115 protein-coding genes and 3 pseudogenes (1 of these 118 cut by a window edge) are annotated in these 112,452 nt (G+C 53.6%); 67 read left to right on the top strand and 51 right to left on the bottom strand.

The window, feature by feature from the left end; genetic code table 11:
• Positions 1 to 116: 116 nt before the first annotated feature.
• Together sapB and sapA are read right to left on the bottom strand one after the other, a co-directional pair.
• Positions 117 to 1,082, bottom strand: coding sequence for a putrescine export ABC transporter permease SapB (gene sapB, locus AC2LB6_RS03635; RefSeq protein ID WP_490092492.1), 966 nt, complete (start codon positions 1,080 to 1,082; stop codon positions 117 to 119).
• Positions 1,083 to 2,705 carry an ABC transporter substrate-binding protein SapA gene (gene sapA, locus AC2LB6_RS03630; protein ID WP_490092491.1) on the bottom strand — a complete coding sequence of 541 codons (1,623 nt, stop codon included), beginning with the start codon at positions 2,703 to 2,705 and terminating at the stop codon, positions 1,083 to 1,085.
• Positions 2,706 to 2,876: 171 nt separating this feature from the next.
• Here sapA and AC2LB6_RS03625 point away from each other — a divergent pair, with 171 nt between their 5' ends.
• Positions 2,877 to 3,020 carry a hypothetical protein gene (locus AC2LB6_RS03625; protein WP_490092490.1) on the top strand — a complete coding sequence of 48 codons (144 nt, stop codon included), beginning with the start codon at positions 2,877 to 2,879 and terminating at the stop codon, positions 3,018 to 3,020.
• A 181-nt stretch (positions 3,021 to 3,201) separates the two neighbouring features.
• Positions 3,202 to 4,437, top strand: coding sequence for an MFS transporter (locus AC2LB6_RS03620; RefSeq protein ID WP_490092489.1), 1,236 nt, complete (start codon positions 3,202 to 3,204; stop codon positions 4,435 to 4,437).
• 105 nt (positions 4,438 to 4,542) lie between these two features.
• Here the strand turns inward: AC2LB6_RS03620 and pspF are convergent, their stop codons facing one another.
• Positions 4,543 to 5,544 (bottom strand): phage shock protein operon transcriptional activator, encoded by a 1,002-nt coding sequence (gene pspF / locus AC2LB6_RS03615; protein WP_490092488.1) that lies wholly within the window; start codon positions 5,542 to 5,544, stop codon positions 4,543 to 4,545.
• Positions 5,545 to 5,708: 164 nt separating this feature from the next.
• Here pspF and pspA point away from each other — a divergent pair, with 164 nt between their 5' ends.
• Genes pspA through AC2LB6_RS03585 form a run of 6 tightly spaced genes read left to right on the top strand, consistent with a single transcriptional unit; the run spans position 5,709 to position 9,724 of the window.
• Positions 5,709 to 6,374: a phage shock protein PspA gene (gene pspA / locus AC2LB6_RS03610; protein ID WP_419138277.1), complete on the top strand. Its 666-nt coding sequence runs from the start codon at positions 5,709 to 5,711 to the stop codon at positions 6,372 to 6,374.
• Between the two features lie 35 nt (positions 6,375 to 6,409).
• Positions 6,410 to 6,637, top strand: a complete 228-nt coding sequence (pspB, locus tag AC2LB6_RS03605) for an envelope stress response membrane protein PspB (protein ID WP_090960717.1) — start codon at positions 6,410 to 6,412, stop codon at positions 6,635 to 6,637.
• A complete protein-coding gene (pspC, locus tag AC2LB6_RS03600; protein WP_490092487.1) occupies positions 6,634 to 6,984 on the top strand; it encodes an envelope stress response membrane protein PspC in 351 nt (116 codons plus the stop codon). The genes pspB and pspC overlap by 4 nt, the downstream gene beginning before the upstream one ends.
• Before the next feature lie 55 nt (positions 6,985 to 7,039).
• Positions 7,040 to 7,288: a phage shock protein PspD gene (pspD, locus tag AC2LB6_RS03595; protein WP_003853796.1), complete on the top strand. Its 249-nt coding sequence runs from the start codon at positions 7,040 to 7,042 to the stop codon at positions 7,286 to 7,288.
• On the top strand, positions 7,269 to 8,666 hold the full coding sequence (locus AC2LB6_RS03590) for a YcjX family GTP-binding protein (protein ID WP_490092486.1): 1,398 nt from the start codon (positions 7,269 to 7,271) through the stop codon (positions 8,664 to 8,666). Before pspD ends, AC2LB6_RS03590 begins: the two co-directional genes overlap by 20 nt.
• Positions 8,663 to 9,724: a YcjF family protein gene (locus AC2LB6_RS03585; protein WP_490092485.1), complete on the top strand. Its 1,062-nt coding sequence runs from the start codon at positions 8,663 to 8,665 to the stop codon at positions 9,722 to 9,724. The genes AC2LB6_RS03590 and AC2LB6_RS03585 overlap by 4 nt, the downstream gene beginning before the upstream one ends.
• A gap of 43 nt (positions 9,725 to 9,767) precedes the next feature.
• Here the strand turns inward: AC2LB6_RS03585 and AC2LB6_RS03580 are convergent, their stop codons facing one another.
• The 3 genes from AC2LB6_RS03580 to AC2LB6_RS03570 are packed head-to-tail and all read right to left on the bottom strand — an operon-like array spanning position 9,768 to position 12,540.
• Complete coding sequence (locus AC2LB6_RS03580) at positions 9,768 to 11,186, bottom strand: hypothetical protein (RefSeq protein WP_490092484.1); 1,419 nt, start codon at positions 11,184 to 11,186, stop codon at positions 9,768 to 9,770.
• A gap of 47 nt (positions 11,187 to 11,233) precedes the next feature.
• The gene (locus tag AC2LB6_RS03575) at positions 11,234 to 12,184 is read right to left on the bottom strand and encodes a glycosyltransferase family 2 protein (RefSeq protein WP_490092483.1); all 951 of its coding nucleotides are present in this window, start codon (positions 12,182 to 12,184) and stop codon (positions 11,234 to 11,236) included.
• Positions 12,184 to 12,540 carry a GtrA family protein gene (locus tag AC2LB6_RS03570; RefSeq protein ID WP_490092482.1) on the bottom strand — a complete coding sequence of 119 codons (357 nt, stop codon included), beginning with the start codon at positions 12,538 to 12,540 and terminating at the stop codon, positions 12,184 to 12,186. The genes AC2LB6_RS03575 and AC2LB6_RS03570 overlap by 1 nt, the downstream gene beginning before the upstream one ends.
• A gap of 229 nt (positions 12,541 to 12,769) precedes the next feature.
• Between AC2LB6_RS03570 and tyrR the strand changes: the two genes are divergently transcribed.
• Positions 12,770 to 14,335 carry a transcriptional regulator TyrR gene (gene tyrR, locus AC2LB6_RS03565; RefSeq protein ID WP_490092481.1) on the top strand — a complete coding sequence of 522 codons (1,566 nt, stop codon included), beginning with the start codon at positions 12,770 to 12,772 and terminating at the stop codon, positions 14,333 to 14,335.
• A 50-nt stretch (positions 14,336 to 14,385) separates the two neighbouring features.
• Here tyrR and tpx read toward each other — a convergent pair whose 3' ends face one another.
• Positions 14,386 to 14,889: a thiol peroxidase gene (gene tpx / locus AC2LB6_RS03560; protein WP_090960733.1), complete on the bottom strand. Its 504-nt coding sequence runs from the start codon at positions 14,887 to 14,889 to the stop codon at positions 14,386 to 14,388.
• A 146-nt stretch (positions 14,890 to 15,035) separates the two neighbouring features.
• On the opposite strand from tpx, the gene ycjG reads away from it, so the two are divergent.
• Positions 15,036 to 16,019: an L-Ala-D/L-Glu epimerase gene (gene ycjG / locus AC2LB6_RS03555; RefSeq protein WP_490092480.1), complete on the top strand. Its 984-nt coding sequence runs from the start codon at positions 15,036 to 15,038 to the stop codon at positions 16,017 to 16,019.
• On the opposite strand, the gene mpaA is transcribed toward ycjG, so the two are convergent.
• Positions 15,994 to 16,701 (bottom strand): murein tripeptide amidase MpaA, encoded by a 708-nt coding sequence (gene mpaA / locus AC2LB6_RS03550; RefSeq protein ID WP_490092479.1) that lies wholly within the window; start codon positions 16,699 to 16,701, stop codon positions 15,994 to 15,996. The genes ycjG and mpaA overlap by 26 nt on opposite strands.
• 152 nt (positions 16,702 to 16,853) lie before the next feature.
• Here mpaA and AC2LB6_RS03545 point away from each other — a divergent pair, with 152 nt between their 5' ends.
• Both AC2LB6_RS03545 and AC2LB6_RS03540 read left to right on the top strand, forming a co-directional pair.
• Complete coding sequence (locus tag AC2LB6_RS03545; RefSeq protein WP_490092564.1) at positions 16,854 to 18,473, top strand: peptide ABC transporter substrate-binding protein; 1,620 nt, start codon at positions 16,854 to 16,856, stop codon at positions 18,471 to 18,473.
• 222 nt (positions 18,474 to 18,695) lie between these two features.
• Complete coding sequence (locus AC2LB6_RS03540; RefSeq protein ID WP_490092478.1) at positions 18,696 to 19,895, top strand: tyrosine-type recombinase/integrase; 1,200 nt, start codon at positions 18,696 to 18,698, stop codon at positions 19,893 to 19,895.
• 4 nt (positions 19,896 to 19,899) lie between these two features.
• Here AC2LB6_RS03540 and AC2LB6_RS03535 read toward each other — a convergent pair whose 3' ends face one another.
• From AC2LB6_RS03535 to AC2LB6_RS03485, 11 genes are all read right to left on the bottom strand, one after another.
• Positions 19,900 to 20,073 carry an MFS transporter permease gene (locus AC2LB6_RS03535; protein ID WP_419138868.1) on the bottom strand — a complete coding sequence of 58 codons (174 nt, stop codon included), beginning with the start codon at positions 20,071 to 20,073 and terminating at the stop codon, positions 19,900 to 19,902.
• Positions 20,070 to 20,390: a hypothetical protein gene (locus tag AC2LB6_RS03530; RefSeq protein ID WP_490092477.1), complete on the bottom strand. Its 321-nt coding sequence runs from the start codon at positions 20,388 to 20,390 to the stop codon at positions 20,070 to 20,072. Before AC2LB6_RS03530 ends, AC2LB6_RS03535 begins: the two co-directional genes overlap by 4 nt.
• A complete protein-coding gene (locus tag AC2LB6_RS03525) occupies positions 20,387 to 21,088 on the bottom strand; it encodes an MT-A70 family methyltransferase (RefSeq protein WP_490092476.1) in 702 nt (233 codons plus the stop codon). The genes AC2LB6_RS03530 and AC2LB6_RS03525 overlap by 4 nt, the downstream gene beginning before the upstream one ends.
• Positions 21,085 to 21,444, bottom strand: coding sequence for a hypothetical protein (locus AC2LB6_RS03520; RefSeq protein ID WP_490092475.1), 360 nt, complete (start codon positions 21,442 to 21,444; stop codon positions 21,085 to 21,087). Before AC2LB6_RS03520 ends, AC2LB6_RS03525 begins: the two co-directional genes overlap by 4 nt.
• A 2-nt stretch (positions 21,445 to 21,446) precedes the next feature.
• Entirely contained in the window at positions 21,447 to 21,722 is a 276-nt protein-coding gene (locus tag AC2LB6_RS03515) for a helix-turn-helix transcriptional regulator (RefSeq protein ID WP_419138862.1), read from the bottom strand.
• A 60-nt stretch (positions 21,723 to 21,782) separates the two neighbouring features.
• On the bottom strand, positions 21,783 to 22,796 hold the full coding sequence (locus tag AC2LB6_RS03510; RefSeq protein ID WP_490092474.1) for a RecT family recombinase: 1,014 nt from the start codon (positions 22,794 to 22,796) through the stop codon (positions 21,783 to 21,785).
• A complete protein-coding gene (locus AC2LB6_RS03505; protein WP_490092473.1) occupies positions 22,793 to 23,647 on the bottom strand; it encodes a PD-(D/E)XK nuclease-like domain-containing protein in 855 nt (284 codons plus the stop codon). Before AC2LB6_RS03505 ends, AC2LB6_RS03510 begins: the two co-directional genes overlap by 4 nt.
• Positions 23,644 to 23,931 carry a host nuclease inhibitor GamL gene (gene gamL, locus AC2LB6_RS03500; RefSeq protein WP_490092472.1) on the bottom strand — a complete coding sequence of 96 codons (288 nt, stop codon included), beginning with the start codon at positions 23,929 to 23,931 and terminating at the stop codon, positions 23,644 to 23,646. Before gamL ends, AC2LB6_RS03505 begins: the two co-directional genes overlap by 4 nt.
• Positions 23,932 to 23,938: 7 nt before the next feature.
• The gene (locus tag AC2LB6_RS03495; RefSeq protein WP_490092471.1) at positions 23,939 to 25,015 is read right to left on the bottom strand and encodes a hypothetical protein; all 1,077 of its coding nucleotides are present in this window, start codon (positions 25,013 to 25,015) and stop codon (positions 23,939 to 23,941) included.
• Between the two features lie 5 nt (positions 25,016 to 25,020).
• Positions 25,021 to 25,164 (bottom strand): hypothetical protein, encoded by a 144-nt coding sequence (locus AC2LB6_RS03490; protein ID WP_490092470.1) that lies wholly within the window; start codon positions 25,162 to 25,164, stop codon positions 25,021 to 25,023.
• 548 nt (positions 25,165 to 25,712) lie between these two features.
• On the bottom strand, positions 25,713 to 26,288 hold the full coding sequence (locus tag AC2LB6_RS03485; protein ID WP_490092469.1) for a helix-turn-helix domain-containing protein: 576 nt from the start codon (positions 26,286 to 26,288) through the stop codon (positions 25,713 to 25,715).
• 158 nt (positions 26,289 to 26,446) lie between these two features.
• On the opposite strand from AC2LB6_RS03485, the gene AC2LB6_RS03480 reads away from it, so the two are divergent.
• From AC2LB6_RS03480 to AC2LB6_RS03420, 13 genes are all read left to right on the top strand, one after another.
• Positions 26,447 to 26,674, top strand: a complete 228-nt coding sequence (locus AC2LB6_RS03480) for a hypothetical protein (RefSeq protein WP_490092468.1) — start codon at positions 26,447 to 26,449, stop codon at positions 26,672 to 26,674.
• Between the two features lie 172 nt (positions 26,675 to 26,846).
• On the top strand, positions 26,847 to 27,056 hold the full coding sequence (locus tag AC2LB6_RS03475) for a hypothetical protein (RefSeq protein ID WP_490092467.1): 210 nt from the start codon (positions 26,847 to 26,849) through the stop codon (positions 27,054 to 27,056).
• A complete protein-coding gene (locus AC2LB6_RS03470; protein WP_490092466.1) occupies positions 27,056 to 28,039 on the top strand; it encodes a DnaT-like ssDNA-binding domain-containing protein in 984 nt (327 codons plus the stop codon). The genes AC2LB6_RS03475 and AC2LB6_RS03470 overlap by 1 nt, the downstream gene beginning before the upstream one ends.
• Entirely contained in the window at positions 27,951 to 28,517 is a 567-nt protein-coding gene (locus tag AC2LB6_RS03465; RefSeq protein WP_490092465.1) for a replication protein P, read from the top strand. Before AC2LB6_RS03470 ends, AC2LB6_RS03465 begins: the two co-directional genes overlap by 89 nt.
• Positions 28,518 to 28,720: 203 nt before the next feature.
• Entirely contained in the window at positions 28,721 to 28,960 is a 240-nt protein-coding gene (locus tag AC2LB6_RS03460) for a hypothetical protein (protein ID WP_490092464.1), read from the top strand.
• Positions 28,957 to 29,304, top strand: a complete 348-nt coding sequence (locus AC2LB6_RS03455) for a DUF1064 domain-containing protein (RefSeq protein WP_490092463.1) — start codon at positions 28,957 to 28,959, stop codon at positions 29,302 to 29,304. Before AC2LB6_RS03460 ends, AC2LB6_RS03455 begins: the two co-directional genes overlap by 4 nt.
• An 80-nt stretch (positions 29,305 to 29,384) precedes the next feature.
• Positions 29,385 to 29,879 carry a hypothetical protein gene (locus AC2LB6_RS03450; protein WP_490092462.1) on the top strand — a complete coding sequence of 165 codons (495 nt, stop codon included), beginning with the start codon at positions 29,385 to 29,387 and terminating at the stop codon, positions 29,877 to 29,879.
• A complete protein-coding gene (locus tag AC2LB6_RS03445) occupies positions 29,876 to 30,349 on the top strand; it encodes a hypothetical protein (protein ID WP_490092461.1) in 474 nt (157 codons plus the stop codon). The genes AC2LB6_RS03450 and AC2LB6_RS03445 overlap by 4 nt, the downstream gene beginning before the upstream one ends.
• Complete coding sequence (locus AC2LB6_RS03440; RefSeq protein WP_490092460.1) at positions 30,349 to 30,687, top strand: hypothetical protein; 339 nt, start codon at positions 30,349 to 30,351, stop codon at positions 30,685 to 30,687. Before AC2LB6_RS03445 ends, AC2LB6_RS03440 begins: the two co-directional genes overlap by 1 nt.
• Positions 30,688 to 30,690: 3 nt before the next feature.
• Complete coding sequence (locus tag AC2LB6_RS03435) at positions 30,691 to 30,969, top strand: hypothetical protein (RefSeq protein ID WP_490092459.1); 279 nt, start codon at positions 30,691 to 30,693, stop codon at positions 30,967 to 30,969.
• A gap of 338 nt (positions 30,970 to 31,307) precedes the next feature.
• On the top strand, positions 31,308 to 31,547 hold the full coding sequence (locus AC2LB6_RS03430) for a hypothetical protein (protein WP_490092458.1): 240 nt from the start codon (positions 31,308 to 31,310) through the stop codon (positions 31,545 to 31,547).
• A gap of 69 nt (positions 31,548 to 31,616) precedes the next feature.
• Positions 31,617 to 32,210 carry a terminase small subunit gene (locus AC2LB6_RS03425; protein WP_490092457.1) on the top strand — a complete coding sequence of 198 codons (594 nt, stop codon included), beginning with the start codon at positions 31,617 to 31,619 and terminating at the stop codon, positions 32,208 to 32,210.
• Entirely contained in the window at positions 32,203 to 33,675 is a 1,473-nt protein-coding gene (locus AC2LB6_RS03420) for a terminase (protein ID WP_490092456.1), read from the top strand. The genes AC2LB6_RS03425 and AC2LB6_RS03420 overlap by 8 nt, the downstream gene beginning before the upstream one ends.
• Here AC2LB6_RS03420 and AC2LB6_RS03415 read toward each other — a convergent pair.
• Together AC2LB6_RS03415 and AC2LB6_RS03410 are read right to left on the bottom strand one after the other, a co-directional pair.
• Positions 33,650 to 34,585, bottom strand: coding sequence for a hypothetical protein (locus tag AC2LB6_RS03415; protein ID WP_490092455.1), 936 nt, complete (start codon positions 34,583 to 34,585; stop codon positions 33,650 to 33,652). The genes AC2LB6_RS03420 and AC2LB6_RS03415 overlap by 26 nt on opposite strands.
• Positions 34,586 to 34,642: 57 nt before the next feature.
• Positions 34,643 to 35,485 carry a hypothetical protein gene (locus tag AC2LB6_RS03410; RefSeq protein ID WP_490092454.1) on the bottom strand — a complete coding sequence of 281 codons (843 nt, stop codon included), beginning with the start codon at positions 35,483 to 35,485 and terminating at the stop codon, positions 34,643 to 34,645.
• 568 nt (positions 35,486 to 36,053) lie between these two features.
• Between AC2LB6_RS03410 and AC2LB6_RS03405 the strand changes: the two genes are divergently transcribed.
• The 15 genes from AC2LB6_RS03405 to AC2LB6_RS03335 are packed head-to-tail and all read left to right on the top strand — an operon-like array spanning position 36,054 to position 52,635.
• Positions 36,054 to 36,260, top strand: coding sequence for a hypothetical protein (locus AC2LB6_RS03405; protein WP_110411124.1), 207 nt, complete (start codon positions 36,054 to 36,056; stop codon positions 36,258 to 36,260).
• A 17-nt stretch (positions 36,261 to 36,277) separates the two neighbouring features.
• A complete protein-coding gene (locus AC2LB6_RS03400) occupies positions 36,278 to 37,939 on the top strand; it encodes a portal protein (RefSeq protein WP_490092453.1) in 1,662 nt (553 codons plus the stop codon).
• Positions 37,936 to 38,238, top strand: coding sequence for a Bbp19 family protein (locus AC2LB6_RS03395; protein WP_490092452.1), 303 nt, complete (start codon positions 37,936 to 37,938; stop codon positions 38,236 to 38,238). Before AC2LB6_RS03400 ends, AC2LB6_RS03395 begins: the two co-directional genes overlap by 4 nt.
• Entirely contained in the window at positions 38,235 to 38,948 is a 714-nt protein-coding gene (locus AC2LB6_RS03390) for a peptidase (RefSeq protein ID WP_490092451.1), read from the top strand. The genes AC2LB6_RS03395 and AC2LB6_RS03390 overlap by 4 nt, the downstream gene beginning before the upstream one ends.
• Positions 38,949 to 38,959: 11 nt before the next feature.
• Complete coding sequence (locus AC2LB6_RS03385) at positions 38,960 to 39,946, top strand: major capsid protein (protein ID WP_425042840.1); 987 nt, start codon at positions 38,960 to 38,962, stop codon at positions 39,944 to 39,946.
• Between the two features lie 53 nt (positions 39,947 to 39,999).
• Positions 40,000 to 40,437 (top strand): Bbp16 family capsid cement protein, encoded by a 438-nt coding sequence (locus tag AC2LB6_RS03380; protein WP_490092450.1) that lies wholly within the window; start codon positions 40,000 to 40,002, stop codon positions 40,435 to 40,437.
• A gap of 11 nt (positions 40,438 to 40,448) precedes the next feature.
• Complete coding sequence (locus tag AC2LB6_RS03375) at positions 40,449 to 40,847, top strand: hypothetical protein (RefSeq protein WP_490092449.1); 399 nt, start codon at positions 40,449 to 40,451, stop codon at positions 40,845 to 40,847.
• A 49-nt stretch (positions 40,848 to 40,896) separates the two neighbouring features.
• Positions 40,897 to 41,223, top strand: a complete 327-nt coding sequence (gp10, locus tag AC2LB6_RS03370; protein WP_490092448.1) for a capsid staple protein — start codon at positions 40,897 to 40,899, stop codon at positions 41,221 to 41,223.
• Positions 41,223 to 41,828: a phage connector family protein gene (locus tag AC2LB6_RS03365; RefSeq protein ID WP_419138838.1), complete on the top strand. Its 606-nt coding sequence runs from the start codon at positions 41,223 to 41,225 to the stop codon at positions 41,826 to 41,828. The genes gp10 and AC2LB6_RS03365 overlap by 1 nt, the downstream gene beginning before the upstream one ends.
• Positions 41,828 to 44,419: a phage tail protein gene (locus AC2LB6_RS03360; protein WP_490092447.1), complete on the top strand. Its 2,592-nt coding sequence runs from the start codon at positions 41,828 to 41,830 to the stop codon at positions 44,417 to 44,419. The genes AC2LB6_RS03365 and AC2LB6_RS03360 overlap by 1 nt, the downstream gene beginning before the upstream one ends.
• On the top strand, positions 44,419 to 44,898 hold the full coding sequence (locus tag AC2LB6_RS03355) for a hypothetical protein (RefSeq protein ID WP_490092563.1): 480 nt from the start codon (positions 44,419 to 44,421) through the stop codon (positions 44,896 to 44,898). The genes AC2LB6_RS03360 and AC2LB6_RS03355 overlap by 1 nt, the downstream gene beginning before the upstream one ends.
• Positions 44,883 to 45,461, top strand: coding sequence for a virion core protein, T7 gp14 family (locus tag AC2LB6_RS03350; RefSeq protein ID WP_490092446.1), 579 nt, complete (start codon positions 44,883 to 44,885; stop codon positions 45,459 to 45,461). Before AC2LB6_RS03355 ends, AC2LB6_RS03350 begins: the two co-directional genes overlap by 16 nt.
• 12 nt (positions 45,462 to 45,473) lie before the next feature.
• Entirely contained in the window at positions 45,474 to 47,984 is a 2,511-nt protein-coding gene (locus AC2LB6_RS03345; RefSeq protein WP_490092445.1) for a hypothetical protein, read from the top strand.
• Entirely contained in the window at positions 47,984 to 49,870 is a 1,887-nt protein-coding gene (locus tag AC2LB6_RS03340) for a hypothetical protein (RefSeq protein ID WP_490092444.1), read from the top strand. The genes AC2LB6_RS03345 and AC2LB6_RS03340 overlap by 1 nt, the downstream gene beginning before the upstream one ends.
• Entirely contained in the window at positions 49,870 to 52,635 is a 2,766-nt protein-coding gene (locus tag AC2LB6_RS03335; RefSeq protein ID WP_490092443.1) for a hypothetical protein, read from the top strand. The genes AC2LB6_RS03340 and AC2LB6_RS03335 overlap by 1 nt, the downstream gene beginning before the upstream one ends.
• A 256-nt stretch (positions 52,636 to 52,891) precedes the next feature.
• On the opposite strand, the gene AC2LB6_RS03330 is transcribed toward AC2LB6_RS03335, so the two are convergent.
• Positions 52,892 to 53,152 carry a hypothetical protein gene (locus AC2LB6_RS03330; RefSeq protein ID WP_490092442.1) on the bottom strand — a complete coding sequence of 87 codons (261 nt, stop codon included), beginning with the start codon at positions 53,150 to 53,152 and terminating at the stop codon, positions 52,892 to 52,894.
• A 174-nt stretch (positions 53,153 to 53,326) separates the two neighbouring features.
• On the opposite strand from AC2LB6_RS03330, the gene AC2LB6_RS03325 reads away from it, so the two are divergent.
• Positions 53,327 to 55,900: a tail fiber domain-containing protein gene (locus AC2LB6_RS03325; protein WP_490092441.1), complete on the top strand. Its 2,574-nt coding sequence runs from the start codon at positions 53,327 to 53,329 to the stop codon at positions 55,898 to 55,900.
• A 19-nt stretch (positions 55,901 to 55,919) separates the two neighbouring features.
• Here the strand turns inward: AC2LB6_RS03325 and AC2LB6_RS03320 are convergent, their stop codons facing one another.
• Positions 55,920 to 56,987, bottom strand: a complete 1,068-nt coding sequence (locus AC2LB6_RS03320; protein ID WP_490092440.1) for an acyltransferase family protein — start codon at positions 56,985 to 56,987, stop codon at positions 55,920 to 55,922.
• A 186-nt stretch (positions 56,988 to 57,173) separates the two neighbouring features.
• Between AC2LB6_RS03320 and AC2LB6_RS03315 the strand changes: the two genes are divergently transcribed.
• From AC2LB6_RS03315 to ynaL, 6 genes are all read left to right on the top strand, one after another.
• Positions 57,174 to 57,587, top strand: a complete 414-nt coding sequence (locus AC2LB6_RS03315; protein WP_490092439.1) for a putative holin — start codon at positions 57,174 to 57,176, stop codon at positions 57,585 to 57,587.
• Positions 57,571 to 57,879, top strand: coding sequence for a phage holin family protein (locus AC2LB6_RS03310; RefSeq protein WP_419138828.1), 309 nt, complete (start codon positions 57,571 to 57,573; stop codon positions 57,877 to 57,879). Before AC2LB6_RS03315 ends, AC2LB6_RS03310 begins: the two co-directional genes overlap by 17 nt.
• A complete protein-coding gene (locus tag AC2LB6_RS03305) occupies positions 57,863 to 58,378 on the top strand; it encodes a lysozyme (RefSeq protein WP_490092438.1) in 516 nt (171 codons plus the stop codon). The genes AC2LB6_RS03310 and AC2LB6_RS03305 overlap by 17 nt, the downstream gene beginning before the upstream one ends.
• The gene (locus tag AC2LB6_RS03300) at positions 58,375 to 58,914 is read left to right on the top strand and encodes a DUF2514 family protein (RefSeq protein ID WP_490092437.1); all 540 of its coding nucleotides are present in this window, start codon (positions 58,375 to 58,377) and stop codon (positions 58,912 to 58,914) included. Before AC2LB6_RS03305 ends, AC2LB6_RS03300 begins: the two co-directional genes overlap by 4 nt.
• A 248-nt stretch (positions 58,915 to 59,162) precedes the next feature.
• The gene (zntB, locus tag AC2LB6_RS03295) at positions 59,163 to 60,146 is read left to right on the top strand and encodes a zinc transporter ZntB (RefSeq protein WP_490092436.1); all 984 of its coding nucleotides are present in this window, start codon (positions 59,163 to 59,165) and stop codon (positions 60,144 to 60,146) included.
• A 324-nt stretch (positions 60,147 to 60,470) separates the two neighbouring features.
• Complete coding sequence (gene ynaL, locus AC2LB6_RS03290) at positions 60,471 to 60,617, top strand: proline-rich small protein YnaL (protein WP_165439234.1); 147 nt, start codon at positions 60,471 to 60,473, stop codon at positions 60,615 to 60,617.
• Between the two features lie 46 nt (positions 60,618 to 60,663).
• On the opposite strand, the gene ttcA is transcribed toward ynaL, so the two are convergent.
• The 3 genes from ttcA to AC2LB6_RS03275 form a co-directional block, all read right to left on the bottom strand.
• Positions 60,664 to 61,599, bottom strand: a complete 936-nt coding sequence (gene ttcA / locus AC2LB6_RS03285; RefSeq protein WP_490092435.1) for a tRNA 2-thiocytidine(32) synthetase TtcA — start codon at positions 61,597 to 61,599, stop codon at positions 60,664 to 60,666.
• 1,042 nt (positions 61,600 to 62,641) lie between these two features.
• Entirely contained in the window at positions 62,642 to 62,887 is a 246-nt protein-coding gene (locus AC2LB6_RS03280) for a hypothetical protein (protein WP_490092434.1), read from the bottom strand.
• A 215-nt stretch (positions 62,888 to 63,102) separates the two neighbouring features.
• A complete protein-coding gene (locus AC2LB6_RS03275) occupies positions 63,103 to 63,759 on the bottom strand; it encodes an MgtC/SapB family protein (protein ID WP_490092433.1) in 657 nt (218 codons plus the stop codon).
• 183 nt (positions 63,760 to 63,942) lie between these two features.
• On the opposite strand from AC2LB6_RS03275, the gene AC2LB6_RS03270 reads away from it, so the two are divergent.
• The gene (locus AC2LB6_RS03270) at positions 63,943 to 64,218 is read left to right on the top strand and encodes a putative hemolysin (RefSeq protein WP_003853763.1); all 276 of its coding nucleotides are present in this window, start codon (positions 63,943 to 63,945) and stop codon (positions 64,216 to 64,218) included.
• Positions 64,219 to 64,264: 46 nt separating this feature from the next.
• On the opposite strand, the gene AC2LB6_RS03265 is transcribed toward AC2LB6_RS03270, so the two are convergent.
• Positions 64,265 to 65,257, bottom strand: coding sequence for a 2-hydroxyacid dehydrogenase (locus tag AC2LB6_RS03265; protein ID WP_490092432.1), 993 nt, complete (start codon positions 65,255 to 65,257; stop codon positions 64,265 to 64,267).
• 145 nt (positions 65,258 to 65,402) lie between these two features.
• Here AC2LB6_RS03265 and AC2LB6_RS03260 point away from each other — a divergent pair, with 145 nt between their 5' ends.
• From AC2LB6_RS03260 to AC2LB6_RS03250, 3 genes are read left to right on the top strand one after another with little or no spacing between them, the layout of a single operon-like run.
• Positions 65,403 to 68,033 (top strand): YdbH family protein, encoded by a 2,631-nt coding sequence (locus AC2LB6_RS03260; protein WP_490092431.1) that lies wholly within the window; start codon positions 65,403 to 65,405, stop codon positions 68,031 to 68,033.
• Complete coding sequence (locus AC2LB6_RS03255) at positions 68,030 to 68,218, top strand: YnbE family lipoprotein (protein ID WP_003853757.1); 189 nt, start codon at positions 68,030 to 68,032, stop codon at positions 68,216 to 68,218. Before AC2LB6_RS03260 ends, AC2LB6_RS03255 begins: the two co-directional genes overlap by 4 nt.
• Before the next feature lie 11 nt (positions 68,219 to 68,229).
• Positions 68,230 to 68,568, top strand: coding sequence for a YdbL family probable chaperone protein (locus tag AC2LB6_RS03250; RefSeq protein WP_490092430.1), 339 nt, complete (start codon positions 68,230 to 68,232; stop codon positions 68,566 to 68,568).
• 64 nt (positions 68,569 to 68,632) lie between these two features.
• Here the strand turns inward: AC2LB6_RS03250 and AC2LB6_RS03245 are convergent, their stop codons facing one another.
• Entirely contained in the window at positions 68,633 to 69,232 is a 600-nt protein-coding gene (locus AC2LB6_RS03245; protein ID WP_490092429.1) for an FMN-dependent NADH-azoreductase, read from the bottom strand.
• A gap of 257 nt (positions 69,233 to 69,489) precedes the next feature.
• Between AC2LB6_RS03245 and hrpA the strand changes: the two genes are divergently transcribed.
• On the top strand, positions 69,490 to 73,392 hold the full coding sequence (hrpA, locus tag AC2LB6_RS03240) for an ATP-dependent RNA helicase HrpA (RefSeq protein ID WP_490092428.1): 3,903 nt from the start codon (positions 69,490 to 69,492) through the stop codon (positions 73,390 to 73,392).
• Positions 73,393 to 73,447: 55 nt separating this feature from the next.
• Here the strand turns inward: hrpA and AC2LB6_RS03235 are convergent, their stop codons facing one another.
• The 10 genes and pseudogenes from AC2LB6_RS03235 to AC2LB6_RS03190 all read right to left on the bottom strand — a co-directional run bounded on the left by AC2LB6_RS03235 (position 73,448) and on the right by AC2LB6_RS03190 (position 80,197).
• Complete coding sequence (locus AC2LB6_RS03235) at positions 73,448 to 74,257, bottom strand: trypsin-like serine peptidase (protein ID WP_008925243.1); 810 nt, start codon at positions 74,255 to 74,257, stop codon at positions 73,448 to 73,450.
• Between the two features lie 114 nt (positions 74,258 to 74,371).
• Positions 74,372 to 74,470 carry a small membrane protein YdgU gene (gene ydgU / locus AC2LB6_RS03230; RefSeq protein ID WP_008925242.1) on the bottom strand — a complete coding sequence of 33 codons (99 nt, stop codon included), beginning with the start codon at positions 74,468 to 74,470 and terminating at the stop codon, positions 74,372 to 74,374.
• A gap of 78 nt (positions 74,471 to 74,548) precedes the next feature.
• Complete coding sequence (asr, locus tag AC2LB6_RS03225; protein WP_490092427.1) at positions 74,549 to 75,073, bottom strand: acid resistance repetitive basic protein Asr; 525 nt, start codon at positions 75,071 to 75,073, stop codon at positions 74,549 to 74,551.
• A gap of 159 nt (positions 75,074 to 75,232) precedes the next feature.
• Positions 75,233 to 76,720, bottom strand: a complete 1,488-nt coding sequence (locus tag AC2LB6_RS03220) for a carboxypeptidase M32 (RefSeq protein WP_490092426.1) — start codon at positions 76,718 to 76,720, stop codon at positions 75,233 to 75,235.
• 19 nt (positions 76,721 to 76,739) lie between these two features.
• Positions 76,740 to 78,041: a two-component system sensor histidine kinase RstB gene (rstB, locus tag AC2LB6_RS03215; RefSeq protein ID WP_490092425.1), complete on the bottom strand. Its 1,302-nt coding sequence runs from the start codon at positions 78,039 to 78,041 to the stop codon at positions 76,740 to 76,742.
• Between the two features lie 24 nt (positions 78,042 to 78,065).
• On the bottom strand, positions 78,066 to 78,614 hold the full coding sequence (locus AC2LB6_RS03210; RefSeq protein ID WP_490092562.1) for a tyrosine-type recombinase/integrase: 549 nt from the start codon (positions 78,612 to 78,614) through the stop codon (positions 78,066 to 78,068).
• A 63-nt stretch (positions 78,615 to 78,677) separates the two neighbouring features.
• A complete protein-coding gene (locus tag AC2LB6_RS03205; protein WP_490092424.1) occupies positions 78,678 to 78,833 on the bottom strand; it encodes a hypothetical protein in 156 nt (51 codons plus the stop codon).
• Positions 78,834 to 78,931: 98 nt separating this feature from the next.
• Positions 78,932 to 79,335: pseudogene (locus tag AC2LB6_RS03200) on the bottom strand (Arm DNA-binding domain-containing protein).
• Positions 79,335 to 79,502 (bottom strand): excisionase family protein, encoded by a 168-nt coding sequence (gene xisR, locus AC2LB6_RS03195; protein ID WP_490092561.1) that lies wholly within the window; start codon positions 79,500 to 79,502, stop codon positions 79,335 to 79,337. The pseudogene AC2LB6_RS03200 and the gene xisR overlap by 1 nt, the downstream one beginning before the upstream one ends.
• A gap of 353 nt (positions 79,503 to 79,855) precedes the next feature.
• Positions 79,856 to 80,197 carry a hypothetical protein gene (locus tag AC2LB6_RS03190; protein WP_490092423.1) on the bottom strand — a complete coding sequence of 114 codons (342 nt, stop codon included), beginning with the start codon at positions 80,195 to 80,197 and terminating at the stop codon, positions 79,856 to 79,858.
• A 179-nt stretch (positions 80,198 to 80,376) separates the two neighbouring features.
• Here AC2LB6_RS03190 and AC2LB6_RS03185 point away from each other — a divergent pair, with 179 nt between their 5' ends.
• Positions 80,377 to 80,661 (top strand): antitermination protein Q, encoded by a 285-nt coding sequence (locus tag AC2LB6_RS03185; RefSeq protein ID WP_490092560.1) that lies wholly within the window; start codon positions 80,377 to 80,379, stop codon positions 80,659 to 80,661.
• Positions 80,662 to 81,109: 448 nt separating this feature from the next.
• On the opposite strand, the gene AC2LB6_RS03180 is transcribed toward AC2LB6_RS03185, so the two are convergent.
• The 3 genes and pseudogenes from AC2LB6_RS03180 to AC2LB6_RS03170 all read right to left on the bottom strand — a co-directional run.
• The gene (locus tag AC2LB6_RS03180; RefSeq protein WP_490092422.1) at positions 81,110 to 81,595 is read right to left on the bottom strand and encodes a DUF4225 domain-containing protein; all 486 of its coding nucleotides are present in this window, start codon (positions 81,593 to 81,595) and stop codon (positions 81,110 to 81,112) included.
• A gap of 14 nt (positions 81,596 to 81,609) precedes the next feature.
• Positions 81,610 to 81,903 carry a hypothetical protein gene (locus AC2LB6_RS03175; protein ID WP_490092421.1) on the bottom strand — a complete coding sequence of 98 codons (294 nt, stop codon included), beginning with the start codon at positions 81,901 to 81,903 and terminating at the stop codon, positions 81,610 to 81,612.
• Between the two features lie 856 nt (positions 81,904 to 82,759).
• Positions 82,760 to 83,035 (bottom strand): annotated as a pseudogene (locus AC2LB6_RS03170) (transposase); the annotation flags it as partial.
• Positions 83,036 to 83,115: 80 nt separating this feature from the next.
• Here AC2LB6_RS03170 and AC2LB6_RS03165 point away from each other — a divergent pair.
• Positions 83,116 to 83,930: pseudogene (locus tag AC2LB6_RS03165) on the top strand (IS3 family transposase).
• A gap of 492 nt (positions 83,931 to 84,422) precedes the next feature.
• On the opposite strand, the gene rstA reads toward AC2LB6_RS03165, so the two are convergent.
• Positions 84,423 to 85,148: a two-component system response regulator RstA gene (gene rstA, locus AC2LB6_RS03160; protein WP_490092420.1), complete on the bottom strand. Its 726-nt coding sequence runs from the start codon at positions 85,146 to 85,148 to the stop codon at positions 84,423 to 84,425.
• Positions 85,149 to 85,326: 178 nt separating this feature from the next.
• On the opposite strand from rstA, the gene AC2LB6_RS03155 reads away from it, so the two are divergent.
• On the top strand, positions 85,327 to 85,740 hold the full coding sequence (locus AC2LB6_RS03155; protein WP_490092419.1) for a hypothetical protein: 414 nt from the start codon (positions 85,327 to 85,329) through the stop codon (positions 85,738 to 85,740).
• An 18-nt stretch (positions 85,741 to 85,758) separates the two neighbouring features.
• Here AC2LB6_RS03155 and AC2LB6_RS03150 read toward each other — a convergent pair whose 3' ends face one another.
• Together AC2LB6_RS03150 and ydgH are read right to left on the bottom strand one after the other, a co-directional pair.
• Positions 85,759 to 87,150, bottom strand: a complete 1,392-nt coding sequence (locus AC2LB6_RS03150; protein WP_490092418.1) for a basic amino acid/polyamine antiporter — start codon at positions 87,148 to 87,150, stop codon at positions 85,759 to 85,761.
• A 206-nt stretch (positions 87,151 to 87,356) separates the two neighbouring features.
• Complete coding sequence (gene ydgH, locus AC2LB6_RS03145) at positions 87,357 to 88,310, bottom strand: DUF1471 family protein YdgH (RefSeq protein ID WP_490092417.1); 954 nt, start codon at positions 88,308 to 88,310, stop codon at positions 87,357 to 87,359.
• A gap of 539 nt (positions 88,311 to 88,849) precedes the next feature.
• Here ydgH and pntA point away from each other — a divergent pair.
• Positions 88,850 to 90,382: a Re/Si-specific NAD(P)(+) transhydrogenase subunit alpha gene (gene pntA, locus AC2LB6_RS03140; protein WP_490092416.1), complete on the top strand. Its 1,533-nt coding sequence runs from the start codon at positions 88,850 to 88,852 to the stop codon at positions 90,380 to 90,382.
• A 3-nt stretch (positions 90,383 to 90,385) separates the two neighbouring features.
• Positions 90,386 to 91,774, top strand: coding sequence for a Re/Si-specific NAD(P)(+) transhydrogenase subunit beta (gene pntB / locus AC2LB6_RS03135; RefSeq protein WP_490092415.1), 1,389 nt, complete (start codon positions 90,386 to 90,388; stop codon positions 91,772 to 91,774).
• Between the two features lie 46 nt (positions 91,775 to 91,820).
• Here the strand turns inward: pntB and uspE are convergent, their stop codons facing one another.
• Entirely contained in the window at positions 91,821 to 92,777 is a 957-nt protein-coding gene (gene uspE / locus AC2LB6_RS03130) for a universal stress protein UspE (protein WP_090960807.1), read from the bottom strand.
• Positions 92,778 to 92,894: 117 nt separating this feature from the next.
• Entirely contained in the window at positions 92,895 to 93,647 is a 753-nt protein-coding gene (fnr, locus tag AC2LB6_RS03125; protein WP_010244686.1) for a fumarate/nitrate reduction transcriptional regulator Fnr, read from the bottom strand.
• 315 nt (positions 93,648 to 93,962) lie between these two features.
• Between fnr and smrA the strand changes: the two genes are divergently transcribed.
• Positions 93,963 to 94,529, top strand: coding sequence for a DNA endonuclease SmrA (smrA, locus tag AC2LB6_RS03120; RefSeq protein WP_490092414.1), 567 nt, complete (start codon positions 93,963 to 93,965; stop codon positions 94,527 to 94,529).
• Here smrA and AC2LB6_RS03115 read toward each other — a convergent pair.
• A complete protein-coding gene (locus AC2LB6_RS03115) occupies positions 94,526 to 95,446 on the bottom strand; it encodes a LysR substrate-binding domain-containing protein (RefSeq protein ID WP_490092413.1) in 921 nt (306 codons plus the stop codon). The genes smrA and AC2LB6_RS03115 overlap by 4 nt on opposite strands.
• A 320-nt stretch (positions 95,447 to 95,766) precedes the next feature.
• On the opposite strand from AC2LB6_RS03115, the gene AC2LB6_RS03110 reads away from it, so the two are divergent.
• The 4 genes from AC2LB6_RS03110 to AC2LB6_RS03095 all read left to right on the top strand — a co-directional run bounded on the left by AC2LB6_RS03110 (position 95,767) and on the right by AC2LB6_RS03095 (position 102,343).
• Positions 95,767 to 97,101: an MFS transporter gene (locus AC2LB6_RS03110; protein ID WP_490092412.1), complete on the top strand. Its 1,335-nt coding sequence runs from the start codon at positions 95,767 to 95,769 to the stop codon at positions 97,099 to 97,101.
• A gap of 67 nt (positions 97,102 to 97,168) precedes the next feature.
• The gene (hglS, locus tag AC2LB6_RS03105) at positions 97,169 to 98,512 is read left to right on the top strand and encodes a 2-oxoadipate dioxygenase/decarboxylase HglS (protein ID WP_490092411.1); all 1,344 of its coding nucleotides are present in this window, start codon (positions 97,169 to 97,171) and stop codon (positions 98,510 to 98,512) included.
• Between the two features lie 428 nt (positions 98,513 to 98,940).
• Positions 98,941 to 100,461, top strand: coding sequence for a carboxylesterase/lipase family protein (locus AC2LB6_RS03100; protein ID WP_490092410.1), 1,521 nt, complete (start codon positions 98,941 to 98,943; stop codon positions 100,459 to 100,461).
• Positions 100,462 to 100,678: 217 nt separating this feature from the next.
• On the top strand, positions 100,679 to 102,343 hold the full coding sequence (locus AC2LB6_RS03095) for a methyl-accepting chemotaxis protein (RefSeq protein ID WP_490092409.1): 1,665 nt from the start codon (positions 100,679 to 100,681) through the stop codon (positions 102,341 to 102,343).
• Here AC2LB6_RS03095 and AC2LB6_RS03090 read toward each other — a convergent pair.
• Positions 102,301 to 103,182 (bottom strand): LysR substrate-binding domain-containing protein, encoded by an 882-nt coding sequence (locus AC2LB6_RS03090; RefSeq protein ID WP_490092408.1) that lies wholly within the window; start codon positions 103,180 to 103,182, stop codon positions 102,301 to 102,303. The genes AC2LB6_RS03095 and AC2LB6_RS03090 overlap by 43 nt on opposite strands.
• A gap of 125 nt (positions 103,183 to 103,307) precedes the next feature.
• Here AC2LB6_RS03090 and AC2LB6_RS03085 point away from each other — a divergent pair, with 125 nt between their 5' ends.
• The gene (locus AC2LB6_RS03085) at positions 103,308 to 104,474 is read left to right on the top strand and encodes a methionine aminotransferase (protein WP_490092407.1); all 1,167 of its coding nucleotides are present in this window, start codon (positions 103,308 to 103,310) and stop codon (positions 104,472 to 104,474) included.
• A 60-nt stretch (positions 104,475 to 104,534) separates the two neighbouring features.
• The gene (locus AC2LB6_RS03080; RefSeq protein ID WP_003853710.1) at positions 104,535 to 105,311 is read left to right on the top strand and encodes a transporter substrate-binding domain-containing protein; all 777 of its coding nucleotides are present in this window, start codon (positions 104,535 to 104,537) and stop codon (positions 105,309 to 105,311) included.
• Between the two features lie 36 nt (positions 105,312 to 105,347).
• Here AC2LB6_RS03080 and pepT read toward each other — a convergent pair whose 3' ends face one another.
• A complete protein-coding gene (pepT, locus tag AC2LB6_RS03075; RefSeq protein ID WP_490092406.1) occupies positions 105,348 to 106,574 on the bottom strand; it encodes a peptidase T in 1,227 nt (408 codons plus the stop codon).
• Positions 106,575 to 106,701: 127 nt separating this feature from the next.
• On the opposite strand from pepT, the gene AC2LB6_RS03070 reads away from it, so the two are divergent.
• Positions 106,702 to 108,297 (top strand): ABC transporter substrate-binding protein, encoded by a 1,596-nt coding sequence (locus AC2LB6_RS03070; protein WP_490092405.1) that lies wholly within the window; start codon positions 106,702 to 106,704, stop codon positions 108,295 to 108,297.
• Positions 108,298 to 108,340: 43 nt separating this feature from the next.
• Here AC2LB6_RS03070 and AC2LB6_RS03065 read toward each other — a convergent pair whose 3' ends face one another.
• Entirely contained in the window at positions 108,341 to 109,255 is a 915-nt protein-coding gene (locus AC2LB6_RS03065) for a LysR family transcriptional regulator (RefSeq protein WP_490092404.1), read from the bottom strand.
• 140 nt (positions 109,256 to 109,395) lie between these two features.
• Here AC2LB6_RS03065 and AC2LB6_RS03060 point away from each other — a divergent pair, with 140 nt between their 5' ends.
• Together AC2LB6_RS03060 and AC2LB6_RS03055 are read left to right on the top strand one after the other, a co-directional pair.
• On the top strand, positions 109,396 to 110,817 hold the full coding sequence (locus AC2LB6_RS03060) for a M20 family metallopeptidase (protein ID WP_490092403.1): 1,422 nt from the start codon (positions 109,396 to 109,398) through the stop codon (positions 110,815 to 110,817).
• The gene (locus AC2LB6_RS03055) at positions 110,814 to 112,082 is read left to right on the top strand and encodes an MFS transporter (RefSeq protein ID WP_490092402.1); all 1,269 of its coding nucleotides are present in this window, start codon (positions 110,814 to 110,816) and stop codon (positions 112,080 to 112,082) included. The genes AC2LB6_RS03060 and AC2LB6_RS03055 overlap by 4 nt, the downstream gene beginning before the upstream one ends.
• Positions 112,083 to 112,158: 76 nt before the next feature.
• Here the strand turns inward: AC2LB6_RS03055 and aldA are convergent, their stop codons facing one another.
• Positions 112,159 to 112,452 carry the 3' portion of an aldehyde dehydrogenase gene (aldA, locus tag AC2LB6_RS03050; RefSeq protein WP_490092401.1) on the bottom strand. The gene runs 1,143 nt beyond the window's last position, so the window shows 294 of its 1,437 coding nt (coding positions 1,144–1,437); its start codon lies off the right edge, out of view; its stop codon occupies positions 112,159 to 112,161.

Below are 112,452 nucleotides of genomic sequence, written 5' to 3'. Positions count from 1 at the left end.
ACCGTTCACGACAGAGAAAATTTTGTTTACATCAATGCGTGCTGTGAAAGCGAGTTAACACAGATATCGATTATATCTCTCTGTTTTTAAATCGCTTTCTATTGATATTAAACGCCCTATCGCAGGGCATACCATTCTTTATGTTTCAGCGGATTCATTGCTGCGCCAATTACGTCAGAAATCACGTTAACCAGAATCACCAACCCGCCAATGACCATGACGCCAGCGGAAATCGCCGCATAATCCTGCTGACGAATGGCGTTGATCAGCCAGCGTCCCAGACCCGGCCAGTTGAAGACCATCTCGGTGATCATCGCCAGCGTTATCATGGTAGAAAACTGCAGGCCCAGACGCGGGATTACCGGCGGCAGCGCGTTATGCAGCACGTGGCGACGGATCACCGTTAAGCGCGAAAGACCCCGCGTGGCAGCCGCTTTGACATAGTTTTTGTCCATCACGTCACTGGTGCTGTTGCGCAGCAGGCGGATGACTTCCGTTGTCGGTGCCATCGCCAGCACCAGCACCGGTAAAATCAGGTGGGTCAAGGCGCTGATAATCATCTCATGTCGCCAGGGCGAATGACTCAGCCAGGCGTCAATCAGCGCAAAACCAGTAATGTTCTGCACCGGATAGAGCAGGTCGTGACGACCCGACACCGGCAGCCAGCCCAGGGTGAGCGAGAAGAACAGCGTCAGAATCAGCGCCAGCCAGAAAATGGGCGCAGAGAAGCCAATCAACGCCAGCGCACTGATGGTTTTATCCTGCCATTTATTGCGCATCACCCCGGCACAGATCCCCAGCGGGATCCCCACCAGCAACGCGAACAGAAACGCCAGGATACACAGCTCCATCGTGGCGGGGAACACCTCGCGCAGCTGCAGGCCGATCTCCTGACCGTTGGTGCTGGAGACGCCGAAATCAAATTGCAGCATCCCTTTGAACCAGAACCACCAGGCGTCCGAGAGCGCCGCGCCTTCCAGCGGAGCGTTAGGGGTAAAGTAGCTCAGGCTGAAGCTGACCAGCGACAGCAGAAACAGGGTAATGAGCAACAGCAGCAGGCGCCGCAGAATATAGATAATCACTTACTTACCCTCATCAGCTTCACGATAAACCCCGGCAAACGAGGCATTACCAAACGGACTCAGCACCAGCCCCTTAATATCATGACGAAACGCCTGAAGTCGCAGAGAGGATGCCAGCGGCAGCACCGGCAACTCCTGCGCCAGTATCAGCTGCGCTTTGTCATAACTGTCGATGCGGCCAGCGAGTTGCTGTGATAACAGGGCATTCTGCAGCGTTTCGTCAAAGGCCGGAGAACACCAGTGCGCGTAATTGGTCTGCGAGCGAATCGCCGCACAGCTGAGCAGCGGCCGGAAGAAGCTGTCCGGATCGTTGCTGTCGGTCGCCCAGCCAGTCAGTGTCAGGTCATGATTCATCGCCATCAGCTGCGCCTCCTGAAAACGTCCCTCAACTGGCACAATCGTCAGCCGGACGCCAACCTGCGCCAGATCCGCCTGTAACAGTTCAGCGGTTTTCAGTGGGCTGGGATTCCAGGACTGCGACGCGGCAGGGACCACCAGCCGCAGATGCAGATCGGTAATACCCAGAGCCGCCAGTGCCGCGCGGGACTTCTCCGGATCGTAGCTGGTAATGCGCGCATCATTATCATAAGCCCAGGAGGCACGCGGTAAGATTGAGGCGGCGGTTTCGGCTGTGCCGTAGTAAATCGACTCCATCAACCGCTCATTGTTAATCGCCAGCGCCAGCGCGTGACGCACTTCAGGGCGGTCGAGCGGCGGTTTGCGGGTATTGAAGGCGAGATAGGCGATGTTCATACCGGGACGCAGCGTCATCCGCAGGCGCGGGTCATCACGCAGGATGCTGAGCTGGCTGGCCGCAGGATAGGCCAGCACGTCACATTCACCGGTTAACAGTTTAGATAACCGCCCGGTGCCACCAGAACCAAGATCGATCACCGCCTGTTGCAGACGCGGCACACCTTTCCAGTAGTGAGGATTGCGCGCCAGACGGATGTACTGGCCGGTGCGATATTCGCTGAGCTGATAAGGGCCGGTGCCAACCGGCTGTCGATCCATCTCTTCCTGGCGGCCCTGAGCGGTAAGCTGGTCGGCATATTCTTTCGATAGCACCGGCGCATAGTGGGTCGCCATATGCCACAGGAACGACGCATCCGGGCTGTTCAGCCTGAACTCAACCGTCCTGTTATCAATCTTTTTCACGCTCTGAACCGAATCGGCAAACTGCAGGCTATCAAAGTAGGGATAGTTACCGCCGTTGACGTTATGCCAGGGATGATTCCGGTCAAACATCCTTGCGAAGCTGAATACCACGTCGTCAGCGTTCAGCGCACGGGTAGGGCGGAACTGGTTAGTCTGCTGAAACTGCACGCCGCTGCGCAGATGAAAGCGATACGTCGCGCCGTTATCGCGCACTTCCCAGCTCGACGCAAGATCGGGCTTCAGACGATAGGTGTAGGGATCGACATCCAACAGGCGGTCATAAAGTTGCGCCGCCAGCGTATCGACAGTCAGCCCGCTGCTGGCCATCTGCGGATTAAAGGTGTTCAGCGTGCCGCTGACGCAATAGACAAAGCCGGTCTGTCGGATATCTCCAGCAGGCGCTGACCACGCAGGGACGCTCAACACGCTGAGGCTGAGCAACAGCGAACATAGTAGTTTTGACATAGAACTCAACGATTTTGAGGCATTAAACAGAGTGTATCGCAAAGCGGGCATTGTCCCAAAACCCGCAACCGCTGCCAGCCTGTTTTTCATCCTCGTGGCAGCAAAAAGAGCATACAGAAGGTGTGGTAATGAGAAAAATTCTCAATTAGTGGTTTACAGATGATAATAAGAATGATTATTATTCATCTGCACTTCAACGGCGGCTCTGCCGAAGAGGAGCACGACATTGCTCACATTGCTTCCAGTATTGTTGCCCGCCTCATGGCGGGCTTTTTTTGTCTGGTGCGTAGCTCTGAAGGGCAGGATCACCGTTGAAAGAACAGGCGCATTGATTGCGGTTTAGCGTGGAGAACACCGGGGTGGAAAAGTGAGTAAAACCGAATGCTATCTGTGATAGCCTGGCATTTACTTAAGCAGGATCTGCATAAAACCGGACTTAACTATTACAGAAACGCAGTTACTATAAGTACAACTTCTGCTCACCCAACGCCGGACAATGAATAAATTCCAGAAAAGCGCTCAGGCTTTCCATTATCCATCCTTTCGTTATCTCTTTTTCGGACGTCTGTTTACCGTACTGGGCAATGGGATCGCCCCCATTGCGCTGGCCTTTTCGGTTCTGGATATGGGTGGCTCTGCCTCTGATTTAGGGGTAGTGGTGGCGTCCCGCTCCCTGTTCAACGTGTTGTTTCTGCTGGTAGGCGGTGTGGTTGCCGACCGCTATTCACGTAGTCGGGTATTAGTTGTATCGGCGCTGATTGCGGCTGTTTCTCAGGCTTTCGTTGCGTGGTCTGTGCTCGATGGTTCAGCCACAGTAATAAGCCTCACCTTGTTGGGTGCGCTGAATGGCGCGGCAGCTGGCATCGCACTGCCTGCTTCGTCCGCGCTGGTTCCGCAGGTCGTGCCTGTAAAGCACCTGCGTCAGGCCAACGCTTTAATTCAGCTCGGTGTTTATGGCGGCACGGTGATGGGAGCGTCGCTGGGCGGCGTAATTACCAGCGCTGTCGGGCCGGGCTGGGGACTGGCGATAGATGCGTTGGGCTTTGCGGTTTCCGCGCCGCTTTATTTCCTGATGCGTGTGAGCCCGAATAATGCCGGGACGACGCAAGGCAACATCCTGCGCGATATCAAAGAAGGCTGGGCAGAATTTGCCGGGCGAAGCTGGATTTGGTCAATAGTCCTTCAGTTCGCCATTATCAACGTCGCTTTCAATGGCATTGTAGAGGTATATGGCCCGATGATTGCCGACGCCTCTTTCGGACGGGCGCGATGGGGGATTATTGTGGCCGCCCATAGCGCAGGTTTAATTGCTGGATCATTTCTGGCTATGAAATGGCATCCACGTCGTGATCTCCTGATTGGCGCGATGCTGGCAGGTTTATGCGCACTCCCGATATTTATGCTGAGCCAGAATGCGTCAGCAGCATGGCTGATTACGGGGTTCTTTATTGCTGGCGTTTCATTGGGTCTGTTTGGCGTAACCTGGGCGCATTCATTACAGACTCACATCCCAGCCGATAAACTGGCTCGCGTGTACGCGTATGATGCGATGGGTTCCTTTATCTCCATTCCCTTTGGTCAACTGGTTGCGGGGCCGCTGGCGGCACAATATGGCACAACCAATGTTTTGCTGATGTCAGCACTGGCTGTGGTCATGGTTACAGCGGCTGTCGGACGGGTTCCGGCCATCAGGCAACCTGAAAGAATGGGAACTAAGCCGCATAACACGTAATCCCTATTATTCTTAAAGCCAGACAGCCCGGAATATACCGGACTGTTTCAACATCGATTAACCAGAAATCATGACGCAAAGAAAATGATTTCATCATGGACGTGCTTAGTTTTCCGCTTTTATATCGTGTTTCTTCATCATCGCGCGCAGCTGATGATAGGTAACCCCTAACAACCCGGCGGCGCGGCGCTGGTTATAACGAGCCTGTTGCAGGCTGGCTTCCACCAGATCCCGCTCCTGTTGATTCTGCCATCGGCGCAGATCCAGCGGCAGTGCAGGCAGACCGCTACTATCCGTGTTCTGACTGGCACGGATGGCAGCAACCGGTTCAGGGCGTGAAGCAAACGGATTGATGATGACGTTATCCAGCTGCTGCTCGCTGCTGTTATGACGATAGACCGAGCGCTCTACCACGTTCTTCAGTTCACGAACGTTGCCGGGCCAGTGGTAATCGAGCAGAGCCTGCTGCGCCCGGGTGGTAAAGCCGGGAAACAGTAACAGGCCAAGTTCGCGGCACATCTGGATGGCAAAATGCTCGGCCATCACCAGAATATCGCTGCGGCGTTCGCGCAGGGGCGGTAACTGCACCACATCGAAGGCCAGACGATCCAGCAGGTCGGCGCGGAATTTCCCCTCGGCTGCCAGGGCAGGCAGATCCTCGTTAGTGGCGCAGACCAGTCGCACATTTACCTGCAGGGAGTGATTGCCGCCGACGCGCTCCAGCTGCCCATATTCGATCACCCTGAGCAGCTTTTCCTGAACCAGCATCGGCGCGGTTGCCAGCTCATCCAGAAACAGCGTACCGCCGTCAGCACGTTCGAACCGTCCGAGATGGCGCTTCTGCGCGCCGGTAAAGGCGCCCGCCTCATGACCGAACAGTTCAGAGTCGAGCAAATTCTCATTCAGCGCGGCGCAGTTCAGCGAGATAAACGGCCCCTGCCAGCGGTCAGAGAGATAATGCAGACGGCTGGCGATCAACTCTTTACCTGTCCCGCGCTCGCCAATCACCAGAACCGGTTTTTCCAGCGGAGCCAGTTTGGAAACCTGCTCCAGCACCTCAAGAAAATTGTTCGACTCGCCAAGAAGATTATCGTTAGTGCCTGTCATGATGAATTTCGCCACCCCTTAATCATTTTCACTATATTAAAAGATGCAGACAGGGCTGTAAAATATTAAATTCCTTTAAAATCAAATAAATGAAAAATTGGCACGCATCTTGTATTAGCTAAGCAGGACATCACGTTTTAAAACATTAAAAGAGGAACATCATTATGGGTATTTTTTCTCGTTTCGCTGACATCGTAAATGCCAACATTAATTCACTGCTGGAGCGTGCAGAAGATCCGCAGAAACTGGTCCGCCTGATGATTCAGGAAATGGAAGACACCTTAGTTGAAGTGCGTTCCACCTCTGCGCGGTCGCTGGCTGAAAAGAAACAGCTGTCACGCCGTATTGAGCAGGCGGAAATCCAGCAGGCCGAATGGCAGGAAAAAGCCGAGCTGGCGCTGCGCAAAGATAAAGATGATCTGGCGCGTTCAGCGCTGATCGAAAAGCAGAAACTCACTGATCTGATCGCCTCCCTGAAACAGGAAGTGGGCCAGGTTGAAGAGACGCTGGAACGCATGAAAGGCGAAATCAGCGAGCTGGAGAAAAAACTGACTGAAACACGTGCCCGTCAGCAGGCGTTAACGCTGCGCCATCAGGCGGCTTCTTCATCACGTGATGTTCGTCGTCAGCTGGACAGCGGTAAAATCGATGAAGCGATGGCACGGTTCGAATCTTTTGAACGTCGCATCGACCACATGGAAGCGGAAGCAGAAAGTCACGGTTTTGGTAAACCTAAAACGCTGGATCAGCAGTTTACTGACCTGAAAGCGGATGATGAAATCAGCCAGCAGCTCAACGCACTGAAGGCGAAAATGAACCGCAGTGAGTAATTATCGACGTTGCAATAAGTGATTAAGGAGAGTCAATGAGCGCACTTTTTCTCGCCATACCATTAACGATCTTCGTGCTGTTTGTCGCACCGATTTGGTTATGGCTGCATTACAACAACAAACGCAACGGCGGTTCGGAACTGTCGCAAAGCGAAATACAGCGCCTGCAGCGCGTCACGAAGGATGCGCAGCGGATGCGCGAACGTATCGACGCGCTGGAAGCGATTCTGGACGCCGAACATCCAAACTGGAGGCAGCCATGATGAAAGGCCGCAAGTTGTGGCGCAAGCCTGACGAAGGAAAGTTGATGGGCGTCTGCGCGGGCCTGGCAGAGTATCTCGATATTCCGGTCCGTCTGCTGCGGGTCATCGTGGTGTTATCGCTGTTCTTTGGTCTGTTTGTGTTTACGGTGATCGCCTACTTCGTGCTGGGTTTTGTGCTGGATGTGAAGCCCGCCAGCGCCTATGAAGGCGAACGCCAGCCCACCGCCAGCGAGCTGCTGGACCAGCTGGAGAGTGCGCTGCAGCAGGATGAGCGCAGCGTGCGCGACGTGGAGCGCTACGTGACGTCTGAAACCTTCAGCGTACGCAGCCGCTTCCGCCAGATTTGATTATTGTATTGCCGGGCCGTCTTCAGGCCCGTCCGCTCTCTCAATGGAGGTGTTGATGTCTTTTTCGCGATCCACAGCTTTTCGTCACCGGGCGGCACCTGCATTGAAGTCGGCGGCTAAATTCATCATTATCAATGCTGTTACCTACGGTCCCGCCGGTGTAACTGGCTGGGCGGTGAAATCGGTAGCGCGGCGCCCGTTACGTCTGCTGCTGGCTGTGGCCCTTGAGCCATTGCTGAAACGCGTGATGAACCGGGTGGCATCGCGCTTCATCAGGGAGAACGATGAAAAGACTGCGAACTGAATTAATGGCGTTGATGAACCGTGGCGTTGATCGCCACCTGCGGCTGGCGGTTACCGGATTAAGCCGCAGCGGTAAAACCGCCTTTATTACTTCACTGGTTAATCAGCTTTTAACGGTTCACAGCGGCGCTCGTTTGCCGCTGTTTTCCGTTGTACGGGATGAGCGGCTGTTAGGCGTAAAGCGGGTACCCCAGCGTGACATGGGCACCGCGCGTTTTACCTACGACGAAGGTCTGGCTCAGCTCTACAGCACGCCGCCCGCCTGGCCGACGCCAACTCGTGGTGTCAGCGAAATGCGTCTGGCGCTGCGTTACCGTCCCAATGATTCGCTGTTGCGCCACCTGAAAGAGACAGCGACGCTCTATCTGGAGATTGTCGACTATCCCGGGGAATGGCTGCTGGATCTGCCGATGCTGGCGCAGGATTACCTCGCCTGGTCACGGCAGATGAACGGACTGTTGCAGGGCGATCGTGCGGAGTGGGCAAAGCCCTGGCGCACGCTTTGCGAAAAACTCGATCCGCTTGCTCCCGCCGATGAAACCCAGCTGGCAGAGATTGCTGCTGCCTGGACCGACTACCTGCATCGCTGTAAATCTGAAGGCTTACACTTTATTCAGCCTGGTCGCTTCGTGCTGCCTGGCGATATGGCAGGTGCGCCCGCGCTGCAGTTTTTCCCCTGGCCGACGGCTGATGATGCACAACTCACTAAGCTGGGGCAGGCGGACAAGGGTAGTAACTTCACTATGCTGCAGCAGCGGTTTAATTATTATTGCCAGCATGTGGTGAAAGGCTTCTACAAGAATCACTTCCTGCGTTTTGATCGCCAGATTGTGCTGGTGGACTGCCTGCAACCGCTGAACAGCGGACCTCAGGCGTTTAATGATATGCGGCTGGCGCTGACTCAGCTGATGCAGAGCTTTCATTACGGTCAGCGCACCCTGTTTCGACGGTTGTTCTCACCCGTGATCGACAAATTACTGTTTGCCGCGACCAAAGCGGATCACATCACCAGCGATCAGCACGGCAACATGGTGTCACTGCTGCAGCAACTGGTGCAGGATGCCTGGCAGAATGCCGCGTTTGAGGGCATTAGCATGGACTGCATCGGGCTGGCATCGGTACAGGCGACGCAGAGCGGCCTGGTCGATCACCGTGGGGAGAAGATCCCGGCCCTGCGCGGCAACAGGCTGGATGATGGCGAGCCGCTTACCGTCTATCCGGGCGAAGTCCCGCCGCGACTGCCCGGCAATGCCTTCTGGCAGCAGCAGGGTTTTCAGTTTGAACAGTTCCGGCCGCAGCAGCTCGACGTCGACCGCCCGCTGCCGCATATCCGCATGGATGCCGCGCTGGAATTTTTATTGGGAGATAAATTGCGATGAGTGATCCGCTAAAGCCGCGTATTGATTTTGCCCGCCCGCTTGATGAGAGCACAAGCACGCCGCTGCGTCCTGCGCAGACCTTCGAAGCGGAAGCGCAGGCTGCGTTTCTGGCAGTGCAGGATGAAGATGTCGCTGTCGAGGAGGAGGGTGCCGGTGAACGGGCGGTGGAAGCCGCGCTGAAACCTAAGCGCAGTCTGTGGCGCAAAATGGTGACGGCTGGCGCGCTGCTGTTTGGCGTCAGCGTGATTGCTCAGGGTGTGCAGTGGACGCATGATGCCTGGCTGGCCCGCGACTGGTTTTCGCTGGGCAGCGGCGTGGCGGGCGGCCTGATCGTGCTGGCAGGTGTGGGCGCACTGACCACCGAGTGGCGTCGTATCTATCAGCTGCGTCAGCGCGCCGAAGAGCGGGATGTGGGCCGTGAGTTGCTGCACAGTCATGGCATCGGCAAAGGCCGGGCATTTTGCGAAAAACTGGCTCAGCAGGCAGAGCTGGATCAGGCGCATCCTGCTTTGCAGCGCTGGCATGCCTCGCTGCACGAAACCCACAATGACAGTGAAATCGTACAGTTATATGCGCAGCTGGTGCAGCCAGTTCTGGATAGGCAGGCGCGGCGTGAAATCAGTCGTCATGCTGCGGAAGCAACACTGATGATTGCGGTCAGTCCGCTGGCACTGGTGGATATGGCCTTTATCGCCTGGCGTAATCTGCGGCTGGTCAATCGCATCGCGGCGATATACGGCATCGAGTTGGGCTACTTCAGCCGCATCCGGCTGTTCCGCCTGGTTCTGCTCAACATGGCCTTTGCCGGGGCTTCCGAACTGGTGCGGGAAGTGGGTATGGACTGGATGTCACAGGATATCGCCGCCCGGCTTTCCACGCGCGCTGCGCAGGGCATTGGCGCGGGTTTGTTGACCGCAAGACTCGGCATCAAAGCGATGGAGCTTTGTCGTCCACTGCCGTGGCTGGAGAAGGATAAGCCACGACTCGGCGATTTCCGTCGTGAACTGCTGAGCCAGCTGAAAGAGGCGTTACAGAAGGGCGGCAATAAGTCAGCCTGACGCTCGCGTGACACAATAAAGGCGGCATAGCCGCCTTTATTAATTAGTGGGACTGGCGAAGCACCTGCCGCGAATCGATAGTCAGGCACTCACCCGGACAGGTAGATTCATCAGTGATGACCGGATCCGACGGCAGCGTAAAGGCCATCCCATTTTTCTCCCTGATAAAGTGCGCAATCCCGGCAAATGTCCATGACATGCTTAATCCCAGCCCGCCGAAATCATCATATTTCCGTAACGTCGCCACCTTGGGCAGATACTCGCCGGTCAGCCGATAATAGAGCGAACCCTGAAAATCTTTAGGTACCTGTTGAGTGATTGCCTGCTCAAGTAGGGCAAATTCTTTGCGGGCGGGTACCGAGTAGCCATTCATCAGGTGACTTATCGACAGCGAGGCGGCAGCTATTACCAGCAATGAATAAAAGGTATTTTTCCATTTTAACTTTTTGCTGATTTCAAACAGGCCCAGGATAAATGCGCTGGTGGTGATCAGCGCACCGGCAATCAGGGTCCGGTAGGCCGCCATACTTTCACTGACAATCAAATTAGGCAGCGCGGCAATCAGCAGTAAGATAAACATCAGATAAAATTTGTCGTTGCCCGCAGCTTTAATTTTCTTAAGCCCAAATCCAATAATGATCGATGAGATGATCACCGACACTGTTTTTGCGCCGAGGTCAAAGTTGCAGATAACGTTCTTAAGGTATTCGCTGAAAAACCATTTCACTTTAACCGGAACGTCGTAGCTGAATGCGGAACGCGGCAGGGAATGGCCATAAAGCTGGACGGGCAGTACCTTCGAGGCAATGAGCGCTGCGAACATTCCTGCGCCCAGCACCATCAGAGAGATTACCGCGCGCTTCTTATCGATTTTCCGCTCTGAAAGGCATAAATCCAGTGCGGCAAAGAAGGTGAAGCTCATCGCTGCGGGTTGATAAAGACAGAAGGCAATGGTCAGCAGGCAGACCGCTATAATGCGACCTGTGATGCCCGGTTTTATCGAGAAGCGGTAGCTGGCACCTGCCAGCAGAATTGCAGCGATATAGGGAAAGCAGGATGCCCATGCAATATAAACCTGGAATGAGGGCAGCAGACAAAGCAATAACACAAAGGTTATCCGCTGAACCTGATTCTCCAGCAGCGCATATTTCTGACACAGGATATAAATGTAGTATCCGGTAAAGATGAGCAGAACAATTGCGACAGAACGCAGCAGCGCCAGGCGTTCTACGCTCTCCACCAGGAAAGATGCGCTGTACTGAATTACGCCATATACTGGCCTGCCGGATAATGTGTCCCAGTTTAAAATACTCAGCTTGTCAAAATTAGCCCAGTAAAGGTTCGTCCAGTCATCGGTGTAGGCGTAATGGGTTAAATAAGCAGGACTGTAAGCAATCAGGAAAACTATCACAAAAAGCAAAAAGACCTGACGGCGGGTTATGCCGGTATCAGTGGCGATCATCTGTCATCCTTTTTAATCTGGCCATCTTCTCTGCTCCTGAGTGGGCATTAGTCGGTATTCTGAGGGGAGTTAATTTTTGTCGGCGCGGATTTTCGCAAAATATAGCGAGGCCGATTTTTGGTTTCCATGTAAATGCGGCCGATATATTCACCCAGCACGCCAATCCCAATAAGCTGAACGCCACCAAGAAACAACACGGAAACCAGGATAGAGGGATAGCCTGGCACTGGGTTACCAAACAGCAGCTTATCCAGGATCATCCAGAGTCCATATAGAAAAGCGAGCGAGGCCACAAGAAAACCCAGATATGACCAGATGCGAAGTGGAACGGTAGAGAATGAGGTCAGTCCTTCAAGCGCAAGATTCCACAGCTTCCAGCCGCCAAATTTACTGTGGCCCGCGATCCGCTCAATACGCACATATTCCACGATATCAGTCTTTCCGCCGACCCAGCTCAGAATCCCCTTCATAAAGAGATTCTTCTCGGGCAGCAGCTTAATATTTTCGACGACTTCACGCGACATCAGCCGGAAATCACCGACATTCTCTTCTATCTGCGGATGGCTGATACTGTTATGCAATTTGTAAAACCAGCGGGCGGTTTTACGTTTGATGTGGCCATCGGCACTTCTGTCAATCCGTTTGGCAAGAACAATATCAGCACCCGCCAGCCACTTGGTGATCATCTCTGGGATAATAGTAATGGGGTCCTGCAAATCCACATCTATCGGGATAACGGCATCGCCGGTTGCGGCTTCCAGGCCGGCAAACAGCGCGGGTTCTTTGCCGAAATTACGAATAAACGACAGGCTACGTACCAGCGGATCGCTCTCACTCAGTTGGGTAATCAGCGCATGCGTTGCATCTGTGCTGCCATCATCAACAAAAACAATCTCAACCTGCCAGGCTGCCAGCGCTTCATATTTTCTGACCGCGTCATAAAAAAGAGGTATCACCTCCTCTTCATTGAATACCGGTACCACCAAAGAGATTTTCATTATTCTCCTTTAAATACGATAAAGCGGGAAAAAAGAAAGCCACACGCCAGACTGATAGCCGATGAAGTGATCAGCGTAATAATCGGATAGAGGCCGAATCGATCAGCCAGATAACCGACGCTGAATGCCATCGCGCCCATAAAAACGACGTAAAGAATATATCGCCACGCTGTCGCCTGCTGTTTAAATGTCCAGCGCGCATTAACAAAGAAAGAGAAGGTAACAGCCAGGCAAAAAGCAATCAGGTTCGCGGTCGACTGGAACAGCCCCAGACTAAGGCAGATAAAAAAAGTCACCCAATGAATCAGGGTATTTACCAGACCCACAGACAGATATTTTGCGAAGAAAGTCAGCATTTTATAATCGTTTCTAACCAGTTGGGAAAAATATACAGCAATCCGTCAGCAATCAACAGTCTGATGCTGACAAAGGCTGACAATCAGTAACGACTCGTCTGATCCATCAGGGCAGTACAAAACTCCGCCATACGCGCCTGAGCTGTCAACTTTTCCTGACAGATCCCTTTCTACCGGCGCATGACTTAGCGTAATATTATTTAATCTGAACCTGATTAAGGCGAACGCAATGCGTCTGGAAGTGTTCTGTCAGGACCGCATCGGTCTGACGCGTGAACTGCTCGATCTGCTGGTGGCACGCAACATTGATTTACGCGGTATCGAAATCACGGCGCTGGGCCGCATCTACCTGAACTTTTCGGCACTGGAATTCGATGCCTTCAGTAACCTGATGGCCGAAATCCGCCGTACACCAGGCGTAACAGATGTGCGCACGGTTACGTACATGCCATCTGAACGGGAGCATCGCGCGCTGAGTGCACTGCTGGTGGCGATGCCGGATCCGGTTTTCTCCATCGATCTGAAAAGCAAGGTTGAACTGGCTAATCCGGCTGCTCAGAACCTGTTTAATCTCGATGAAGAGAAGATGCGCAACTTTAGTGCTGGCAACCTCATCAACGGCTTTAACTTTATGCGCTGGCTGGAGAGCGAGCGGGTTGAAGCGCAGGCGCAGCATGTGGTCATTGAGGGTCAGGATTTCCTGATGGAAGCGCGTCCTATCTACCTGCCGGGCGAGGAGGGCCAGAATGACAGGCCGGTGGGCGCGATGGTGATGCTGAAGTCAACCGCCCGCATGGGCCGACAGTTGCAGAATCTGGTGGTGACCGACGAATCGGAGTTCGACCATATCATTGCCGTCACGCCGAAGATGCGTCAGGTGGTCGATCAGGCGCGCAAACTGGCGATGCTTGATGCGCCATTGCTGTTTGTCGGCGATACCGGCACCGGGAAAGATATGCTGGCTCGTGCCTGCCATCTGCGCAGTGCTCGCGGGAAAAATCCTTTCCTGGCGCTGAACTGTGCTTCTCTGCCCGACGACGTCGCAGAAAGCGAATTGTTTGGCCATGCTGCCGGCGCCTATCCAAATGCGCTGGAAGGCAAGAAAGGCTTTTTCGAGCAGGCGAATGGCGGCTCTGTATTGCTTGATGAGATTGGCGAGATGTCGCCAAGAATGCAGACTAAGCTGCTGCGTTTTCTCAATGATGGCACTTTCCGTCGCGTCGGCGAAGAGCATGAAGTGCATGTCAATGTGCGGGTCATCTGTGCGACGCAAAAGAACCTGATTGAACTGGTGCAGCGCGGGGAGTTCCGCGAAGATCTTTTTTACCGACTCAATGTGCTGACGCTACAACTACCGCCTTTGCGCGATCGTCCGCAGGACATTCTGCCGCTGACCGAGATGTTTGTGGCCCGTTTTGCGGATGAGCAGGGTATGGCGCGTCCGCGACTCTCGCCACAGCTCAATGCGTTTATGACCCGCTATGCGTGGCCTGGCAACGTGCGTCAGCTAAAAAATTCCCTTTATCGCGCATTAACTCAGCTGGAAGGTTACGAACTGCGCCCGCAGGATATCGTGTTGCCTGAACAGGCGCTGGATGTGTCACTGGGGGATGAGGCGCTGGAAGGAACGCTGGATCAGATCACCAGTCGTTTCGAACGTTCAATTCTGACGCGGCTTTATCTCTCCTATCCCAGCACCCGAAAACTGGCAAAACGGCTGGGTGTGTCACACACCGCGATTGCCAATAAGCTGCGGGAATATGGTCTGGGGCAGAAACGCAACGAAAGCGAATAAAGGTCAGGCAGAAGATGAGAAGCGGATAACCGGGTTATCCGCTTTTTTTATTACTTCAGCGCGGCCAGCGCAGCGTCGTAATCAGGCTCTGTGGTGATTTCATCAACCAGCTGGCTGTAGATCACTTTATCGTTCTCATCCAGCACGATCACGGCACGTGCGGTCAGACCTTCCAGCGCACCATCGGCAATTTCCACGCCATAATCATACTTAAACTCTGAACCGCGCAGCGTCGACAGCGTCACCACGTTGTTCAGGTTTTCTGCGCCACAGAAGCGCGACTGGGCAAATGGCAGATCGGCAGAGATGCATAACACCACGGCGTTATTCAGCTCGCTTGCAGCCTGATTGAACTTGCGTACTGATGAAGCACAGACACCGGTATCAACGCTTGGGAAAATGTTCAGAATTTTGCGTTTTCCTGCATACTCAGAGAGCGCGACGTTAACCAGGTTTTTTGCTACCAGTGTGAAAGCTTTGGCTTTATCGCCAGCCTGAGGAAACTGACCTGCAACCGGTACGGCATTACCCTGAAAATGAACAGTCTGAGACATAGTGATTCCTTTTGATGATAAAAAAGATCTGACACAAAACGGCTAAAGATAGCCGTTGTTTATGACATAAATGTTAAGGGTTTACGAGTTCAATTGTGGAATTTAACGTGGCGGGCTGCCGCTGCGTCACACATTGTGGAGTGGAAATGAGAACGGTAAAAAGTTATCCCGAAGCCTGGCCGTTGCATACGCCGTTTGTCATTGCCCGAGGAACCCGGACCGAAGTTAAAGTGGTGGTGGTTGAAATTGAGGAAGATGGCGTAAAAGGCGTCGGTGAAGCAACGCCTTACCCGCGCTACGGTGAAAGTGAAGCCTCGGTGCTGGCGCAAATCGCTACGCTGCTGCCTGCGCTGCAACAGGGTATGACGCGTGAGGCGCTGCAACAGGCACTGCCCGCCGGAGCAGCGCGCAACGCCATCGACAGCGCACTGTGGGATCTTGCCGCACATCAGCAACAGAGTAACCTCTGGCAACTCAGCGGCGTCATCGCTCCGGAAGATGTCGTCACCGCGCAAACCGTCAGCATTGATACGCCTGAGGCGATGGCCAGCAGCGCACTCGCGCTGTGGCAGCATGGCGCAACGCTGCTGAAAGTTAAGCTGGATAATAATTTCATTACCGAACGGCTGATGGCGATCCGTGCCGCTGTGCCGGACGCGACGCTGATTGTGGATGCAAATGAGTCCTGGCATGCCGAAGGCCTGGCGGCACGCTGTCAGCTGCTGGCGGACATTAATGTGGCGATGCTGGAACAGCCTCTGCCAGCAGGTGAAGATGCGGTGCTGGAGAACTTTATCCATCCCTTGCCGATCTGCGCCGATGAGAGTTGTCATACCCGCGAAAGCCTGGCAGCGTTGCGAGGCCGTTATGAGATGGTCAACATCAAGCTGGACAAAGCGGGCGGGCTGACCGAGGCGCTGGCGCTGGCCGATGCGGCGCAGCAGCAGGGCTTTGCGGTGATGCTCGGTTGCATGCTCTGCACCTCGCGGGCGATACGCGCTGCGCTACCTCTGGTGCCGCAGACCCGCTTCGCCGATCTCGACGGGCCGACCTGGCTGGCGGTAGATTCAGAACCGGCGATCACCGTGCGCAACGGCCAGTTGATCATTGCTGCCAGCGCAGCAGGTTAACCATCATCTCAAGGTAGGTCTCCGTCGCTTCATCCACTGAAATCACCGGCATTTCAGCGGTCACGCAGGGCAGGCTGAGATCGTGACACCAACTGCCGAATGAGCCGGGCGTGTCATAACCGACGCTGCTGACGCGGGGAAGGCCGGTGTGGCTGGCCAGCCAGCCGCCAATCCCGACCTGATGCGGGTCGTCAATACAGCCCAGCGGTTCATGCCAGGAGACAATCCAGCGCGGTTTTAGCTGATGTATCAGGGCACAGAGCGCCTGGGTCTCCGGTTCAGAACCCGGATGCGTGCCGGTCGAGAGTGCCACATCGCGCGCATCCGCCGCGCTGTTCCAGCGATAAACCGTATCGCCGGACTGCCAGTTCGCCGCCGGGAAGTTGCGATTGAGATCGACGCCGTTTGCGTTAGCGCGTAGCCCAAGCTGACAGCCATCAGGATTGACCGAAAGCACTACGTGATGCCGACGCATGCCATCAGGCAACGTCCGTAAGGCGGCGGAGAGGGTGGCGATGGCCGCGTTCTCATCGCCATGGGTGCCGGCCAGGATCAGACCGCTGTCAGGATCGCCCAGCGGGGCCGGAAACCACAGCAGCGGTGCACCCAGCACTGAGCGGCCATACTGCTGATACGGAACGTCCAGTTTGCCGCGAAGGGGACGTGGATGGAGTGGCGACATACTCATTTCCTCAATAGGTTTTACTAAAAGTAACGGAAAAGCCGTGCGCGGAAAATAGCTATTTATCTGTCAGCCATTTGCGATAAAGTGCCCTGCACAAGCTGCATCGGCAACAGACTGGTGCAGCACTTCTTTGGGGTAAAGGAGTGATGATGGTAAAGACCTTTCGCATGACGCTGGCAGCAATCAGTCTGAGCAGCGTTCTCACACCCGCCATCGCGGCGAATCTGCCCGCAGGCGCGCAGCTGGCTGAACAGCAGCAGATCGTCCGCCATATTAAAGATGAACCCGCCTCGCTCGATCCGCTTAAAGCGGTCGGACTGCCTGAAATTCAGGTGATTCGCGATCTGTTTGAAGGCCTGACTAATCAGGATGCGCAGGGCAAAATTGTGCCGGGCGTGGCGCAGAGCTGGAGCAGCAGCGATAACAAAACCTGGGTCTTCACCCTGCGCAACAACGCGCGCTGGTCGAACGGCGATCCGGTTACCGCGCAGGATTTTGTCTACAGCTGGCAGCGCCTTGTCGATCCTAAAAATAGTTCTGCTTTTGCCTGGTTCGCGGGTTTAAGCGGGATTGAAAATGCGGCGGCGATTACCAAAGGCGAAATGACGCCCGATAAGCTGGGTGTGGTCGCGCAGAGTAAAAACCAGCTGAAAGTGACGCTGGATCGTCCGGTGCCGTGGTTCCCGGCGCTGGTGGCTAACGTGGCTCTTTTTCCGGTACCGCAGAAAATTATCGCACAGGGGGGTGATGGCTGGACAGCACCCGGTAAACTGGTGGGCAACGGGGCCTATCAGCTCAGCGAACGGGTCGTGAACGAAAAAATCGTACTGACACGCAATCCTCACTACTGGAATGATGCGCACTCCGTGCTGACGAAAGTGACCTTTGTGCCGATTAATGAAGAGTCGAGCGCGACGAAACGTTATCGATCCAACGACATTGATATCACCGAATCCTTCCCAAAAAACATGTATGCGCTCCTGAAAAAAACGTTGCCCGGAGAGGTCTACACACCTGACCAGTTAGGCACCTATTACTACGCGTTTAACACGCAGAAGGGGCCGACTGCCGATGTGCGGGTTCGCAAAGCACTCTCATGGTCTATCGACCGGAAAGTGATTGCTGAAAAAGTGCTGGGCACCGGGGAGAAACCCGCATGGCACTTTACGCCCGATGTCACCGCAGGCTTCAAGCCGCTGCCATCATTCCTGCAACAGCACGATCAGAATAGCCTGAATGCGCAGGCCAAATCGCTGCTCGCTGCCGCTGGCTACGGCCCGGGTAAGCCGCTGAAGCTCAAACTGCTCTACAACACCTCTGAGAGCCATCAGAAGATTGCGATTGCCGTGGCCTCGATGTGGAAAAAGAATCTTGGTGTGGACGTCACGCTGGAGAATCAGGAGTGGAAAACTTACATCGACAGCCGTAACAGCGGGAACTTCGATGTGATCCGGGCCTCGTGGGTCGGTGACTACAATGAGCCCTCTACCTTCCTGAATCTGCTGACGTCGGGTAATAGCAGCAATATCGCCCGCTTCACTAACGCGGATTATGATGCGGTTATCGCCAAAGCCAGTCGCGAGACCAGCGATCAGGCGCGTAATAGCGATTACAATCGTGCCGAGCAAATCCTGGCTGAGCAGGCACCGATCGCCCCCATCTATCAGTACACCAATGGCCGCCTCATTAAACCCTGGGTCAAAGGCTATCCCATCACCAACCCTGAAGATGTCGCTTACAGCCGCGAACTGTGGATTGAAAAGCACTAACCATGCATTGGTAATAGTTTACGATTGAAGACGATTTGCTAACCCCGATTTTTCGGGGTTTTTTATTATTTATCTTATTGATAACGATTGTTACCGATTGCCTGAAGCTGGTATTTACCGTCGGTCACTTTGACGGTACCGTCAAAATTACGTACTCTCTTTACACTCTATACCGTCAGTTTTTGGCGTACGTATGACGGTATTTTTTTGCAAGGAAACCAGATGCTCACCGACACAAAACTTAAAAATTTAAAGCCGCAGGCCAAGCTGTATAAGGTTTCCGACCGTGATGGATTATATGTGGCGGTACAGAAAACTGGTACCGTCACCTTCAGATATGACTATCGTATTAACGGCAGAAGAGAAACGCTGACGATAGGTAAATATGGCGCCGATGGTATATCTCTGGCTGAAGCGCGCGAGAAGCTCATGGAGGCTAAGAAACTTCTGACTCAGGGCATCTCGCCGTCTATGAAAAAGCAGGAGTCAAAAAGTGTTTATCGATCAGCTAACCGTTTCAAAGATTATGCATTGCTGTGGGAAAAGGGCTGGCGTGTTGCAGACAGTACTAAAGAGCTAAGGCTGGCGATCTTCCGGCGCCATGTTCTTCCACTGTTTGGCAACAAGCTGATGAGTGAAATCACACACATGCAGCTCAGAGAGTTTTGTGAAAGGATTCGAGATGAAGGAGCACCTTCTACCGCATTACATGTTCGCACCTTGGTCTACAAGGTTTATGAATTCGCCAGGGAAAGGGGATATGAAGGGGATAATCCAGCGGATAGGATAAAGCCATCGAGTATTGCCAGTTTCACCCCGCGTTCCAGAGCTCTTTCCGAAAAAGAAATAGGGATTTTTTTTAGCGCGGTGGAGCGAACCGGAAGCAGTAAAACGATAATTCTTGCCATCAAATTTGTTCTTCTTACCATGCTGAGAAAGGGCGAATTCCGCAATGCTACCTGGTCAATGGTTGACTGGGACGAAAGGACACTGACACTGCCTGCATCGTTGATGAAAATGAAAAGGGCGCACAAGGTATATCTGTCGAATCAGGCTTACGACATTCTTGTGATGCTCAATGACCTGTATGGGGATGCCACCTACATTCATCCGGGCCGGTTTAGCCCACACAGCCCGTTGTCAGAAGGCGCGTTAAATGCGCCAATCAGAACGGCCCTGGGAATTCTTGAAAAAGAGGGTAATCCTATGGATAGCTTTAATGTTCATGACCTCAGGCGAACAGCCAGTACAATTTTGCATGAAAAGGAATTTAATTCGGACTGGATAGAGAAATGCCTGGCCCATGAGCAACGAAGTATTCGCGCTGTGTATAACAAAGCCGAATATAGCGAACAGCGTAAGGACATGTTACAGCAGTGGGCCGACATGGTAGATGAGTGGATAGAGAAGGGAAAAAAATAAAATCTCAACGTTCAGGGTGATCGCCGAGTGTTTTGTCCGCCAGCAGCGCTGACAGGTAAATCAGTGCTGCCGGGAACCATGCCAGGCAGATAAAGACAGACTGCGGTGAGTGCGGCCCGTCTTCCAGTTTACCCAGCAGGTAAGCGGCGATCATGAGGTAAATCGACAGTGCGATCATAGCTTACCCATACTGCCGTATACCGGCGATGCGTTTAGTTCCGCGTCGGGATCGTTGCTATCGAGCGGCATCAGTAATGCGGCCGGAATATTGCCGCAGTAAGACATACTCACCCGGCCATCCGGCATTTTGCCGTTCAAAGGTCTGGCACCCTCCGGTACTTCGATAAACCAGCAATCGCTCACCATGCCAGTGACTTTAGATTTCAGCATGCCTTCACGGCATACCGTCCGGACCAGACGCCCTACATTGTTCGTGAAGGCTTCGCTGCTGCTGCCAACGATGACGGCCATGCCGCCGGGAGTTAATTTATTCATGCTGCATTACCTCTCGTCATCTGCACCATGCCGCGCGTAACCTCTATCCGGCGCGGCTGCTTGTCGTTTACCTCAAATCCGCCAGGCACCAACTCAACGTTATTGTGTGGATTCTGATTTCCCCAATGGTGCCAGCCTTCAGCATCGCCACGGCTGAACAACTCGATGCGTGACACGTCACCATAGAGAAGCTCCAGGCGGTGGCGGGCGTCCCACGGTTTGGCGCTGTGCTCACCCAGTGGGCTGTAAATAACCTGTTTGATTGATGCGTTCAGGCGCTCCAGCCCTGCACCGCGCACTGCGATCAGACAATCTTCCGTGTTGGCGCGGGTGTAGTTGCCGCCGTTCATGCGCGTCTGGGTGTTCAGCAGGGCCAGCAGGTCATAGAAATCTTCGACCTCGCCATCTCGCAGCGCTTTGTTGATGTGCTGCTCTGCCAACTGATTGAGCTTCACCCAGGTGAACCCCTTCATCGTGCGCACATCGAAGCCCCATGCCTCAGCCAGCGCGATAGCCTCTTCAGCGTGAGTGCCGGTGTACCACATCGCCAGCACAGCATCTGGCGCAGCCAGCGACCAGACCGGCAGGCGCTTGAGGTCAGCCATCGACATGGTGCCGTAGTGGTTATCCGCGGCACCGTTGCTGATGGTGTTGCCATATGACCAAGGCGGGTCGGCATAAATCAGCTGATAGTTCATGCGCGCACCTCACGCGCCGAACGCAGCAGCTGATCCATCCGGTATACCTGGCTGTTGGCCCGGCACTCATCAAACACCACGTTAACGCTGTTCATCGCATTCAGGCGGCGGTTTGCATTGCTCAGCCGGTTGCGCATTTCACTCGGGCTGATCACCACGTTGGTGTTTTTCAGCCAGCAGATGTAGTCCTGGCGGAACCGGGCGCGCATAACTTCGCCGGCGCGCACCAGTTTGCTCAGCGCTGACATTGAGCTTTCACGCTTAAGACCGTGCTCCGCCAGGTGGGCGTGAATATCGACGGACCGGGATCCGCCATGCTCCTGCAGATAGGTGAGGATTAATTCTTTCGATGTCATGATCAGCCCGCCATTCTCAACGCTGAACGCTCAGCGGCTTTACGGTGGTTGGGATTGGCTTCGAACTTCGCAGCCAGTGACGGGTCACGCTGTGCAGCACTGGCATTGCGCTGGCGCTCATCGAGCCAGGCTTCAACCTCGTCAACGTTCCAGGCTACAGTGCGGTTGGTGAGCGGGAAGCGTTTCGGGAACTCGCCATTCTTTTCCATCTGATTGATGGTGTACTCAGACAGCGGCACGCGCTCGAGCAGCTGATCTTTACGGATTGCACCTTTCATAATTTTTTCTCTCCAAAGAAAAGGGGCCGCGATGGGCCCCTGAGTTTTCACTGGTGTTGGTTAAACGTATTCGGCGCGCATGTCGCCAAGCGTGATGCTGAAGCTTTCGTGCAGCTCATCCCCCAGCGCACCTTTCAGGCGCTGCAGGTCTGCTTCAACCTTCATAAAGGTCTCTTTCGCGTCCGGCGCGCTGGCGTCCAGGCTGTTGATCGCTGCTTCAATCTGGCGGCGGGCGTCGTGGTGCTTATAGACTTTCACGGCTTTAGCACGCAGTGATCGGAAGGTGGATTCGGTTAAGTCGTCCTTGTGCTGGCTGATCTTCTCACCGACAGCGCTGGCTTTCTCCAGCGTGTCAGCCTGTTCAATCTCTTCCTGCAGACCGGCAACCAGCACGGCGTCATCGCGATAATCACGAACATCAGCCGATGGTGCTTCGACGCTGCTGCCGATCATGCTGTTCAGGTCAGCGGTGGTGCGCGGTGTGATGTCACGTTCGCCGCGTGGCGTTTCGTCCAGCTCATCCGGCGTGTACACACCCAGCAGCACGTCAGGGGCATGCAGGCGCGCCCAGCGCTTCGTGCAGAGGTATGCCAGCTGTTGCTTCGGATCCTGCTCCCATAGCGGCGAGTTACGCACACCAGCCTGCGCCATGCTGATGGTCAACTCACGCGGCTCAGACTCACCTTTGATCACCGCCGACACGGTGACGGTCAGGAAGTCCGATTTATCGTTCTTGCCGGTACACTTCGACCAGTCGCCGCTCCAGCTGTAATTGATCCGGCTGGAAAGAAGGTTGGACGACGACACGACCGCGTTTACCAGCTGCGCCTCATAGCCCAGCGCGCCATTCACGATGTGCGTTTTCTGTGCCACTGCGTAGGGGTTCATGCCCCATTGCGCCGCCTGCATGGTCACGGCCAGGCAGTCAGCGGGCTTACCGCGCAGATGCTGCGGGATGGCAACAACGCCCTCAGACATCACCTGCGCGAACTGCTGCAGCTGCATCAGGCTTTGCGGGTTGAAGATGGTGGCGGCGGTACTGGTGGTTTCGTTGGTGACTAAGTTAGTGCTCATGCCTGATTATCCTTTTTGCGCGCCCATGCCGGGCGGGAAAGTGATTCAACGCCGCCCCAGGTGTTGGTCAGGCGGCACTGGTGATAGGTGTTCAGATCACGCCGGTAAAGATCGTGACCCACAGCAACATCCTCCTGCTCAAGTTGGAAGACGCGCACCGGGTAGCGGCCGCAATTGATGCTCTCGCTGACAGCGATGAAAACGAACTGCGGGTATTCGTTGAAGTGCTGATAGAAGCCGTCGCGGTACATGGCGTCCTGTACGTGGTAGCGGAACTCATCGACGTGACGGGCAAAGCGCTCCATGTCCGCCACTTTCTTCACGTCCACGATTACCGGCTGATTTTTCAGGAACCGGTCCGGACGGATCCGGCAAAGCTCGCCGGTCTGCTCATCGTCCCAGTAAATCGACGCTTCGCAGTGGCCTTCAGCCTCCAGGAAGTACCGCGCTGCCGGGTGAGCGAACGTACTGTCGCGCATCAGCAGCAGCTTGCGGTGTTCTTCGTGTTCCAGAACGGTCTTGCCTGATTGACTATTTTCTTCCAGAAAATGGGCTGCTCTTTTTTTTCCTTCAGTGGTGCGGCGATCAAACTTTGGAGCTATGACAAAGCGCAGGTCAAACTCCTGCGGCTCCAGCAGGATGCAGTGAAGGGCTGTACCCATATCGAGCGCCGTTTTCTTCTCTTCATCCTCTGGCGCTGTTTTACGCCACTGAAATACAGCTGGGTTAATGGCGATGTCATCCAGCTGAGATTTACTGACGCCGGGGCCAGCGTGATACGCCTCGTTGGGAATGTTGAAGTAAAGCCCCGGATCGCTCGGGGCCATTTTGATTTCAGGTATCGCGGTCATGGCGTCCAGTCCTTACCGAGCCACTCTTTGTTCTGCCAGTCTTCTACAGCCTGCGCCAGGCAGATTTTATCGACCATCTCTGCGTAAGCATCCTGCGCGGCTTCACTGCGCAAACCCGGTAGAGAGGTAAGCAGGAAGGGGTTATAAAGCCGGGTTAACTCTTCCGGCCACTTTGCCTGGAGTTCGTCCGCGCGGTCACGGATCCACTCATCCTTACTGACCTGAGCGTCGTGCTGTTGCCAGCGCTGAGCTTCGGCTATTTCATGCTGTGCATATGCACCCATAAGCACCTCAGTAGTTGATGGTGACGGCCTGAACTTTGCCCATCACGATTGCTGTGATGCAGGCTTTAGCTTGCTCATCGGTGAGACCTGCTGCCACCAGGTCAGTGATAGCCTGCTGGTTGATCAGCCGGCGGTGCTCTCTGTCAGCTGAGCGACGTGCCGTTTCATCGGCGATGCGTTTCTCTTCAGCCAGGCGTGATGCTTCAGCCTCAGCGGCGCGTCTGCGCTCAGCATCAATAGCTTCCTGCTTTTCGCGCTCTGCTTTAGCTGCCGCATCAACCTTCTCCTGCTCAGCCCGGCGCTCTGCATCGATGCGCTGCTGTTCAATGCGAGCAGCTTCAGCTTTTAAATCTGCTTCACGCTTAGCCGCTGCCTCACGTTCCTGCTGCGCTTTCAGCTCAGCCTGGCGGGTTGCTTCCTCTGCCGCTTCGCGCTTCAGCTGCTCATCGCGTCTGCGCTGTGCTTCTGCTTCCTGTTCTTTACGCAGGCGCTCCAGCTCAGCTGCGGCATCTTCACGCTTTTTTGCTTCTGCCAGCGACAACTCCAGCTTTTGCACGGTAGCGTCTTTCGCTACACCGGCCTCGGTGGCCATCTCCTGCCAGGAGTCATCCAGCGCCACAGATTTCGCGGTGGTCAGCCGGGCATTGATGTCTTCGGATGGCAGGTAATTACCCATCGCATCGACTACATCTGCCAGGGCGCGAAGTTCAGCAATTCGCTGCTTTAATGCGTCTTCGCGGGCCTTTTCCGCGTTCTCCCACTCGGTCAGTGGCTGGCGCGTTTCGTCGCGGATCCGGTCACATTCGTTGGTGAAGCGGCGCAACTCAGCTTCGATAACCTTTGGCTGTTCTTTCAGGCGCTTCAGATAGTCGCGGCCTGGCTTTTCAATCGCCGTTTTACTGCGTGACACCTTTGCCGCCAGCGATGCGATACGGTCACGGCCTTTTTTGGTGGTCAGGTCAGGAGTTTCATTAACTGCCTGGCGAATTTTTTCGAGGTACTGATCGAGACCGTTTTCAACGTAAAGCGTTGGCGCCTGATCTTCGGTGATGCTGATAACTTCAAGCTCTGTGCTGTTGGACATAACCGCTACTCCATGTCTGCCGCGCAGCTGGCGGCCATTTTCTGTGTGAATACCCACTCAATGCCTGCGTTGAAGTCAGAGAACTGACGCTCAATGCCCAGCACGCAGGCGGTAAAGGTGTACTTGCCGTTCTGGTAACGATATTTCATTTCTGAATCCAGAATTACCATTTTGGTAATAGTTGGTTGCATGACAAAGAGCCTTTAAGCCCATAAGCGGCTAAGGCGATCTTCCGGAACTGGTCACGGTTAACTGTCTGACTGAAGCGTGTCTGGACGTTTGTCATTCTCCAGAGGTAGCCACAGGCTATGCGGACTATTACAAAAGGCTCTCCGGTCACATCATTAAAGGTCATGATCTGTCTCCGAAAAAGGGATAGGGATTTTCACTTTCCGGGCAGGCGTTCCGGTTCTACGGGTTAGCCGTGCCATCTGGTGGGCGGCCAGATTGGGGGTTGTGATTGCCCGTTTCGGATTGTTAAAGAGCGATTTGCTATTACCAAACTGGTAACACTTGAGGCTAATAATAAGCGTTTTTCAGGGGGTGTCAATCGTTATCACAAGAAAAAATTACCATAATGGTAACTGTAAGGTGGCGTTTATGGCTTCTGGTAGGTATTGAGTGGGCTGGATCGGGTGGCGGGAGTCCGGGCTTTGACGGTATATGGCTGAGTCATACCGTCATGAACCCGCGGTACTTACTGATCTGACTCTTTCTGAGCCTGGCTGATAACAAACTCAATAAAGCTGGTGATCTTCTCTTTGTCTGCCGGTTCCAGTTTTTCATAGAGGTCTCGGTCATACTGAATCTGACGTGCGTCAGTATTCGGGATCAGAAGCTCATATCCATTGCGGCCGAACGCTTTGGCAATAGAGTTAACAGTGCTGATGGTCGGGTCGATCTCTTTATTCAGAACGCGGCCCACGGTTGACTGGTTCACGCCGCTGGCGCGGTGAACTTTACCCTGTGTTTTCAGGTCTTCAGATTTGTCCATCCAGAGGCGCAGGTTGTGCGAAACCACGTCGCTGATCTCCACGTCCTGGGCGACTGGCGGTACATTGTCGCGGTCGTTATCCAGCCAGTAATCTTCCAGCTTCAGTACCCGCTCAATGTTGCGCGCTGCTGCGCTGCCCATCGGCTTATCACGCGTCCATCGACTGATCAGGTTCGGTAATGAACCCAGGGCTTTTGCCATCTGAGTCTGGTTACCTTCGAAACGGGTCTCAAGCAGGTAAATCAGGTTTGCTCTGCGGATCCCGGAAATCGGCTTCATTTGTTTCCTTCATACATGATTTGGGTTTATCAGGCTGCTGGGTGCAATTAAAGCCGATGTTACCTTTCTGGTAAATGCACCAGATTGGTAATACAAGTTGATAAGCGCGACCAGTTAGGTAACAATTCAGTGGATGAAATCGTTATCTGGAGGCCCCAATGGAGCCGTTTGACTTCAAAGAGTTCTGGCAGGGACTGTCGCTGGAAGAAAAGAAGCAGCTGGCTAAAGAGGCCGGCACGACAGTGAATTATATCCGTACTCACTTGGTGTACGCCCGCCGCGTTCCGAGCCGTAACTATATGACGGAATTGCATAAAGCGGTAACCAGCATTAACCCAAATATCAGCAAAGAGCAGTTGCTATCCTTCTTCTACGCTGCCGCGTAACTGCCACACAACCCGCCCCGAAAGCCGCCTACATGGCGGCTTTTTATTACTCTTTTGTGACTAAATATCCTTATAAAACAACCAATCGTTACCAAATATGCAAATGAGCCTTGATTTGTTTTCTGGTTAGGCGAAAATAGTCGTAATAGTAAACGTAGGGTGAGGTAACAAAATGAAAATCATTACTCGCATGGAGGCCGCGAAAGCAGGTCTCAAGCGCTACTACACCGGCAAGCTGTGTAAGCACGGCCATAAAAGCGAGCGTTACGTCTATAACGGCCACTGCGTGAAATGTGCGATGGATTCCAGTTTGCGCCGCCAGGCTCAGATTAAGCAGATCATGGAGAACGCCGCGGGAACTACTTCGCCGGGGGTGGTTTGATGGCAAGCAGTTGGATAAAAGTAGAGGTGATCACCCCCGACAAACCAGAGATTTTCCAGATAGCGGAAATCCTGAACATCGATCCTGATGCGGTTCTCGGCAAACTGGTTCGTATCTGGGCATGGGCTGACCAGCAGACAATCGACGGTAACGCTGGCAGCGTTACAAAGGGAGTACTGGATCGTATCGCTTTCATTACAGGATTCGCTGATTCACTGATCGCGGTGGGCTGGCTCTCATACGTTGATGGAAAGCTCACTCTGCCTAACTTCGAGCGTCATAACGGGGAATCCTCTAAAAAACGGGCACTTACAAACAGAAGGGTGGCTGAGCACCGAAAAAAGGAAGTTAAAAATGTAACGCATCCAGCGTTACAAAAAGCGTTACCAGAGGAAGAGGAAGAGGAAGATATAAAACATAAACCCCTCTCTAAGGACCGCGCGCATCAAAACGGCAATCCTCATCCGAACGTAGCAAACCAGATCCTGGATAACCGACCACCAGCGGCAGGACCAAACGGCCTGGTCGGTAAGTTCACGATGTTCGAAGGCTGGAGGCCTGACGATGATTTTCTGCTGAAGGCAGCGCAGTGGGGGCTTAGTCTCACAGATGTGCCACCACAGACTGCACTGGCAGAGTTCATCACATACTGGCAGGCAGAAGGGAAAGCCTTCCACCACGCGCAATGGGAACAAAAATTTGCTCAGAGCCTCAAGCACCAGATGAGCAGGAAGAAACCAACCGGAGATAAACGCGATGAAAAGAATCGACGAGCTGATGGGTACTGCGGGCCGTGGCGGGGAGATGCCTACGAGTCATCAATCGAAGCAATGGCAGGGCAGCTTCGAGCAGAGGGAAGATCCCAACAGGAGATCTATCAAATTCTGGCAGGAGATGATGGGGCTGTATTCGGATCGGTGGCAGGCGAAGAATGGCAGAGCACCGTCGTTACGCTGGAGCCAGGCGATTTCAGCTCTCACTGACCAGCAGCTTCAGGGCGTCGTTGATCAGTGCATTACCAGATGCTGCGAAGGCAATACCTTCGCACCTGACCTGGCAGAGTTTATGGCGTTGGCCAGCGAGAGCGCAGGTAATCCATTCGGATTGGAAGTCACAGACGTGATGGCAGAGTTCAGCCGGTACAACAGGAACAGACTGAGCTACAGCTGTGCAGAAACATTCCCCTGGCGCCAGCCTGTTCTGTTCTGGATCGTGTGTGACCTTCGCCGGGAGATGTATCAGCGCAATCTCAGCGAACTGGAAGTCGAAAAGCGGGCTGACGTGCATCTCAAAGCCTGGGCCGAAAAGATCCGGCAAGGTGAGACGGTTCCAGAGCCAAAGCCGTTGCTCTCTGAAAAGCCTGTTGCAGCAGCCAGAAACACCAGCGGCGATGGACACGCAGCAGCCATGCGAATGCTTGAGAGAATCAAAATCCGTAATGCGGCCGGTGTTCCAAAATAGTAACAATCCTGCACCAGCGGCATCAGATTTGATTATCCGGTAATTATGCAGGCAAGGAGCAGGCAAAGAGTTAAATCCTCTCAGAACGCGATACAGAGCGTTTCAAGGGCATAGAGAGAAAGCGCAAATAAGCGCATTTTTTTACTTGATAAGTATTACCAAAATGGTAATAGTAACCAATGAGGTAACAGAGGGGTTGTGAGATGCATCCTATCGAGTTCATTGAGAAAAACATCCGCCAGATGATGATTGGCGAAGGTCACGCGCTTCCTGTTGCCCAGGGAGCAGCCAATGCAGCTGTTGACTGGTATCGGCGTTCTTCACAGCCAACGGTGAAGAGCAAAGGGATCTTTGAAGATTGCCTGAGAGAGGCCCGGCTTTATGCCAAGCGCAATCAGGAAAAGACAAAACCCAAAGCAAAAGCATTGAAGGCGAAAGCATGAACAGAAAGCTCTACGCACTGGGCAGACTCAAAACCGGCCAGATGAACAAATCCGAAACCGCCTATGCCGCTCACCTCGAGCTGCAGAAGCGTGCCGAGTTAATCCTCTGGTACCGGTTCGAAGGTATCAAGCTACGCCTCGCTGACAGCTGCTTTATCACCGTCGATTTCGCCGTGATGTATGCCAGTGGCCAGCTCGAAATGCACGACGTCAAAGGCTCAAAGCGGATCTTCAGCGATGACGCCAGGGTGAAGATGAAGGTCGCAGCGGACACGTATCCCTTCGCCTTCAAAGCAGTTTACCCAAAGCCAAAAGCCGCGGGATGGGACGTAGAAGAGTTCTGAACAGGTTAACCAGCGCAGCAAAAAGCGTGTTAACCCCAAAAATTGTGATTTTAGATAACGGTCTGAGGTGAAAAATATTTATGGAAAATAGAAAGTTAAGTGATGTTAAGGGAAAAGAGTTAGTCGCTGCAGGGCATGCGTTTGCTAAAGCGATGGGCATGGATACCGCGCTGATCGATATCGCGAAGATGGTTTCAGAGCTGGCTACGCGACTGGATTGTGCGCTGGTGCGTGGTGATGAGCTTCAGGTGCAGCATGACGCGCTGGCGGCAGAGAATGCGGCGCTGAAGGGGTTTGGCGACAAGTTGAATGATATGCACAACAACCTTAACGGTGAAGGCACAGGGATTCAGGGACGTGCAGAAGTAGCTTGCCAGCAAATCGCTCTGGAATCGGCAATGGAAGAATTTGACTCTATCAAGACCCCAGCCACCGACGTCTACCTTAACTCTGTGCGGGCTGAGGGTGTGCGGTTATTTGCAGCGGCAGTTCAGGGCGGTTGCGCTGTCGGCGACAGGGTGAAAGATTTGGCAGAGGATTTTGCCGCCCAACTCCGCGCAGGAGAGCCATCATGAAAGCAGAAGAGAAACAGGCGCTGATTGAGTGGTGTGAGTGGCGCATTGCGCGTGGCAGCAAAAGCACCATGTCAGAGCAAACCTTAAGAGCAGCAAAAATAACGCTAGCCGCCCTGACCGCGCAGCCTCGCTATCATATTCAGAAAAAACCATCCTATGGCCGTGAATCTGTATGGATTGACGTAGTAAGCCGGGAAGAGGCTGAAACTAACGTATTACACGGCTATCGCTGGCGAATGGTATATGACTGCCCCGCGCCCGCCGTAAGCCTGGCTGAGCTGGTGCCGGATGACACAAAGCGCATGGATTGGCTTGTATCAAAAGCCGTTAACGTCCGCGAGCCTTTGCCCTATGGAAGTCACAATATTTTTTGGTCGCAACAAACTAGCGACGATTGCGATGAAAACTATGCCACGGATTTGCGGGAGCAGATTGACTCCGCCATGCGAAACATTGAGGAGGCGGGTTAATGCCTAAATCCCCCGCCGAACGCAAAGCCGCGCAGCGTGCCAGACAGGCCGCTGCCGGTGGTAAAAAGCTGGAGCTGGCGCTGGATAGTCAGGAACTGGAGATGCTGGCGCATAACTGCGCCGCGCGCCGCCCCGGTCGTGAACCGTATGAGCTGAACGAGTACATAGCGCTGTTAATCCGGAAAGACTCCGCTGAACTGGCGCAGCAGCTGGAAATGCTGGCCCACCAGCAGTGCGGGAAGTGCAAAGAGCATCTGCCGGTGCAGGATTGCCCATGCAGTGGTGAGATGGCATGCTGGGTGACTACGGGTTGGCACAACCTCAAATTAACCGGGTAAAGCATGGCGCGCAACAATAAAACCATCGTCACAATTCTTGAGTACCCGGGCGTCCCACTGGACGCCATTATCACATCAGAAATGGTGGAGCATAATGGCGCGACGGTGCAGGTGGTAAAGCTTTCCCTGGCGCCAGAGGCACATGTAGCCGCATTCTGTTCAATGTTAAGTCGCGGCAATGCTGTGACTTTCGTACAGAAGAAAAAAGGCACAAGATTTGATCTGCATTACGTTGGGTTAGAAGAAGACTACTATCATTTCTTCAGTCATCCAGATAATTGATGTGACATGTCACGGGAGATAAATATGTTTTTGAAATTAAGCGCAACGCACTCACATAGCTCTGCTATAGGCTTATCACAGAACCAGTCTGTGATTGAAACCTACATCAATTTTGACTTAGTGGTGCGGTTTAATCACAGAGAAAGAAATAATTGCACAGCCATACGGTTTCAGGACGGTACAATAATCGGTGTTTCAGAGTCACCAGAAGAAATAATGGCATTATTGCAATAAGCCTTGCTGCTCAATAGACCGCCCTCTCAGGCGGTTTTTTATTGCCCGCGCCAAAATATCCCGCTAAATTACTGTTTATTTGAACAGTGTTTCAGGGCTTTTTTATGCGCACTTTCAACTCCGGCGGCACCCGATTCTACTTCATGGACAGGGGCGAAAAGCTGCCTGACATCCATGCATCGCGCGACTTCACAAGCGGTTACATCATCTGGCCGCGCAGAAATGGTAAGTGGGACGTGCGCTGGAAATTCTCCGGTGACTGGGAGGAGATAGCCGGTCACCAGTTCGATACAGATAACGCTGCATTCCTCTGCGCGCACGAGCATCACGTCAAGCGAAGTTAACCCGCCATTTGGCTGCTGTTATTTGCATGGTACTATTACCAAAACGGTAATTAATTTTGAGGTATTACCATGCCTAAACCGCAATCGACTAAACCCAAGAAGCAGTCAACCAAACCTCTCAATGAGCAGATGGTTCGCTACTGCGAAGAGTACGTGAAAAACCCTGACGACCAGACCGCCTGCGCTATCGCCGCCGGGTACTCACCAGACACAGCTGTTAATCAGGCCAGCCGCCTTATGGCTGATCAGCGCATCAAGGACAGGATTGCACACCTACGCCAGGCGCGCAGCCGTCGGACAAAGATTGATGCTGATTACGTGCTGAAAAGGCTGGTGGAGATTGACCAGATGGACGTGCTCGAAATCCTGACCGATGAAGGCAGCCTGAAGCCCGTCAGCCAGTGGCCCAAAGTATGGCGCACGTCGCTTAGCGCCATGGACATCAACCGGATCCGCATGGCAGGTGCCGATGGTCAGGAAGATATTGAATCGACCATGCAGAAAGTTAAATGGCCGGACAAGGTGAAGAACCTCGAGCTAATCGGTAAACATGTCGGCGTCAGCGCATTCAAAGAGGTGCAGGAGCTGAATATCAACGTCAGCCTGGCTGATAAACTGGCCGCTGCCCGGAAGCGCGCCGCTGGTGGTGGAAAAGATGAGTAAAGCCGCCGATCTTGAGATGCAGCTGATAGAGGATATCGGCGCGTTCACGCATGACCCATTTGGCTATGCGCTGTATGCGTTCCCGTGGGGTGAAGAGGGTACCGACCTGGCTTACTCCAAAGGCCCGCGTCAGTGGCAGGAAGATGCATTCAAACAGATCGGAGTTCACCTGCAGAATCCGGCAACGCGCCACCAGCCGCTGATGATTGGCAGGGCGTCCGGACACGGGATCGGTAAATCCGCGTTTATCTCCATGCTGGTGAAGTGGGGCATGGACACCTGTGAGGATTGCAAGGTGGTGGTGACCGCCAACACTGAAAACCAGCTCCGCACAAAGACGTGGCCAGAGATTGCCAAATGGCAGCGCCTGAGCATCACACAGGACTGGTTCACCTGCACCGCCACAGCCATCTACAGCAATGATCCGTCTCATGCAAAGTCGTGGCGCGCTGATGCAATCCCCTGGTCTGAGAACAACACAGAGGCATTCGCGGGCCTGCACAACGAGCGTAAGCGTATCATCCTGATATTCGACGAAGCGTCCAACATCGCCGATCTGGTCTGGGAAGTAGCCGAGGGTGCGCTGACCGATGAGAATACGGAAATCATCTGGGTTGCGTTCGGTAACCCGACGCGTAACACCGGGCGATTCCGCGAGTGTTTCCGCAAGCTGCGCCACCGCTGGAAGACGGCACAGATAGACAGTCGCTCTGTGGAAGGCACGAACAAAGAGCAGATTCAGAAATGGGTGGACGACTACGGCGAAGACAGCGACTTTGTGAAGGTCCGTGTGCGCGGCCTGTTCCCTTCAGCGTCTGAGGCGCAGTTCATCCCAACCGGGCTGACAGACGCGGCAGTTGGCAGGGTGATCACCCCCGGGCAGGTGGCGCACGCGGCCACGGTTATCGGCGTTGACCCGGCGCACCAGGGCGGTGACCCTGCGGTCATCTACCTGCGGCAGGGGCTGCACACCAAAAAGCTGGGCGAGTACCAGCGCACCACTGATGACGTGCTGTTTGCCAAAACCATCGCGCAGTTTGAGGATGAGTACCGCGCTGATGCCGTGTTCATCGATTACGGGTATGGCACCGGCCTGAAGTCTGTTGGCGATAACTGGGGGCGCAACTGGCAGCTGATACAGTTCGGCGGCGGCTCAACCGATCCTCAGATGGCGAACAAGCGCGGCGAGATGTACAACGCGGTTAAGACCTGGCTGAAGGATGGCGGGCAGCTGGACAGCCAGCAGGTAGCTGAGGAGCTATCAGCGGCGGAGTACAAAGTCAGGCTGAAAGATAGCCGCATTGTGCTCGAGGATAAGACCAGCATCAAAGATCGCCTTGGTAAATCACCCAACGATGCCGACGCACTGGCGCTGACGTTCGCTTTCCCGGTAGTGAAAAAGCTGCATTATGTCGGCAGTAATGAGCAGGGAATGAGCGTTACTGATTACGATCCGTATCTTTAGTTTGATTAGCTATATCTGCCAATCCATAGTTGGCAGAGCTCAGCGCTTCGACCATATTTTTTGGAGTGTTGAATTGCTCAATACCTAAGGATGCCAACCCTGTTAAAGGATAAGAGCCAGGTGATCCGAGCTTTTTAACTTGTTTATCAAGCTCGCCTTTAATCTCCCAGTACTCCTTATCTCTATCATTCAAAGCCACGGTTGTTTTAATTAGGTTGCTTGCTAATTCGTCATTTTGTTTTTTAAGGATAAGAAGATCTGAATTAATTTTATTGTTTTTTTCAATATCTGATTTTAATTTTGCAATCTCATCATGCAAGCCTGTTCTTTCAATTCTATTTTTTTCTGAAACTATATGAGCCACCTCCATGTCTCTTTTTAAAGCATCTATATCTTCGTTTAGCTTATTTATAAGCATGTTGTTTAAAGAAATGCTGTCGGCTTTCTCTTTGGCCTCAATCTTCAAATTTTTATTTTCATCAATGATGGCATTGATATTTGATTCAATGTTTTTCTTTTCTCTATCTTCTGCTAATTTTTTTTTAGCTTCATAGTCGGCAATCTCAACCTGTTTATTAGCTATGTCTATTTTTGATTGCAGTATAAGCATATTGGTTTCATGGTTCGTTCCCTTTTGAAACTTGGTGACAAGCTTGTTGGCATAAGGTAGGGATAGGCATATAAGAATAGTGGTGCATATGGGTCCTAAAATATAACTGCCAACATCGAAGTGAGAATTGATGTATGCGAGTCTGCTTATGATATTTTGCTTACCAAAAAATAATATGGCTAACATCTGCCAATTGAAGCCAATCCATGAAAAAACAAAGGCACCGAGAAAGGGGCTTTTTATCCTCTCTAATGAGCTTTGCCGAAATGCAGAAAATATATCCTTGAAAAAGTCGAGCATAAGTCACCTAATTTAATTTAAGCAAATTTGTTAATGGTTATTATTTATAAAAATTCATTAATCTGTCGGGCGTTCATCTGCCGATGAATTTTCATCCTGAATCATTTCTCTTATCGTTCTGCCGGCCAGTGCAGCGCCAACCCTTCCAGTTCTAGTTAAATTATCTAAGTGAGTGTTTTTTGATATTATAAGTTTGTTTATTTTGTATAAGTTGTCATTGTTATTGCTTATTTCATTTCTTAGTGAATCAAGCTTATTGGCTTCGATTTGCACGCTTTCGGTAATGTTCTCTAATAGTTTCACGTTGTCTTTATAAACTTTTTCTTGAGCCTTGATGGTTTCTTGTAAGCTAACGAGCTCACTCTTTGCGGTGTCCACATTTAAATTTGCAATTTCAATTCTCGACTGATTTTCAATGTTATCTGCCCTTATCCTCAGTCTTTCTTTCTCTTCTTCCATACTGTATGCAACTTTTGCCGTTAAAGCAGTGGTGTCAGCATTATACTTTTCAGCTTCAAGATTAGCTGTGTGAATGTATTTTTTCCGAAAGGCAGAGGTATGAAAGATATCAACTACATGGTTAATATAAGGGCTAGCGAAGACTATTATTAAGGTAGATATGAAAGGAATGTAATAGGTAGTAGCATGTTCAACCCCGAGAAAAATAGATGGTAATCCTTTAGCAACTGCAATTCTTTTTTCTAACTCTCCTGTACCTGCAAATGTTATTGCAATCCTTTCCCAATTAAGCAAAGCCCATGACACAAAAAAACTATAGAAAACAGGGCTGCCAAATCTGTTCATCAGTGCAGTGTTTAACGGAGCTGCGCTATCTTGCAGCTTTTCGAAAGCTTTTCCGGCAATGTCTTTTGCAACATCTGTAATCTTAGATTCACTCATTGTGTAACCAGATAGGTAACGGATTTTGATGAATCATACCTATAAAACGTGGTTAGGAATAGTCTTAGTGGCAGGGTTCTGAGACAAAAAAATGCCCGCACGGGGCGGGCTAAGAAAAACAGCAACGACACGGTCCTACGGCACATCAGGTGAGAACACTTAGCGCCTCTGTGGCGCTCCTGAACGCCCGCCAAATGTTCTCGCCCGATATGTGTGGTGCCGGGTGCCTCCCGGTGCTCTGGTCAGACTGACAAACTCCAGAGCGGAAACTCTTAGACTGTGTGCAATCTTTGTCAGTCTTCCGCGTGCGCTGGCCGCATTCACCACATGGAAAGACACTTATAAGCATCTTTCAATCTGGTGCCGGGATGATGCCCGGCTTATCCACCGCCTTTACTTTTAAGCCCAATAAACTGCTGCGGTATTCCGGGCTGTGAGTCGATGTCAGCTCTCTCCACGGCCTAACTATTACCATTATGGTAACTGTTGTCAAATGCTTTTGCTTATTAGTGGTCAAAATAATGCGTATATGGTTTAATTTTGGTAATTATCCAAGGGGGTTACAGCCATGTGCATGGGTTCAAAACCTTCCGTACCGTCAGCCCCAGAAGTTCAGGCTGCGCCACAGGCGCAGGATGACGCCGTTGTCAGCGCCCGAGACGATGAAGAGCGCCGCCGCCGTGCTGCTGCAGGACGTGCTTCAACGCTGCTGACCGGTTCGCAGGGTGACACTTCAAAGGCCAATACCAGCAATAAAACGCTGCTGGGTCAGTAACAGGAACCGGGGCAATCATGGCCGAAGAAACGCTGAAGCAGCGATTAAACAAACAGTTGGTAATGCTCACAGATGAGCGGACCACTTTTAATTCACACTGGCGCGAACTGTCTGATTACATCAGCCCGCGTTCCAGTCGCTTTCTCGTTTCTGATGCCAACCGGGATAACCGCCGCAATACCAGCATTGTTGATCCGACCTGCACCCTGGCAGAGCGCACGCTGTCCAGCGGCATGATGTCCGGCATCACCAGCCCGGCCCGCCCGTGGTTCACGCTGTCAGTTTCAGATCCGGCAATGAAAGATTATGGCCCGGTGAAGGTATGGCTGGAGGATGTGCAGCGCCGCATGAATGAGGTGTTCAATAAATCCAACCTCTATCAGTCTCTGCCCATTGTCTATGCACAGCTCGGCACCTACGGCACCGCCGCCATGGCGATACTGGAGGATGACGAAGACATTATCCGCACCTACCCATTCCCGATCGGCAGCTATTACGTGTCGAACAGCGCGCGTCTGAGTGTTGACACGGTTTTCCGTGAATTCCGCATGACCACCCGTCAGTTGGTGGAGCAGTTCGGCCTGGACAACGTGAGCGAAACGGTTAAAGGGCAGTGGGCAACGCAGACCACCGAAGCATGGCATGACGTTATCCATGCTGTTTACCCGAACGTGAACCGCCAGACCGGCAAGTTAGACGCCAAAAATAAGCGCTACAAATCGGTTTATTTTGAGAAAGCTGGAGATGACAAGATCCTGCGCGAATCCGGTTTCGATGAGTTTCCGATCCTGGCGCCACGCTGGGAAGTGAATGGCGAAGACGCCTATGGCAGCAACTGCCCAGGCATGACTGCGCTGGGTCAGGTCAAAGCGCTACAGCTCGAGCAGAAGCGTAAAAGCCAGCTGATCGACAAAGCGACTAACCCACCTATGGTCGGCCCTTCTTCATTGAAGAGCCAGCGCGTTTCACAGTTGCCTGGCGCTGTCACCTACGTTGATCAGCTGACCGGTCAGGACGGACTGAAGCCGCTCTACATGGTCAATCCGAACACTGCTGATCTGCTGAACGACATCCAGGACACCCGCGACATTATCCGCAGCTCTTACTTCGTTGATCTGTTCCTGATGCTCCAGAACATCAACACCCGCAGCATGCCCGTGGAAGCAGTCAACGAGCTGCGAGAAGAGAAACTGCTGATGCTGGGGCCGGTACTCGAGCGCCTGAACGATGAGTTCCTTGATCCGCTGATTGACCGCGCGTTCGCCATCATGCAGCGCAAAGGCATGCTGCCGCCGGCGCCGGAGGTTCTGCAGGGTACCGCGCTGCGCATCGAATATATCTCTGTCATGGCTCAGGCGCAGAAGTCGATCGGCGTCAACAGCATGGAGCGCTTCGTGGGCTTCGTGGGCGGCATGGCGCAAGCCAAACCTGAAGCGCTCGACAAACTAGACATCGACAAAATCATAGACAGCTACGGCGACTCTATCGGCGTTTCGCCGTCTGTCATCGTGCCTGATGAGGAAGTTCAGAAAATCCGCCAGGCGCGTGCCGAGCAGATCCAGCAGCAACAGCAAATGCAGATGGCGCAGGCAGCAGTGGCAGGAGCTAAAGACCTCAGCCAGGCAAATCTGGAAGGGCCGAACGCGCTCAGCGCCATCGCGGGAGGTATGCAGCAATGACCGATCTCGATGATGAACAGCGCCTGAAAGACGCCGAGCAGAATCAAAAGCTGGTTGCAGAACGCCAGCGCGACGACCTGAAGCACGTCATGTCATCAGTGCAGGGCCGCCGCCTGATCTGGCAGCTGCTCAGTAATGCTGGTGTGTTTGCGCTGTCATTCACCGGCGACAACGCGGCCACAAATTTCAATGAGGGACGCCGCAGCGAAGGTCTCCGCCTGTTCAATGAGGTGATGACCCACTGTCCGGATCTCTATCTGACCATGGCCAATGAAGCCAGAGAGGAAGCTGATAAATGAATATTTTTGAACGTTTGCTAATGCGTCGCCTGTGCAGCGAAGCACCTGTAGATGGCGGCGCAGAAGGTGCGCCAGCGGCAACTACCGGCACTGAGTCTGCACCAGCAGGTCAGGAAGGTACCCAGGAATCACAGCAGAGTGCGTCAGACAATCCCGAAGGCGAAGGCGCAGCCCAGAAGCCAGAGGGTGAAGGTGAAAAGCCTGATGCCGAAAAACCTGACGGCAAAAAAGACGGAGACAAGAAGCCCGAAGGCGCGCCGGAAGCTTATGAGTTCAAAGCGCCAGAGGGAGCGGAGCTGGATAAAGACGCCGTTGCCCAGTTTGAGCCTATTGCCCGCGAGCTGAACCTGTCACAGGAGCAGGCGCAGAAGCTGGTGGACCTTTACGGCAGCAAGGTGATGCCACAGCTGATGAAGCAACAGGCCGACACCTGGCAGAAGCAGGTTGCCGACTGGGGTACAGCGGCGAAAGACGACTCCGAGATCGGTGGCGACAAATTTGATGGGAACCTGACGCGGGCTAAGCAGGCGATGGATAAATTCGCCACGCCACAGCTGCGTGAGTTCCTGGAAACAACCGGCATGGGCAACCATCCCGAGTTGATTCGCGTGTTTGTAAAGGTGGGCGCGGCCATGTCAGAAGACGGCCTGGTCACGTCAAATGAGAAAGGCCAGCGTTCGGCGGCCGATGTTCTGTATGGCAAAAAATGAGGATATAAATTATGGCTGTTAAAGGCTTAACTGCGCTGACGCTGGCTGACTGGGGAAAGCGCGTAGATTCAAACGGGAAGATCGACAAAATCATTGAGCTTCTCGGCCAGACAAACCCGATCCTGGAAGATATGCCGTTTGTTGAAGGCAACCTTCCAACCGGACACCGCACTACCGTGCGCTCAGGCTTGCCTACTGCAACCTGGCGTTTGCTCAACTACGGTGTGCAGCCGAGCAAATCCACCACCGTGCAGATCACCGACTCTGCCGGCATGCTGGAAGCTTATGCCGAGGTTGATAAATCTCTGGCTGACCTTAATGGAAACACGTCTGAATTCCGCCTTTCTGAAGACCGCGCGTTTATTGAAGCGATGAATCAGCAGATGGCGCAGACGCTGTTCTATGGCGATACCAGCGTCAACCCGCAACAGTTCATGGGCCTGTCATCCCGTTACTCCAGCAAAGCTGCTGGCAACGGACAGAACATCATTGATGCTGGCGGTACCGGCACTGATAACACCTCCATCTGGCTGGTGGTCTGGGGTGAAAACACCGTGCATGGCATCTTCCCGAAAGGCCAGAAAGCTGGCCTGCAGCATCAGGATCTGGGTGAGCAAACCCTGGTTGATGCCAACGGCGGTAAATATCAGGGCTACCGCTCTCACTATAAGTGGGATAACGGTCTGACTCTGCGTGACTGGCGCTACGTGGTTCGAATTGCCAACATCGATGTGAGCGATCTGTCTGTGGCTGGCTCGGCTGCCAACATTGTCACCCTGATGATTAAGGCGCTGCATCGTATCCCTAACCGTGGCATGGGCAAGCCTGTGTTCTACATGAACCGCACACTCGGACAGGCACTTGATCTGCAGTCTCTGGACAAGGCGTCTCTGGCGCTGACCGTTAAGGAGACTGAAGGCGACTGGTGGACTGCGTTCCGTGGTATTCCGATCCGTGAAGTTGATGCGATTCTCGAAACAGAAGCGCGCGTCGTCTAACCCCCTGACCAAATCAGCGGGGCAATGGCGTCCCGCTAAATGGAGAGAGAATTATGATCCTCGACAAACTGTTGATGTTCTCCGAAGCGCAGGCGGTTACCGCGTCTGCTGCTTCAAATGATGTTATCGACCTCGGCCCTATCGACGGCACCCGCCGTGATATTGGCGTGGGCTTTCCGCTCGAGTTCTGGGCGACCGTTAACACCACGGCTGCCGCCGCTGGCGCTGCTACGGTGAATGTTCAGTTGCAGACCAGCCCTGATACCAGCACATGGTCAACGCTGACATCTACCGGTGATCTGGCGCTGAGTGCGCTTACCTCAGGTAAGCGTGTCATGTCACAAAAGGTACCGCAGGGCGTACAGCGCTATCTACGAGTTAACTACGTTGTCGGCACCGGCCCGCTCACCGCTGGCGCATTTACTGCTGGCATCAATCTGGATGTGGATAACAACTCACCGTATCCGATCCGCTCTCGCATCACTGGTTAAGGGGCAGGTAAATGTCAGAGGAAAAAGCAAAGTACCGCGTTCTGCGCCTCTCCCACATCCATAACCAGCTGTGGGATGCAGGTTCAGAAGTCGAGTATGACGGCAAGCCTGGCAGCGCTCTGGAGCCAATCAATGACGCAGCGAAAGCAGCGAAAGCGAAGGCGGAGCGCAAAGGTGCAACCGTTGAAACCATCATACCAAACGGCATCGGTAACCCACCGGCTCCTGGTGGAAACGGTAACCAGCCCGGCCCTGAAGGCGGCAATGGCGGAAACGGTGAAGGTAATGAAAATCTGGCAGAGCTTCAGGATCAGTACGAAAAGCTCTTCCAGAAAAAAGCCCATCCGGCGATGAAGCCGGACACGCTCCGCGAGAAGATCGCAGAGAAGCGAACCGAACTCGGTCTCTGACCGGCGATGAACAAGGGGCCGGTTGGCCCCTTTTTTTCAGGAGCGATAAATGAAAGTCGTCAATATGAAGACCGGTACCGAGTCTGTAGAAGGTGAGAATGGTCAGACAGAAACCCGCGACGAATACCCGTGGGGGCTGCGTATCTCGCTGAATGGCGATGCGCTCAAAAAGCTGGGTGCCGAACTGCCAAAAGTTGGTGACATGATGGCGATCGGTGGCATGGCAAAAATCGTCGGCGTCAGCACGCGGGAATCAGAAGGCGGGGAATCTCACAGCCATATCGACTTGCAGATCACTGATTTTGGCATGGAAGCATCCGATGCTACTCCGCCAAAAACAGCCGCGGCCACCCTTTACGGATCGGAGGATGACTGATGGCTTCCGTTATCGAAATCTGCAACATCGCGCTGAGCCGCCTCGGCAATAGCCGGACGATCAACAGCCTCAGTGAAAAGAGCAAAGAGGCCGGGTTATGTGACCTGCATTATGAGTCTGCCCGCCTTGAGGTGCTTGCAGACTTCGACTGGAACTTTGCCATCAAGCGCGTCGCGCTGGCTGATACCGGCAGCGCGCCAAATGACTGGCAGTATGCATACCGATACCCCACGGATTGCCAGCGTATTGTGGACATCCTGGTGCCCGGCATGCGTAACCCACCAGAGCGCTGTCGTATTGAGTATCAGGTAGGTTCAGACAGCGATGGAACTGGACGACTGATCTACACCGATCAGGACGACGCCTGGCTTCGCTATGTCAGCGATATTACTGACCCAAATATGTTTGACCCGATATTCCGCAGCGCTCTTTCATGGAAGCTGGCCAGTGAAATTGGTATGCCTCTGGCGTCGGCACCGAACCTCGTTCAGAACTGCCTGACCATGTATTCGCAGATCATCCGCAGCGCCGGTTCTCGGTCCATGAATGAAAGCCAGGAGCCGGTTGAGCCATTGAGTGAATTTACCAGCGCGAGGTTGAGCTGATGCCTAACAGTCTGATCCAGCCGTCGTTCGCCGGCGGTGAAATTTCACCAAACGTTTATGGCCGTGTTGATCTGGCAAAGTATGCCGTGGCGCTGCGCCGCTGCCGTAACTTTATCGTTCGCCAGTATGGCGGCATCGAGAACCGGCCCGGCACCCGCTTTATTGCTGAAGCTAAATACCCTGATCGCAAATGCCGTCTGATCCCATTCGAGTTTTCAACCGTTCAGACCTACGCGCTGGAGTTCGGCCACCTGTACATGCGCGTTTTCAAGGGGGGCGGACAGGTGCTGACCAGTAGCAATACTGTTTATGAAATTGCCACGCCATACGCTGAAGAAGACCTGTTTGAACTGAAGTTTACACAGTCGGCGGATGTGATGACCATTTGCCACAAAAAGTATGCGCCGCGCGAGTTGCAGCGCTACGCACACAACAACTGGGCGCTGGTGGAGGTTTCGACTAAAAATGGCCCCTTTGAAGATATCAACATTGATCAGTCCAGAACGGTCTTTGCCAGTGGAGAAATTGGCACGATCACTTTAACGGCAAACTCACCTATATTCGGCCCGGAACAAACAGGAAAACTCTTTTACCTTGAGCAACCTGCAGTTGACGGAGTACCTGTCTGGGAAACAGATAAGTCCATTTCCAGTGATGCTGTGGCCTCGCAAAAGTTTGATTCCGAGCCTGCTGCAGACGCCTTTATCGCCACGTTAAACCCGGGCCAGTTCATAAGCAAACAGGCTGGATTCGATGGCAAGTGGACAGTGACTTACAACCAGGGGTTTGTCCGTCGGGCTGATGGCAATTACTACAACGCTGTAACAGTAGGAAAAACAGGCACTCTGAGGCCCAGTCATACTGAAGGCCGTGCGTGGGATGGCTGGGGCGGTGACACGGGTGTCCTTTGGGAGTATCTGCATTCAGGCTTTGGTGTCGCACGGATTACCTCTGTTTCGCCAAATGGACTGACTGCGACCGCCAGTGTTATTTCCCGCATACCTTCAAACGTCGTGGGCAGTGGAAAAGCTTCATACAAATGGGCGCGGTTTGCCTGGAATAGTGTCAATGGCTATCCGGGAACCGTTGTTTATTATCAGCAGCGCCTGTTCTTTGCAGCTTCGACAAACTATCCGCAAACCATTTGGGCCAGCCGGTCAGGTGACTACAAGGATTTTGGCAAAAGCTCACCGATCGCAGATGACGACCGAATCACTTACACCTATGCAGGGCGTCAGGTGAACGAGATCAGGCATCTTATCGATGTTGGTTCGCTGGTGGCGCTGACCTCCGGTGGTCAGTTCCAGATTAAGGGTGATCAGAATAACGTGCTAACGCCAAGTTCATTCTCTTTCAGCTCCCAGGGATCGGATGGTGCCAGCTCAACGCCGCCGATAACTGTCAGCAACATCGCTTTATTCATCCAGGAAAAAGGCAGCGTAGTGCGTGATCTGGCGTACTCATTCGACGTCGACGGTTATCAGGGTAGCGATTTGACCGTTCTGGCTAACCATCTTTTCCAGGGCTATCAGCTGTTGGACTGGTCATTTACTGTGGTTCCTTATTCTGCGGCCTGGGTAATACGTAACGATGGCATGCTGCTGACGCTCACCTATCTCCGCGATCAGCAGGTTTTTGCGTGGTCTCCTCAGCCTACTGATGGGAAGTTCGAATCAACGTGCAGCATCAGTGAAGGCACTGAAGACGCTGTCTATTTCAGCGTGCAGCGGACCGTTGACGGACAATTAAAGCGCTACATTGAGCGGCTTTCATCCCGCCAGTTTAATAATGACATCGACGCATTTTTCGTTGACAGCGGACTCAGCTATGACGGGCGGAACTATGATTCTGCGCGTCAGATGACAATATCCAGCCCCAGCGGATCATGGGCGTGGTCTGGCCCATTCACTGTATCTGTCTCAGGCGGTGCTTATTTTTCCACATCGAACGTTGGTGATGAAATCCATTTCTCTTACGCCGAAACGGAAGACGGTGAGGTCATCGATAAATCTATCAGGATGACCATTCTTGAAGTCAGTAGCGGCAATCAGATTGTGGCTCAGGCAAGCCGGGATATTCCGGACATCCTGCAGTCATCAGCAACTTCTGACTGGCGCTTTGCGCGTAAAGCTTTCTCCGGACTAAATCACCTTGAAGGGAAAACAGTCAGCATCCTGGCTGATGCCAATGTTGAAACGCAGAAAGTCGTCACAGGCGGATCAATTACGCTGGACTCACCCGGCGCAGTTGTTCATGTCGGGCTGCCAATCACCGCTGAATTTGAAACGCTGGACATCAATATTGCAAATCAGGAAACCCTGCTGGATAAGAAAATCATCATTCCACAGGTAAGCCTCCTGGTTAATGCCAGTCGTGGAGTGCTGGCAGGTACTGATGGCAAAAACATGTATGAGTACGCCCAGCGTGAATATGAGTTTTACGATCGCCCGGTTGAAGATGCTACCGGCACCATTGATATCAACATTGATGCCAACTGGGGTAAGGGTGGCCGTATCTACGTCAGGCAGAGTGACCCGCTCCCACTCTCCATTCTTGCTGTTATCCCATCTATTTCCGTAGGGGGCCGATGATGCCGATTGTTCAGGTCATTCCCGCGACGCACGAGCATGCACAGGAATTACTTCCTCATGTCCGCCAGGCGGATATAGATGAGTTCGAATCAGGGTGGGGGATGACCCCTGATCAGGTTCTGAGTTACGGCCTGGAGCATTCGGCATTTTGCTGGGCAGGGCTGGCAAATGGTGAGGTGGTGACAATATTTGGCGTGACGCCTGCCAGCATTCTTACCGGATCGGGCACGCCCTGGCTTATAGCGTCAGACCGCCTTGATAAATATTCCCGCGCTTTTATCCGACACAGCAGGCCATTACTCGCTGGAATCCTTGAGACCTTCCCGCGTCTCGAGAATTATGTTGATGCCAGAAACGTTGCTGCGAAGCAGTGGCTGCACTGGATGGGCTTCCGGCTTTACGACCCCGTTCCGGCGGGGCCAAACGGCATGCTGTTTCATCGTTTCACTATGGAGAAAAAATCATGTGCGGACCAGTAGCAGTAGGGGTGGCGATGGTCGTGGCAGCTGCTGCGTCAGCTTACAGCCAGCGACAGAACTCAAAGTATCAGTCGAAGTTAGCCAACTACAACGCAGACGTGCAGGAGAAGTCGGCAGATGCAGCAGTGAATGCAGGTAATGCGCAGGCGGCCCAGCAGCGTCAGCGCGCAAAACAAATGGCCGGCACACAGGCGGCCACCCTGGCAGCCAGTGGCGTTGATCTCGGTGGTGGAACGGCGGTTGATATCTTCGGCGACACGGCGCAAATGGGCGAGTTGGACGCACTGACTACAGTGAACAATGCGCAGCGCCAGGCGTATGGGCTTCAGGCGCAGGCGGCGGGTAATCGTTCTCAGGCGCAGGCAACTACTGCATTTGGCAACCAGCAGGCTGGATTGACTCTGCTTAATGGCGCGTTGGGTGCCTATGGTGCTTACAGCTCGATGGCTGGTTCGTCACTTACCGCATCCAGCGCCAGCAGCGCAGGAGGGGCAGGCAACTCAGGGAGCATGTTTGGTTCTCTGAAAAATTCGTCATATGGCAGCAACAGCTTCACATTTTAAGGACTGATCACCATGCCAACGGTACCAACGTACAATTCCCGCCAGACTGTTGACCAGGGACTGCCAGCCCCACAGGTCAGCGTTCAGACCAACCCCGATACGTTCGGTGCCGGGCTGGGTGAAGTAGGCAGTCGCATTGCTGGCATCTTTGCTCAGGAGCAGCATAAAGCTAACGTCGCACAGACACAGGACGCAGTGCTTCAGTTCCAGTCATTTGCCGATGATCAGTTCAACAATACAGATTCTGGCCTCTATACGAAGCAGGGTAAAAACGCTGTCGGCCAGTCTGAAGCGGTGCTGAATAACATACGCGGTAAGGCTGACGAGCTGGCACAGCAGGTGCCTGAAGCCATGCGCCGTGATTTCATGCAGCAGATCAACCAGGCCGGTCAGCAGTACAAGCGTCAGGCCAACACGTATGAAATAGGGCAGGTGCGGCAGTACGAGGAAGGGCAGTTCAAAGCGTTGCAGGAATCGACTGTCACAGCCGCTCAGGGGCAGTACAACGATCCGCAGGCGTTTACCTCTAACGTTAAGCAGGGCTTCACCGCGATTGACCAGTTTGCTGAGGCTCATGGCTGGAGTGATGAAGAGCGCGCGAACGCGAAAAATCAGCTGAAAGAGAAATCAGCTGATGGTGCTCTGTCGGCGGCGGCCAATCAGAACTACATGGACTTCATCGCCGCGAATGGTGAGCCTGGCGATTATGACGGTGCTGTGCGGGTAAGCGGCAGCACCGGTGATGCGCGCGGGCTGCGCAACAACAATCCGGGCAACATTGAAGCGGGTCAGAATAACTGGGAGGGTCAGGCGGGCAGTGATGGCCGGTTTGCCAAATTCATCACGCCTGAACACGGGATCCGCGCACTTGGTAAAAACCTGCTGGCATATGGTGATAAGGGCTTCGATACGGTCAATGAGATCGTCAACCGCTGGGCACCGGCCTCTGATGGCAATAACACTACGGCCTATGTGAAGGCGCTGTGTGAACAGCTCAGCGTCAAGCCTGATGACCAGCTCAACCTCAGCGATCTGAACGTGCTGAAAAAGCTCAGCGCCGGGATTGTGAAGCATGAGAACGGCAGCATTCCTTACAGCGACAATCAGCTTGATACGGGCCTACGTGCGGCTCTTGGTCTGACCGCACTCGATAGCCCGAAGCGATATAGCGGCAATGTGGCTTTTGACGCAGCCAGCCCGCAGGCGCAGGCGTCATATCTCCGCCAGGCTAAGTCTCTCCAGGGTGAGGCGCGCACGCAGCTCAAGGCGCAACTGACCGATGTGATCAGCGATGCCAAAGCGTCATATATGAAGGGTGTCGAGTATCCAAATCCGCCGAGCCAGGCGCAACTTATTTCAGCCTATGGTTATCGGGAAGGGAACCAGCGCTTTGCCGATCTGGAAAACCAGCGTGTCGCCGGTCAGTATATTGGGTCTTTCCGCAATATGCCCAGCAGCAGCATTACTACCTACGTCGCTGACCTGAAAACGCAGTTGGGTACCGGTGAAGGGTTCGCCGGTCGAGCGGATGCCTTTGATCATGTCGAGGCTGCAGCTAAACAGGTGATTAATCTCAGGGAGTCGAATCCATACCAGGCGGCAATGGACATGGGCGTATATAAGCCGATTGCCAGCACCAACCCGGCGGATATAACCAGTGAGATCAAGAACCGCACCGCGGCTACAGATCAGCTTAAATCACTGGGCATCAATGCGCCCATTCTGTCGAAAGAAGAAGCCGCCTCAATCAGCGAGCGTGTGCGTGGCACTACCGATGTGAACCAGTCAATCAGCCTGTTGCAGTCGTTTGGCCGTGGACTGCAGCCACAGGCATTGCGCAGCGTCGCAGCATCAATCGCGCCGGACAGCGCCGCAACGGCTTATTCTGCGCTCATTCTCGGTACGGATGAAAACCAGTACAACAACCGCTCGCCTTCAATCCCTTACAGTCAGTTCGTGACCTATAAGCCGACGATGAATAAATATGAAGTCGCTAAGACCATCCTTCAGGGTGATCAGCTTATCAACCCCACCAAAGCGCAAAAGGATGCAGGGATCAGCGCGGTCAAACTGCCAGCAGATGACAAGCTCAAGCAGAACTTTGATGATGAAATCGGCAGTGCCTTTTCTCATAACCCGCAGGCGCGGCAGATGGCATGGTCAATTTATAAATCTGCCTATGCCGGGCTGGCGTACACCAGTGGTGATAGCGATGGCGTAAACACCAAATCCGTTGACAGCGATATCGCAGAGAAAGCGATCCAGATGGCAACAGGTGGTGTGATCAAAGGGTTCAACGGTGGTGACGTTGTGATGCCATTTGGCATGGACAAAAGCACGTTCAAAGATCGCTACACTGCTGCCGCCGGTGATGCACTTAAATCCGCCGGGCTTAATCCGGCCAGCCAGTCTAACTTTGTGCCGGTCAACGTGGGTGACAGCCAGTACCGCCTTGTTACGGGTAGTGGCCGCTGGGCGACCGATCCTAAAACCGGCGCGCCAATCACAGTGAGGGTTCAGTAATGTCTGACTTATTTTCACTGGCCCCTGAAGGTCAGGCCTGGGCAGACGATCAGGCTGCAAACAAGCAGGCACAGCCTGATGATTACGATCCACGCTGGTACGCTGGCAGCGGGTCCGCATTTTTCCGTGGTGCTGCTGAAGGCAGTATTGGTCTGGGGCAGACGCTGGTGGAGACGGCAAAGCTGTCGCCAACATACAGCGCATTGCGCGGTGATCTGCCAGAGCTGGATGAGATTGTTGATCAGAACTTTTCGACGGTTCAGAAATCCCTGAATGATGCACGCAATGCCGTAAAGCCTGCACCAAACAGCCAGGGTATGGCGGCAGAGATTCTGGAAGGCCTCGGGACGTTTGCCCCGGCTATCGCCGCCTCAGCATTAGCAGGCCCGGTAGCAGGTGGTGCCGTAGCATTTGGCAGTAGTTACGAGTCAACACGTCAGGACTTTCTTGGAAAAGGCGTCAACGAAGATACTGCCGGTACCCTGGCGCTGGAGCAGGCAGGCGCGAATGCCCTGGGTATGGCATTGCCTGCAGGCGTCGGCGGCAGACTGGCTACCCGTCTGCTGTCGGGGATAGGGATCAACACCGGTTTTGGCGCGGCTAACCGCTTTGCCCTGGGTGAGACCCTGGAGGAAAATGGCTATGACGAGCTGGCGAAGCAGTATCGCGTCTGGGATAAGCAGGCGCTGCTGGTGGATGGCGTGCTCGGTGCCGCGTTCGGCGGCGTGCACCATCTGACCGCGCAACGTGCTGATACTCCGCTGGCAGACCCTGCACCCGTTGCGTCGGATTCAGCTGCTAACCCGACGGCTGAAGTTGATTCACCCATCAGTGCGGAACCAACCGTAACCGCTGATTCAACAGCTCAGACCGATGCGCCGGCACCGGGTGAACCAGCACCTGTCACCTATGAGTCACGCGTGGCAGAGCTGCAGGAATTAGCCGGTCAGATTGTCAGCCGGGGTGACCGAAAAGCGATCGCGCAGGAGGTCCATGACCTGCAATTCAAACATGACCAGGCAACAACGCAGCTTCAGGAATTAAAGAACACGCCATTGAGCGGCAGCGGTAAAGCGCTGTCACAGGCGCGGGCGCAGCGTACCGCCCAGGTGAACGAACTGGATTTACGAATCGGCCTGCTGAAAGAGCAGATTGATCAGCGTGGCGCCACGCTGGCGGACAGCAGTCCCGGCGGCCGGTTTTATGAAGCACGGTCTGACCTTTCCCGTATTGATCAGGGGTTGATCCCAGAGAGCATGCGCGGCCTGGTACCAGAAGCACAGATTAAGCCGAGTGATGTGGATGCGGCACATGTCATGAACGAGGGGCTTTATTACGATCTGGAGTCGTCGCCTGTGGTTCACTCCGGCAATGAAAGCCTCAACAGCCATGTAGCCGCGATGGACCAGGCATCGCGCCAGTTGATGTCAGGCGAGCCGGTGAACGTATCTACTCAGATCCGGGGGCTGGACGGGATTGCGCGGCCCGATGCAATAGCTACGGGGGAGGCTCAGCGCGCAACAATCAGCGAAGCGTACCGCGAAAACGGTATAGCCGAAACCGCACCACAGCCAGCGGAACCATTGATACCTCCGGTCCGGGAGGGCAGTGCCTTTGCTGGTGGCCGATCAGCGGAAACGTCCGCGCCTGAACAAATCAGCACCGACCCGGTAACGGGCGAGTCGATATCCTCAAACAGCTATGATCTGATGGCTGCGCGTGACATGTCACAGGCTAATGCAGACATCATGATTGCACACCCCGATACAGGTGAGCCTGTAAGCCTGGCGCAGGCGCTGTCGGATCTTGATAATCAAATTGCCACCGTGCAGAAAGAATCGAAAGTTTATAGCGTGGCCGCAACCTGCTTCCTGAGGAATCCATAATGAAACAAGCCTGTGTTGATGCCATCACGCAGACGCTGGGCCGCCAGCCGCTGGCGTCTGAACTGAAAAATATTGAAGACCTGATCCGTGACTCGGTGCGTCAGGTATCACGCATGAATGCCAGAGGGGGTAAGAGCGGGTTTCCGGACGCAGACACGTATAAGCAGGCGGCTGATCTGGCGGCGCGCCGGGTTGTGCATGACGTGTTTAAGAAGCGCCAGCGCCTGGCACAGAATGCTATCGCCATTAATAACGTTACTGAAACGCTCAACCGTACCGTTCCGGCGGCAGAACAGACACCAAAAAATCTGACGCAGTTTATTTTCTCCGGGCGCCGCGTAGCCGATGGCAAAGAGATCGATGTGGTCTCAGCGGAAGAACTTGCAACAGGGGCTTTTCAGGACTGGTCACGCCAGCTCAGTGCCGAAATGACGGCGGCGGGCAGCGATGTTCAGAAGTTTTTCGAACAGGCTCAGGCCCTGGGCGAGCAGCGCTTTCGCAACATGTTTGATCAGCGTGCGGGGAAATCTTCCCAGTTACAGCTGCTGAAGGAAATCTACGGTGAAGACACCGGCAACCCGGCAGCGAAGAAGATCGCCGGCATCTGGTCAGATGTAACTTCGCGCGCACGGCAGGAGATGAATGACAGCGGCTTTGACATCGGTCAGCGTGATGACTGGCATTTGCCATACGTTGATGATGCGGATCTTGTACGCGCCGCCGGGCGCGAGGAGTGGCTGGCCACACTGCCGCTGGCAAAACGCACACAGGCACGGCTAGCGGGGCGCATGCCACCGGGCAACTGGGCGCGACGCGCATGGGTGGATGACATCTACAATACTCAGGACCGGTCGCAATTTGTTAATCCGGACGGCACGCCGATGAATGATGTGCAGTACCGGGAAGCGCTCGAGTACATTTTTGAAACCAAGGCGACGGACGGCGCTCAGAAACTCGACCCCGGTGCTTTCGCTGGTAGCGTTGGTCTGAAAAACCGTGGCTCTCAGAGCAGGACGCTGGCATTCAAAGACGCTGAAAGCCATTTCGGCTACATGGAAAAATACACTCAGCAGCCTGTGGTAGGCGTGATGATGGGCCATCTGCAGTCGGCATCGCGTGATCTGGGGGTTGTTAAAGCATTTGGCCCGGACGCGGCTACTAACTTTAAGTTGATAGCCGATCGCGTCTACCAGAACGCCGTTAAGATTGATGGCGCAGGCCACCCCATTGCGGAGATGAATAAAGAGCGCGAGCTGGTGCAGCGCATGTTTGATTCTATGGCCGGGCTTAACGGCGTGAACAGCACCAGTGTATTTTCATCGGCGGTGGGCGGCCTGCGTAACCTGATGACATCTGCAATGCTCGGATCCAGCGTCATCACAGCGACATCGGATCAGGCAGTCATGCGCGCAGCAGCACAGGCGCTAGGCTTTGATCGCAACGGTATGCGGCTATCTGCCACCACAATCCGCAACCTGTTCAGTGGCGATGCAAAGCGTGCTAATGCCGAGCTGGGTTTACTGGTTGATGCGCACTCAGCAGTGATCGCCAAGATGGGCGGCTTCGACCTGACCCGGGGGATCACGGGCTGGTTTGCTGAGAAAACGCTGAAGTGGTCCGGGCTGATTGCGATGGACCGCGCTAACAAAGCGGCGTTCGGGCTGCTGATGTATAAAAATATTGGTGAGCTCACCCGCCGTTATACCACTCTTGATGCGCTGAAAGGATCCGATAAAGCGTTGCTTTCCTCGAAAGGATGGAGTGCTGAAGACTGGGCAATCATGGGAGCAGCGGATCTTAAGCCGCTCACGGCCAGCGGCCATATGGGAATGACGCCTGATGCCATTTACGCGGTTCCGGATGAAAAAGTCAGGGAGATACTGGCAGCGCAGATTGAGCGCGTTCGCGCCGGTGCTGACGAGGCGCTGGCTAATCTTGGGGCTATGACAGATAGCCGCGGCGCTAACCTCCGTCAGGCTTACGATGCTGAAGTTGAGCAGACAGTTAGCCGGATGGTGCGCAATGCGCGCGCTGAGGCAGCGCAGAAGCTTCTGGGCGTAACCCACGGTGAAATGACCCAGGCAATCACTACAGCCACCGGCATTGATACTTACGCCCGGGATCAGGGTGGTGAGCTGTATAAGAGCTTTATGCTATTCAAAACCACGCCGTTCGCTGGTTTCCGGCAGATGGTGACCCGTGCGCAAAACCTCGACCGCGTTCCGGCGCTGAAATTCCTTGCGGCGTACATCGGTGGCACCACTCTGACCGGCATGTTCGCCAACCAGCTTAATGCTCTGCTGTCAGGTAATGACCCCATCGATATGACGAAGCCTGGCGCATGGGTAGGTGCGACGCTGAAAGGGGGAGGTTTCGGCATCTACGGTGATTTCCTGTTTCAGGATCACACCCAGTATGGTTCCAGTATTGCCGCGACGCTGGGCGGACCGAGCTTAGGCCTGGCTGAATCCCTGATGAAACTGCTGATCACCAACCCACAGAAGGCTATGCAGGGAGAAGAAACATCCTTCGGGGCCGATGCCATCAAAACCGCCAGGATGATTACCCCATTCGCTAACCTGTGGTATACCAAAGCCGTGACGAATCACCTCATCCTGCAACAGCTTCAGGAGATGGCAAACCCTGGCTACAACGACAGGGTACGGGACAGGGCACAAAATCAGTTTGATGTGAGCAGCTGGTGGAACCCTGGAGATACTGAGCCTCGACGCGCTCCGGATTTGGCAAAAGCAGTGGGGGAATAGTGCAAATAATTATGAAGCTTGCCGTGATTATCGGCTGGTTTGCTGCTGTCGTTGTGGTCGCGATTTCATGCTGGTCTGCGATCATATGGCTGCTAAACAGAAAAATAATCAACGAGAAAGGGGCTGCAGCCATCTGCTTTGCTGTAGTGTTCGTGGCCGTCCTGCTCTGTGCCAGATATCAGTAAGCCCGCAATGCGGGCTTTTTATTACCTGATCAGTAATAAACTCAGGTATAAACGCAGTAAGGTAATATCCTTCATGTTTTTTCGATACAAGCTTTCATGTATTCAAGGTGCGTAATCATATCTGCCTTAACCTTTTTGGTCGCAGACACATAATTGAACAGTGCATTAACTTCATCCCGTGCGCCGCCTACGTTGTTTCCATGGCGCTCAAGCTCCTCCAGTAAACGGATGATCTTTGAGTCCTGCGCCAGACGCTTAATCCCTTCATCGCTGTACAATTTTTCCGTGTAAGTATCATTGCCGGGATAGTGGTAAACACTGTCATCTTTCATTATGATTGCCCTCCTCACAAAACTGTATATTCATACAGTATAAAGCACAAGTATTAGCTCGCAAACGTAATCAAAAAGTGTAATGGATAAACGGAAAACAACAATTACCAATTAACCATATGTGCATTGAATGCTGTAAACTTGTGGGTAATTTAAACACCTGGAGTCAGCACGATGACCGTATCAACAGTCGTAAACCACGAGCAATATGAGGGGAATGGCACTACTACCGTTTTCCCATTTCGGTTTCGCATTCTTAAAAGTAGCCATATGGTCGTCACTGTGTCTGATACAGAGGGCGTTCTCAAAACTCTCACACTGGGGACTGATTACACTCTCACCGGGGTTGGCTTTGTCGCGGGGGGGAATGTTGTATTAACGAGTCCGCTCGCAGAAGGATGGCTGATTTCTCTGGACCGTGACCTTCCAGCTGTCCAGGAAACCGATTTAAGAAATCAGGGCCGGTTTTTCGCTGAAACACACGAAGACGCTTTCGACTATCTGACAATGCTGATTCAGAGAACGATGTCTCTGTTCGGCCTGGCGCTGCGTAAACCGTCATGGATAGCGAATTATTACGACGCGCTACTGAACCGGATCTCAAACCTGGCTGATCCCTCTCTGCCGCAGGATGCAGTCACTAAAAACTATGCTGATAATGTTGCCCAGTTGAATCTCAACAAAACGCTGAGGGTGCCGGAGGCTTTCCTTTCTCCAGTGCCTGAAGCACAGGCAAGGGCAAACCGCATTCTGGGCTTTAACTCAGATGGAGATCCTATCGCGGTAGTGCCGGGGACTGGTGATGCCAGCCAGGTGATGATCGACTTAGCCAGTTATGAGCCTGATAAAGGTGATGCGCTGATTGGCGTGAAACAACCGTGGGATGGTGCGAAGGCAAGAACACAGCACGACCATAATCAGGATTTCAGAAACATACATGATTTCGACGGTGTTGATCCCACTGCACAGGTGGAATCGACTATTGCTTTCCAGAAGGCGCTCAATTCTTTTGGTGTGGCAGGTGGCACCCTCAGATTACGGTCAGGGGCTAAATACCTGATTGGTTCAATCACCGTCCCTCAGAACGTGAGCATCATGGGCGAACTGCTTTCGCCAGAACAAACCAAGCCTAATACCACTCAGTCATACTATGACTTCGGTACGCAGTTGCGGCTAAAGAACGGTGCGACGATAACCACTGATCGCGCTGCATCGTTGTTTAACCTGCTAATCATTAAAGACGGCTTATCTTTGCCGGTAGTAGACAACGCCACAGCTGCAACTGTCCTGGCTCAATATTCGGGAACAGCTATTCAGACCACTGAGCCAGGCGGTACATTTGAAAACCTGCTGGTTCTGGGTTTCGATTATCCCTTTATGAGCCAGCCTGTTATCCCGCATTGCGGAAGACGTTTATTTAAAAACTTCAAATATGACTGTAACAACGGCCCGCATTTAGAATATGCCACTGATATTGATCGATTCATTGGCGTGCATGGCTGGCCGTTCCTGACAGTTCATGTGACGAATATTTCTGAAGCAAACCTGAAAAGGCCTGGCACCGGTTTTTACCTTGGAAATGTTGCCGACTGGGCCCAGCTCATCGGATGTTTTAATTATGGTTACAAGGTCGGATTCCATTTTGACAGCGTCTGGAACGTCCAGATAAACGGCGGTGGTGCTGACCTTACGCAAACTGCAGCAATCACATTTACCGGAACATCCCGCTTCAGTCACATTAACGAGTTCTTTACTAACTCAGAAAATATCGGGTTGAACATCATAACCAGCGGTGGTCAGCCCGAAATAAGTTCCTTCAACTGTAATTTTAACGGGGTGAACTATGGGGCGTATGTAACCACAGGCACATACCTTTCTACCGGCGACAGATTTATCGGCGGTAAAGTGGGCGTTGCCTTCAGCGATGGGACTGTCACCGGACGGTTATCATCTCCGCACTTTACTGGCGTTCAGACGCCATGGCAGATGACGGCATTGGCTGCCAGTAAGGTCTCCGTCAACAACCCAACGTACGGTGCTGATCAGCCATACTCGACGAATGAGTTGCTGGAAATCGGCACTGAAAAACAGCTGTTCGATCGCCGGCCGGTTGCTGCTGGCGTAGGTGCTTCGTTTACCCTGGGTGGTTTTTATAACTATGGCTTGGGCGGATTCTTCCGTATTCAGTCGAGACTGACAGGCGGGAGCCAGGGAGCTGAGAGCTCCAATACATTCCTGCAGACGTTCCGCGCTGGAGGTTGGCAGGATACCTGGGGAATTATGAGTGATGGCACCCTCCGACCTGCTGGGGATGGCAATCAGCCTCATGGCACTGCTGACCACAGGGTAGGTCAGATTTATACATCAGCTAACCCGATCGTCACCTCGGATGAAGAGACAAAGACGGATATTACCGACATCGAAGAGAAGGTGCTCAGAGCCTGGGAGAATGTTGAATACAAAACCTATCGGAATAAACAAGACGTTGAAGATAAGGGTGATTCAGCAAGATATCACATCGGCTATGTTGCCCAGCAAATCAAGGAGTCATTTGAAAAGGAAGGGGTTGATCCCTTCAGATATGGCATCCTTTGCTTCGATGAGTGGGAGGAAAAAAAGGCTGTTTATGATGGTGAGGGAAGAATGATTGAACCCGCCAAAGAAGCAGGTAGCCGCTATGGCGTGAGGTATGAAGAAGCGCTGGCGCTGGAATGCGCGTTGATGCGCAAAAAGATGACCAGCCTTTAAAATCTCATTAAGGGCGCGCTTAGGCGGCGCGCTCTGTTTTTGCTCTGAATGAAACGCTCATCGTGCGTGCTTCAATAGTTATGTGTATGAGGTAGGAGCAAACAGTGACTATTGCTATTGCCATCAAATAAGATGCAACTTTGCTAAAGCCATTATCCAGTAAAATATTCAAAGCGGTGAAACCAAACGTCACATGAATCAGATACAGCGGATAGCTTATCTTAGAAATGAACCGGAGTATTTTACTCGGTTTTATTTTGCTTCTGAATGAGTAAGCCACAAGGAAAGAAATTAATGCATATGTGCAACTCATTGATTCATCAAATGCCTGTGATGCTATCTGACTGTTATAAAACGAAACTGTAGTAACTGACATCAGATAAAAGACATACAAAACAAAATGTTCTTTTTTAATCATGTTACGATACAGAAGGTTTATGGCTACGCCTGAAAGCATGAAGGAAATGAAGATTAATTCTGTTGGAAGCATTCCGGGCAATTTAATTGAAAATAAGTTTACGAAAAGTGATACCAACGGAACCAGTATAAGAACAGTCATAGAACCACGTTCAATCTGCTTTTTGATTAATGAGCAGATGAGATAAAATTTTATCTCTATTGCGAGAGTCCAGTTAACCATGTCAACAGAACGGTCGAGAGTAATAGTCTGAAATAGCGTGAGGTTGGAAATTATTTCTTTTGGTGAAAGGTAACTTCTTTCTGCGCTATTCCCTAACAGACTTATCAGGGTGATGCTTAGCAGGGTACACACCACATATGTTGGCATGATCCTAAGCAGCCTCGATTTTATGAACTGAAGCTTTGTTTTCTTTAACAAAGAGAATGGAATTACGAATCCACTTATGACAAAGAAAATACCAACCCCAAAAGGCCCAAACCCAAAGCCGGGGATGAAGTCAGGGACAATTTTCTGATAGAACATCTCTATGCCATAGCTTGCTACATCAGAGTTGATAGTCGTGGACGCAAGCTGACGATCGAGACTGAAAGTACCAAACCAGTGAACAAGTAAAACAGAAATAAATGCGATACCGCGTAGCTGATCAGCAAATTCTATCTTTTTCATTCAGTTACTCTGCAAAGTAAAATTATGTTTCAAATCTTTAGATAATCTTAACATTGCGCTGAGAAACTTTACACGCAGAAGTTTAAGAATAGCCTGAAATTACCAATAACCCGCATATGCATATTTGTGTATAGTACCGACATTAACTACGATGGAGGTGAGCTATGCGCTATGCAGGTGGTTTCCATGACTGATCCGCTTTCAATGACAGGAACATCCGCTGTAATCAGCGGCCTGAGTGGGTCAGCATGGCTGGCTTTTTTTTATGGTGTTCCGCCTGAGGTGGTGCTTGGTGCTTTTTCTGGTTCAGTAATTTTCGTTACTGCTGCCCAGGAGTACCCGATCAAGAGGCGCCTTATCCTGGCATTAATCAGTTTTATCGCGGGAGTGATCGTATCCCGCCCGGCTGCAGCCCTTCTAATAGCCATCATTTCCCGGTGGGCTGACGTGGCGCCCGGATCGGTAGAGGTTCAGTCAGCCTATGCTGGTGCAGCCCTGATAATGTCTGTCGTTGCAGTAAAACTCTTGATGCGTCTGTACAAGCGATCGGGTGATCCTCTGGCAGCTCTCAAGAGGGGCTCCGATGATGACAAGTTATGACCTGCTTCAAGCGATGAACGCTCTTCTGTGTGGCGTTATCGTTATGCGTCTGGTGACGTTCCGCCGCGAATCGGCAACGCACAAACCTGCCGGGGGCTGGCTGGCATACGCCATTATCGTAATCTGCGCTTCCGTACCCATCCGAATTGCCTACGGCTATCACGTCAGCACTGACTACGCCGATCTCCTCATCAAAATTCTGCTGTGTGGTGCCGTGCTAAAAACGCGCGGCAACGTCATGCAGCTCTTCACCATCGCTCACCGGGGAAAGAAACGTGAAAATTTCCGATAACTGCATTGCCATGATTAAGCAATTCGAGGGGATGGAGACTAAAGCTTATCCTGATCCCGCTACCGGCGGTGCGCCATGGACTATCGGTTATGGCCATACTGGCAACGATGTTCGCCCAGGTACTGTCTGGAATCAGGCTCAGGCGGAAGCGATGCTGAGAACTGACCTGGCTCGATTCGAATTTCTGGTAAGTACTGCACTCACAACCACGGTAAATCAGAACCAGTTTGATGCTCTGGTGTCTTTCTGCTTCAACGTGGGACCAGGTAAGAAGGGGGTGAAGGATGGCCTGCTGGTACTGAAAAACGGTAACCCATCCAGCCTGCTGCGTCTTACGAACGCCCGTGACTTCGATGCAGCTGCCGGTCAGTTCAAATTCTGGGATAACGCTGCAGGCCGGAAAATGCGCGGACTTACCCGTCGCCGTGCTGCTGAAGCCTTTCTGTATTCAGGTATGGATGTGGCCACCGCCATTAAACGCGGTCTGTCTGCAGCATGATAGCCGCAGCTGCTTTTCTGAAGGCTTACTGGCGGCCGCTTGTTGTGCTACTGCTTGTAGCTGTTGGGTCGCTGATGCTGCTCCGGGTTGGATACGGGATAGCGGATCGGTCATGGCAGGAGAAGTGGGATCAGCGCGATAACGCAGATGCTGCTGCAAAACTGGCTTTCACCCAGGAGCAGCGCCGTATTGAGCTGACCCGACAGGCGGAATTTGACACTATTCAGAGAGAAGCTGATGAAGAGAATCGTAAAGCTGATGCTCAGCGCATTTCTGCTGAGCGTGCTGCTGACCGGCTGCAGTCGGGAATACAGAACGCCATCACCCAACTACAGCAGCGAAGTGGCAGCGATACCGGAACTGCCACCAGCGGCAAGGCTGGGAGAAACTCGGGCGATCTGCTCGCCCAGTTGTACCGAGAAATTGACTCAACAGCGGGAGATCTGGCGGCAGAGGCTGACAGAAGAGGGCGGATAGCGATGACCTGCGAGAAAGCGTATGATTCACTCAAGCAAAACATTCGTTTAAACCAATGATTGTATTGAAATTAAACTCAGGAAGTTTTCAAAATTAATGTCGGTATAATAGACGGTATAATTAGTTTAAAGTTAATTAAATGGTATATTAATCATGTAATTAATGTGCATATCAATAAGCAAGCACTAAGCCACTGGCGGCCGGTTTTCCGGCCTCCTGCTGACATCTTTCTACACAGCCCGGAGATTGCAACTCAACGCGGTCACGTTAGACTGTATCGTATTGATTTTAGTGGTGAGGCAACGTTGTGGACGTCATTGAAGGAAAAGCATTACAGGTTTCAGATGCCATCATTTCCTGCCAGCTGGATGGCAAGGGTGGGATGATCCCGATTGCTGAAGATGAAGTTATCGAGTGTGAACAGCCCTGCTGGTTGCATCTGAATTATACCCACAGCAAGAGCGCCGCATGGCTGCAGTCAACGCCACAGATCCCCGATGCCGTGCGTGACGCCTTAGCGGGGGACAGCATGCGTCCCCGCGTCAGCCGGTTGGGCGATGGATTTATGATCGTGCTGCGCAGCGTTAACCACAACACCGATGCGCGTCGCGACCAGCTGGTGGTGATGCGCGTGTTCATCAACGATAAGCTCATCGTCTCGACCCGGCGGCGTAAAGTCTCTGCCGTCGATGAAGTGCTTACCGATTTGCAAAACGGTAATGGCCCGATTGACTGCGGCAGCTGGCTGGTCGATGTCTGTGATGCCCTGACCGATCACACCAGCGAATTTATCGAAGAGTTACATGACAAAATCATCGAGCTGGAAGATGCACTGCTTGACCAGCAGATGCCCGCGCGCGGCGTACTCGGCCTGCTGCGCAAACAGCTGATTGTGATGCGGCGTTATATGGCACCGCAGCGGGATGTTTATGCCCGGCTCGCCAGTGAAAAACTGGCCTGGATGGATGACAGCGAACGCCGCCGGATGCAGGAGATCGCCGATCGTCTGGGACGTGGGCTGGATGATCTGGATGCGGGCGTGGCGCGCACCGCAATTCTGGCTGACGAGGTCGCCTCTGCGATGGCGGAATCGATGAACCGCCGCACCTATACCATGTCACTGATGGCAATGATCTTCCTGCCCGCTACGTTCCTGACCGGCCTGTTTGGCGTCAACCTGGGCGGCATTCCGGGCGGCGGATGGGAGTATGGCTTTACTATCTTCTGTCTGCTGCTTGTGGCGCTGGCGGTGGGGGTTGCGGGTTATCTGCGCAAACGGCGCTGGCTGTAGCGCGGATGAGATGACCTCGGCGGGAGTCTCATTTGATTATGACAATCCCGCCAGATGGGCTAAATAACGCATTAAGAAAGCAAAAGCTGATCGACATCAAGAACCCAATATTGCTGCTGACGCAAACTCTCTCCCGCAGGTGAATGCAACGTCAAGCGATGGGCGTTGCGCTCCATATTGTCTTACTTCCATATTTAGAATTATTGCATAGCACATTTAATTCGAAACATGCCGGCCCTTGTGCCGGCTTTTTTTTTGCCCGCCTGGCTGGAACGCTAATCCTTTCCTAAGCTTAAAGTCCATTCGCAAGAAAAGGAGTACGGCATGAGCGCGATTTTAAACAGCGAGCCGATCCCTACGGATCCAGTCCCGATTCCTGAGCCGATTCCCCATCCGCAACCCCAGCCTGATCAGCCGACCGATCCGGAATATCCGCCGATAATGGATCCACCGCCTCACCGCAACATATAAAAAAAGGGCGTGCTGCCAGCAGCACGCCCTTAATCCGGCAAGGCACTCATTTAATCTGAAGTACATCCAGACGTGCGCTGAGATCCGGTGCATCCTCTTCATCGGCCCGCCAGCCTGCAGGCTGTAACGGCAGGGATTCCCGATCAAAAGCCAGATCGCCGCCATCAACCACTGCATCACCATGTTTGATGCCTTTAAAATCGAACAGACTGATATCTGCCAGGTGCGACGGCACCACATTCTGCATCGCGCTGAACATGGTTTCGATACGGCCAGGATAGCGCTTATCCCAGTCACGCAGCATATCGGCCACGACCTGACGCTGCAGGTTTGGCTGAGAACCACAGAGGTTGCACGGGATAATCGGGAACTGACGCGCTTCTGAAAAGCGAATGATATCTTTCTCGCGGCAGTAGGCCAGTGGACGGATCACGATCTGCTTGCCATCGTCGCTCATCAGCTTTGGTGGCATGCCTTTCAGTTTTCCACCGTAGAACATGTTCAGGAACAGCGTCTGCAGGATGTCATCGCGATGGTGGCCCAGCGCAATTTTAGTACAACCCAGTTCAGTCGCGACGCGATAGAGAATCCCACGGCGCAGGCGAGAGCAGAGTGAGCAGGTGGTTTTGCCTTCCGGCACCTTATCTTTGACGATAGAGTAGGTATCTTCTTCGATAATCCGATATTCCACGCCCTGCGCCTCAAGATATTGCGGCAGGATGTGCTCAGGGAAGCCAGGCTGTTTCTGGTCCAGGTTGACGGCAATCAGGCTGAAGTTGACCGGCGCGCTTTTTTGCAGACTGCGCAAAATTTCCAGCATGGTGTAGCTGTCTTTACCGCCCGACAGGCAGACCATGATGCGGTCGCCTTCTTCAATCATATTAAAATCTGCAATGGCTTCGCCGACGTTACGACGCAGACGTTTTTGCAGTTTATTGAGGTTGTACTGTTCTTTCTTGTCAACCGTTTGATTATCTTGCATTTTTACCTATCTCAAAAACCAGAAAGCGTAGCCGAAGGGCAAATTGCCGTGCGCGTTCAGCCAGACACTTCACTGCGGTGTCACGAATATGCAGCGTATGGTACGGATTGTTGCCGCGAATGCCAGTACTGGAGTGAAGTAATCGGTGGATAATCGCCGCCGGAGGCGATAATGAGAGAGGTCAGGAGTGCGTTGTCAGCTGGCGGGGACATCATTCCACTGACAATCAATTTCATCACTGTGCGTTGAGCAGGAAGGTGGTGATGCCTGGTAAGCATCAGCCCGTAGATTTTCTTTTTTTGCCGCACAACCGGCGGCCATAAATATGACAGAGAGAATTAACAGCGTTTTCATCATTCCTGCTGGATGAGTAAATAAAAACAGCATGCGCCACGATTAATCAATCCCGTATAAACAAATTGCTGTTTATGCGTGTCTGATTTGATACGAATAAAATAAAATGTTTTTCATAAATCCGATGAAAATTATTTTGTGAGCTGCTATTGATTTCCAGACGACACAATATGAAATGTGCGCTCTGTTGAATATGCGTTGACCCTGCAGGTTTATAATTACCCTCCTTTTTAATGCAAAATTAAGCAACTCATTAATTTTTAATTATTTTTATCTGTGCGCACTTGTCCGGCCAGGACCAGTGCAATTCAATGCGGGATTGTGTCATTTAAGTCATAATAATCAGTAAAGTGTAAAGAGACGGACTATACGGTTTACGATTAAAGAAATCAGGATGAACTATTCTGCTGCGAGTTATTTTTTCGCACGTTTCGTTAATACACATGCAGGTGAAGCCGTTTAATGTTCGGCTATATAGATGAATAAAAAATGAATCAAACTTTAACGGCTATGAGACATCCGGATAAAAATCACAAAATAAAAAAGTATGGCATCAGATTTATTATGACGCTGCTACTCTTTTTACTCTGCTATGTTGCAGTTATGTATTGTGGGGTTTTGCTGCTGCTGAACCGGCACGGATTACTCCATTTTCTGATGCACTGAATTTTTAACTGTAATGATAATGTCAGCCACAGGCTTTAAAAATCCAGCGATAGGCGTGATGTAAAAAATGCCTGAGCACTTCCAGGAAATCTTCAGCACCTTCTTCCACCAGACATTGCCCTGTCTCCAGCGCATTATTTACAGAATTCCGATGATCCAGGATCATCATGATGGCGATAGCGCATGCAATCAGCACGCCTGCTACTAACCGGTTTTTAGGCGCGGCAGTGGACAGGGCATCTTCAGGATGGTCAGAGTTATGAGACATTGGTATCCAGACAAAATGATTACGCTAATAAACAATAACGGATTATGCCATTAATTCCCGGCGGGCTCTATGTTTCAGGTCAGGCTGCAAGCGATTCTGATTTTATAGAGGAGGAAGTTGAATAGGGGGCAGACGGCGGTGACTACTCTCCGCCTTCTGCAGGTTCCGGGTGCCTGTATGGTTATGTCTGAAGAGAAGGGTATCTGAAAGGGGATTTACATCATCTCCAGTGACTGCACACCTTTGATCTCCATGACCTTATCGTAGAGGTACGCATCATTGGACTTGCGGGACAACGTCACCTGAACGCTGAGTTCGCACAGACCGCTCTCCTCATCACGATTAATCACCGTCACGTTGCCGTAGCGAATACCTTCGCGCTGCATCACCAGTAGCACCAGCGGCACGCTTTTGGGCTTGAGGAAAACCAGCAGCGTATGATGTTTGCCGATTAAAAGATGGCTCAGGCGGCGGAATACTTCCAGCACCACCAGCGCCAGCACCGTGCCATAAATACCGATCTCATACATGCCACTGCCGATCACCAGACCAATTGCCGCCGTCACCCATAATCCCGCTGCCGTGGTTAAGCCTTTTACCACCTGTTTCTGGATCATAATGGTGCCCGCCCCCAGGAAGCCCATGCCGCTGACGACCTGAGCTGCGATACGGCTGGGATCCAGGGCCACATGGTCGCTGGTGAGCATATCGGCGAAGCCATATTTTGACACCAGCATGAACATGGCACTGCCGATACCGACCAGAATATGGGTGCGCAGTCCCGCTTCTTTAGCCCGCATCTGACGCTCCAGGCCAATCAGGCCGCCGAGAATGCCGGCCAGGGCGATGCGAATTAACATATCCATTAACATGGCTTTACTCCGAATAGTAGGGGCCGAAAAAGGGTGCCAGTTCAGCGATAACAGGTAAACAAGATAATTCTGCTTGCAAATGACGCCGGAGAATTTTGTAAAAAGCTGTTTCACCTCTCGACCCCTTGTGCTGCCTGACATATGCTGAGCCAGCCTATTACCCTCATTCCCGGAGTTCGATTGATGAAAGCAGCCACCTTTTTGCTGGCCGGTGCCGCATTATTACTCTCTGCCTGCAGCAGTAACAGTGATGATAACGAGCCACCGCAACAAGCCACCGCCGCCCATATCCAGCCACGGGTGGTGATGTCTTCCCTGGCAGAAAGCACCTGTTCAAATGCGGGTGGAACGCTGGCATTTTCGCATCAACTGGATGGTTCGCGCGTGGGAATGTGTCAGTTAGTGAATGGCCGTCGCTGTGATGAGCAGGCGTTGATTGGCGGGAATTGCGCGCGCTGATAGACAGGCCGGATTGCTCCGGCCCGCATAGTTACGCAGAGAATAGTCAGGCAGAGAGTCGGTTCGGGCAGTTTTCACCCCGGTCGATCTGTCTGAGATTATTCAGTGTCGTTTCTGAAATGGCGGTCAGCGCTTCGGCGGTTAAAAACGCCTGATGGCCGGTGAATAACACGTTATGGCACGCCGACAGACGGCGGAACACATCATCCTGAATCACATCATTCGACTTATCTTCAAAGAACAGCCCGCGTTCATTCTCATAAACATCCATGCCGAGTGCGCCAATTTTCTGCTGTTTCAGCGCTTCAATTGCCGCCTGGGAATCGATAAGACCACCACGACTGGTGTTGATTACCATTACCCCATCGCGCATCTGTTTAAACGCATCGGCGTTGAGCAGATGATGATTCTCCGGCGTCAGCGGGCAGTGCAGCGTAATGACGTGGGATTCAGCAAACAGCGTCTTCAGATCGACATACTCCGCGCCCAGTTCCAGCGCCTGCTGACTTGGGTAGGGATCAAACGCAAGCAGCCGCATACCAAAACCTTTTAGAATGCGCATCGTCGCAATCCCGATTTTACCGGTGCCGATAACGCCCGCGGTTTTGTTATGCATATTGAAGCCGGTCAGCCCATCGAGCGAAAAGTTCGCGTCACGGGTACGCTGATAGGCTCGATGAATACGGCGGTTAAGGGTCATCATCAGGCCGATCGTATGTTCAGCCACCGCTTCCGGTGAGTAGGCCGGAACCCGTACTACTTCCAGACCCAGCTCTTTCGCTGCAGCCAGATCGACATTATTGAAGCCAGCGCAACGCAGCGCGATGTATTTCACACCGAGCCCGGCCAGCTCTTCCAGTACCGGACGGCTGCCGTCATCGTTTACAAAGATGCAGACGGCATCGCAACCCACTGCGGTTTTGGCCGTGCTTTCAGAGAGTAAAAAGTCAAAAAACACCAGTTCAAAGCCGAACTGCTCATTAACCTGCTCAAGGTATTTCTGATCGTAATGTTTGGTGCTGTAAACCGCGATCTTCATCGTTATGCTCCTGCAGAGTGATAGATTAAGGATAACGTTTTCTGACAGACTTTGCTGAAACAGCTGACCTGCACCCGGCGCAGACCTTCACCTCTGGCAGATTACATGCCATCATCGTTGTCAGGATACTGTAAGGAAAAGGATTATGGCTTTTATGCCACGGATTTTCCGGCGACGGCTGGCTGCCATTCTGGCTCTGATTCTGCTGCTGCTCGGCCTGATGCTGACTGTTACGCAATGGCTGCCACGGCTGGTCGGCATCTGGCTGCCTGATGAGACCCGCATTGAGCTGTCGGGCGCGCCGCGCTGGCGCGAGGGTGGGCTGTGGTTGCCTCAGATTCGTTATCTCGCGGGTGACTGCTCGCTGGCAACCGTAAAGGCAGTGTCACTGGGCTGGCATCAGTCGCGCTGGAAACTCAATTCCGAAGAGCTGACGCTGGACAGCGCCTGCCTGCAAAAATTACCTGCCGGTGAACAGAGCACGGCAGCCCCCAAAACGCTGGCCGAATGGCAGGCCATGCTGCCTGGCGCTGACATTCATCTGGGCAAACTGATCGTTGCGCCGTGGCAGACCTATGCGGGTGCGCTGGATCTGACGCTGGAAAAAGATCGCCAGCAACTCAATTATCAGGGCGATAATCTGCAGCTGGCGGCCACGCTGACCGGTCAGCAGCTCGCGATAAGTCGCCTGACGCTCACTCATCCTGCCCTTCCTGAACCCATCACACTAAGTGGTCATCTGGAGTTACCCACCTTCGCTACGGATCTGCCGGTGAATGGTGAGGTGGCCGGACAACTGGCGCTGAGTGCTCTGCCGCATCCGCTGCAGATGACGCTCAACTGGCAGCAGCAGCAGGGCGAGCTGCGCATAGCGATGGCGGAAGAGAACCGGCCGCTTCTCAGACTGCCCTGGCAGATCAACCGTGAACAGATTCGGATTGAAAAGGGCGAATACTTCTGGCCACTGGCGGCCCAGCCACTGTCAGGGTTTATTAACCTGACGCTGGATAACTGGCAGTCGGGCCTTGAAAGCAGTCAGATCACCGGTCGCGTCAACCTGCTGACGCAGGGGCGCGGCGGCAAGGGCAATGTGGTGCTGGGCGTCGGTCCCGGTAACCTGAGTCTGACCGATAGTCACTTGCCATTTCAGCTGACCGGCGAAAGTAAGCTGGCCGATCTGCAACTTTACGGCTCAATTCCGGGCGTGCTCAGCGGCTCGCTGCTCGATCCTCAGTTAGTTTTGCAACCTAAATCGCTATTGCGCCTGCGGGGTCGGCTTCTGTCCACGCTGGAAGTGGACGAGGCGCGCTGGCCGCTGGCGGGCGTGCGACTCTCTTCGCAGGGTATTGATGGCCGCCTGCAGGCTATTCTCAACGCGCACGATGCCAGTTTTGGCCGCTTCAGGCTACATCTGGATGGTCGCGCCGCGGATTTCTGGCCTGACAAAGGTGAATGGAACTGGCGGTACTGGGGCGGTGGCGAGCTACTGCCGCTGCAGGCGCGCTGGGATGTCAAAGGCACCGGCGGCTGGCACGATACGCTGATTCACCTGGATACACTCTCAACCGGTTTTAATCAGCTGGCCTACGGCAGCGTTAACGTCGCAAAACCTCGCCTGACACTGACTGAACCCGTTAAGTGGCAGCGTGATGCGGCGCAACCTTCCTTCAATGGCCATTTCAGACTGCAGGCGGGGCCGACCCACTTCAGCTATGGCGGCCGTCTGGCTGATTCCACGCTGGACTTCGAGGCGAAAGGTCGCGATCCCGGCTATTTCCTCTGGCGAGGCGAATTAAAAGCGGGCAAGGTTGGCCCGCTGCGGGTGAACGGCCGCTGGGACGGCGAACGGTTACGCGGCCAGGCCTGGTGGCCAGAACAGTCGCTGACCGTGTTTCAGCCGCTGCTCAGCCCGGATATGAAAATGCAGATTCAGGGCGGCAGTTTGCAGGCACAGGTCGCTTTCTCCGCAGCCAGTGAACAGGGCTTCCAGGCCGGAGGCCACTGGACGGTCAGGCAGGGCAGCGTCTGGACACCGGACAGCCAGGTGAACGGTATCGACTTCTCACTGCCGTTCAGATTCCATGAGCAGCAGTGGCAGTTTGGTCAGCATGGCCCGGTTTCACTGCGCATTGCCGAGGTGAAGAACCAGTTTGCGATGCAGAATATTCGCGCTGATCTGCAGGGTAACTGGCCGTGGTCTGAAGAGGCGCCGCTGACATTAAAGGATGTCAGCCTCGATCTGCTGGGCGGGCAAATTACGCTGCCATCTTTGCGTATGCCGCAGCATGAGCCAGCCCGGGTGTCGCTGCGAAATATCAGCCTCAGCGAGCTGGTGACGGCATTGAAGCCTAAACAGTTTGCCATGTCGGGTAAGGTCAACGGCGAGCTGCCGCTGTGGATCAATAATCCGCGCTGGCTGGTGGAGAAAGGGTGGATTGCCAACAGCGGTCCGCTGACTTTTCGGCTGGATAAAGATATGGCGGATGCAATTACCCGCAATAACGTAGCGACCGGCGCGGCGCTGGACTGGTTACGCTATATGGAAGTCTCCCGCAGCTGGGCGACGATCAATCTGGATAACCTGGGCGACCTCACCATGGTGGCGCAGGTGCAGGGCGTCAGCCAGTTCAGTAACCGTCGTCAGACGGTCAATCTTAATTATCGTCATCAGGAAAATCTGTTTCAGCTCTGGCGCAGCCTGCGCTTTGGCGATAATTTGCAATCCTGGTTAGCGCAACATGCGACTTTGCCATCGAACAAGGACACTTCACCATGAGCCTGAGGCCACTACTGGTTCTGGCAGCCGGACTGCTGAGCATCGGCTGCGTGCCGCGCATTGAAGTCACGGCACCTAAAGATCCCATCACCATCAATATGAACGTGAAAATCGAGCATGAGATCCACATCAAAGTCGATAAAGACGTGGAAGCGTTACTGAAAAACCAGAGCGGCCTGTTCTGAGGAGAGCCACGATGAAACGCATAAGCGCGGCGCTGTTAATCGCACTGGCGATGGCACAGCCTGCCTGGGCACTGACGCTCGATGAGGCGCGGCAATCGGGCCGGGCAGGTGAAACGCTTTCCGGCTATCTGGCGGCACGTTCGCAGGACAGTGAAACGCTGGCGCTGGTGCAGCGGATTAATGCCGGACGTCAGCTGGAGTATCAGCGGCTGGCAGAACAGAACAATCTCTCCACGGCCGATGTCGCCAGCATTGCCGGACAGAAGCTGGTCAGCCGTGCGGCAGCGGGGGAATATGTGCGCGGCATTAATGGTCAGTGGCTGAGAAAGGAAACGGATAGCGGTCAGTAACCGGCGAAAAAAAACCGGGCGCGAGGCCCGGTTTTTTACATCATCATCCTGAGAGGAGTGAGCCTTATGCAGTCACGATCTGTTTGATAGCGTCTTTCGCTTCAGCGGTCGCTTTGCTGGCCACTTCCGGACCGTACGCGATGCCTTCAGCAAACACGAACTCAACGTCAGTGATGCCGATGAAGCCCAGGAACAGCTTAACGTATGGGGTCAGCAGGTCGGTTGGGGTATCTTTGTGAATGCCGCCACGGCTGGAGATAACTACTGCGGTTTTGCCTTTAACCAGACCTTCCGGGCCTGCTTCGGTGTAGCGGAACGTCACGCCAGCACGGGCAATCAGGTCGAAATAATTTTTCAGCTGCGTAGGAATGTTGAAGTTGTACATTGGCGCGGCAATCACCACTTCATCATGAGCCTGAAGTTCTGCAATCAACTCATCGGACAGTTCCAGTGCTTCCTGCTGACGTGGTGAAAGTGGCGTTTCGGAAGGGCGCATTGCACCCACTAACTCACCATCCAGAACCGGGATCGGATTTGCGGCCAGATCACGTACGGTGACTTCTTTACCCTGTGCCTTTGCCTGTTCAACGTAGAAGTCAGCAAGCTGGCTTGATTGTGAGTAGCCTGCAAGGATGCTTGATTTCAGAACTAAAACTTTGCTCATGGTGGTTTCCTGTCTGTAACGCGGAAGACTTTCCGCTCAATGGCTTACACTCTACGGTTATCGATGGCGCGGTGAAAGCGCAATATTTCGAGACCTATGTTCGAATTTATTGAATAAGCGTAACCGGGGCCAGCCGCCGGAACGGTTCAAAATGTGCTATGATGCGCACAATTAATTTTATTGAATCAGCTGGTTATCCCGGCTTACAGGGCGCTGCCTCAGGCAGCGACACCGTCTGAGTAAGGTACGTCACAATTATGTCATCACCCGATACTTCCCCACTGGCAGCGCTCTGGTCACGGCTCGACGGTGTCATGCTGCGCGATCGCCAGCGACTGCAGCGCCGTTTACAGGGTGCCAGAAAAGCCAAAAATCCTGAGGCACAGCAGGGCATCGCCAGCGAACTGGAGCAGGAATTTATTGCCGCCGAACAGCGTGTGGCCCAGCGCCGCGCGGCGACGCCAGCGATTACTTTCCCGGACAATCTGCCGGTCAGCCAGAAGCAGCAGGATATTGCTGAGGCGATTCGCGACCATCAGGTAGTGATTGTTGCCGGTGAAACCGGTTCGGGTAAAACCACCCAGCTGCCGAAAATCTGTCTGGCGCTGGGACGCGGTGTTACCGGCCTGATTGGCCATACGCAGCCGCGCCGTCTGGCTGCGCGTACCGTGGCGAACCGCATTGCCGATGAGCTCAGCATCTCGCTGGGCGGCTGTGTTGGCTATAAAGTGCGGTTCAACGACCAGGTCGGCGATCTGACGCAGATTAAACTGATGACCGACGGGATTCTGCTGGCAGAGATCCAGCAGGATCGCCTGCTGATGCAATATGACACCATCATTATTGATGAAGCGCACGAACGCAGCCTGAATATCGACTTCCTGCTCGGTTATCTGCGTGAGCTGTTGCCGCGTCGCCCCGATCTGAAAGTCATCATTACCTCCGCGACCATCGATCCGCAGCGCTTCTCGCGTCATTTCAATAATGCGCCGGTGATTGAAGTCTCTGGCCGGACCTATCCGGTTGAAGTGCGCTACCGTCCTGTCGTCGAAGAGGCAGATGATGGTGATCGTGATCAGTTGCAGGCGATTTTTGATGCGGTGGATGAACTGGGCCGGGAAAGCCGTGGCGACATCCTGATCTTTATGAGCGGCGAGCGCGAAATCCGTGATACCGCAGATGCGCTGAACAAACGCGACCTGCCGCACACCGAAGTGCTGCCGCTCTATGCGCGATTGTCGAATGCGGAACAGAACCGCGTGTTTCAGTCGCACAGTGGCCGTCGCATCGTGCTGGCGACCAACGTCGCAGAAACGTCGCTGACGGTGCCTGGCATCAAATATGTGATCGATCCGGGTACGGCGCGTATTAGTCGCTACAGTTTCCGTACCAAAGTGCAGCGACTGCCGATTGAACCGATATCGCAGGCCTCCGCCAACCAGCGTAAAGGGCGTTGCGGCCGTGTTTCGGACGGTATCTGTATTCGCCTTTACGCAGAAGATGACTTCCTGAGTCGTCCGGCCTTTACCGATCCTGAAATCCTGCGCACCAACCTGGCGTCGGTGATCCTGCAGATGACCTCGCTGGGACTCGGTGATATCGCCGCCTTCCCGTTTGTGGAAGCGCCCGATAAGCGTAATATTCAGGATGGCGTCCGCCTGCTGGAAGAGCTGGGCGCGCTGACGCTGAACGAAGAGAACGGTCACTACAAACTCACCGGCTCCGGGCGTCAGCTGGCGCAGCTGCCGGTGGATCCTCGCCTGGCGCGGATGGTGCTGGAAGCGCAGAAATTTGGCTGTGTGCGTGAAGTGATGATCATCACCGCTGGCCTGTCGATTCAGGACCCGCGTGAGCGTCCGGCAGATAAAAAGCAGGCGTCTGATGAAAAACATCGGCGCTTTGCCGACAAAGACTCCGACTTCCTCGCTTACGTGAACCTCTGGAACTACCTGGCGGAACAGCAGAAAGCGCTGTCCGGCAATATTTTCCGTCGCCAGTGCAAAACTGACTTCCTTAACTATCTGCGCGTGCGGGAATGGCAGGATATCTATACCCAGCTGCGGCAGGTGGTGCGTGAACTGGGGATTCCGGTCAATAGCGAACCGGCTGAACTGCAAGCTGTTCACTGCGCGCTGTTAAGCGGTCTGCTGTCGCATATCGGCCAGAAAGATACCGATAAGCAGGAGTATACCGGCGCGCGCAACACCCGCTTCTCCATTTTTCCAGGCTCCGGACTGTTTAAAAAACCGCCGAAATGGACCATGGTGGCGGAACTGGTTGAGACCAGCCGCCTGTGGGGCCGCACGGCGGGGCGTATTGAGCCGGAGTGGATTGAGCCGCTGGCCCAGCACCTGATCAAGCGCAGCTACAGCGAACCGCACTGGGAGAAATCGCAAGGCGCGGTGATGGCTGCGGAAAAAGTCACGCTCTATGGTCTGCCGATTGTGGCCGCCCGCAAGGTTAACTATGGCAGTATCGATCCCACCCTGAGCCGTGAGCTGTTTATCCGCCACGCGCTGGTGGAGGGCGACTGGCAGACCCGCCATGCCTTCTTCCGGGCTAACCAGAAGCTGCGTAGTGAAGTGGAAGATCTGGAACACAAATCCCGTCGCCGCGACATCCTGGTGGATGATGAAACGCTGTTTGCTTTTTATGACCAGCGCATCGGCAAAGAGGTCGTCTCGGCGAAACATTTCGACAGCTGGTGGAAGAAGGCGAGCCGTGAAAACGCCGAGCTGCTGAACTTCGACAAGCAGATGCTGATCAAAGAGGGCGCGGATAAAGTCAGCCAGCTCGACTACCCCAACTTCTGGCATCAGGGCAACCTCAAACTCAAGCTGAGTTATCAGTTCGAGCCAGGTGCAGATGCAGATGGCGTCACGGTGCATATTCCGCTGCCGCTGCTTAATCAGATTGAGGACAGCGGCTTTGAATGGCAGATCCCTGGCGTACGCCGTGAGCTGATCATCGCGTTGATTAAATCGCTGCCCAAGCCGCTGCGCCGCAACCTGGTGCCAGCCCCTAATTACGCCGAGGCGTTTTTAGGAAGGGTGAAAGCGATGGAGATGCCGCTGCTCGATGCGCTATCGCGGGAGTTTCGCCGCATGACCGGCGTCACGCTGGAGCGGGAAAACTGGCAGTGGGAACAGGTGCCCGATCATCTCAAAATGACGTTCCGTGTGGTGGACGAGCACAACCGTAAACTGCTGGAAGGCAAAGATCTCACCGCGCTCAAGGCTCAGCTGAAAGATAAAGTGCAGGAAACGCTGTCAAAAGTGGCAGATGACGGGCTGGAACAGAGCGGTCTGCACATCTGGAGCTTTGGCGATCTGCCGCGCAGCTATGAACAGAAGCGCGGCAGCTACCAGGTCAAAGCCTGGCCAGCGCTGGTCGATGAGAAAGAGAGCGTCGCCATTCGTCTGTTTGACAGCGAGCAGGAGCAGCAAAAGATGATGTGGCGCGGTCAGCGCCGCCTGTTGCTGCTGAATGTGCCGTCTCCGGTTAAATATTTGCATGAAAAGCTGCCGAACAAAGCCAAGCTCGGACTCTACTTTAACCCTTATGGCAAAGTGCTGGAGCTGATCGACGACTGTATCGCCTGTGGCATCGACAAACTAATGGGGGAAGCGGGCGGTCCGGCCTGGGATCAAGGCGCGTTTGAACAGTTGCGTGACAAAGTACGCGGCGAACTCAATGAGACCGTAGTGACGATTGCACAGCAGGTTGAGCAGATTCTGACGGCCGTCTTCAACATCAATAAGCGCCTGAAGGGCCGGGTTGATATGACCATGGCGCTGGCGTTATCTGACATCAAGGCGCAGGTAAATGGTCTGGTCTATCGCGGCTTTGTTACCGGCAACGGCTGGCAGCGACTGACCGATACGCTGCGTTATCTGCAGGGCATTGAGCGGCGGCTGGAAAAACTGCCTGCCGATCCGCACAGCGATCGCGCACGGATGTTAAAGGTGCAGGCAGTGGAACAGGCATATCAGGCGTGGCGCAACAAGTTGCCGCCGCAGCGTCAGGATGATGAAGAAGTGCAAAGCATCCGCTGGATGATCGAAGAGCTGCGTATCAGCTACTTTGCTCAGCAGCTGGGCACGCCGTATCCCATCTCAGAAAAACGTATTATGCAGACGATGGAACAGATAGCGGGTTAAAAGCCAGGGTGCGCGCCGTAGCAGGTGCGCACCCGAGGGTGAAGAGTCAATGCGGTTACTGCGCGAGGGATTCCAGCTTATCTTTAAACGAGGTGACTGAAATCGCACGGTTGTCAGCCAGGTAGCGATCTTTCGCTGCAGGTGCTGAGCTTTGTACCGCGATTAACTGCCAGCCTTTGTCGCTTTTGAGCAGCAGCGGTGAACCGCTGTCACCCGGCAGAGTGTCACACTGATGCGATAGCACGGCGCGCTGTGCCCAGCCGGTAATGAGACAATCGCTGTGGGAATAGAGCGTATCCAGATGATCGGCCGGATAACCCGCCTGCGTCACTTTACGTCCTGTCAGCTTCAGCGCCGCCGTGAGATCGCTGCGTGAGCCATCAAACAGCGGAATAGGCGTAATCGCTGACGGCGGATTACGTAAAATCACGATGCCGTAATCATAAGGTGCTGCACTGCTCGGCACGATCCAGCCTTCACCATCCGCTTTTAATTTTGACGCCAGCGAAGGTTCAACCCGCGCATCAATATCATGAAGCTCGTAGCGCCAGCCTTTATCGCTGGCCATAAATCGCAGCGCAACCGGCTTATCGAAATTACCCGGCGGGGAAAGCAGACAGTGTCCGGCCGTTAGTGCCAGATGCGGAGAGATGAGCGTGGCAGTACAGAGGTTGCCGCTTTCGGTTTCCAGCTGACCAATGGCATCCCAGGGGGCAGCAGTAATATCGGTGATTGCCTGGCGATGATCCTTGCCGAAGAACAGCATTTTAATTTCAGCAGGAGTCGGTGAGTCATCGTCATCATCGGCATGAACAGTGGTAGCAAAGCTGAAGAGTCCAACCATTAACAGGGTAGCCAGGCGCATAGAAATCTCAATGGCGAGAAAAGTTAACGTTATTGTTATTACTGAAGTACGGTAACTATAGTCGGTGAGCGTTGAAAAAGGGAGTTTTATTGGTTAATCAGTACGCTACAGCGTCTAAATAAAAAAGCTGGCTGCAACAATGCCACACAGGATCATAACAAGCAGAATAATTTCGAAGCGATAGCGACGCACTATTTCATCCACTCTCGTCATTTCATCCACTCCAGTAAAGAAACACCCGGCAGAACCGGGTGTTTTAAATCATCATGTGGCCGTGCGCTGAAGGCGACCTTAGTTTTTAGCTGCTGGTTTCACAACTTTTTTGTGGTGAACTTTTTTAGCAGCCTGCGCTTTCTGAGCAGGTTTAGTTACTTTTTTGTGGTGAACTTTTTTAGCAGCCTGTGCTTTCTGAGCAGCAGGTTTAGTTACTTTTTTGTGGTGAACTTTTTTTGCAGCCTGGGCTTTCTGAGCGGCTGGTTTAGTTGCTTTTTTATGGTGAACTTTTTTAGCGGCCTGCGCTTTCTGAGCAGCAGGTTTTACCGCTTTTTTGTGGTGCACTTTTTTAGCAGCCTGCGCTTTCTGCGCTGCATCTTTTTTCACTGCTTTTTTGTGGTGTTTCTTAGCAGCCTGGGCTTTCTGAGCTGCTTTATGGTGTTTCTTGTGCGCAGTTTTGTGAACGGTTTTAGCCGGTGCAGCAGCGGTAGTAGTAGTTGTTGCGGCTGGCGCAGCAGTTGGAGCAGCTGTGGTGTCAGCAGCGAAAGCAACAGAAGACATACCCATAGCAGCGGCGACAACCAGTGCAAATAATTTTTTCATTGCAAATCCCTCGGAGACTATTTTTTCATGTGTAGCCCACTGCGGGGCCGGTGAAGAGACTATAGGGAAATCAATGAACGGTGTCCGTGGGTGTTTGGTATCGGCGTGTAACCGATTGTACAAAGGCGGGAAAGGGCGGTCAGATGACCGCCCGAAAGCTTAGCTATTCAGGTAGCGTTGTTCAAGATGCTGACGGAAGAAAGCCGGATTCAGGGCTTCGCCGGTGGCGTTGATCAGCAGCTGGTCGGTGGAGAAACGGCTGCCGTGCTGCCAGATGTTCTGTTGTAACCAGTCGAATACCGGCTGCAGCTCACCGTGCTGAATCATCTCACTGAGCTGAGGAATGGCCTTCTGTACCGACCGGAACAGCTGTGCGGCGTACATTGCGCCCAGCGTATAGGTTGGGAAGTAGCCAAATGCACCGTCGGTCCAGTGAATATCCTGCATACAGCCATCGCGGTAATTACCACGGGTATCCAGGCCCAGCGACTGCATCATCTTCTCATCCCACAGCGCCGGGATATCCTCGACTTCAATTTCGCCTTCAATCAGCGCCTGCTCGATTTCATAACGCAGAATGACGTGCGCCGGATAGCTCAGCTCATCGGCATCAACCCGGATCAGGCCAGGCGAAACCCGCTGGGTCAGGCGGACGAAATTATCCGCCTGCAGGGCAGGTTGATCGCCAAAGGTGGCGATGACCTGCGGAAGAATGCGCTGCAGGAATTCGCGGCTGCGACCAAGCTGCATCTCCATAAACAAACTTTGTGATTCGTGGATAGCCGTGGATCGCGCCAGCGCCACCGGTTGACCGCGCCACTGCTGCGGCAGATTTTGCTCATAGCGGGCGTGACCGGTTTCATGAATCACGCCCATCATGGCACTCAGAAACTCATTCTCGTTGTAACGGGTAGTAATACGCACATCTTCCGGTACGCCACCGCAGAAGGGATGCGCACTAATGTCGAGACGGCCGTGGTTAAAGTCGAAACCCAGAGTCTCCATGATGCTCAGACCGAGCTGGCGCTGAGCAGGCACAGCGAACGGCCCCTGCGGCGTGATGAACGGCTGTTGCGCCTGTTTTTCAACCACCTGCTGCAATAAGTCAGGCAGCCAGGTTTTCAATTCGCCAAAGGTGGTATCCAGCCGGGCGCGGGTCATCCCCGGCTCATAGAGGTCCAGCAGCGCATCGTAACGGGAACAGCCACTGGCGTCGGCGCGGCGCTGGGCTTCATCGCGGCTCAGACGCACCACCTCTTTGAGGTTGGCGGCAAAGCCCTGCCAGTCATTGGCGGGACGCTGAGTGCGCCACGCATGTTCACACACCGAACCTGCGATCGATTTGGCTTCAACAAAATCATCGGGCAGCAGAGTGGCCTGCTGGTATGCGCGCTGCATCTCGTTGAGATTGGCCCGCTCGACATCGTTCAGCGACTGCTGCTCAGCGGCTTTAAGCCATTCGCCGATCTGAGGGGCGGTGAGGATCTGGTGTTGCAACACGCTCATTTCGGCCAGTGCTTCACCACGTGCCTGACTGCCGCCTGGCGGCATGGTGGTCTGCATGTCACATCCGGCAATGGCTGTGACGTGACTGAAACGTGAAAGGCGCTGGAAGGTTTTGGTAAGTTGTTGATACGCTGAGGTCACGTAAGACTCCTTGTGGTTTTTAACGCAGCGGAATTTCCCGCAAGGTTAGATCAACCGGCCAGCAAAAGCGAACGCTGGTGCCGCCCAGCGGGCTGGACTCAATGGTGACATTGCCACTCAGCGCCTGGGCAATAGAGTGAACAATCGCCAGGCCTAGCCCGCAGCCGCCTGTGGCGCGATCGCGGCTGGGATCAAGCCGGACAAAGGGTTCAAAAACCCGCTCACGCTCTTCCGGCGGAATGCCCGGACCATCATCGTCCACCTGCAGACAGCCAATCGGGCCGTCGAACCATAAACTGACGCGTAGCCGCTGCTGCGCATAGCGCAGCGCATTATTCACCAGGTTATCCAGCACCCGCTCCATCAGGCGCGTATCAGAAACGCCGATGTTTTCCTGCTGGGGCAGATCCAGGTCGAGCCGTATGTCCGGGTTGATGGTGCGAAAATCGTCCAGCCGCTCGCTCAGCCAGCTGGCCAGGTCCAGCGTTTTCAGATTGAGATCGACGCGTGGGCGGTCAAGCCGTGCATAGGTCAGCAGTTCCTCAATCAGACTTTCAAGCTGGCCGATGTCGCGATTCAGCGCTACCCGTTCGCCATCCGTGAGGTTGTCGCTCATCTCCAGCCGGTAGCGCAGGCGCACCAGCGGTGTTCGCAGCTCATGTGCAATACCATCAATCAGCTGCTTCTTGCTGGCGACCAGCGTGTTGATGTTTTCCGCCATTTGGTTAAACGCGATGCCGAGCCGGAACAGACTGGAGGTGCTGTCGAAATGGGTGCGGACATCCAGCTCACCACGGCCAAAACGCTGTGCCGCTTTTTCCAGTCGCTGCATCTCCTGCCAGTGGGGCCGGAGCCATATAAACACCGGCAGCGCCAGCGACATGCCTATAAACACCAGCAGGGCAATATCCAGCAGGCGCATCTGGTGCAGGTAGAAGAGATAGGGAATCGGCCCGACCGACAGTACATAGTGGCTGCGTGGAATATGCTGCAAAAAGGTGTACTGGTCGTCGAGCGCGACAATCTCCCCGGCGCGCAACCGGCGCATATTGCTCTCATCAAGCTGATATTTGTTCATCGGCTCAATATGCAGGTCAAACGACAGGCCGAGATCGAGACTCTTGATGGTTTTATTCCAGTCGCGCGGCGGAATCTCGCGCAGTTCGCTGCGGATCAGGTAGAGCGAGCTGGCCATCAGGTCGTTCATCGACTGGCGACCCGCGCGCTCAGCGGTGAACTTGTAAACCAGACCCACCAGTAGCGCCATCACCAGAAAGCAGACAAACAGCAGCAGATAGAACTGAATAAAAAGTTTCTTCATTTTCCTTGCCTAAATATCAATGACTTAGTCAGTCGCCTTAACTGCAAGGAACACTATGGGGACAGAACTAAATTTTCTAATGCGCTTGTTAAGCATTTCAACCTGATCACCATCGAGTGCATTAATCCAGGTTGAATAGACTGTGTAAACCATCTCCACGTTTTCATGGTCCATCTGTTCGGCTATGAACGCTGGATTTGCCCCGGCGGACAGCATCCAGCACGCGAACGTATGTCTTGTCTGATAAGGCCGCCTGCGGCGAATGTCTGCCCGCTTAACTGCCTTATCCCAGATAGATTTTATCGAGTGTACTGAGTAATGAGGTGCTTGAACACCACGCATCTGTCTCGGCATGAACACGAAATGAAGCATCTGCGTCTCAGTGACGCCGAAATCTCGATGCTGGATAGTCACGGGCACTTTTGGAAAGTTTCCAGTGAGTTTTTTGAGCCTTAAAGCATCCATTGCAGGTTTCAGCAGCTTCATTGTACGGTAACCGGCCCTTGTTTTCGGCGGGCCGAACGTCCCTGACTGAATTAAATAACGACAAACATGAACTTCTCCGCTTTCGATATTAATATCTTCCCAGGCAAGGGCGCAGAGTTCACCGCGACAGATTCCCGAATAGACCGAAAATTACCATAAATTCTTTTGTTTTTGCGGCGCGGTATCAATCAACTGATGAAATTCATGCTTCAACAACGGATCAGGTTTGATCTGACCTTTACGCAGTCTTTTAATTCCGTCATGGGTAATACTATCAATATATTTTTTTGTATAAGCAAAGTTCATTATCTGCTTCAGTATAGCGAGGTAATAATCTACCGTTCGTGCAGTGCGACCTGTTTTTTTCTAACACCCGGCGGGTAACTCTTTTCACCCAACGACAATTATTCACGCCATTTTAAAATATTATTGTTTGTTATTGATGACAGTTTTGTATTGCTTCCAACTAATCTCTCAAGAAGATTAACTGTAGTTTGGTAAGTTCGTGCCGCATTGGTAGATAACTCACTTTTATGGTTTTCATACCATGACAAAGCCAGTTCACCGAATGTGGAAATATTTTGAATAGGGTCAAATTTCGGTGATGTTTTAGAGTCTGGAAATGTCTTTTTGTAAACAAAAGCCCCCATTTTTATTTCACTAACAATCTTAGCGCGAAGGTTGCCAGCTTTTTTATATTGGCATTTGTTATGGCCCATCTCTTTAATACTTCCCGGCATCGAATACCTCGAAACTGAAAACTGACTCGAATTCTGCTATTATGCAATCCAACACCGGTTGGATACATTATGATTCCTCAATTAGTTTGTTGATGCCCGGATAATTGTACCAGATTAATGCCTTACCTTTGTCTTCTCCACCGGTCAGAGAATAACGCTTGAAATGTACTCCCTCTATAAAACGATTAAGGCGAAGTTTTTTAATTTGCCTTTCGGTCAATCCGGTTTTTTGCATAAGTAAAGAGGCTACCATCTACTTTTCGCTGTAAATGACTTGTTGCATAGAGTTACCTATGGACGGCCAGTATTATTTCAGGCTGGCCGGATAAAAATTGATTCTTAAAAATCAGTTTGCTGATCAGCGTTTCATCTCAATAATCTTTAAATGCTCAGGACGCACGCCACTAACCTTTACGGTCATGCTACAGCAACTACAGGGAGCAAATTCCAGGTAGAAATCGCGACTAACCCCGACTATCCCCGGTGACTACAGCCACAGGACCCGCTGGCATTTTAGCGTAACCGTTTTCCATTGCATGTAGAGTTTTCACTCGCGAACCAACCCAATCAGCCATGCGCTTTGGTGGTTTAACTGCCATCACTCACCATCCTTACCGGCGCGGAGCTGGGAGGCGAACCTTGAGCGCTCATTGCGCAGTAGTCGTTGTTAAGTGACATTGCCGCGTCACCGCTTGCCATGTGAGAAGATGACAGTGCCAACTTCTCTGCCACAAACATCTCAATGCCCTCAGCCCGCACAGAGTTGAGGAAGGCATCGGTCAGCGGGCAGGGGTTATTTCCGTCAACGTCACGAGCTACAAAATCGTTAATAGCGGACACATATTCCATCGGGATAAATGCATGTATCTGGTCGTTATGAGTGCATTCCTCGTGATAGCGACAGATATCATTGAGCAGGCCCGCCATCATTCCGTTCTCATGCCCGATCACATCCAGCTTTTTCTGAGAGTCCAGATATTGCCGACCCAGAAACGGAATTGGTTAAGTACGCCGGTAAGTTCAGTGAGTCAGGCGAGCAGGAGATGGCAACGCGTACCGAAATGCAGATGATCAGAACGAAGTGCCAGAATTGAGAAGGGAAGGGATGCATTTCATCGCGCTGTCTTTGTAACGGAACGGGGCGCGTGCGGGACATGGCTGAATCAGCCCGTATGGGTGCGCCGGTCGATAAAGAGTGTGAGCGCTGCACAGGCCGTGGCTATCGTCGCATGCCATCCAGTACCGCATTCCGGGCCATTAATGTGCTGGTACCAGACCTTACGCAGTCGTCCCGGTCGCGGAACTGGAAGCCATTCTTTGAGCAGCTGGTGGCAAAGTGCGAGATCGAAGAAAGTCATGCAGATTTAACTTTTCAGAGGATCACCCGGTCATAATTCTGATTTTCTTTTAAAGCCTTTCGAAAGGAATACTTCATCCTTACGAAAGGCACTTTACACCAAAAAATACTACATCGCGAAACGTATTAGGGGTAATATTGCCATTATTGAAATGAAGAGTGTGTAAGTTATGGATAATATAAACACTGATAGTCTGACAAAACGAGATATAACCTATATATCGGGGCTGGCTCAGCGGGAAGGACTAAGCATTCCAGAAACGTGCAGGCGGCTTGTTCGTGTATTTTTGAGTATGGCTTTGCTGATGGCTTTGATTACAGCAATAGGTGTTATGGAGTTTTATAGAAAAGATATTGAATATTTTTATTCATACTGTATCGCGTACATAATAGTAGTTATCATATTTATGATGATAGCTCCCATGAGATTAGGAGCTAAGTTGATTATAAACAGAGCGAAAATTAAGTTTTAATGCTACCCACCATTATGATGATTTTTCATAAATAGACTTGATCGTCAGCCCGTCACCCAGCGCCTCAATCGCCAATGCAGGCGCACCCATTGTCTTTATGCTACGAATGTAGTCAGCTGGTATAAAGCGGAAAAGTCGCCAGGCATCAGGCTTCAATACCATCCCGCCTAACCCGTAACCTGAAAGCATTAAATCTACAGAGCTGAAGGTGATGCTTCCGGTTTCAGCTTCAAACCCCAGAAATTTTGCAGTAGTATTATATGCATCACGCAAAAATCCAGAGGTGTTATCGCGATTATTGATGATGTTGAAGGCGCTTTCCTGGATGTTATTTAATCCATGCAATACCAGAGATGCCTCAGCGATAACCCCGACAATATTCCCGGTAAAGATTGATGCAGATACTATTCCCCCACCTGCCAGGACCTGTCCTGTTCCCAATATAACACCAACACCATTAATAAAATAACCCCAAGTATCAAGGTGATTATTTACCACTTTAGCAGATAAAACTATTTTTGCTGAACCTGTCCTGAGAGCAGCATCCTGCTGGTGAAGTAATTTTTTTCTTCCTGTAAATTATACAGGCAGAGCTTGCACTGACGCTCATCAGTTGCATCCTTAATTCCCTGAATTTGCGCCCCAATAAAGCGATCTATTTCATGATTGAAATTAATATGAGAAATAAGGCTCTTAAGATGCTCAGATGAAAGTCTGCGTGCAGTCATCCGCAGATAATGTGCAGCGTCCTTTGCCTGAAGCAGGTAATAGCTGTTAAATCTTTTCTTGTCCAGATAGTTATCCATAACATTAACTCCGATAAGTCATAGTGATTTAGTACGAGCTATGGTTTACTACAAATCAGAGAGTCAGCAAAGATAAAAATATTGACTTTGCATAAAGCTGGCGTATTCTATCTATATAGTTTCAGATCTCTATCCATACAATCACAATTACAAATTAAACCTCGCTTCGGTGGGGATTTTTGCATTAGGAATCCTCCTTTAAAGGCTCACTTCGGTGGACATTTTTTAGATCTTAAGCATCTGAAATAAAGAGAGGGGTAAATGGCTGAGCCATTGAGCACTGGCGCTAAGGCAAACCTCTGAGGCTGCGCTAATGCGTGGCCATTTTCATTTTTGTACTACAGAAAGCGCATATCAAGACGCCGGAAATTAACACAGGCCCCCACAATCTGATTGCCTTACTGTTTAGATGAGAATAATTATCATCTAATTGCTGCGGTGAATCCTCCTTAGCGGTGGAGCCTAAACCAGGTGTTCGTATATCAATATGATAGCCTGTGTCGGGCGGGTCAGGTTCTGGCTTTTCTGACCTACCGGGAGGCACCCGCCACCGCAGCGGTTCACAAAATAAAAATCCTTTTATTCCTGACTGGCTCACCTCGTGGCGGGCCATTTTTGTTGAAAACGATACGTTTATAGTGAGTTGATGCTGCTGACGTTATTGTTTTATTGCTGCGGTGAATTCACCTGAGCGGTGAGCTTAAGTCAATGGAGCAGATGTCGAAGAGCGGGGCGGGTAATGACTTCTCCGCCTCACCGGCCAGCAACCGGCACTGCAGCAACTCCTGAAGTCATAATAGTAAGCAGCCAAAAGCTCACTTTGCTGGACTGATCCTATAAGGTTGGACAGTTTATATTAAGCGGCATTCAGGGCATGGTTCCGGTATTCAACCGGACTCAGGCCTTTCAGTTTCAGGCTTATCCGCTCGTTATTGTAGTAATGGATATATTCATGGATCGCCTGCTTCAGCTCATCAATGCTGCTGAAATGACCAGGATAAAAACAATCCGGTTTCAGCGTGCCGAAGATGTTTTCCACTACAGCGTTATCCAGGCAGTTTCCTTTTCGCGACATACTTGGCCTCACTCCTTGTGCTTTTAACTTTAATTGATAGCCTGCCATCCGGTACTGCTGTAAGTACCCCGCTTAACCGAACCATTCACTTTTAGAGATCTTCCGACATATTGATTATGTCCTCTGAGGAGATCGCCATGCGTAAAGCCCGATTCACCGAACACCAGATCATTGCCGTTCTGAAATCCCTGAAAGCCGGACGCACCGTCAGAGATGTCTGCCGCGAAGCGGGAATATCAGAGGCTTCGTACTACAACTGGAAAGCAAAGTATGGAGGTATGGAAGCCTCTGATATTAAGCTGTTCCAGCTGCTGCGCAAGCAGGGCAATATCTGGAACTATAAACACGTTCACCGGATTTACTGCCTGCTGAAACTGAATTTTCGTCGTAAGGGAAAACAGCGGCTGCCCGTGTGTAATCCAGCACCACTGGCGACGCCGGAAGCGTTAAACCAGAGCGGGTCTATCGATTTTATGCACGACGCACTGGTCTGCGGCAGGCGCTTTCGGACCTTCAATGTGGTGGATGATTTTAACCGTGAAGCGCTGGCGATAGAAATCGACTTTAATATCCCGGCTCAGCGAGTCGTCCGGGTGCTGGACAGGATCGTGGTAAACCGCGGCTACCCGCTAAAGATGCAGATGGACAACGGGCCGGAACTGGTCTCACTGGCGCTGGCAAAATGGGCCGAAGAACATGGCGTGCAGCTTGAATTTATCAAGCCGGGTAAGCCAACACAGAACGCGTTTATCGAACGCTTTAACCGGACATACCGGACAGAAATCCTGGATTTTTACCTGTTCAGAACACTTAATGAAGCACGGGAAATTACAGAGTGCTGGCTGATGGAATATAACAGCGAGCGGCCTCATGAATCCCTGAACAACCTGACGCCGGAAGAATACCGGCTGATGGCTGAAAAACCGAACTCTCAAAAAGTGTGTGGAACTAAAGCTGGGATACTTACACAAACAGTAGCAAGTCCACTCTGGATAAGATACGGTATTCAATAGTCCAACACCCCCATCTCAACACCGTTCATTATCCCTTCCTGCTTGACGTCCAAATTGATGCGCATTGATACGCCAGAGGGTTTCGTACTGGTAGATCGTTCACTAACGGCTGCACCTGGCGATATAGTCGCGTTCCAGTTCGATGACTATCCGCAAATAGGCAAACTATTCAGGACAGGAGTTATCACGCAGAACGGCGAAACGATCGACGACAGCGGGCTGGAGGGTGTCATATTGCTGGGGAAAGTTACATATGAGATCAAGAAAGTATGGCTTGATTACGGTCCTGCACAAGAAGGGACAGATAAATGTTTATATCTGTCCACACTTGTCCGATTTGAAATTTCTCAATAGGCTGATATTTAAAGATTTATTATGCCATTCAATTGGTTAAAATTAGTGCGCTTAATAAAACTGAATAAAAAGCTTTCTCATAGCCCACGGGTATCCCAGGCTTGAGGCGCAAACAGGTAGCCTTTGTTACGGATGGTTTTAATGCGAAACGGCTCGGTGGCGCTGTCGTGCAGCTTTTTGCGCAGACGGGAGATCGCCACGTCGATGCTGCGGTCCAGTCCGTCATAGCTGACGCCACGTAATGTTTTCAGCAGCGCATCCCGGTTAAGCGTCTGCCCCGCATGACTTGCGAGTACCCATAGCAGGTCGAAATCTGCGGTGGAAAGGGCTATCTGCTCCTCAAACAGCGTGACCTGACGGTTCAGGGCATCAATGGTCAGTGAGCCAAAACGCAGCATACGGTTGGCGGCAGGTGCGTTCGGTGTATCTTCCGGCTGTCCCTGATGGGACTGACGCAGATGCAGGCGCAGACGAGCCAGCAGCACCGCGGGCGGGGTGGTTTTCAGGATGTAATCCTGGGCACCCATCTCCAGGGCCAGAATATGGTTCATGTCACTGTCGAGTGAGGTGAGCAGCACGATCGGTCCCTGCCAGTTGGCCCGGAGGTCCCGGCAGATGGTCATGCCATCCTTGCCCGGTAACATGATATCCAGCATCACCAGATCGGGCTGCTGTTCCACTATCACCGCTTCCGCACGGTCACCGCGCGTCTCGACAATCACCTCAATATCATGGCGACCCAGGTAGGCCGCAATCAGCGAACCCACTTCGGGTTCATCTTCTACATAAACAATTTTGTTCATAGTTCACAGAGCAGAGACAGGAGTGAGCGAAAGCATATCTTTTCCTGGTCCTGAGCTCTACGCTATCGCACGAAATATCCGTAGCTTGCTGGTATATATCCGGCAAAATGTGCAATCATTAGCGCGGCTTTTTTGCGCCAGGTTTGGGATATTGATGATTACCATGAGGAGCGTTAGTGTGTCTGATAAAGAGCTGGCATCAGCCATATACCCCGACCGCATCTGCTTCAATTACAGTGACTTTCTTTCCGCTTCCTGCAAAAAGCGCTGGAGCTTCGTCGATGCTATTTATGGTGTGATGCCGATCTTCGGCATGGTGACACGTAAATCAGCACACCGTTTACAGGGCAGTGACGACCCGTTAAAAGAATTAGCATTACAAATTATTTCTACTCAGGTGAGCGACGAAATCAATATTGCGCGCCTGATTACGCTCGCGGAACAGCAGCAGATCAGTCGCTTCGATATCCAGCTCCCTTATCCACTGTCAGCGGAGCAGCTGGACGCAATCCATCATGAATATTCGAAGCCGCTGAATCTTACACAGCAGGAAGACCTGCTGTGTGTTTCAATTCCAGTGCAGTCACACTGAGCGCCCTCCTTTCAGGCTCTAAGTCGTCAGCTCCCACACAGCTGGCAGTGTCGCGGCAATCAGCAATCCCATTGCAATCCGCTCCAGCGAGGTCAGCGCAACGTCTGCGCGGCCGCCGCGTCGGGCAAACAGAAACAGCAGCAGGCCCGGAGTATAGAGAACCACTGACATCATCAGGTGGAGGGGTCCGGAGGCGTAGAGCAGCCATACGCCATATACGCTGGCTCCGACGCCAACCGCCATCGCCAGCGGCTTATGCTGTCCGCGCACCACTTTGATCAGATATAACCCCACCAGCAGATAGGGCACCAGAATCATCTCCGAAGCGATGGTCAACAGGTTGTTGTAGTTAGCACCGGTCAGTGCAATCAGTATCAGGCAAAGCTGAATACTGCCGTTGGTCAGCCACAGCGAGGCGGCTGGCGCGCTATGGCGGTTCTGCCAGGCGATACTGCGCGGAAACGCACCCTGTTGCGCGGCAATCAGCGGCACTTCAGCGGCCATGATCGTCCAGCTCAGATAGGCACCACAGACCGAGATAATCAGGCCCAGCGCGATCACCGCATCGCCCCAGTTGCCCATCAGTCGGGTCATGAGTCCCGCCATGGAAGGATTACGCATCCCGGCCAGTTCAGCGCGCGGCACCACGCCCAGCGACAGCAGTGTCACCAGCAGATAGACCAGCAGTGCAGCCAGCACGGCAAAGAGGGTGGCGCGGCCCACATCCTTTTTCTGGCGCGCGCGGGCAGAGACCACCACCGCACCTTCGACTCCGATAAAGACCCACAGGGTAATCAGCATGGTCTGCTTGATCTGTTCCCAGAGCGGCTGCCCCAGTGTGACGCCGGAAAAATCGAAGCGAAAGCGATCATAGTTGAACGCCATCACCGCCAGCACAATAAAGATCAGCAACGGCACCAGCTTGCCTAGCGTCGCCATCAGATTGATGCTGGCAGCGGTCTGCACGCCGCGCAACACCAGCCAGTGAACCAGCCACAGCAGCACGGATGCCCCCAGCATCGCCTGCCAGGTGTTGCCATCACCAAAGATAATCCGATCCGGCGTATCGGTGAAGAAGCTCAGGGCAGAGAAGACAATCACCAGATAGGAAACGTTGGCGATCACGGCGCATAGCCAGTAGCCCCAGGCGGAACAGAAGCCCATCAGTTCGCCGAACCCGGCACGGGCGTAGGTAAAGATGCCGCCATCCAGATCGGGTTTAAGGCGGGTCAGCAGCAGCATCGCCAGCGACAGAAAGATAATGCCGACGCCGGTAATCAGCCAGCCCAGCAGCAGCGCTGCCGGACCGGCCACAGCGGCCATGTTTTGCGGCAGACTGAACACGCCTGCACCCAGCATTGAGCTGAGCACCAGCGCCGTCAGCGCACCGAGACCTAATTTTTTCTCCAAAACAACCTTCCCGCTAGCATATATGGCTGGGTAAATCGGATTATGTCGCTGGGTTATGTCAGACCAATGGCACAATTCAGGGACAATATCCGGTAAAACAGGCGGAGGATTTTACGGAGTGTGGCTGGGGATCGCAATGCGTGACTATGCAAAATAGCACAGGAATTATGCAAACAGCAGGGCGGCGGGCGCCGCCCTGTGGGGGATTACTTAAACAGGTCAGCAGTCACGGTCAGGTTACCGCCACTCTGGTTCTGCCACTGACGGGTCACGTGATAGAACTTCGCACCTTTATCAGCCGCACGCTTCGCCACTTCTTCTGAAATCTCAGTAGGTGAACCGAAGTGGCCGGTGAAGGTGACGGTATCAAATGGCTGCATCTGCGCGGCAGTAATCGCGTTGACTTCCTGCACAGATTTACCGTTAGGCAGATTCACCGTGTAGCGCTTGCCGGTAGAGCTTTGTGTTTCGAAGAAACGACCCACTTTATTACTTGGGGTTTCAGACGAAGCCACACCTGGAATCTCTACGCTAGCTGCCGCCGCACCACCGGTTGCCAGCGCGGCTTTACCCGCTTCTGAATCGGCTGGGATGGCATTCGGTGTCTGCACTGCGCGTTCTTTAGCATCCGCTTTGTAGACATAGGCAGTGACATATTGATTGCCGCCGCTGTTAGCATCGATCTGGCGAACGATAAAGAAGGAGGCCGCACCTTTCTGTTTTGCGGCTTTTGAAATCGCGTCGTTAACGTCCGGCTGGCTGGCAAAGAAGCCGCTGACCGAAACAGTATCGAACGGTTCGAGTCTGTACGCTTCTGCTTTTGGCAGTTCGTTGACGCCGTTGAAGCGACGATACGACGTCGACTCTGAGGCTGCCGGGGCATCGGCTTTGTAGAGGTCAGCCGTCACGCGCCAGTTACCGCTGTTGCCGTTACTGTCGTTGATCCCCTGGATGTAATAAGAGGCAGCGCCCATCTGATCTGCACGCTTAGAGACTGCATCGGCAGCGTCGCCGATGGCGTTGAAACGGCCGGTGATATTAATACGTTCGAATGGTTTCAACGCGGCCGCTTTTTCTGGTGTTAACTCCTGCGCAGCGAATGCGTTGGCTGTCAGCAGGGACAACAAGGTTGACGCCAGAATAGTGTTCTTCAGCTTCATAAAAATAATCCTTCGCCTTACGCAAAAATGAGTACGAAAACGTGCTGGACTCTTGATGTATAACAGATTAGCCGCTGATTATTGCATGTTATAAACAGACTGTCGCAGCGATTTTTTGTGTCAGATCGCGTTATTCAACCATGATTTTTTCATTTGTTTGTCATCAAACGCAGTTATGGCCCGTTTTAGTGACAGTTACCACTAAAAGCGATAACTATTAGCAGTAAATCAGTTAATGCATTGTTAATTAAAGGTTTTTATTGATGATTAATTCGCCCATATATAATTATCTCTGGCAGAATATCTGCCTGTCAGGCTGTTTTGCAGTGAGATAACACAGGTTTTTTAGCAGAACGCTGAATAATTGGGTGAATGTCATAACTCTACGTAGCCGCTATAGATCGCCCGTCACATTTTCAGTAGGTTATAAACACTTTGAAATACATGCATTTCGTCTATAAGTAGCTGAAACAGTGTTTCAGTTGCGCTGTCGTAGTGCAGATTCGGGCCATCATCCTTCACCGATGAAAGGAAACACTATGTTAATTGGAATACCCAAGGAAAGGTTGCCAAACGAGTCGCGCGTGGCCGCCACGCCCAGGACCGTGGAACAACTCATCAAGCTGGGTTTCAGCGTCACCCTTGAGCATGACGCGGGTAAACACGCCAGCTTCGATGATGAAAGTTATGTAGCCGCCGGTGCCACACTCAGCGACAGAGAGCAGGTCTGGCAGTCCGATATCGTGCTGAAGGTGAATGCGCCGGATGACGAAGAGATTGGGCTGGCCCGCGCGGGCAGCACGCTGGTCAGTTTTATCTGGCCCGCACAGAATCCCGACCTGCTTTCAAAGCTGGCCGCACGTCAGGTTACGGTCATGGCGATGGACTCGGTGCCGCGTATTTCACGGGCGCAGTCGCTGGATGCCCTGAGCTCTATGGCAAACATTGCCGGTTATCGCGCCATTGTTGAGGCCGCCCATGAATTTGGTCGCTTTTTTACCGGTCAGATCACCGCAGCCGGGAAAGTGCCACCGGCAAAAGTGATGGTGATTGGGGCCGGTGTGGCCGGGCTGGCCGCAATTGGCGCAGCGGGCAGCCTGGGCGCGATTGTCCGGGCGTTTGATACCCGTCCCGAAGTCAAAGAGCAGGTGCAGAGTATGGGCGCCGAATTCCTTGAACTCGACTTCGAAGAAGAGGCTGGCAGCGGTGATGGCTATGCCAAAGTGATGTCCGAGGCGTTCATCAAAGCGGAGATGGCGCTGTTTGCCAGCCAGGCTAAAGAGGTTGACATCATTGTCACCACGGCGCTGATCCCGGGCAAACCGGCTCCGAAACTGATCACAGAAGAGATGGTCGCCAGCATGAAGCCGGGCAGTGTCATTGTTGACCTGGCGGCGCAGACCGGCGGCAACTGTGCGCTGACCGTCGCGGATCAGGTCACTGTCACACCTAACGGCGTCAAAATCATTGGCTACACCGATCTGCCGAGCCGTCTGGCGACGCAATCCTCCCAGCTTTATGGCACCAACCTGGTCAACCTGATCAAGCTGCTGTGCAAAGAGAAGAATGGCGAAATCCAGGTCGATTTTGAGGATGTGGTCGTGCGGGGCGTGACCGTGGTGCGCGAGGGTGAAGTCACCTGGCCGGCTCCGCCGATTCAGGTCTCCGCTGCGCCAAAAGCAGCTCCGGCAGCCGCGAAGCCAGCAGATAAGATTGAAGCGAAGCCCGTTTCACCGTGGCGTAACTATCTGCTGATTGCCCTGGCTATTGTGCTGTTTGGCTGCCTGGCCAACGTGGCACCCGCCGATTTCCTCTCCCACTTTACCGTGTTCGCGCTTGCCTGCGTGGTGGGTTATTACGTGGTGTGGAACGTCAGTCATGCGCTGCATACGCCACTGATGTCCGTGACCAATGCCATTTCCGGCATCATCGTCATCGGTGCCGTGTTGCAGATGGGCCACGGTGGCTGGGTCACCTTCATCTCCTTTATTGCCGTGCTGATTGCCAGCATCAATATCTTTGGTGGCTTTACCGTCACCCAGCGCATGCTGAAAATGTTTCGTAAGGGGTAACACATGTCTGGTGGATTAGTCACTGCAGCCTATATTGTGGCTGCGATTCTGTTCATCTGTAGCCTTGCCGGTCTTTCGCGTCATGAGACCTCTAAGCGGGGTAATATTTTTGGTATCAGCGGCATGGCGATTGCGTTGGTCGCCACCATCTTTGGTCCGGACAGCGGCAATGTGGTCTGGATCCTGCTGGCGATGTTAATTGGCGGCGCTATTGGTATTCGTCTGGCGAAGAAAGTCGAAATGACAGAAATGCCGGAGCTGGTCGCGATTCTGCATAGCTTTGTCGGCCTGGCCGCAGTACTGGTAGGTATCAACAGTTACATCGATCATGCACCTGGCCTGCCCGCGGTGATGGAGAATATTCATCTCAGCGAAGTGTTTATCGGTATCTTTATCGGTGCTGTCACCTTCACCGGATCGCTGGTGGCGTTTGGCAAGCTGTGCGGAAAAATCTCCTCAAAACCGCTGGCGTTACCGCATCGTCACAAGCTGAATCTGCTGGCGCTGGTGGTCTCGTTCCTGCTGCTGCTGTGGTTTGTAAACACCAGCAGCACCGCTGCACAGGTCTTTGCGCTGCTGCTGATGACGGTAATTGCACTGGCGTTTGGCTGGCATCTGGTCGCGTCGATCGGCGGTGCCGATATGCCTGTCGTGGTGTCGATGCTGAACTCCTACTCCGGCTGGGCCGCTGCGGCTGCCGGTTTCATGCTCAGCAACGATCTGCTGATTGTGACCGGTGCGCTGGTCGGTTCGTCCGGTGCGATTCTCTCCTACATCATGTGCAAAGCGATGAACCGTTCGTTCATCAGCGTGATCGCGGGTGGATTTGGCACAGAAACCAGCAGTGGTGATGAAACTCAGGAAGCGGGCGAGCATCGTGAGATCACAGCTGAAGAGACTGCCGAGATGCTCAAAGCTTCCAGTTCGGTGATCATCACTCCAGGCTACGGCATGGCGGTAGCGCAGGCGCAGTATCCGGTTGCGGAAATTACTGCCCGGTTGCGCGCGCTCGGCATCAAAGTGCGTTTCGGCATCCATCCGGTAGCAGGGCGTTTGCCGGGTCACATGAATGTACTGCTGGCCGAGGCCAAAGTGCCTTATGACGTAGTGCTGGAGATGGACGAAATCAACGACGATTTCAGTGACACCGACACGGTGCTGGTCATCGGCGCTAACGATACCGTCAACCCGGCGGCGCAGGATGATCCCCGCAGTCCGATCGCCGGCATGCCGGTGCTGGAAGTGTGGAAAGCGCACAACGTGGTGGTCTTCAAACGCTCAATGAACACCGGCTATGCCGGGGTACAGAATCCGCTGTTCTTCAAAGAGAACAGCCAGATGCTGTTTGGCGATGCCAAAGCCAGTGTGGAAGCAATTCTCAAAGCGCTGTAATAAAAAAGGGCGGCTAATCAGCCGCCCGTCTTCTGTCCGAGGAGGATCACTCCTCCTCATCCTCTTCATCATCCAGATCAATGGGCGATTTGAAATCGTCAGGCTTAAGCGCCAGCAAATCGCAACGCAGATGGTCAATCACCTGTTCCGCCGTATTGCCCAGGAACGCCGCCGACAGACCGGTCCGTCCGATGGTGCCCAGCACCACCACACCGGCACCGAGATGCACCGCCAGATCGGGAATGACCTCTTCCGGCAGGCCTTTAGCCACGTGGGTAAACTCTTCACCAATTGAGAATTTCTGGCGCAGCGCTTTCATGGCCACCAGATGCTGACCCCGGATAGCATCGTTGTAGACGCTTGGATCAAAATCGGGCAGTTCGATAGCAATATTGATTGGGGTAATCGGGTAGGCACCGACCAGATGGACTTCGGTCTGATTCACTTTTTCCGCCAGCTTCACCGTTTCACGAATCAGCTTCTGATTCAGGCCATCGTGATGCGGCTCTTCACTGGCAAGATTGACCGCGACAATGGCTTTACCACCTTCTGGCCACGGCTGATCTTTGACCATCCAGACCGGGCACGGGCATTTACGCAGCAGATGCCAGTCGGTCGGGGTAAAAATCACAGACTCAAGGCGGTCATGCTGATGCGCCATCTTCAGCACCAGGTCATGCTGATGGGCGAGAACTTCCTGAATAATGGCTTCGTAAGGGCGGTTGTGCCAGATCACTTTGATATCAATTTCGACACCGGCATCAAGATAAGCGCGGGCCTGCTCGCGAATCCATTCGGTACGCTGGCTGATAACGCCCTGGCGCATTGACGCGCGCTCATCCGGCGAAAGCAGGGTGGTCATTTCGTATGAGAAGTCATAGATAGGCAGGAAGGCTTTAATTCTTCCGCCGAGGCGTTGATTCAGATAGACCGCACGTCGCAGCGCGGGCTGATCGTCTTGCTGGGCATCAATGGCGACCAGAATATTTTGGTACTGGGACATGAGGCGTTCTCCTTAAACCAGAGCGACTGGAATAAAGATAGCCTATGTTGAACAGCGGAAGAAGTGAAAAAGTTACTGCCGGATCAACAAAATAAGATTTATTGATCCGGCTGCGGATCAGGCGGCCTGATGGCTCTGACCGGCTAACTCTTCCAGCAGGGCGTGGTTTTCAATCGTAATGTATTTGCCTTTCACCGCCAGCATGCCGGACTTCTGGAAACGACCCAGCAGGCGGCTGATGGTTTCAACTGTCAGGCCCAGGTAATTACCGATGTCGCCACGCGTCATGGTGAGGCGGAATTCGCGCTGTGAAAAACCGCGCTGGCCGAAACGACGGGAGAGGTTCCAGATAAACGCCGCCAGGCGCTCTTCAGCATTTTTCTTCGACAGCAGCAGGATCATATCCTGGTCGCCTTTGATTTCACCGCTCATCAGACGCATCATCTGTTGACGCAGGGCCGGCATTTTACCCGACAGGTCATCCAGCGTTTCGAAGGGAATCTCACAGACCATGGCTGTTTCCAGCGCCTGCGCAAAGCTAGGGTGGCTCGAGCCCATGATGGCATCAAAGCCGACTAAATCGCCCGCCAGATGGAAACCGGTGATTTGCTCGTCACCCTGTTCAGTAATGGTGTAGCTTTTAATGGTGCCGGAGCGAATCGCATACAGAGACTTAAGTTCGTCTCCTGCTTTGAAAAGGGTTTGCCCTTTCTGAATGGGTTTTTTACGCTCAATGATATTGTCGAGCTGATCCAGCTCATGTTCATTTAACGTGAAGGGGATGCAGAGCTGACTGATGCTGCAATCCTGGCAGTGAATGGCACAACCGCCCGACTGAATACGACGAATGCTGCGTTTTTCAGGGATCATAATGGTTTGCTCGACGATTATTGACTGGGGTCAATTTTAACATTTTTTGTGCTGAAAGGAACTCATCCGAGCAGTTTTACACCCACAAACATTATGGACGAAGCACATAACGGCAAACGCTGATGTGACGGGCTTCTCAGAACGCCGGAACATCACACTGTCACGATAAGTTTCCGCTTATGTGATCGGCTACACGATTCTGCACAGCCCGTTACGTTCGAAAAAGTGGGGTGGTCCGGTGATGAAAGCATTTGCTACGCTAACTGTTAAACCTGATTTGCCCATTCGATCAATTTAACCAGGTGTGAGAAAACCATGAACCTTGATGATAATGATCTCTTTCGGGATGCCATGGGCGATGTCACGCCGTTAAAAGACACCACTACGACCTTGTGGCTCAAAGCGCCTTCAACCAAAGCGCCTCGTAAACCGCCGGGCGAATCGGAGCAGGAAAACTTCCTGACCCGCGGTTATCTGGAGATTGTGCCGCTTAACACACCGCTGGAATATAAAGCTGACGGCATCCAGCAGGGTATCCTGGATAAGCTGCGTCGGGGCGAGTACAAGCTGGATGCCAGTCTCAACCTGTTAAGGCAACCGGTTGAAACCTGCCGTCAGGCGTTGTTTAACTTTATGATGCAGGCGCACAAGCAGGGCTTGCGAAATCTGCTGATCATTCACGGCAAAGGACGGGATAACGAATCGCATGCCAACATTGTACGCAGCTATCTGGCGCGCTGGTTACAGCAGTTTGATGACGTACAGACTTATTGCGTGGCCCAGACCCGCCATGGCGGATCCGGGGCACTGTATGTGGGATTGCGCAAAACCGACAAGGCGCGCCTTGAAAACCGCGAGCGACACGCGAAACGCAGCCGCTAACTATGAAACTTACGAATGGTGGACATTAATACTTCGGCACTGAGGCTCAGTTCTGCGCCGGTGCGGGTGATGATGCCCACCGGTTCGCCCGGTCCGGACGAGTTGATCGGCAGTGCACAGACCGCGTTATGGCTGAGATCCTCTTTGATCGCGCCGGAAGGAACGAACCAGATATAGTCGTAGCGAAGAGCCAGCTGGCGCGCCAGTGAAGTCGAGGAAGTCTCGATGCAGTGCGGCGGCAGGGTGCAGCCCTGTTCATCCAGCATCTGCTGCGCAATCCGGCGCGGTGCAGTGCCTTCGGGAGAAATCACCACCGGCCACTGCATCGCACGTGAAAGGGTGACGTTGTCACTTAAAAGCGGATGCTCGGGCCTGACCACCAGCTTCAGCGACTCCAGAAACAGCAATTCATAGTTCAGCCCGGTCATCATGTCGCTGTCCGCCATCCGGCCAATGCCGATGTCAAACTCTCCGCCGCGCAATCCCGCCAGCAGCACATTATTGTGCAGCGTTGCCACCTGGATGGTGGTATTGGGTTGCAGCTGATGAAAGCGATCAAGAATACGAGGCAGCATACCCATCGCGGCTGTGGTCAATGCCCCCAGCCGGATAATCACCGGCGCATCACCCGGCTGCTCATTAAAACTCTGTCCGGCATGGTTCAGCGCGTCGAGCACCCGCACCGCGTGGGTCAGAAACTGTTCCCCCATCGTCGTCAGCTGCGCGCCCAGGCGGCCACGTTCAAACAGACGAACGCCGGTCAGCACCTCCAGCTCATTCAGGGTCTTAGAGAGTGCAGGCTGGCTCAGACTAAGCGTCTCAGCCGCCCGGCCCAGCGTGCCTTGCTGCGCGACAGCAACAAAGGTATGTAAATGGCGCAAGCGAATGCGCTGATTGAAAAGGATATTTTTTTCCATATCCTAAACTTAATGAGAATGACCGCCGTCAGGCAACAGTTAAAAATGAATTCTGTTAACTTTGCTGCAAATTTATTTTAACAAACATGCTGAAATGGCTGATTTATCAGATAACCACTTGATAAAAAAGACGTTACAAGAAAATGCCAGAGAAGTGCTTATTCACTGACCCCAAAAAAATCAATAGATTATCGCTTTAAAATTGAATAATTCTCACTATCAACTAAAAATCTGACCGCTTAACGTTAACGATCGGCTATCATAAACGCCGTTTTTTTTACTTAAACTGATGCCAGATTTTGTTACTCAGGGAGTGTTCATTGACCAGCGTCGAGGCGGTAGATGTCCGCCAGCTTATCAACCAGCAGGAGCTGAGCCACTGGCAAAAGCGGCTCATTGCACTCTGTTTCATTGTGGTGGCACTCGATGGCATGGACATTGCGATCATGGGATTTATTGCGCCGACGCTGAAAGCCGCGTGGGGCGTAACCAATCATCAGCTCGGGGTGGTCATCAGTGCCGCCTTAATCGGGCTGGCGCTGGGTGCGATGGTGGCGGGGCCGCTGGCTGACCGCTACGGCCGGCGTATGATGATTATTCTCAGCGTCTTCTTTTTCGGTCTCTGGACGCTGGCAACGGCGCTGGCGCAGAACATCGAACAAATGATGCTGTTCCGCTTCCTGACCGGGCTGGGACTGGGTGCGGCGATGCCCAACGTTGGCACGCTGGTGGCGGAATATGCCCCTGAGCGGCGACGGGCCTTTCTCATCACGGTCGTCTTCTGTGGCTTCACCTTTGGGGCTGCCAGCGGGGGATTTGCCGCCTCATGGCTGTTACCGCGTTATAACTGGCACTCCGTGCTGCTGCTCGGCGGCATCCTGCCGCTGCTGGTGTTGCCATTTTTGATCCGTAGCCTGCCGGAGTCGGTGCGATTCCTCATCAGCCGTGGCGCACCGGCTGAGCGTATTCACGCTATCCTCGACCGGATGATGCCGGGCAAAACCCGGCCAGACTGTGCGTTTCACGCGCCAGAGGCGACCGTGCCGGCCGGCAGCGCGATTGGCACCGTCCTGTCACGCCGCTATCTGTTTGGCAGCACGATGCTGTGGGGCGGCTATTTCATGGGGCTGTTCATGGTCTACCTGATTGGCAGCTGGCTGCCGTCACTGGTGAATACCCTTGGCATGTCTGTCACCGAAGCGGCGATTATCACTGCGATGTATCAGGCGGGCGGGACGCTGGGTTCGCTTTTTGCTGGCTGGATGATGGATCGCTTTAATGCAAACCTGGCGCTGGCGGCGATCTACGGCTGCGGCGGACTGTTTATTGTGGCACTTGGCTTTTCGCCTGCGGAAGTGGGCATGATGAGCACGATTGCCTTCTGCAGTGGCTTCTGTTTCAACGGTGCGAATACTGGCATGAATGCCTTATCCGCCAGCTATTATCCGACTCATGCCCGCGCCACCGGCTCCAGCTGGATGCACGGTGTGGGGCGCATCGGCGCGATTTTAAGTGCGTTTGTGGGTGCGGAGATGATGTCCCTCGGTTGGTCCTTCAGCTTTATCTTTCTGCTGCTGGCGATACCGGCTGTGATCACCACCCTGATGCTGCTGTTAAAAAACCGTTACGGCTTTAAGCCGATCACAGATTCGTGATTTTTTCCACTGACGCCAGCGCGTTGCATTACATTAGCAGCAACGCTCATGGTGTCAGGTGGATAAGATGGACAACTTTCTCAGTGCGGATCTCATCCGCACCCGTTTCTCTCAGGCGATGTCAGTCATGTATCAGCAGGAAGTGCCACAATATGGCACGCTGATGCAGCTGGTAGCGACCGTCAACGATCGCGCGCTGGAAGCGGATATCGCGCTGAAAGATCGCCTCACGGCCGCCGATGAAATCGGCCGACTTAACCTGGAGCGTCACGGTGCGATCCGCGTGGGCACGGCAGAGGAATTAGCCACACTGCGGCGGCTGTTTGCGGTGATGGGGATGCATCCGGTGGGCTATTACGATCTTTCGCAGGCGGGTGTCCCCGTTCATTCCACGGCGTTCCGGCCGGTGAGCGATGCGGCGCTGCGACGCAATCCCTTCCGGGTCTTCACCTCGCTGTTACGTCCTGAACTGATCGACGATCAGGTGCTGCGCGAAAAAGCGGCGGAGATTCTTGCTGCGCGCGACATTTTCACTCCCCGTTGCCGGGAGCTGCTGGAACTGCATCAGCAGCAGGGCGGATTATCTGACGAGCAGGCCACTGAATTTGTTATTGAAGCACTGGAAACCTTCCGCTGGCACGCCCACAGCAGCGTGGACAGTCAGACCTATCAGGCGCTGAACCAGCAGCATCGGCTGATTGCGGATGTGGTCTGCTTCCCCGGCTGCCATATCAACCATCTCACGCCGCGCACGCTGGATATCGACCGCGTCCAGCAACTGATGCCGTCGCGCGGTATCGATCCGAAAACCCTGATCGAGGGACCGCCGCGTCGTCAGGTGCCGATTCTGTTACGTCAGACCAGTTTCAAAGCGCTGGAAGAGCCGATCATCTTTAAGGATGGGCATCAGGGAACCCACACGGCGCGTTTCGGTGAAATTGAGCAGCGCGGTGTAGCGCTGACGCCTGCAGGACGCGCGCTCTACGATCGGTTGCTGAGCGAGGCGGGCAGCGGTCAGGATAACCAGCAGCATCAGCAACATCTGGCGGCAATTTTCCGTGACTTTCCCGACGACGAGACCACGCTGCGGCAGCAGGCACTGGCCTGGTTCCATTATCGCCTGAGTGAAAAGGGCATCGCCACGCCACCGGCTCTGGGTGAATCGCTGGAGACGCTCATCAAAGAAGGGCGTGTGGTGGCCGATCCCATCACCTATGAAGATTTCCTGCCCGTCAGCGCAGCAGGTATTTTTCAGTCCAACCTCGGCGATCGGGCGCAGGTCCGTTCGGCAGGACAGTCAAGCCGCCAGGCGTTTGAAGCCGCGCTGGGCGCCGCCGTACTGGATGAGATGGCCTTATATGAAGAACGGCAGCAGCGCTCCCTGGCGCAGTGCGGCCTGCGTCCGGCCTGAGTTATTTGCGGGTAACGCTTCCGTTGCCCGCAACGCATTCTCTGCGCCAGCCCCGCAAAGCCGATGGCCCTGAAGCAGAGCAGCCACAGGTATTAGCTGAGAGTCACTAAAAAAGCCGACGCTTTACCCACCAGCGCAGGTTTACCCGCGTAAGTATCTTGATCCGTTAGCACACGGACTGATTTAGTGCAGCAAAAACGCCCAGAATGACAGCTGAACGATGCTCTCACGTACGCTGACCGTCTGTTAACCCATTGCTGAGTGATAAACGACGTTAAAGCATCACCGTAACCGACGCTCTCAACCTGTTGATGAGTCTGTTCACGCCTGCCTCTCTCTCTTCGGCATATTCTGCAAATCCCTCCCGTACCTGGACAATGCTGGCGGGCCTGCAAATAATGGAGATACGTTTGAACAGGGAAACAGGAATGAAAAACGAAACAGGTCTGAGGATCATGACTGCTGAGGGGGAGTTGCGTGGATGCATGGACGATGACCTTTTCGTATTCAAAGGCATACCTTATGCGGCGGCACCGCTTGGCGCATTGCGCTGGCGTCCGCCTCAGCCGGTCTCACCCTGGACGCAGGTGCGCGACGCGACCGCATTCGGGGCGTCCGGCTGGCAAAACCGGACTTACTGCCAGGCGGTAGGCGGTGGCGATCCCGGTGAGTTCAGTGAAGATTGCCTCTACCTGAATGTCTGGACACCTGATGTCGAGCCGTCAACGCCGCTGCCGGTGATGGTCTGGCTGCACGGCGGTGGCTACACCATCGGCGCGGGCGGGCTGGCACCTTACAGCGGTAAGCCGCTGGCGTCACGCGGCGCGGTGGTGGTCACGCTCAACTACCGGCTCGGTCATCTCGGCTTCTTCTCTCATCCGTCCCTTGACGCTGAGTATCCTGCTGCGGGTACGGTGAACAACTTTGGTCTGCTCGATCAGATTGCCGCACTGCAGTGGGTGCAGCGTAACATTCCTGCTTTCGGTGGTGACCGCCGCAATGTGACTCTGTTCGGTGAATCCTCTGGTGCGCGCAGCGTGCTATCCCTGTGCTGTTCGCCGCTGGCAGAAGGGCTGTTTCATAAAGGGATCGTACAGAGCGCCTATAGCCTGCCGGACACGCCGCTGAAAAAAGCGCGTCAGCAGGGCGTGGCGGTGGCCCGACATTTCGGCCTGCCGTCCGATGCCAGCGCGGATGCGTTGCGCGCACTGCCCGCCGATGCCTTCTGGTCGCTGGAAGGGCCACTGGCGACCCCGCCGGTACCGATTGCCGGTGATGCCGTCCTGCCCGAGCCGATGCTGAAAACCTTTATGGCAGGCAAACAGCACCGTCTGCCGCTGATGGCGGGCAGTAACAGCGATGAAGCCAGCGTGCTGGACTATTTTGGCGTGGACACTACCGCAGTATTGCATCAGCTGCGTGCTAAAAATCGTCTCACTTACCGGACGCTGAAATGGATTTATGACATCCATGACGATCAGCGGCTGGGACGTGCGGTGGCGCGTGACATGGCCTTCAGTCTTGTGCCGTGGCTGGTGATGCGGGCGCAGCACAATGCCGGAATGCCCGGCTGGCGCTACTGGTTTGATTATGTCTCTGAGCATGCCCGCGATCTCTATCCGCACGGCACCTGGCACGGCAACGAAGTGCCTTATGTCCTGAACACGCTGAGTCAGATGCCCGATCCTAATGAAGCGCGGCCATTCAGCGAGGCCGATCGGGCATTTGCCGCGCGGGTCAGCGCATACTGGTTTACCTTTGCCCGGGATGCCACGGAGTATAAGCACCAGCTTGAGGGCGAGGTCATCTGGCCAGCCTGGCATCCCGGCAGCGACGTGACAATGTCACTCGGCGATAATCGAAAGAGCGGACTGGTTCTGAAGCGAAACTTTATGCGTGCCCGCATGCGTCTCTTCCGGCTGCTAATGACGCGGATGGTCAGGCTTTAAGCAGTCGATGAAGGTTAGGCTGCTAACAATTAAGTTGTGCGAATGAAACTTTTTTGCGTATTAAATTTTAATCAATTGTATTTGTTACATTTTATCTTAAATCATCATGTTTGACGCTGTAAATTAATAGGTAACAAAACAGTTACATTTTCATTATCGCATGCCGATAAATCTCCTATGCCCGACGCTTGCGGGTCAACGTGTATAGGATTTTGGTATGGGAATGCTCAAAAATTTTACCATTCGTGCAGTGATGCTCACGATTCTGGGGCTGTTTTGCCTACTGTGGAGCGGCGTCGGGCTGTATAGCATCCACTCGCTTGGCGCGCTTAGCGAAGGCAACGAGGTTGACCGTCATCTGGTTGAGCAAATGACGGTGCTGAGCAAAGGCAACGATCAATATTTTCGTGTCATTACGCGTTTATCCCGCGTGATGGAAGGCAAAGCGGCGGGTAAAGCGCTGACCGATGAGGCTTATGCCCCGGTGCAGCAGGCGCTGGATGGTATGACACAGCAACTGGCACGCTTTAAACAGCTGGCGCCCGGTCCGATGAACCCGGAAGTGGTGGATAGCGTAATTCAGACCTGGCAAAAACTGCTGGATGAGGGCGTGACCCCACAGTTGCAGCTGGCCCGTCAGGCAACACCTGATGCCTATCGCCAGCAGGCAAATAACGTCACTCCGCCACTCAGCCGTGCCTTTGGCGTCAGCGCAGAGAAATTCAGCCAGGGCGCAGCTCAAAAACTTGATACCACACGTGTGGAAGTTGATCACCTCACCGCGATGACCAAAACGATTATCACCATCACGGTGATTATCGGCCTGTTCATTCTGCTGTTCACTGACCGTTATCTGGTCGCGATGCTGGTCCGGCCGCTGGAAATCATTCGCACCCACTTTGCGGTGATCGCCACGGGCGACCTTAGCCAGCCGGTATCCGATTTCGGTCGCAACTGCGTGGGTAAACTGGTACCGCTGCTGAGCGCCATGCAGGACAGCCTGCGTGAAGCAGTCAGCGCCATTCGCAGCGGCACTGAGAACATCTCGCGCGGTGCGGCAGAGATCTCCGCCGGTAATAATGACCTCTCTTCACGTACCGAAGAGCAGGCCGCTGCGCTGGAGCAGACTGCGGCCAGCATGGAGCAACTGACGGCGACAGTGAAATTCAACGCCGACAACGCGCGTCAGGCGAGTCTGCTGGCAGAAACCGCTACTACTACAGCACAACGTGGCGGCCAGCTGGTCAGCGAAGTGGTCACCACTATGGATGGCATCTCTGGGAGCTCGAAGAAAATTGCTGAAATCACCAACGTGATTAACAGCATCGCCTTCCAGACTAATATCCTGGCGCTGAACGCCGCGGTGGAAGCGGCACGTGCTGGCGAACAGGGTCGTGGCTTTGCGGTCGTGGCATCTGAAGTGCGCAATTTGGCGCAGCGCAGCGCCAACGCGGCAAAAGAGATCGCGACGCTGATAGAAGAGTCCGTACAGCGCGTGGATAAAGGCGCCGAGCTGGTGAACACCACTGGCGGCACAATGAAAAATATTCTGAAATCGGTACAGGATGTAGATGCGATCATGAAACAAATCGCGTCTGCCTCAGAAGAGCAGAGCAAAGGCATTTCTCAGGTGGGAACGGCCGTCACCGAAATGGACAGCGTGACGCAGCAGAACGCCTCACTGGTTGAGGAGGTCTCCGCCGCAGCGAGCGCGCTGGCACTACAGACGGAAGCGCTGCAGGCCTCTGTATCGAAATTCCGTCTCTCCAGTGATCGCAAGAGCGCGCCTGCTATCAGTAATAAACCTGCCGCACCAAAAGCCACAGTGCTGAGTGCGCCTCAGGCCAAACCTGCTGACAATGGCGACTGGGTCACCTTCTGATCCCTGCAAAGCCACGCCACCAGTTCCGCCAGGAACGGTGGCGCATCCCGCGCAGGCCGTTGCAGTAAACTGTAAACGGCACCGGTTTTGACCTCGCCAGCGAACGGCTTAATCAGTCTGCCGCTGGCAATATCACTCTCCACCAGATTGCTGTCGGCAATCGCCACGCCAAACCCCTGAATCGCTGCACTAATCGCTAAGTCCATTGTGGCAAAATGCTGATTCCGCTTCATGCTCAGCGTCACCTGCTGCGCCTGCAGCCAGCACTGCCAGTCACGCGTATCCGCCGTGGGATGCAAAAAGGTCATTGCGGCCAGCGCCGCCGTCGAGTCCGGGCAGGGCTGATCTGCAGCCATCACCGGCGTCAGCGACTCACTGAACAGGCAGATCCCCTCAGGATGCGGCTTGCCATAAACAATCGCCGCATCAAAGTTCTCAAGCTGCGCAGCATGATCCAGCGTCGTCGTCAGGGCCACATGCAGTTCAGGCCGCTGTTGTTCCAGCGCCATCAGCCGGGGCACCAGCCAGCGCATCGCGCAGGTCGGGGCTTTCAGGCGAATGCTGACCTGACTGCGGCGAACCCTTTCACTGGCCTGCACCATCAGTTCATAACCCTGACTGAGTTCGGGCAGCAGCGCGGCGCCCTGAGGTGTCAGGCGCAGACCGCGCGCGTGGCGGTCAAACAGCGTCACGCCCAGCCACTGCTCCAGCGCGGTAATCTTGCGACTGACGGCGCCCTGGGTCAGGCACAGCTCGCGGGCAGCGTGGGTCAGATTGAGGTGACGGGCGGTCACCAGAAAGGCGTGAATGGCATTAAGCGGCAGCGATAAGCGCGACACGATGAACCTCAGCTATGCATTTTTTTCATGGCTATTATGACGACATTTCGCTTGTCGACTCAAGTCACAGCCCGTTGAATAGTTATTTACCGCATCTGGTCGGTTATGCCCCTGACGGAGAGAATATGTCCCTGAAAACGCCTGTCGCTATCCACTCAAAATTGCCGGACGTCGGCACCACTATTTTTAGCGTGATTGGCCAGCTCTCGGCGCAGCATCAGGCGATCAACCTGTCGCAGGGCGCGCCCAATTTTCCCTGTGATCCGGCGCTGGTCGATTCAGTCAGTCGGGCGATGCAGCAGGGGCATAATCAGTATGCCGCCATGATGGGACTGCCCGCCTTACGCGAGGCGCTCGCCAGCAAAGTGCAGGCGCTCTATGGCCAGAAATATGATGCTGCCAGTGAAGTGCTCATTACCGGCAGCGCCAGCCAGGGACTCTATATGGCGATTACCGCGCTGGTTCATCAGGGCGACGAGGTGATCTTCTTTGAACCGGCGTTTGACAGTTATGCGCCAGTGGTGCGGTTGCAGGGCGGTACGCCGATAGGCCTGAAGTTGCAGGTGCCGTCGTTTGCTATCGACTGGGATCAGCTGCGGGCCGCGATCACGCCGCGCACCCGTATGATCATCATTAATACGCCGCACAACCCCAGTGCGCAGGTGCTCACCCCCGATGACCTCAATCAGCTGGCGGCCCTGATTCGTAATACCGACATCGTGGTACTTTCCGATGAGGTTTACGAACATATTCTGTTTGATGGCCGTCCGCACTGCGGGATGGCGTCGCATCCGGAGCTGGCGGCGCGCAGCGTCATCGTCTCTTCGTTTGGCAAAACCTTCCACGTCACCGGGTGGCGGGTAGGCTACTGTCTGGCACCGGCAGAGCTGATGACCGAGCTGGTGAAAGTGCATCAGTTTATGATGTACGCCGCCGATACGCCGATGCAGGTTGGGTTCGCACACTATCTGCAAACGCCGCAGAACTATCTGTCGCTCAACGCTTTCTATCAGCAGAAGCGCGAGCGGCTGATTGCCCTGATGCAGAACGCCCCATTCCGGCTGCTGCCGAGCGCCGGTTCGTTCTTTATGCTCGCCAGCTATGGACATTTCAGTGACGAACCGGACAGCGAAATGGTAAAACGTCTTATCGTCGATCACGGTGTGGCAACCATCCCGCTGTCGGCGTTTTATATGGATGGCACAGACAACAAATTGATTCGTCTCTCTTTTGCGAAAGACGAGGCGACACTAGAGGCTGGCGCGGCTGCGCTATGTGCTTTTTCTCACTGAATCACGCCACCACGTGAGGCAGCACCGGGAACAGGTAACCAGGACTTTTCGGGGTAAATAATGAAGAAACTGAACGCGCTTTTTCTTGCTCTGGGCATGATGACATCGGTACAGGCACTGGCACAGGATTTACGTTACGGCGTGGAGTCACAATATCCGCCGTTTGAAAGTCGCAATGCAAAGGGTGAACTGGAAGGCTTTGATATTGAGCTGGGCAATGCCATCTGTAAAGCGGGCAACTTCAGCTGCCACTGGGTCGAGAGCAGCTTTGATGCGCTGATCCCGGCACTGCAGGCGAAGAAATTCGACGCCATTAACTCGGCGATGAACATCACCGAAGCGCGCGCCAAAAGCATCGCGTTCACTCAGCCGATCTACCGGATTCCGACCATGTTAGTGGCGAAAAACGGCGAAAATCTGGCACCGACCGCCGACAGTCTGAAAGGCAAAAACATCGGGGTGTTACAGGGATCGATTCAGGAAACCTATGCGAAAAAGCACTGGGAGACGCAGGGCGTGACGGTCACTTCCTATCAGGATCAGAACCAGGTCTACAACGACATGGTCGCGGGCCGCCTTGATGGGACGCTGGTGATGTCCGCTGCCGGTCAGTCGGGCTTCCTTGATAAGCCACAGGGCAAAGGCTTTGGCTTTGTCGGCAAGCCAGTCGAAGATGACGCGATTCTCGGCTCAGGCATCGGCTATGGCCTGCGCAAAGATGACGCGCAGCTGAAGCAGTCACTGGATGCGGCAATCGCCAAAGTGCAGGGCGATGGCACCATTAAAAAGCTGGCTGAAAAATACTTCCCAGGGATTGATGTCAGCGCGAAACCCTAATCGCAATCGGGCGCGTCATGCGCCCGATTATCGTGCTTAACCTGCTGCCAGATAACAGAGTTTCTCTGCCACCTGATAGGACTTCACAAACGACGTAATCGGCAGAAACTCGAAACGTGAATGGAAGTTATGCGCGCCGGTAAAGAAGTTCGGCGTCAGCAACCCTTTGGCTGACAGCGCCGCGCCGTCCGTGCCGCCACGCATCGGAATCACCTTCGGCTCAATCTCCAGTGCGGCAAAGGCATTGAAGATCAGATCTATCGCGCGACGATCCTCACCCAAAGCATTGCTGATATTGCTGTAGATATCACTGATGGTGATGCTCACCTCGCCAGTCGGGTAACGCGCCGCAAGATCCTCAGCTGCCTGTTGCAACTGCTGCTTACGCGCCGCGAAGCTGGTCAGGTCAAAATCACGGATTGAGGCCTTCAGCGTTGCGTTACTGGCGTTGGCGTGAATCTCATTAAACCAGATATAGCCTTCACGACCTTCGGTGTGCTCCGGTGTCTGCTTACGATCAAACAGGCTGATGTAGTCATGGGCCATGAGCAGCGGATTGACCAGCACGCCTTTACCCGACATCGGATGCGCCGGAACGCCGGTAAACACAATCTCTGCAGCGGCAGCATTGAAGTTTTCATACACCACTTCGCCCAGTTCGCAGCAGTCGATGGTCCAGGCGAAATCGACATTAAAACGCGTTTCCAGATCGAGTGCTTTCGCACCGCGCAGGCCAATCTCTTCGTCCGGCACAAAGGCGACCACGATGTCGCCATGATCGCCTTTCAGGTTCGCCATCAGCGTCATCACGACGGTCACCGCCGCTTTGTTGTCCGCGCCCAGCACGCTGGTGCCGTCACTGAAGATCACCTGCTGACCCACATAGGGCGCGATCTCCGGATGTTCATCGCGGCGCAGCCAGATATCCTGCTCTTCATTCAGACAGAGATCGTCACCCTGCCAGGTGAGGATCTGTGGGTGGATATCGGGCGACAAACCGACATCGACGGTATCAATGTGCGTAATAAATCCAATGCGCGGCGCATCGGGACGGTTGCCACGTTTCACCGCCGTCACCGTGGCATGTTCATCAATCACCACCTCATCCAGCCCTAAGGCGCGCAACTCCTCCGCCAGCAGTTCCGCCATGGCGTGCTGGCTCGGCGTGCTGGGCAGAGTAGTGGACCTGGCATCGCTCTGACTGCTGACGGCGAGGTAACGGAAAAAACGTTCGATGAGTTGCGACTCAAGTTTGTCTGTCATCACTATTCCTTATTAGTCAGCCACAGGCGGGGTTCGCTATGGTGCCGAATCGTGCTATCAATGAAGCATCTGAATGATTCATTTAGATATTGTGATCACCGGAAGTCAATACAAAGCGAGGATGATAATGAAAATCAAGATAGCCACCTTAGCGCTTGTTACGGCTGGGATAGCGCTGGCTGGCAGCGTTAACGCCAAAACGCTGGTCTTCTGTTCTGAGGGATCGCCAGAGAATTTTAACCCGCAGCTCTATACCTCCGGAACCAGTGTTGACGCCAGTGCGGTGCCGGTCTTTAACCGGCTGGTGGACTTCACGCCCGGCACCACCAATCTGGTGCCCAGTCTGGCAGAAAGCTGGGAGATCAGCCCGGATGGCACGGTTTACACCTTCCATCTGCGCAAAAACGTGAAGTTTCAGAGTAATAAAGCCTTCAAATCCAGCCGCGACTTCAACGCCGATGATGTGATCTTCTCCTTCATGCGCCAGATGGACCCGAAAAATCCCTACCACAATGTCTCTGGCGGCACCTATTCCAACTTCGAAAGCCTGGAACTCTCCACGCTGATTAAAAGTATTGACCGGGTTGATGACCATACTGTGCGCTTCACGCTCGCCCATCCGGAAGCGCCTTTCCTTGCCGATCTCGCCTGGTATTTCGCCTCGATTCACTCGGCAGAATACGCAGATGCGATGCTGAAAGCAGGAACGCCGGAGAAGGTCGATATGAACCCGATTGGCACCGGCCCGTTTGAGCTGGTGCAGTACCAGAAAGATTCCCGCATCCTCTACAAAGCGTTCCCGGACTACTGGCAGGGCAAAGCGAAACTCGATCGGCTGGTATTCAGCATTACGCCGGATGCCTCCGTGCGCTATGCCAAGCTGGAGAAAAACGAGTGCCAGGTGATGCCATTTCCGAACCCCGCCGATCTGGAAAAAATGCGCGCCAACCCGGATATCACTCTGGAACAGAAGGCGGGCCTGAACACCGGCTTCCTGGCGTTCAACACCACCAAAGCGCCTACCGACAACGTCAAAGTGCGCCAGGCGCTGGCAATGGCAATCAACAAACCGGCGATCATCGAGGCGATATTTAAAGGCACCGGCACGGTGGCGAAAAATATTCTGCCGCCGGGTGTCTGGAGCGCCGACAAAGATCTGAAAGATTACGACTACGATCCAGAGAAGGCCAAAGCCCTGTTGCAACAGGCGGGTGTGAAACCGGGCACCGAAATTGCGCTCTGGGCGATGCCGGTTCAGCGGCCTTACAACCCGAATGCGCGCCGCATGGCGGAGATGATTCAGTCGGACTGGGCTAAAGTCGGCATCAAAGCCAATATCGTCAGCTATGAGTGGGGCGAATACCTGAAACGTGTACGCAGCGGCGAGCATCAGGCGGCGCTGATGGGCTGGACCACCGCGACCGGCGATCCCGACAACTTCTTCGGCCCGCTTTACAGTTGTACCTCCGCACAGGGCGGTTCCAACTCCTCAAAATGGTGCTACCAGCCGTTTGAGAAGTTAATCACCGAAGCCCGCGCCGAGCCGGATCAGGGCAAACGCACCGCGCTCTATCTGCAGGCGCAGCAGATAATGCATGATCAGATGCCGGCCGTGATGATTGCGCACTCCACCATCTTTGAGCCGGTACGCAAATCGGTCAGCGGTTATCAGGTCGACCCGTTCGGAAAACATATTTTCTATCAGGTTGATATTAAGCAGTAACCCGTGGCAGTTAACTTCAATGGCCCGCGCATCAGTGGGCCCTTCATCCCATCCTCACCTGCTGATCCATCTCTGTCAGCCGCTGTTGCAAAAACTGCAGAAACAGTGTCAGTGCCGCGTTGCGCTGACGGCCCGACACCGTCTGAAGCTGCAACGTCCGCTGACTCAACTGATCCACCCCCATCGACCGCAACACCAGATTTTGCGCATCGCGCTCAAACAACAGCGTAAAGGCGCTACAGATGGTCACCGCCTGCGGCGTATGCAGCAAAAAGTGATAAAGCGTAGCGAAATAGTCGCAGGTCAGCACCGGCTCCACCACGCAGTCATTCATCTGACAGGAAAGATCAAACAGCTGCCGGACGGTGGTGTGATGGCCCGGCAGCGCCAGCGGCCAGCGATGCAGATCGCCCAGCGTCACCTCACGTGACGCCAGCGGATGTGACTCATGCATCGCCAGCAACACCGGTGCGGGCCACGAACCAAGCACCTCAACGCTGCGCTCCGGCTGCAGACTAAACTGCAGCGCCACATCGCATTCACCCGCCCTGACACAGGCCGCTACGCCCTGCGAGTGCGTCACGTTAATCGCAAACAGTGCGCCGGGATTCGCCAGTCGAAACTCCGCCAGCAGGCCAGGCAACAGACTAAACGCCATCCCATCCGTGCAGGCGATGCGGATCAGGCTGCGGCGTACCGCTTTCAACCCCTTAATCTCCGCCAGCGCATACTCCATATCGAGCTGACTCTTACGTACGTGATGCGCAAAAATCTCACCTGCCTCATTCAGCACCATGCCGCGCGCATGACGCTCAAACAGCGGCACCCCGACCTGTGCCTCCAGCCGCTGAATCTGACGACTGATTGCCGACACCGCGACAAACAGTTGCTCACTGGCGGCGCTCAGCGAGCCGTTCTCAACGACCGCCAGGAAATAGCGGATCTCGCTGCTTATCATGGTCACTCCGGTAAAACGCATCATAAAAGGGCAGTGATGGGTTGCTTTAAAAGCAATGCTCACTCGATAAATTGATAATTGTGGCAAAGAGAGAAGTTTGTCAAAGATAAAGCACGATAAAAAAAACAGACAGGGCAAACATGACAGAGCAACAGGCAGTTGACCAGGCGATGCACTATTTCGATAGCGGTGAGTTTCAGCAACTGCTGGCACGGCGCGTTGCCTGCGTGACCGAAAGCCAGCACGCCAGCAGAAAGGCGGAGCTTGACCACTATCTGCAGCAGGAAATTGGCCCGCAACTGGCGAAAATGGGATTCATGCTTCACCCGTTTGACAATCCGCAGCCCGGCAGCCCGCCATTTCTGATCGCCACTCGCATTGAAGATCCGTTAAAACCGACACTGCTCTGCTACGGCCACGGTGATGTGGTGTTCGGCGACGATGAAAACTGGCGCGAAGGCTTATCGCCCTGGCAACTTACTGCCGAAGACGATCGCCTGTATGGACGCGGCAGCGCGGACAACAAAGGACAGCACTGCGTTAATCTCGCGGCGCTGGAGCAGGTGTGGCAGGCGCGTGGTGGAAAACTGGGCTTTAACTGCAAAATCCTGTTTGAAATGGGCGAAGAGATCAGTTCACCGGGGCTGGCGGCGATCTGCCAGCAGCAGCAGGCGCTATTAAAGGCCGATCTCTTTATCGCCTCTGATGGCCCACGACTCAACGCAGTGCGACCCACGCTGTTCCTGGGTTCGCGAGGCGCGGCGAACTTTCGTCTGACTATTCAGGCGCGTGACAACGCCTATCACTCCGGCAACTGGGGTGGACTGCTCACTAATCCCGGCACCCAGCTGGCCAATGCGATCGCCTGCCTGGTGAATGCGCAGGGCGTATTGCAGGTCGCTGCGCTGAAACCGGACTCGTTGACCGACGCGGTGCGCGCCATCCTCAGTGATATTGAGGTAGGCGGTATGCCGGGCGACCCGGCGCTGGCAGAAGGCTGGGGCGAGCCGGGCCTGACGCCTGCAGAGCGACTTTATGGCTGGAACACGCTGGAGGTGCTGGCGTTTGAAACCGGCAATCCAGCACGTCCGATGAACGCCATTCCGGGCAGCGCCACGGCGGTATGTCAGCTGCGATTTGTGGTCGGCACTGACTGGGAAAATCTGGTGCAGCACGTTGAAAGTCATCTGCGTCAGCACGGCTTCGATAACGTCAGTGTGGAATTTCTGCGCGGTTCACCGGCGACACGACTTGATCCGCAGGATCCGCTGGTGGCCTGGTCGCTGGATACGCTGGCCCGCAGCAGCGGTAAAAAACCGGCGCTGTTGCCCAATCTCGGCGGTTCACTGCCGAATGAAGTCTTCGCCAATATCCTCGGCCTGCCGACGCTGTGGGTGCCGCATTCCTATCCCGCCTGCGGTCAGCACGGCGTCAACGAACATATGCTCAACTCCATTGCACGCGAAGGCCTGGCGATTATGACGCGGCTCTTCTGGCAACTGGGCGAAGAGGGCGAACAGCTGATGACGCGCCACCATCAGTGGCGGAGAGGTGAACAATGAGTCGCATTACGCAGACGACCTCGCAGGTGAAACCGAGCCTGCACAAAACGCTATTCGCCACCTGCATCGGCAACGCGCTGGAGTGGTTCGACATCGCGGTTTATGGCTTTTTCGCCAGCTACATCGCGCACGTCTTCTTTCCGGTCAGCGATCCGTCGGTGTCGCTGTTACTGACCTTTGGCAGCTTTGGTATCTCCTTTCTGATCCGTCCTCTGGGTGCCATTGTGCTGGGCAACTATGCCGACCGTCATGGCCGCAAAAAGGCGCTGCTGCTATCGATTAACCTGATGATGCTGGGCGGGGCGATCATTACGTTTATGCCGGGTTACGCCACTATCGGTCTGGCAGCACCGCTGCTGATCATCCTGGCGCGTCTGATTCAGGGTTTCTCTGCCGGGGGCGAATTTGGCAGTTCCACCGCCTTCCTGGTGGAGCACTTTCCTGAGCGCAAAGCCTTTATCGCCAGCTGGCAATTCGCCACTCAGGGTGCCAGCACACTGATGGCATCGGCATTCGGGCTGGGGCTGACCCACTGGCTGAGCGAAAGTGATATTCAGGCGTGGGGATGGCGCATCCCGTTTGCCTTTGGCCTGCTGATTGGCCCGCTGGGGATCTACATTCGCCGTCATGTGCAGGAACCCGCCAGCTTTGCCTTGCAGGAAAAGGAATCCGCACCGCTGAAGACGCTGTTCGGGCGGCAGAAAGCGCTGATCACCCTGGCGATTGGCGTGATGGTGATTTCGACCGCAGTAAACTACATGCTCAACTACATACCGACCTACGCCACCAAAACGCTGCATCTGCCGGGATCGGTGGCTTTCACCGCCACCCTGATCGCGGGAATTATTCTGACGGTGGTGACGCCCATTATGGGATTGTGGGCGGAGCGGATTGGCCGGTTGCCGCTGATGTGGGGATCGCTGCTGCTGCTGATGGCGACCATCTATCCTGCTTTCAAATGGATGGTCGATCACACCACGCCTGCCACGCTGATTCTGCTGGTCGCCTGGATGGCGCTGCTGAAGTCGGTCTATTTCTCGACGGTACCGTCGGTGATGGCGGATCTCTTCCCGTCGACCACGCGTGCCAGCGGTATGGCGATCAGTTACAACGTGGCCGTGACGGTATTTGGCGGGTTTGCGCCGCTGATTTGCAGCATGCTGATTGCTGCTACCGGCAGCAGTCTGGCGCCAGGCTATTACCTGATGGCGGTGGCGGTACTGAGTGGCATCGCGCTGCTGCGCTGCAGTAAGCGGGTGGCATAGCAAAATGGGCCGGTTAGCTGGCCCATTTTGTTACTGACAAAGTCAGGAATGGGAAGCGGTAAGATCGAGCCTGCGCTTAACTGAACTGCAGGTAAGCAACATGGGTCTGCAGAAACTCCTCCAGACCATGTTTCCCATCGGCACCGCCGATACCCGACTTACGCCATCCGGCATGAAAACCCTGCATCGCCTCGAAGTTCTCACGATTAACATAGGTCTCGCCGAACTTCAGCTTCCGCAGCGCAGTCATCGTGGTATTGAGATCCCGGGTATAAATCGAGGAGGTCAGCCCATATTCGCAGTCGTTAGCCAGCGCGATCGCCTCATCCAGCGTTTTGAAGGTCATCACCGGCAGCACCGGGCCAAAAAT

The organism is Pantoea sp. RCC30.1 (assembly GCF_058148845.1).
This window is presented reverse-complemented; position numbering and strand designations above follow the sequence as displayed.

Bases quoted from the DNA above. Each gene is read 5' to 3' on its own strand.
- sapA (WP_490092491.1), bottom strand. From the start codon at position 2,705: ATGTCAAAACTACTATGTTCGCTGTTGCTCAGCCTCAGCGTGTTGAGC.
- AC2LB6_RS03625 (WP_490092490.1), top strand. From the start codon at position 2,877: ATGATTATTATTCATCTGCACTTCAACGGCGGCTCTGCCGAAGAGGAG.
- AC2LB6_RS03620 (WP_490092489.1), top strand. From the start codon at position 3,202: ATGAATAAATTCCAGAAAAGCGCTCAGGCTTTCCATTATCCATCCTTT.
- pspF (WP_490092488.1), bottom strand. From the start codon at position 5,544: ATGACAGGCACTAACGATAATCTTCTTGGCGAGTCGAACAATTTTCTT.
- pspA (WP_419138277.1), top strand. From the start codon at position 5,709: ATGGGTATTTTTTCTCGTTTCGCTGACATCGTAAATGCCAACATTAAT.
- pspB (WP_090960717.1), top strand. From the start codon at position 6,410: ATGAGCGCACTTTTTCTCGCCATACCATTAACGATCTTCGTGCTGTTT.
- pspC (WP_490092487.1), top strand. From the start codon at position 6,634: ATGATGAAAGGCCGCAAGTTGTGGCGCAAGCCTGACGAAGGAAAGTTG.
- pspD (WP_003853796.1), top strand. From the start codon at position 7,040: ATGTCTTTTTCGCGATCCACAGCTTTTCGTCACCGGGCGGCACCTGCA.
- AC2LB6_RS03590 (WP_490092486.1), top strand. From the start codon at position 7,269: ATGAAAAGACTGCGAACTGAATTAATGGCGTTGATGAACCGTGGCGTT.
- AC2LB6_RS03585 (WP_490092485.1), top strand. From the start codon at position 8,663: ATGAGTGATCCGCTAAAGCCGCGTATTGATTTTGCCCGCCCGCTTGAT.
- AC2LB6_RS03580 (WP_490092484.1), bottom strand. From the start codon at position 11,186: ATGATCGCCACTGATACCGGCATAACCCGCCGTCAGGTCTTTTTGCTT.
- AC2LB6_RS03575 (WP_490092483.1), bottom strand. From the start codon at position 12,184: ATGAAAATCTCTTTGGTGGTACCGGTATTCAATGAAGAGGAGGTGATA.
- AC2LB6_RS03570 (WP_490092482.1), bottom strand. From the start codon at position 12,540: ATGCTGACTTTCTTCGCAAAATATCTGTCTGTGGGTCTGGTAAATACC.
- tyrR (WP_490092481.1), top strand. From the start codon at position 12,770: ATGCGTCTGGAAGTGTTCTGTCAGGACCGCATCGGTCTGACGCGTGAA.
- tpx (WP_090960733.1), bottom strand. From the start codon at position 14,889: ATGTCTCAGACTGTTCATTTTCAGGGTAATGCCGTACCGGTTGCAGGT.
- ycjG (WP_490092480.1), top strand. From the start codon at position 15,036: ATGAGAACGGTAAAAAGTTATCCCGAAGCCTGGCCGTTGCATACGCCG.
- mpaA (WP_490092479.1), bottom strand. From the start codon at position 16,701: ATGTCGCCACTCCATCCACGTCCCCTTCGCGGCAAACTGGACGTTCCG.
- AC2LB6_RS03545 (WP_490092564.1), top strand. From the start codon at position 16,854: ATGGTAAAGACCTTTCGCATGACGCTGGCAGCAATCAGTCTGAGCAGC.
- AC2LB6_RS03540 (WP_490092478.1), top strand. From the start codon at position 18,696: ATGCTCACCGACACAAAACTTAAAAATTTAAAGCCGCAGGCCAAGCTG.
- AC2LB6_RS03535 (WP_419138868.1), bottom strand. From the start codon at position 20,073: ATGATCGCACTGTCGATTTACCTCATGATCGCCGCTTACCTGCTGGGT.
- AC2LB6_RS03530 (WP_490092477.1), bottom strand. From the start codon at position 20,390: ATGAATAAATTAACTCCCGGCGGCATGGCCGTCATCGTTGGCAGCAGC.
- AC2LB6_RS03525 (WP_490092476.1), bottom strand. From the start codon at position 21,088: ATGAACTATCAGCTGATTTATGCCGACCCGCCTTGGTCATATGGCAAC.
- AC2LB6_RS03520 (WP_490092475.1), bottom strand. From the start codon at position 21,444: ATGACATCGAAAGAATTAATCCTCACCTATCTGCAGGAGCATGGCGGA.
- AC2LB6_RS03515 (WP_419138862.1), bottom strand. From the start codon at position 21,722: ATGAAAGGTGCAATCCGTAAAGATCAGCTGCTCGAGCGCGTGCCGCTG.
- AC2LB6_RS03510 (WP_490092474.1), bottom strand. From the start codon at position 22,796: ATGAGCACTAACTTAGTCACCAACGAAACCACCAGTACCGCCGCCACC.
- AC2LB6_RS03505 (WP_490092473.1), bottom strand. From the start codon at position 23,647: ATGACCGCGATACCTGAAATCAAAATGGCCCCGAGCGATCCGGGGCTT.
- gamL (WP_490092472.1), bottom strand. From the start codon at position 23,931: ATGGGTGCATATGCACAGCATGAAATAGCCGAAGCTCAGCGCTGGCAA.
- AC2LB6_RS03495 (WP_490092471.1), bottom strand. From the start codon at position 25,015: ATGTCCAACAGCACAGAGCTTGAAGTTATCAGCATCACCGAAGATCAG.
- AC2LB6_RS03490 (WP_490092470.1), bottom strand. From the start codon at position 25,164: ATGAAATATCGTTACCAGAACGGCAAGTACACCTTTACCGCCTGCGTG.
- AC2LB6_RS03485 (WP_490092469.1), bottom strand. From the start codon at position 26,288: ATGAAGCCGATTTCCGGGATCCGCAGAGCAAACCTGATTTACCTGCTT.
- AC2LB6_RS03480 (WP_490092468.1), top strand. From the start codon at position 26,447: ATGGAGCCGTTTGACTTCAAAGAGTTCTGGCAGGGACTGTCGCTGGAA.
- AC2LB6_RS03475 (WP_490092467.1), top strand. From the start codon at position 26,847: ATGAAAATCATTACTCGCATGGAGGCCGCGAAAGCAGGTCTCAAGCGC.
- AC2LB6_RS03470 (WP_490092466.1), top strand. From the start codon at position 27,056: ATGGCAAGCAGTTGGATAAAAGTAGAGGTGATCACCCCCGACAAACCA.
- AC2LB6_RS03465 (WP_490092465.1), top strand. From the start codon at position 27,951: ATGATGGGGCTGTATTCGGATCGGTGGCAGGCGAAGAATGGCAGAGCA.
- AC2LB6_RS03460 (WP_490092464.1), top strand. From the start codon at position 28,721: ATGCATCCTATCGAGTTCATTGAGAAAAACATCCGCCAGATGATGATT.
- AC2LB6_RS03455 (WP_490092463.1), top strand. From the start codon at position 28,957: ATGAACAGAAAGCTCTACGCACTGGGCAGACTCAAAACCGGCCAGATG.
- AC2LB6_RS03450 (WP_490092462.1), top strand. From the start codon at position 29,385: ATGGAAAATAGAAAGTTAAGTGATGTTAAGGGAAAAGAGTTAGTCGCT.
- AC2LB6_RS03445 (WP_490092461.1), top strand. From the start codon at position 29,876: ATGAAAGCAGAAGAGAAACAGGCGCTGATTGAGTGGTGTGAGTGGCGC.
- AC2LB6_RS03440 (WP_490092460.1), top strand. From the start codon at position 30,349: ATGCCTAAATCCCCCGCCGAACGCAAAGCCGCGCAGCGTGCCAGACAG.
- AC2LB6_RS03435 (WP_490092459.1), top strand. From the start codon at position 30,691: ATGGCGCGCAACAATAAAACCATCGTCACAATTCTTGAGTACCCGGGC.
- AC2LB6_RS03430 (WP_490092458.1), top strand. From the start codon at position 31,308: ATGCGCACTTTCAACTCCGGCGGCACCCGATTCTACTTCATGGACAGG.
- AC2LB6_RS03425 (WP_490092457.1), top strand. From the start codon at position 31,617: ATGCCTAAACCGCAATCGACTAAACCCAAGAAGCAGTCAACCAAACCT.
- AC2LB6_RS03420 (WP_490092456.1), top strand. From the start codon at position 32,203: ATGAGTAAAGCCGCCGATCTTGAGATGCAGCTGATAGAGGATATCGGC.
- AC2LB6_RS03415 (WP_490092455.1), bottom strand. From the start codon at position 34,585: ATGCTCGACTTTTTCAAGGATATATTTTCTGCATTTCGGCAAAGCTCA.
- AC2LB6_RS03410 (WP_490092454.1), bottom strand. From the start codon at position 35,485: ATGAGTGAATCTAAGATTACAGATGTTGCAAAAGACATTGCCGGAAAA.
- AC2LB6_RS03405 (WP_110411124.1), top strand. From the start codon at position 36,054: ATGTGCATGGGTTCAAAACCTTCCGTACCGTCAGCCCCAGAAGTTCAG.
- AC2LB6_RS03400 (WP_490092453.1), top strand. From the start codon at position 36,278: ATGGCCGAAGAAACGCTGAAGCAGCGATTAAACAAACAGTTGGTAATG.
- AC2LB6_RS03395 (WP_490092452.1), top strand. From the start codon at position 37,936: ATGACCGATCTCGATGATGAACAGCGCCTGAAAGACGCCGAGCAGAAT.
- AC2LB6_RS03390 (WP_490092451.1), top strand. From the start codon at position 38,235: ATGAATATTTTTGAACGTTTGCTAATGCGTCGCCTGTGCAGCGAAGCA.
- AC2LB6_RS03385 (WP_425042840.1), top strand. From the start codon at position 38,960: ATGGCTGTTAAAGGCTTAACTGCGCTGACGCTGGCTGACTGGGGAAAG.
- AC2LB6_RS03380 (WP_490092450.1), top strand. From the start codon at position 40,000: ATGATCCTCGACAAACTGTTGATGTTCTCCGAAGCGCAGGCGGTTACC.
- AC2LB6_RS03375 (WP_490092449.1), top strand. From the start codon at position 40,449: ATGTCAGAGGAAAAAGCAAAGTACCGCGTTCTGCGCCTCTCCCACATC.
- gp10 (WP_490092448.1), top strand. From the start codon at position 40,897: ATGAAAGTCGTCAATATGAAGACCGGTACCGAGTCTGTAGAAGGTGAG.
- AC2LB6_RS03365 (WP_419138838.1), top strand. From the start codon at position 41,223: ATGGCTTCCGTTATCGAAATCTGCAACATCGCGCTGAGCCGCCTCGGC.
- AC2LB6_RS03360 (WP_490092447.1), top strand. From the start codon at position 41,828: ATGCCTAACAGTCTGATCCAGCCGTCGTTCGCCGGCGGTGAAATTTCA.
- AC2LB6_RS03355 (WP_490092563.1), top strand. From the start codon at position 44,419: ATGCCGATTGTTCAGGTCATTCCCGCGACGCACGAGCATGCACAGGAA.
- AC2LB6_RS03350 (WP_490092446.1), top strand. From the start codon at position 44,883: ATGTGCGGACCAGTAGCAGTAGGGGTGGCGATGGTCGTGGCAGCTGCT.
- AC2LB6_RS03345 (WP_490092445.1), top strand. From the start codon at position 45,474: ATGCCAACGGTACCAACGTACAATTCCCGCCAGACTGTTGACCAGGGA.
- AC2LB6_RS03340 (WP_490092444.1), top strand. From the start codon at position 47,984: ATGTCTGACTTATTTTCACTGGCCCCTGAAGGTCAGGCCTGGGCAGAC.
- AC2LB6_RS03335 (WP_490092443.1), top strand. From the start codon at position 49,870: ATGAAACAAGCCTGTGTTGATGCCATCACGCAGACGCTGGGCCGCCAG.
- AC2LB6_RS03330 (WP_490092442.1), bottom strand. From the start codon at position 53,152: ATGAAAGATGACAGTGTTTACCACTATCCCGGCAATGATACTTACACG.
- AC2LB6_RS03325 (WP_490092441.1), top strand. From the start codon at position 53,327: ATGACCGTATCAACAGTCGTAAACCACGAGCAATATGAGGGGAATGGC.
- AC2LB6_RS03320 (WP_490092440.1), bottom strand. From the start codon at position 56,987: ATGAAAAAGATAGAATTTGCTGATCAGCTACGCGGTATCGCATTTATT.
- AC2LB6_RS03315 (WP_490092439.1), top strand. From the start codon at position 57,174: ATGACTGATCCGCTTTCAATGACAGGAACATCCGCTGTAATCAGCGGC.
- AC2LB6_RS03310 (WP_419138828.1), top strand. From the start codon at position 57,571: ATGATGACAAGTTATGACCTGCTTCAAGCGATGAACGCTCTTCTGTGT.
- AC2LB6_RS03300 (WP_490092437.1), top strand. From the start codon at position 58,375: ATGATAGCCGCAGCTGCTTTTCTGAAGGCTTACTGGCGGCCGCTTGTT.
- ynaL (WP_165439234.1), top strand. From the start codon at position 60,471: ATGAGCGCGATTTTAAACAGCGAGCCGATCCCTACGGATCCAGTCCCG.
- ttcA (WP_490092435.1), bottom strand. From the start codon at position 61,599: ATGCAAGATAATCAAACGGTTGACAAGAAAGAACAGTACAACCTCAAT.
- AC2LB6_RS03280 (WP_490092434.1), bottom strand. From the start codon at position 62,887: ATGTCTCATAACTCTGACCATCCTGAAGATGCCCTGTCCACTGCCGCG.
- AC2LB6_RS03275 (WP_490092433.1), bottom strand. From the start codon at position 63,759: ATGTTAATGGATATGTTAATTCGCATCGCCCTGGCCGGCATTCTCGGC.
- AC2LB6_RS03270 (WP_003853763.1), top strand. From the start codon at position 63,943: ATGAAAGCAGCCACCTTTTTGCTGGCCGGTGCCGCATTATTACTCTCT.
- AC2LB6_RS03265 (WP_490092432.1), bottom strand. From the start codon at position 65,257: ATGAAGATCGCGGTTTACAGCACCAAACATTACGATCAGAAATACCTT.
- AC2LB6_RS03260 (WP_490092431.1), top strand. From the start codon at position 65,403: ATGGCTTTTATGCCACGGATTTTCCGGCGACGGCTGGCTGCCATTCTG.
- AC2LB6_RS03255 (WP_003853757.1), top strand. From the start codon at position 68,030: ATGAGCCTGAGGCCACTACTGGTTCTGGCAGCCGGACTGCTGAGCATC.
- AC2LB6_RS03250 (WP_490092430.1), top strand. From the start codon at position 68,230: ATGAAACGCATAAGCGCGGCGCTGTTAATCGCACTGGCGATGGCACAG.
- AC2LB6_RS03245 (WP_490092429.1), bottom strand. From the start codon at position 69,232: ATGAGCAAAGTTTTAGTTCTGAAATCAAGCATCCTTGCAGGCTACTCA.
- hrpA (WP_490092428.1), top strand. From the start codon at position 69,490: ATGTCATCACCCGATACTTCCCCACTGGCAGCGCTCTGGTCACGGCTC.
- AC2LB6_RS03235 (WP_008925243.1), bottom strand. From the start codon at position 74,257: ATGCGCCTGGCTACCCTGTTAATGGTTGGACTCTTCAGCTTTGCTACC.
- ydgU (WP_008925242.1), bottom strand. From the start codon at position 74,470: ATGACGAGAGTGGATGAAATAGTGCGTCGCTATCGCTTCGAAATTATT.
- asr (WP_490092427.1), bottom strand. From the start codon at position 75,073: ATGAAAAAATTATTTGCACTGGTTGTCGCCGCTGCTATGGGTATGTCT.
- rstB (WP_490092425.1), bottom strand. From the start codon at position 78,041: ATGAAGAAACTTTTTATTCAGTTCTATCTGCTGCTGTTTGTCTGCTTT.
- AC2LB6_RS03205 (WP_490092424.1), bottom strand. From the start codon at position 78,833: ATGAACTTTGCTTATACAAAAAAATATATTGATAGTATTACCCATGAC.
- xisR (WP_490092561.1), bottom strand. From the start codon at position 79,502: ATGCAAAAAACCGGATTGACCGAAAGGCAAATTAAAAAACTTCGCCTT.
- AC2LB6_RS03190 (WP_490092423.1), bottom strand. From the start codon at position 80,197: ATGATGGCGGGCCTGCTCAATGATATCTGTCGCTATCACGAGGAATGC.
- AC2LB6_RS03175 (WP_490092421.1), bottom strand. From the start codon at position 81,903: ATGGATAACTATCTGGACAAGAAAAGATTTAACAGCTATTACCTGCTT.
- rstA (WP_490092420.1), bottom strand. From the start codon at position 85,148: ATGAACAAAATTGTTTATGTAGAAGATGAACCCGAAGTGGGTTCGCTG.
- ydgH (WP_490092417.1), bottom strand. From the start codon at position 88,310: ATGAAGCTGAAGAACACTATTCTGGCGTCAACCTTGTTGTCCCTGCTG.
- pntA (WP_490092416.1), top strand. From the start codon at position 88,850: ATGTTAATTGGAATACCCAAGGAAAGGTTGCCAAACGAGTCGCGCGTG.
- pntB (WP_490092415.1), top strand. From the start codon at position 90,386: ATGTCTGGTGGATTAGTCACTGCAGCCTATATTGTGGCTGCGATTCTG.
- uspE (WP_090960807.1), bottom strand. From the start codon at position 92,777: ATGTCCCAGTACCAAAATATTCTGGTCGCCATTGATGCCCAGCAAGAC.
- fnr (WP_010244686.1), bottom strand. From the start codon at position 93,647: ATGATCCCTGAAAAACGCAGCATTCGTCGTATTCAGTCGGGCGGTTGT.
- smrA (WP_490092414.1), top strand. From the start codon at position 93,963: ATGAACCTTGATGATAATGATCTCTTTCGGGATGCCATGGGCGATGTC.
- AC2LB6_RS03115 (WP_490092413.1), bottom strand. From the start codon at position 95,446: ATGGAAAAAAATATCCTTTTCAATCAGCGCATTCGCTTGCGCCATTTA.
- hglS (WP_490092411.1), top strand. From the start codon at position 97,169: ATGGACAACTTTCTCAGTGCGGATCTCATCCGCACCCGTTTCTCTCAG.
- AC2LB6_RS03100 (WP_490092410.1), top strand. From the start codon at position 98,941: ATGAAAAACGAAACAGGTCTGAGGATCATGACTGCTGAGGGGGAGTTG.
- AC2LB6_RS03095 (WP_490092409.1), top strand. From the start codon at position 100,679: ATGGGAATGCTCAAAAATTTTACCATTCGTGCAGTGATGCTCACGATT.
- AC2LB6_RS03085 (WP_490092407.1), top strand. From the start codon at position 103,308: ATGTCCCTGAAAACGCCTGTCGCTATCCACTCAAAATTGCCGGACGTC.
- AC2LB6_RS03080 (WP_003853710.1), top strand. From the start codon at position 104,535: ATGAAGAAACTGAACGCGCTTTTTCTTGCTCTGGGCATGATGACATCG.
- pepT (WP_490092406.1), bottom strand. From the start codon at position 106,574: ATGACAGACAAACTTGAGTCGCAACTCATCGAACGTTTTTTCCGTTAC.
- AC2LB6_RS03070 (WP_490092405.1), top strand. From the start codon at position 106,702: ATGAAAATCAAGATAGCCACCTTAGCGCTTGTTACGGCTGGGATAGCG.
- AC2LB6_RS03065 (WP_490092404.1), bottom strand. From the start codon at position 109,255: ATGATAAGCAGCGAGATCCGCTATTTCCTGGCGGTCGTTGAGAACGGC.
- AC2LB6_RS03060 (WP_490092403.1), top strand. From the start codon at position 109,396: ATGACAGAGCAACAGGCAGTTGACCAGGCGATGCACTATTTCGATAGC.
- AC2LB6_RS03055 (WP_490092402.1), top strand. From the start codon at position 110,814: ATGAGTCGCATTACGCAGACGACCTCGCAGGTGAAACCGAGCCTGCAC.